We start from the raw sequence: 111,658 nt of genomic DNA on the forward strand, positions 1-111,658 counted from the left end.
ATGGTGGCCGGGCTGCTGGCGGTGCTCAAGGCCGGCGGCGCCTACGTGCCGCTGGACATGGAGTACCCGGTGGACCGCCTGGCCTACATTGCCCAGGACAGCGGCATTGCCCTGCTGCTGACCGAGCGCAAGGCACGCGAGCGCCTGCCGTTCGCGCAGGCGCTGAACGTGGTCGAGCTCGACGATCTGGACCTGGACGCAGGGCCTGACCACAATCCCGGCGTGGCGGTCCATGGCGACCATCTGGCTTATGTGATCTACACCTCGGGCTCCACCGGCCGGCCCAAGGGGGCGGCCAACCGGCATGCCGCGCTGTCCAATTGCATGGCCTGGATGCAGGACCACTACCGGCTCACGCGGGCCGACGCGGTGCTGCACAAGGCGGCCTTCGGCTTCGATGTCTCGGCCTGGGAAATCTTCTGGCCGCTGACGGCGGGCGTGCGCCTGGTGGTGGCCCGGCCCGGCGACCACCGCGATCCCGAGCGCATCGTCGCGCTGATCCGCCGCCACCAGATCACCACGCTGAACTTCGTGCCGGCCATGCTGCAGGCGTTTCTGGCCCATGAAGGCATCGAGGAGGAGACCCGCCTGCGCTATGTGATCTGCGGCGGCGAGGCCATGCCGGCCGAGACACAGCGCGAGGCCCTGCGCCGCCTGCACGGCGTCAGCCTGCAAAACCTCTACGGCCCGACCGAGGCCGCCATCCACGTGACGCACTGGACCTGCCGCGACGATGGCCGCAGCCCGGTCCCCATCGGCCGCCCCGTCAGCGCGACCAAGGCCTTGGTGCTGGGCCAGGATCTGGGACTGGTTCCCGCAGGCGTGGCCGGCGAACTCTATCTGGGCGGGCAGGCGCTGGCGCAGGGCTACCTGGGCCGGCCCGGCCTGAGCGCCGAGCGCTTCGTCGCCGATCCGTTCGACCAGGGCGGCGGCCGCCTGTACCGCACGGGCGACCTGGTGCGCTGGAACGACGAAGGCCAACTGGAGTACCTGGGGCGCCTGGACCACCAGGTGAAGATCCGGGGCTTTCGCATCGAGCTGGGCGAGATCGAGGCCCGGCTGCTGGCCCAGCCCCAGGTGCGGGAGTCCGTGGTCGTGGCCCGCAAGGGCCCGGCGGGCATGCACCTGGCGGCCTATGTCTCGGCGCATGAAGGGCAGCAGGTCACGGCGGCCGAACTGCGCGAGCGCCTGGCCCTTGAACTGCCGGACTACATGGTGCCGGCCGCCATCATGGTGCTGGACCGCCTTCCCCTGAATGCCAATGGCAAGGTGGACAGGGCCGCCTTGCCCGAGCCTGAACTGCTGGCCAGCCTGCACTACGAGGCGCCCGTGGGCGACGGCGAGCAGCGTCTGGCCGCACTCTGGAGCGAGGTGCTGGGCGTGGAGCGCGTGGGGCGCCACGACCATTTCTTTGAGCTGGGCGGGCACTCGCTGCTGGCCCTGAAGCTGCTGGAGCGCATGCGCGCCCAGGGCTGGGTGACGCAGGTGCGCACGCTGTTCCAGCACCCCCGGCTGGCGGATCTGGCACTGGCGCTGCGCCGCGAGCAGGGCCTGCCCCGGCATGAGGTGCAGGTGCCGCCCAACGGCATCCCCGAAGGCTGCACGGCCATCACGCCCGCCATGCTGACGCTGGTGGCGCTGGACGTGCAGGAGATCGCGCGGGTCGAGGCCGCCGTGCCCGGTGGCGCGGCCAACATCCAGGACATCTATCCGCTGGCGCCCCTGCAGGAAGGCATTCTGTTCCACCACACCCTGCACCAGCAGGGCGACGCCTATGCCACGCCCACGCTGCTGGGCTTCGACACGCGCGAGCGGCTGCTGGGCTTTGTGCAACGGCTCAACCGGGTCATCGCACGCCACGACATCCTGCGCACGGCCGTGCTGTGGGAAGGGCTGGCCGAGCCCGTGCAGGTGGTCTGGCGGCAGGCACAGGTGCTGCTCGACTGGCTGGAGGAGAGCGAAGGTGAAGGGGAAGGAACGGATGTGGCCAGCCGGCTGCAGGCCGTGCTGGACCCGCGCGTGCAGCGCATCGATGTGCGCCGCGCACCCATGATCCGCGCCGTGGCGGCGCAGGATGCGCCCCACGGGCGCTGGCTGCTGCAGCTGCTGACGCATCACCTGGTGCTGGACCACACGACGCTGGAGCGCATCGTCGAGGAGATCGCGCTGATGGCCCAGGGCCGCGAGGCGGAGCTGCCCAGGCCCCTGCCGTTCAGGCGCTTCGTGGCCCAGGCCCGGCTGGGCGTGAGCACCAGTGAGCATGAGGACTTCTTCCGCGCCATGCTCGGCGATGTGGATGAGCCTACGGCGCCGTTTGGCCTGCTGGATGTGCAGGGGGACGGCAGCGCGGTGGAGGAGGCAAGGATGGCCTTGGACGAGCCCCTGGCGCGCAGCGTGCGGCGGCAGGCGCAGCGCCATGGGGTGAGTGCGGCCAGCCTGTTCCACCTGGCCTGGGCGCTGGTGCTGGGCAGGACCACGGGCAAGGACGACGTGGTGTTCGGCACCGTGCTCTTTGGCCGCATGCAGGGCGGGGAGGGCGCGCACAGTGCGCTGGGCATGTTCATCAACACGCTGCCGCTGCGCATACGGTTGGGCGGTCGGCTGGGCGGGCGCAGCGTGCAGGACTGCCTGCGCCAGACGCATGAACTGCTGACGGGGCTGATGCACCACGAGCACGCCACGCTGTCGCTGGCGCAGCGCTGCAGCGCTCTGGCGGGGGGAACGCCGCTGTTCTCGGCCCTGCTCAACTACCGCTACAGCGTGGCCCCGCAGGAGGGAGCCGCAGCGGGCGCGTGGGAAGGCATGACGGCGCTGGGCGGGCAGGAGCGCACCAACTACCCCGTGACCGTGTCCATCGATGACCTGGGCGAAGGCTTTGGCATCGTGGCCCAGGCCGATGCTGCTCTGGGGGCTGAACGGCTGTGTGGATACATGGCGGCGGCCGTGGCCTCCCTGGTCCACGCGCTGGAAAGCGAGCCCGGCCTGGAGGCTGCGGCGCTGGACATGCTGGACGGCAAGGAATGGGCGCAGCTGCAGGCCTGGAGCCTGGGCGCCCGAGCCGAGCCCGGAATGCAGCCCGTGCACCAGCTGATCGAGCGCCAGGTCCAGGCACGGCCGGATGCCGTGGCGCTGGTCTTTGGCGATCAGGTGCTGAGCTACGACCAGCTCAACCGCCGCGCCAACCGGCTGGCCCACCGGCTGATGGCCCTGGGCGTGAGGCCGGAGACCCGGGTCGGCATCGCCATGGAGCGGTCCATCGAGATGGTGGTGGGCCTGCTGGCCATCATGAAGGCCGGTGGCGCCTATGTGCCCCTGGACCCCGATCACCCGCCCGAACGGCTGGCGCAGATGATCGAAGACGGCGCCGTGCGGCGCCTGCTCACCCACAGCGCGCTGCGCGAGCGCCTGCCCGCAGGCGAGGATCTGCAGTGGCTGGACATCGACCGCATCGATGTGGCCGGTGAATCGCAGCGCAACCCGGTGGTTGCCGTGCATGGGGAGCATCTGGCCTATGTGATCTTCACCTCGGGCTCCACGGGCCGCCCCAAGGGCGCGGCCAACCGGCATGCGGCCCTGCACAACCGGCTGGCCTGGATGCAGCAGGCCTATGCGCTCGATGCCTCGGACGCCGTGCTGCAAAAGACACCGTTCAGCTTCGATGTGTCGGTCTGGGAGTTCTTCTGGCCCCTGATGGCCGGCGCCCGGCTGGTGATGGCCGCGCCTGGCGATCACCGTGACCCCGCAAGGCTGGTGGCGCTGATCACGGACCATGGCGTCACCACCGTGCACTTCGTGCCTTCCATGCTGCAGGCCTTTGTGGCGCACGCGGGCGTGGCGGCATGCACGGGCCTCAGGCGCATCCTGTGCAGCGGCGAGGCCCTGCCGGCCGAGGCGCAGAACGCCGTCTTCAGGCTCCTGCCCGGGGCCGGTCTCTACAACCTCTATGGCCCGACCGAGGCGGCCATCGACGTCACCCACTGGCGCTGCCGCGACGACGGGCGGCGCCAGGTTCCCATCGGCCAGCCCATCAGCGGCATCCGCACCTATGTGCTGGACTGCGCCATGCGGCCGGCGCCACGGGGTGTGGCCGGCGAGCTGTACCTGGGCGGCATGGGCCTGGCGCGCGGCTATCTGAACCGCCCCGCACTGACGGCCGAGCGCTTTGTGGCCGACCCGCTGGACACACAGGGCGGCCTGCTGTACCGCACGGGCGACCTGGTGCGCTGGAACGGCGACGGCCAGATCGAGTACCTGGGGCGCCTGGACCACCAGGTGAAGATCCGCGGCCTGCGCATCGAGCTGGGCGAGATCGAGGCCCATCTGCTGGCCCAGCCCGGCGTGCGCGAGGCCGTGGTGGTCGCGGCACAAGCCACATCGGGCGCGGCGGGCGCACGCCTTGTCGCCTATGTGGCCGGCCCGGACGCCGATGCGGGGCTGGCCGAAACCTTGCGCCAGGCGCTGGCCGGGCGGCTGCCGGACTATATGCAGCCTTCGGCCATCGTCGTGCTGCCTGCGCTTGCGCTCAATGCCAACGGCAAGGTGGACCGCAAGGCCCTGCCGCAGCCCGAATGGGCGCAGCGTGGATACGAGCCGCCGCACAACGGGGTGGAGCAGCAGCTGTCGGCGATATGGGCCGAGCTTCTGGGGCAGGACCGCGTGGGGCGGCGCGACAACTTCTTCGAGCTGGGCGGACACTCGCTGCTGGCCATGGGCATGCTGGAACGCATGCGTGCGCATGGCCTGTCGGCCTCGGTGCGCAGCCTGTTCCAGCATCCGCAACTGGCGGATTTTGCGGCGCAGCTGATGCAGGCGGATGGCGCTGCCCAGGTGCAGGTGCCGCCCAATGGCATTCCCGAAGGCTGCACGGCCATCACGCCCGCCATGCTGACGCTGGTGGCGCTGGACGTGCAGGAGATCGCACGGGTCGAGGCCGCCGTGCCCGGTGGCGCGGCCAACATCCAGGACATCTATCCGCTGGCGCCGCTGCAGGAAGGCATTCTGTTCCACCACACGCTGCACCCGCAGGGCGACGCCTACGCCACGCCCACGCTGCTGGGCTTCGACACGCGCGAGCGGCTGCTGGGCTTTGTGGCCCACCTGAACCGGGTCATCGCACGCCACGACATCCTGCGCACGGCCGTGGTGTGGGAGGGGTTGGCCGAGCCTGTGCAGGTGGTCTGCCGGCAGGCACAGGTGCTGGTCGATTGGCTGGAGCCTGGTGAAAGCGAGGGCGAGGGCGAGGGCGAGGGCGAGGGCGAAGGCGAAGGCGATGTGGCCGCCGTGCTGCAGAAGCGCCTGGACCCGCGCGTGCAGCGCATCGATGTGCGCCGCGCGCCCATGATCCGCGCCGTGGCGGCGCAGGATGCGCCCAACGGGCGCTGGCTGCTGCAGCTGCTGACCCACCATCTGGTGCTGGACCACACGACGCTGGAACGCATCGTCGAGGAGATCGCGCTGATGGCCCAGGGCCGCGAGGCGGAGTTGCCCAGGCCCCTGCCGTTCAGGCGCTTCGTGGCCCAGGCCCGCCTGGGCGTGAGCACCAGCGAGCATGAGGACTTCTTCCGCGCCATGCTCGGCGATGTGGATGAACCCACGGCGCCGTTTGGCCTGCTGGATGTGCAGGGCGATGGGAGCGCAGTGGAGGAGGCCAGGCTTGCGCTGGATGCACAACTGTCGCGCGAGCTGCGCCGGCAGGCGCAGCGCCATGGGGTGAGTGCAGCCAGCCTGTTCCACCTGGCCTGGGCGCTGGTGCTGGGCAGGACCACGGGCAAGGACGACGTGGTGTTCGGCACCGTGCTCTTTGGCCGCATGCAGGGCGGGGAGGGCGCGCACAGCGCGCTGGGCATGTTCATCAACACGCTGCCGCTGCGCATACGGCTGGGCGGGCGCAGCGTGCAGGACTGCCTGCATGAGACGCATGCGGGGCTGACGGGGCTGATGCACCACGAGCACGCCACGCTGTCGCTGGCGCAGCGCTGCAGCGCTCTGGCGGGGGGGACGCCGCTGTTCTCGGCCCTGCTCAACTACCGCTACAGCGTGGCGCCGCAGGAGGGCGCCGCAGCGGACGCAGCCTCGGGCGCGTGGGAAGGCATGACGGCCCTGGGCGGGCAGGAGCGCACCAACTATCCGGTGGACATGTCCATCGATGACCTGGGCCAGGGCTTTCGCCTGGTCGGGCAGGCCAGCAAGGCCGTGGGCGCGCAGCGCCTGTGCGCCTACATGCTGGCCGCCGTGGAAGGCATTGTTGCGGCCCTGGCCGAAACGCCCGCGCTGCCGGCCTGCGATATCGAGCTGCTGGACCGGGACGAATGGGCGCAGCTGACGCAATGGGCGCAATCGGTGCAGTCTGGATGCAACCCGCAGAGCCGCGACGTCCAGCCCCTGGTGCACAGGCTGTTCGAGCAGCAGGCGGACGAGCGGCCCCAGGCCACGGCCCTGGTCTTTGGCGACGAATGCATCAGCTATGCGCAGCTCAACCGGCGTGCCAACCGCCTTGCGCACCGCCTGATCGCCGAGGGCGTGGGCGCGGAGGTGCGCGTGGGCATTGCGGTGGAACGCTCGGTGGAGATGGTGGTGGCCGTGCTGGCCGTGCTCAAGTCGGGCGCGGCCTATGTGCCCCTGGACCCCGGCTATCCGGCCGAGCGCCTGGCCCACATGGTCGAGGACAGCGGCATGGCCTGCCTGCTCACGCAGTCCCGCCTGGGGCTGGAGGTGGCCGGTCGCGTGAAGGCGCTGGACCTGGATGCCATCGGCGCGATGCCGGGGCCCGACCACAACCCCGGTGCCGCCGTGCATGGCGAATGCCTGGCCTATGTGATCTACACCTCGGGCTCCACCGGACGGCCCAAGGGCGTGGGCATCTCCCACCGCTGCCTGGCCGAGCAGGCGCAGCTGGCCGTCGGCTTTGCCGCGCTGTCGCCGCAGGACCGCGTGCTGCAGTTCGCCACGCTGAATTTCGATGGCTGCATCGAGCAGCTGTTCGCGCCCCTGGTGGCCGGCGCGGCCATGGTGCTGCGCGGGCCCGAACTCTGGGACAGCGCCACCTTCCACAGGGAACTCATGGCCAGGCAGATCAGCGTGGCCGATCTGACCACCGCCTACTGGCTGCTGCTGGTCCAGGATTTTGCGCGCCAGGGCCTGCGCGGGTACGGGCGGCTCAGGCAGGTGCATGTGGGCGGCGAGGCCATGCCGGGCGCCGGCCTGCAGGCCTGGCGCGATGCCGGGCTGGGCCATGTGAGGCTGCTCAATGCCTATGGCCCGACCGAGGCCACCGTCACGGCCTCCCTCTTCGACTGCACCGGCCTGGTGGAAGGCGCCGGCGCGGCGCCGCAGGCGCTGCCGTCACAGGACCTTCCCATAGGCCGGCCCCTGGCGGGCCGGCACATGTGGGTGGTGGACGACCGGATGCGCCCCGTGCCCCTGGGCGTGGCCGGTGAGCTGTGCATAGGCGGCCCCCTGCTGTCGCGCGGCTATCTGAACCGGGCAGGGCTCAGCGCGGAGCGCTTTGTCGCCGACCCCTTCGGCCACGATGGCGCAAGACTCTATCGCACGGGCGACCTGGTGCGCTGGAATGCACAGGGCCAGCTGGAGTACCTGGGGCGGGTGGACCACCAGGTCAAGATCCGCGGCCTGCGCATCGAGCTGGGCGAGGTGCAGTCGCAACTGCTGGCGCTGGACGATGTGCGCGAGGCCGTGGTCGTGGCCGGCGAGGGACCGGCGGGCACGCGGCTGCTGGCCTATGTGTCTGCCCGCAGCGGGCGGACCCTGGACGGGCAGGAGATGCGCGAGCGCCTGGCCACGGTACTGCCCGACTACATGGTGCCGGGCGCCATCATGGTGCTGGACCAGTTGCCGCAGAACGCCAACGGCAAGCTGGACCGGCAGGCCCTGCCCGCGTTCGGCATGCCAGCCGCCAGCCAGGCGCCAGAGGGCGAACTGGAGGCGCTGCTGGCCCGTATCTGGGCCGAGGTGCTGGGCCTGGAGCGGGTGGGGCGCAGCGACAACTTCTTCGCGCTGGGCGGTGATTCCATCCTCAGCCTGCAGATCGTCTCGCGCCTGCGCCGCTTCGGCTGGAAGCTGTCGCCACGGCAGCTGTTCGAGCGGCAAAGCATTGCCGAGCTGGCGCGTGTGGCCGAGCCCGTGCAGGACGAGGCCGTGGAGCAGGAGACCCCGGTCCAGGGGAGCGTTCCCCTGCTGCCCATTCAGGCGGAGTTCTTCGAAACGGACGTGCCGCAGCGATCCCACTGGAACCAGGCCCTGCTGCTGCGCAGCATGCAGCCGCTGCAGCCTGCGCCGCTGCGCCAGGCCCTGGCCGATCTGCTGGCCCGGCACGACAGCCTGCGCCTGCGCTTTCGCCCCACGGCGCAGGGCACCTGGGAGCAGGCCTACGCAAGCCCGTCCGAGGCCGATCTGCAGGCACTGCTGTGGGTGCGCCAGGCACGGGATGCCGGCGCGATCGAGGCCTTGTGCGAACAGGCGCAGCGCAGCCTGGACATCGTCCACGGGCCGCTGCTGCGCGGGCTGTGCATCGAGGTGGGCGACGGCAGCTGGCGCCTGCTGCTGGTGGCCCACCACCTGGTCGTCGATGGGGTCTCCTGGCGCATCCTGCTCGAAGACCTGCGTTCGGCCTATGCCAGCCGGCTGCAGGGCCTGGAGCCCGCCAGGGTCCACAAGACCGCCAGCTACCAGCGCTGGTCGCAGGCGCTGCAGGCCCATGCCGCGCAATGCGGCGGCGAGCTGGCCTTCTGGCAGGCGCTGGCCCAGGTGCCGGCCAGCCTGCCCTGTGCCCGCCCCGGGGGGGCCAACACCCTGGCATGGCAGTCCAGCGTCGAGCTGCGGCTGGACCGCGAGCGCACCGAGGCCCTGATCAGCCGCGTGCCGGCGGCCTACAGGACGCAGATCAACGACATCCTGCTGGCCGCCCTGGGGCGCGCCCTGTGCGCGTGGAGCGGGCAGCAGCGCATCCTCGTGGACCTGGAGGGCCATGGCCGCGAGGAGCTGTCGGCCGGCGTGGACGTCTCGCGCACCGTGGGCTGGTTCACCAGCGTCTTCCCGGTGGCGCTCGATGCGGGCACAGGCCCGGGCGACGCGCTCAAGCGCGTCAAGCAAAGCCTGCGCGAAGTGCCGCTGCACGGCCTGGGCCATGGCGTGCTCAAGTACCTGGGCACGGCGCAGCAAAGGCAGGCCATGCGGGCCTTGCCCCAGGCCAGCCTGGTCTTCAACTACCTGGGGCAGTTCGACGCAAGCTTTGACAGCGCGGCCCAATGGCTGCCGGCTGCCGAGGGCAGCGGCATGCCGGCCGACGCCTCGGCGCCGCTGTCGCACGAGTTCACCATCAATGGCCGCGTGTACGACGGCGAGCTGGTGATGACGGCCGCCTTCAGCACGGCGCGCCACGACACCGCCGATGTGCAGGCCTGGATGGGGCGCTACCGGCAGGAGCTGGAAGGCCTGATCGACCACTGCCTGAGTGGCGCGCAGGGGGTGACGCCCTCGGACTTCCCGCTGGCCCGGGTCACGCAGGCGCAGCTGGACGGCCTGGACCTGCCTGCGGGCAATCTGGCGGACCTCTATCCGCTGTCTCCCATGCAGTCGGGCATGCTGTTCCACAGCCTGTCCGATCCCTCGGGGCTGTCCTATGTCACCCAGCTGCGCATCGACGCGCATGGCCTGGATGCCGCGCGCTTCCGAAAGGCCTGGCAGGCGGTGCTGGACCGCCATGCCGTGCTGCGCAGCGGCTTCCTGGCCGATGCGTCCCTGCCGCTGCAATGGGTGGCCCGGCAGGTCCTGCTGGACATCACCGAGCATGACTGCCGGCACAGCGAGGATGTGGCGGGGGCCCTGGATGCCCTGGCCGCCGGGCAGTTCGCGGCCTTCGACCTCAGCAAGCCGCCGCTGATGCGGCTGGCCCTGGTCCGGGTGTCCGATGGCAGCCACCACTGCATCTGGACCGCCCACCACCTGCTCACGGACGGATGGAGTTCATCGAGCCTGCTGGGCGAGGTGCTGCGCGACTACAAGGGCATTGCCGTGGAGCCCGTGGACACCAGCTACCGCGACTACATCGCATGGCTGCAAGGCCTGGACCACGGGGCCAGCGAGGCCTACTGGAGGCGCCTGGTGCAGCCGCTGCACGAGCCCACCTTGCTGGTGGATGCGCTTGCCCGGCCTGCTGTCCGGCCTGGTGCCTTGCCTGCAGCCCGTCAGGGGCACCACGAGGCCGGCGCCGCGCTGGATGCCGGTGTCACGCAGCAGCTGGTGGAGTTTGCCCAGCGCGAGCGCGTGACGGCCAACACCCTGGTGCAGGCCGCATGGTCGCTGGTGCTGGCGCGGTACACGGGCCAGGCCACGGTGGCCTTCGGGGCCACGGTGGCTGGCCGCCCGCCCGAGCTGGCCGGCGTGGAAAGAATGCAGGGGCTGTTCATCAACACCTTGCCGGTGGTCGTGGCCTGCGACGGCGCGCTGGAGCTGGGCCCCTGGCTGCGCACGCTGCAGGCACAGAACCTGGCCTCGCGCGAGCATGAGCAGACGTCGCTTTCGGACATCCAGCGCTGGGCGGGCAAGGGCCAGCGCGGCCTGTTCGACAGCATCCTGGTGTTCGAGAACTACCCCATGGATGCGGTGCTGTCCGCGCATGACGACCCGCATCTGCGGTTTGCGGTGACGCATGCCATCGACGTGACCTCCTATCCCATGGACCTGGAGGTGCGGCTGGGCGATGTGCTGTCGCTCAAGATGATCTACCAGCGGAGCAGCTTCGGCGATGACGCCGTGCAGGCACTGCTGCGGCAACTGGTGCAGGTGCTGGCGTCCATGGCGGGCGAGGGCATGCACTGCCTGCGGGACATCGCCTTGCTGCCCGAGCCCGGCCGCGATGGGCCGGGGGGCACGGGCACGGGCACGGGCACAGGAACGGATGCCTGCCGCCCGCCGTTCCTGCCCGTGCATGCCTGCATGGCGCTGCAGGCGCGCCGGGACTCGGGTGCGGTGGCGCTGCTCATGGGCGAGCAGACCATCAGCCATGGCGAGCTGCAGGCGCGCAGCAACCATTTCGCCAACCGCCTGGTGCAGTCCGGCGTGGGGCGCGGCGCCATCGTCGGCATCGCCATGGAGCGTTCGCTGGAAATGGTGATCTGCCTGCTGTCCGTGCTCAAGGCGGGCGCGGCCTACCTGCCCCTGGACCCGGCGTCGCCGGCCGAACGCCAGAGGTTCATGCTGGCAGACAGCGGTGCCTCCCACCTGATCGCCCACAGGTCGGCGCTGCACAAGCTGGGCACGCCGGCCGTGGCCCATCTGGTGGTGGCCGAGGAGGTGGACTTCACCCAGGCCTGCAACGCGGCGCCGGCCCATGCCGTGCACGAGCGCGACCTGGCCTATGTGATCTACACCTCGGGCTCGACCGGGCAGCCCAAGGGCGTGGTGGTCGAGCACGGGCCGCTGGCCATGCACTGCGCGGCCACGGCCGGGATCTACGGCATGCGGGCGAACTCGCGCGAGCTGCATTTCATGTCCTTCTCCTTCGACGGCGCGCATGAGCGCTGGCTGACGGCCCTGAGCATCGGCGCCGGCCTGGTGCTGCGCGAGCCGCAGATGTGGACGGCGGAGCAGGCCTGCGAGGCCCTGCGCCACCACGGCATCTCCAATGCCGCGTTCCCGCCGGCCTATCTGGCGCAGATCGCGGACTGGGCCGCAGAACAGTCGCAGGAGCCGCCGCCGGTGGAGCTGTACGTCTTCGGTGGCGAGGCCATGCCCAAGGCCGCCTACGACAAGGTGCGCCAGAGCCTGCGCCCGCGCCTGCTCATCAACGGCTACGGCCCCACCGAGACGGTGGTGACGCCGCTGATCTGGAAGGCCGAGGCCAGCGAGACCTTCGACTGCGCCTACGCCCCCATCGGCCGGCCCGTGGGCGAGCGCACGGTGCACATCCTGGATGCCGACCTGCACCGGGTGCCGCACGGCGTCGTGGGCGAGCTGTACATCGGCGGCTACGGCCTGGCGCGCGGCTATCTGTCGCGCCACGGCCTGACGGCCGAGCGCTTCGTCGCCGACCCCTTCGACGGCGGTGGCGGCCGCCTGTACCGCACGGGGGACCTGGTGCGCGAGATGCCGGACGGCAACATCGAGTACATCGGCCGGGCCGACCACCAGGTCAAGATCCGGGGCTTCCGCATCGAGCTGGGCGAGGTCGAGAAGGCCGTCCGGGCCGTGCCCGGCGTGGTCGATGCCGCCGTGCTGGTCCAGGATGCCGGTACAGGCAAGCAGCTGGTGGCCTATGTGGTGGGGGAGGAGGGCACCGCCGCGCAGTCCCTGGTCCAGCGCATCCGCCAGCAGACAGGCGAGCACCTGCCCGACTACATGCTGCCGGCCCATACGCTGGTCCTGCCCGCCCTGCCAAGACTGGTCAGCGGCAAGCTCGACCGTGGTGCGCTGCCGCTGCCGCAGGCAGATGCCGCGCGGGTGCACGTGCCACCGTCCACAGCGTCGGCCATGGCGCTGGCCCGCATCTGGCAGGAGGTGCTTGGCGTGGAACGCGTGGGCGAGACCGACAACTTCTTCGAGCTGGGCGGGGACTCCCTGCTCAGTCTCAGGATGCACGCCAAGGTGCGCAAGCTGGGCGATCCGCAGTTGGACTTCAAGCTGCGCGACCTTCTGCAGCGGCCCACCATTGCCGGCCTGCTGGAGCTTCGCTCAGCCGGCGCCGGTGGAGCTGGGGGCGTCGTGGCGCTCAACGCCGTGTGTGAGGCTGCGCCACCGCTGTTTTGCGTGCATGCCGGGTTCGGCACGGTGTTTGACTACCAGCCGCTGGCGCGGGCACTGCAGGACCGGCGCACCGTCCACGCCATACCCTGCCGCAGCCTGGGCGATCCCGGCTACCGCGACCGCTCGCTGGAGCAGATGGCCGACGACTACTGCGCGATGGTGAGGCAGGTACAGCCCGCCGGCCCCTACCACCTGCTCGGCTGGTCCCTGGGCGGCAGCCTGGCGGCCTTGATCGCGGCCCGGCTCGAAGGCCAGGGGCAGACGGTGGGTTTCCTGGGGCTGGTGGACCCGTTCGTGCCTGCTGGCGATGCGGCCGGGTCCCCGTCGTGGTGGGATGACTTCCGGCTCTTCGTCTCGCAGATGCTGCCCTTGGCGCGCATCGAGGACCTTGCGGACATCGATGCATCGGTGCCGCCCCGCGCCGATCTGCTGGCTGCCGCGCTGGGCCGCGAAGCTGCAAGGCAGGGACCGGGGGGGCCCAGCGGCCATGCCTGCATGGACGGCGCCGACCTGGCCCAGGCCTTTCTGACCACCCTGCACCTGAAGCACCTGGCGCTGCAGGCGCAGGCCCTGGCGCCCGTGCAAGCGGCGGCAAGCCTTTGGTGGAGCGATGAAACCGCGGCCGGGCACCGGCTGCGGCTCGCGCACCAGCTGCGCCAGGAGGACGCCGGAAGGGCCGAAAGGGCAGAGGGCGCGGTGATCCGCGCCGACCACTACGCCATCATGAGGAACGAGGGGCTGACGGCCGAAATCCTCGACGCCTTGGCGCTGGAGTACGCGCTGGACTGAGGGGCAACGGCGGCCGGGGTGCCTCCCCCGGCCCGCCCCGTCCCGGGTCTTTTTCGTGAAAACCGGGTTACACCTTGTCTCCATTTTTGCGCGCAGAACGTCTTTGGAATGCACAGCAACCCGGGCGGAGGTCCGTGCCCGGTTGGTAACCAGTCTCATTCAATGCCTTTGGAAATTCTTCGACCATGCCTTCCTTGCCCCGTCAACATCTGCTGAGCCTGGCCCTTGCCACGGCCTTTGGTTCCGTCTCGTTCTGGAGCACCGAGGCGGTGGCCCAGGCCACAGGGCAGGAGGCTGCCCAAGTGTTCGATATCCATGTGCCGGCCCAGGCCCTGGCTTCGGCCATCAACGAGCTGTCCCGCCAGACGGGAACCCAGATGTTTGCCGCAGGCGACCTGGTGGCCGGGCTCAGTTCCCGCGCCGTCAACGGCCGCCTGACATCGGAGCAGGCCTTGCGGGAGCTGCTGGCCGGCACGTCCCTGGAAGCCATCAGGATGAACAACGGAGGCTTCGCCATCCGCCGTCCCGCGGTCTCCGGCGCGACCTTGCCGACCATCAACGTCACGGACAGCGAAACCGCAGCCGGCCCCGTGCAGGGCTATGTCGCCCGGCGCAGTTCAACGGGCACCAAGACCGATACGCCCATCCTGGAGACACCGCAGTCCATCACGGTCATCGGTGCCCAGGAGATCGAGACGCTGAAGTCGCAAAGCCTGCAGGATGCGCTGGGCTACGCGGCCGGCGTCACCCGCGCCGAGGGCCTGGACCGGACCTCGGACAGCCTGTACCTGCGCGGATTCCGCACCACGGGCATGTACCGGGACGGCAGCCTGTTCACGGCCAACATCTACGACGGACGGCAGGAGCCCTACGGCCTGGAGCGCATCGAGCTGCTCAAGGGCGCCTCTTCGGTGATCTTTGGCTCGGTCTCCCCGGGCGGCGTGGTCAACACCGTGAGCAAGCGGCCCACCACGGAAAAAATCCGGGAGCTGAACATCGACGCCGGAAGCTTCGGGCGCAGGCAGGTCTCGGGTGATTTTGCGGGTGCCCTGGACGACGAGGGCAAATGGTCCTACCGGCTGGTGGCGCTCAAGCGCGACAGCGACAGCTTCATCGACCGTGTCCCCGATGACAGAACCTATGTCGCCCCATCGCTCAAGTGGCAGCCCGATGCGAATACCTCGCTGACACTGTTGGCCGAGGTCCAGAAGGACCGCACCACCTACGTCTACGGGCTGCCCGCCTACGGCACCCTGCTGCCCAACATCAATGGACAGATTCCCCGCAACCGCTTCATCGGAGAGGCGGGGCGGGACAAATTCGATCTGGACCGCTACTCCATCGGCTATCTCTTCGAACATGCCTTTTCCGAGAAGCTCAAGCTCAGGAACAGCATGCGCTACTACAACGCAAAGAGCAGCTACTTCAGCACGGACGGCTGGGGCCTGTCCGCCGACCAGCGCTCGGTGGTGGAGCGCTACTACCAGCCGCGCTGGGACCGCTCGTCGGCCTTCGTGACCGATACCTCGCTGCAGTACCAGCTGGACCAGGGCCGCATCAAGCACACCATGCTGGTGGGCTTCGACTACGCCCTGCCAAAGCACGAGACCGAGCGCTATGAACAGCAGGCCGCCGACCTCGATGTCTTCAACCCGGTCTACGGCAAGCCGGTGGGCCCTGTCTCCCCCTACTACCGATCGTCCTGGAAGAACGACTACAAGCGCCTCGGCATCTATGCGCAGGACCAGATCAAGATCGATGACAAGTGGGTGGTTCTGCTGGGCGGCCGCTATGACAAGGTCCGCTTCAACGAGACGAACTTCTTCACCGGGGACGTGAGCGCGGCCAATGAGAAAAGCTCGGCCTTCACGGGCCGGCTGGGCGTGGTCTATCTCGCCGCCAATGGCCTTGCCCCCTTCTTCAGCTACAGCGAGTCCTTCGAGCCCACCCAGGGCCAGGACCGCCTTGGATCGCGGTTCAAGCCCACGACGGGGCAGCAGTACGAGGCCGGTGTCCGCTACCAGCCCAGCGGCTCCAGGGCCATGGTTTCGGCGGCGGTCTTCCAGCTCACCCGCCAGAACCTGCTCGTGCCCGATCCCCAGGACGCCAGCAGGGCGTTCAACATACAGGCCGGTGAAGTCCGCTCCCGCGGCTTCGAGCTGGAGGCGCGAAGCTCCATCGGCCGCAATGTGAACATCATTGCCGCCTATGCCTACACGGATGCGCGCACCACGCAGGCAAGCCCCCTGCAGCCGGACGAGCTGGGCAAGCGCTCCATCGGCGTGCCCTACAACCAGATATCGCTGTGGGGCGACTACAGCTTTGGCGACTTCGGGCTTGCCGGCCTCAAGGTGGGCATGGGCGCCAGGTACCTGGGCCAGACACGCGGCCTGGCCTATGGCGTTCCCGTCTCGCTGCCGGCGTTCACCCTGGTGGATGCCATGGTCAGCTACACCACCGGACCCTGGCGCTTCGCCCTGAACCTCACCAACCTGACCGACAAGACCTATATCGCCAGCTGCTCCTACGGCTGCTTCTACGGCGAGCCCCGCAAGGTGATCGGCACGGCCACCTATCGCTGGTAAGCGGGCATGGGCCATGGGCCACGGCTGGAGCGATCCGGCCGTGGCCTTTTCTTTGTCGGGGAACCGAAGGCGCCGTTCAGAGCGCCTGCAGCTGCACGCTGCCATCGGCCTGCGCGCGCACCCTCAGCGGCAGGATGGAGGGCAGCACGGCCAGCAGGCCGGCCGAGTCATTGGCGCGAAAGCGCCCCGTCAGGCGCAGCGCGGCCACGCGCGCATCGGCGGCTTCGATGGGCTGGGTGCGGTAGGCGTTGACGGTGGCCAGGGCCTCGGCCAGCGGGGTGTTCTCGAAGACCAGCCAGCCTTCGCGCCAGGCGGACAGCGTGGCGGCATCGGCCTGGCGCACGGCCTCGGGCTGGCCATTGCGGATGTCCACCACCTGGCCTGGCAGCAGGTCCAGCGTGGCCGCCGCCTCGGTCGTCGGATCCTGCGCATCCCTGCCCAGCACGCGGACCCTGACATGGCCATGCTCCACGCCCACCGTGACCGTGCCGCCACGGTCGCGCACGGTGAACACCGTACCCACGACCTCGATGCGCGCCTCGCGCGTGATGACCTCGAAGGGGCGGTCGGGGTCCGAGGCCACTTCGAATCGCGCTTCCCCGCGCGACATGGATACGCTGCGGCGCTGGCGGTAGAGCGTCACGGCAATGGCGCTCTGGGGCGCCAGCTCGATGCGGCTGGCCTGCAGCGGCGCCTTGCCGTCGGCCAGCGTGACCTTGAGCATCTGCGAGTTGCGCGTGGCATAGGCCGAGGTGTGCAGGGGCTGCTGCCAGTACCAGTAGGCGCCCCGGCCCGCCAGCGCGCCGGTGCCCAGCAGCCCTGCAAACGACAGCAGCAGCTTGCGGCGCTGGACGCTCCTGGTGGAGCGCGAGGCGCTGTCCGCCAGCAGGGCGGTTTCCTGGAATTGCTCGCGCAGTCCGCCGGACAGGCCGCCGAGCATGTTCCAGCGCAGGTGCGCCTCGCGTGCGGCGGCATCGTGCCGGGCTGATTTCTCGCGCCATTCGCCCAGGGTCAGGCGTGCCTGGTGGGCCACCGGGTCGGGAGCGATTTCGCTTTGAACGATCAGCGTCAGCGCATGCTCGACCATGCGCTCGCTAGGTGCACTTGCCATGGAAAGGGGGGGTCAGGATGCGTCGTCGGTCAGTGTACTGTTGTCGAAATCCATGGCGCTGCCCAGCGCATGGTCCTCGATCAGCTCGGAGCGCAGCTGGGCCAGCACGCGCGAGCAGTCCAGCGTGGCGCGCACCATGTGCTTGGCGACGGCCATTTCGGTGATGTTGAGCTGATCGGCGATTTCCGCGCGCGTGTAGCCATGGGCGCGAAAGAGGATGAAGACTTCGCGCCGGCGCGGCGGCAGGCTTTCCAGCGCCTGGACGACGCGGTCCAGGATCTGGCGCTGGGCGGCCAGGGTTTCGCTGGAGGGCGCGCTGTGCTGCACCGCCATTTGCTGGCGCGTCCAGTCCTGGGAGGTCTTGCGCTTGCGCGCATCGTCTATGCACAGGTTGCGTGCCACGCGAAACAGCAGGGCGCGCGGGGATTCGATGTCGGCATCGGGGAGCGCCTCGGCCTTCTTGCCGCTGCGCAGGCCCAGGGCGTGCACATAGACCCGCTCGAAGCTCGATTGCGCGATGTCGGCCGCATAGTGCGGATCCCGGAGATCGCGCGTGAGCTGGCGGCGCAGATCGCCATAGTGAGCCACGAGTTCCTGGATCAGGTCACGCATCCGGATACCTGCCTTTCCGCAAGGGCGATGGGTTGGAACCCCTGGGTCCGTACAGAGAAGGGCCTACCGGATGCCGCAACCCCGGCCAGGGCCGGGGCGGTGCAGCAGCGGGTATGGGATTCAGCGGCGCAGGTGATTCGAATTCAAATGCAAATGGTTTGCATTCAAATTATGGCATGGGAGATTCGTGCGCCATCATGCCCGGTGCGATCTTTCAGTCCTGCAGCGCCAGCTGTTCTGTGCGCGCAACATCGGGTTTTTGGGCTTGCGCTGCCAGCAGGGCGTCGCCGATTTCGCCGGTGCGCACCGAGGTGACCGACAGCAGGGTGTCGCTGAGGCCGTGGGAGCCCTCGCAGGCGCCCTGCAGGAAGATGGCGGGGCGAAAGTCCGGCGTGGTGTGCACCTGGTAGTCGCGGCTCACGGAGAAGTCGCCCAGGTAGGGGGCCAGCGGGTCCAGCAGGGTCTTGTGGTGCTCGCGCGCATAGCCGGTGGCCAGCACCACCACGTCGTAGCGCGATGCATGGTCGATGCCGCTGTTGAGGTCGCGCAGGCCCAGGTGGATGCCGTCGCTGGCGGCGCGCGCATCCTGCACCTCGTGGCGGCGCAGGAAGCGGTGGCGCGTGTCGCCGACGACCTTCTGTTCATAGAACACCTTGAAGATGCTCTCGATCAGCTCCAGGTCGGGGCAGGCGTAGTTGGTGTGCCAGAACTCGCGCAGCAGGGCGCCGCGCTCGTCGTGCGGGCGGCTGTAGACATGGTCCACGAAGTCGGCGTTGAAGATTTCGTTGACGAAGGGGCTGTCGTCGGACGGGCGGATGGAGCGGGCGCGCATGACCAGGTCGATCTCGGCGGCGGCGTAGCGGCCGTGCAGGTTCATGAAGATTTCGGCGGCGCTCTGGCCCGCGCCCACGACGGCGATGCGCAGCGGCCTGGCATGCTCGGCAATGCTGCGCAGGTAGGCGCTGGAGTGGAAGACGCGCGCATCGCCGCGCAGGGGCTTGAACTGCTCGGGAATGCTGGGCGTGCCGCCGATGCTCATGACCAGGTTCTGGCCCAGGCGCTCATGCACGTTGCCGGCCGCATCGCGCGAGCGCACGCGCAGCAGCTCCACCTTGCCGTCGCGTTTTTCCGGCAACACCTCGATGACTTCCTGGCCGTAGACGCAGCGGTCCTCGAACTTGGAGGCGGCCCAGGCCAGGTAGTCGTTGAACTCGTGGCGGCTGGGAAAGAAGGTCTTGAGGTTGATGAAGTCCTGCAGCCGGCCCTTCTCGTGCAGGTAGTTGATGAAGGTGAAGCGGCTGGTGGGATTGCGCAGCGTGGCCAGGTCCTTGAGGAAGGACACCTGCATGTGGGCCTGCTCCAGCAGCATGTCCTTGTGCCAGGCGAAGCGCGGCTGCTTTTCGATGAAGACGGGGTGCATGGCCCGCGCGGTGGTTTCGCGCTCCTTGAGGGCGATGGCCAGGGCAATGTTGGAGGGGCCGAAGCCGATGCCGATCAGCGGGTGGGTTTGCATGGAAGGTCCTTTCATTGGGTCGATGCGTCCAGTGCGTCCGGCGCGGCTGCGTCGGTCTGCGGTATCCACAAGGCGTCTGCGAAAAAGCGTTCCCTGAGCAGCACTCCCAGCACGGCGCGCTTGTGCGGGAAGTCGAATTCCTTGACCAGCGCATAGCCGCAGCGCGGCAGGCTTTTGCGCATCTTGCGGTTGTCGGCGCGCGGCTCTACGACGATGCGCTGCGTGCGGCAGTCGTCCAGAAAGAGGTAGTGCGACAGCGAGGGCAGCCAGGCCGTCAGGTAGGGCTGGCCGCGGAACCGCGCCTCCCCCACCAGCGCATGCCAGCCCCGGTCATGGTCGCCCGCGTCATAGAAGGGGGCGATGCGGTCTTCCTTGGCCCAGTAGGCCTCGAAGTAGCCGAAGGGCTCGCCGTCGAAGCAGCCGATGAGGCCGAGCGCATGCGGGTCGCCGGCCATGCGCTGCAGATAGGCGCGGTGGTGGGCAAGGTCGCCGCTTTCCTCCCAGAAATGCGCGACGACCGGGTCGTTCATCCAGCGGTGGATGAGGGGCAGGTCGGCCTCGGGCTCCACGGTGCGAAAGCTCAGCGTGCGGCCCAGCCAGGGGATGAAGCGGCGGTAGACCTCGCCGCGCGGCTTGTGCAGGCGCACGGGGTGGCGCCGGCCTTCGCTGATCGTGTAGTGCAGCGCATAGGGTGGGCGCGGGCGGGGCAGCCACAGGGGCTGCTGCCAGAGCACGCTTCTTGCCACGCGCGGAGCCTGGCCTGGCTGCACTGTGGCGATGCTGTCGCGCAGGCCCGGTGGCAGGCGGGGCAGGGACAGCTCGATTTCCCGGGCATCCGGGTGCAGGCCGAAACCGGCCTGCAGCGCGGCCAGCAGTTCATCGGCTTCGGGCATGCCCGAGCAGGGGCCCAGCCATTGCAGCCGCAGCAGGCCTGGCGCGGCCGCGGGTGACAGGTTCCAGAGACTGTGCTTGCCGGGCCTGCCGGCATTCACGGACCCCGAACGTTCCAGGCGCAGCCGCTGTCCATCGACGAAGACGCTGATCGTCTCGGCGCCTGCATGGGCGAGGTAGCTGGCGCCGGAGGCGTCCGGTGACGGTGTAGCGGTGGCTTCTACTGGACGCACGTGGACTCTTTCAGATGGAGTGCCCCGCGTGCGGGACACGGGTCGGGGCTCGGGCAAGGGCACAGGGGACACAAGGGACACAAGGGACACAAGGGACACAAGGGACACAAGGCAGCCTCATGACCGGGATGACGCGCAGGCGCGGCAAATGTTCATGCCAGGGCCGGGATCCGGGCCGCCTGGAAGGCATGGGCCAGTGCCTTGCAGATCCGGCCGCGCAGCACCTCGGTCTCTTCGGTGAGGGCGCCCAGCCGCGCAAAGTCATGGACCATGCCGGCGTAGATCTGCAGGTCCACGGCCACGCCGGCGGCCTGCAGCCGCTCGGCATAGCGCTTTCCTTCGTCGATCAGCGGGTCGTACTCGGCCAGCACCATCAGCGTGGGGGCCAGCCGGCCCAGGTCGGATGCCTGCAGCGGGGCAAAGCGCCAGTCCTGCCGGTCCGCATCGCTGCGCAGGTATTGGCCGAACATCCAGGCCAGGGTGTCACCTTCCAGCAGATGGCCGGTGGCCAGGCGCGCATGCGAGTCACTGTCCTGCTGCGCTGCCGTGCAGGGGTAGAGCAGCAACTGCAGCAAGGGCTGGGGCATGCCCGCGTCGCGTGCGGCGATGCACAGGGCCGTGGCCAGCGTGCCCCCGACGCTGTCGCCGCCAATGGCCAGGCGCTGCGCGTCCAGGCCATGGCGGCCGCCGTGCTCCAGCAGCCAGGCCAGGGCGTCCTCTGCGTCGAGGAAGGCGGTGGGAAAGCGGTGCTCTGGCGCCAGCCGGTAGTCGATGGCCAGCACATTGCAGGGCGTGCCCAGCGCCAGGCTGCGGCACAGGCTGTCATGCGATTCGAGCCCGCCCAGCACATAGCCGCCGCCGTGAAAGAACAGCAGGCAGGGCGCGGACGCAGCCTGCGCTTCGCCCCGGTAGAGGCGGGCGCGGATGCGTGCGCCGTCACGCGTGGGCAGCTCCAGGTCTTCGGTAGGCAGCCCATCGCCCGGCAGGTCCAGCGCCAGCGTGGCGTTGTCGTAGGCGGCGCGCGCCTGCGCTGCCGTCATCTGGCTCATGCGCGGGCGGCTGGATGCCTGGGCGTTGGCGAGTTCGAGAAATGCTTGCAGGTCGGGGTGGAGAGCCATGGCGTCCTTCGGGTGTGCGGCAGACAAGGCAGGGCGGGCCGGTGCAGGGCATGGTGCCCGCGCTGCCCCTTCCCCGTGATGACGCTGGGCGGCGGAATTTGTTCATCGCCGGGACGATGAACATTTCCCGCGCTCGCACGTCTTGCAGGGAGTGGGCAGCGTGCGCCGTGCGCCGCATCCCCAGGAAAACGCCGGGCCGCGCCGGTATTGCAAGGCCATGCGCCCACGGGCGCCAGAGGAATCCCTTATGGAAAACGCCAGCCGACCGCCATCCGAGGTACTGCGCCTGCTCAGGCCCTTCCTGCCGTGGATGGCCCTGTCCGTGGTCACGGGCATTTGCGCGGGTGGGGCCACGGTGGCGCTGCTGGCGACCATCAACCAGGTGCTCAACCGCCCAGGCGGATTGGCCGGCGGGCTGCTGCTGACCTTCATCGCCCTGTGCGCCACCGTGCTGGTGTGCCGGGCCACGTCCGACATGTCGGGCAATTTCGTGGGGCAGCGCCTGGTGGCCCGGCTGCGCAAGGAGCTGGCCAGCAAGATCCTGGCCGCGCCCATCGACGCGCTGGAGCGCTACCGCACGCACCGCCTCATGCCCGTGCTCACGCAGGACGTGGACATGATCAGCGACGTGGCCTTCGTGCTGGCCTCCAACGTGATCGCCCTGGCCATTGCGCTGGGCTGCCTGGCCTACCTGGCCCTGCTGTCGCCGCCGCTGTTTGCCATGCTGGTGGTGGCGCTGGTGCTGGGCGTGAGCCTGCAGGCGCTGGCGCAGTCGCGCGGCGTGGCGGGGTTCTGGAAGGCGCGCGATCACGAGGAAGTGCTGCACAAGGCCTACCGCGCCATCAGCGAAGGCGCCAAGGAGCTGCGCATGCACCGCGCGCGCCGGGGCCGCATCTTCGACGGGCAGATCGGCGGCACGGTGGATGCCATCCGCCGCATCAACAGCCGCGCCATCAACACCTATGTACTGGCCTCGGCCTTCGGCTCGGCGCTGTTCTTTCTGTTGATCGCCCTCATCCTGGGCTGGGCCGCGCTGCGCACCACCGAGCCCGTGGTGCTCAGCGGCTTCGTGCTGGTGCTGCTGTTCCTCAAGGGCCCCATGGACCAGATCGCGGGCGCGCTGCCCAACCTGGGCCGTGCCAAGGTGGCGCTGCAGCGCATTGCCGACCTGTCGGCGCGCTTTGCCAGTCCCGAGCCGCACCTGCACCTGGACCTGGACAGCCCGCCCGGCGAGGTCCGCCTGGACCACGGCCTGGAGCTGCGGGGCGTGCGCTATGCCTTCGATGCGCCCGAAGGCGGCAAGGCCTTCGAGATCGGCCCCATCGACCTGAAGCTGGGCAAGGGCGAACTGGTCTTTGTGGTGGGTGACAACGGCTCGGGCAAGACCACGCTGATCAAGCTGCTGCTGGGCCTGTACGCGCCCCAGCAGGGCGAGATCCTGCATGACGGCCAGCCCGTCACGGCACAGACGCGCGATGACTACCGCCAGCTGTTCACCACGGTGTTCTCGGACTTCTACCTGTTCGAGGACCTGGTGGCCGGTGGCGAGGAAGGCCAGGCCGCCGCGCTGCCCGAGGCCGCGCTGCCCTACCTGCAGCGGCTGGAGATCGCCCACAAGGTCAGCGTGCGCAACGGCAGCTTCAGCACCATCGACCTGTCCACCGGCCAGCGCAAGCGCCTGGCCCTGGTCCACGCCTATCTGGAGGGCCGGCCCGTGCTGGTCTTCGACGAATGGGCGGCCGACCAGGACCCGAGCTTCCGCCACCTGTTCTACACCGAGCTGCTGCCCGAGCTGCGCGCCAGGGGCCACCTGCTGGTGGTCATCTCCCATGACGATCGCTACTTCCACCTGGCCGACCGCATCGTGCGCATGGAGGCCGGCCGCATGGTCCTGCCGCAAGACGGGGCGCAGCCGGTGGCGGCTGCATCGGCCAGTCCCGCCAGTCAAGGCGTGCTGGCCGACATCTGAATTCCTGCTGAATCCACGAACATGGCAAAGACAAAACTCGTCTACATCTGGTCCCTGAGAAACGCCGCCGCCGACCAGGCCGGCCAGCACATCGCCTACAAGGGCGCAACGCGCTACATGAAGTCGCCGCTCGAATACCTGGGCGAGCTGCTGGACACCAGCCCGCTGGGCGATATCTACAGCCTGGAGGCCGTGATCCACGACGACGACGAGGCCTCGCCGCGCGACCGCGAAAAGATCGGCGACTACGGCTTCAGCTACCGGCCGGGCGGCCGCTGGTTCTATCCGCCGGACCTGCGCATCCAGGGGCGCAGGGTCAATGACCTGCTCATGGCCGTGCCGTCTTCCTACCGGCGCCTGCCGCTGAACGATCCGCAGCGCGCCGTGGGCAAGCAGATGTTCGAGGCGCAGTTGCAGGACAGGCTGGTACAGCTGGGTGCCGAGCGGGTGGTGCTGGATGGCCTGCTCGTCATCCTGGACCGGCTCGTGCGGCCCGGTGCCCTGTTCCACCGCAGGATCGCCAACATCCACCCCGGCATCACGCGCCTGGAGTCACCCTATGAACGCCGGGGCGCCTGCGCCACGCTGGACGCGCTGCATGGCGCACAAGGCTACAAGATCGTGGACTGGAAGACCATGGAACAGCGCCCGGTCCCGCCCCTTTTCAAGACCGGCGCATCCTTTCACTACGTGGACAACGGCATCGACTCCGGCGAAGTCATCGCCGACGTGCTGGGCACCGACATCGATCCCCAAGACACGATTCTTGAGCTGCGCTGGAACAACTTCCAGCACAGCCTGTTCCCTGCATTGCGCAAGGGGCTGGAGATGATGGCCAGAGCGCCTGCAGACACCACGGTGTGACAACGCGCGTATCTCAAAAACCGGCACGGCCCAAAGCGAGGGACACCGAGCAAGGGCCTATGCCGGCCGCGCCGCCCCGTCGCGAGGGTGTCGTCCCCCTCCCTCGCGAAGCGAGAAAGAGAGGGGGAAGCGGCGCAGCCGCTCAGGGGGTGCTTACTTCGGCGCCAGACGAATGGCCCCGTCCAGCCGGATCACCTCGCCATTGAGCATGTCGTTGTCCAGGATGTGGCGCACCAGCTTGGCATAGTCCTGGGGCGTGCCCAGGCGGCTGGGGAAGGGCACGCCGGCGGCCAGCGCATCCTGCACTTCCTGCGGCATGCCGAACAGCATAGGCGTGCCGAAGATGCCGGGGGCAATCGTCATGTTGCGGATGCCGTTGCGCGCCAGGTCGCGCGCAATGGGCAGCGTCATGCCGACCACGCCGCCCTTGGACGCCGCATAGGCCGCCTGGCCGATCTGGCCGTCGTAGGCCGCCACGCTGGCCGTGGAGATCAGCACGCCGCGCTCGCCCGTGCTCTCGGGCTCGTTGGCCGACATGGCGGCGGCGGCCAGGCGGATCATGTTGAAGCTGCCGATCAGGTTGACCGTGATGGTCTTGGAAAACAGCGCCAGGTTGTGCGCGCCGTTCTTGCCCACGGTCTTCTCGGCGGGCGCAATGCCTGCGCAGTTGACCAGGCCTGCCAGCTTGCCCAGGCTCACGGCCTTGTCCACCACGGCCTGGCCATCGGCCTCCTGGCTCACGTCGCATTTGACGAAGACGCCGCCGATCTCGCGCGCCACGGCCTCGCCCTTGTCCGCCTGCATATCGGCGATCACCACCTTGCCGCCCTCGGCCGCCAGCATGCGCGCCGTGCCTTCGCCCAGCCCGGAGGCGCCGCCCGTGACGATGAATACCCGGTCCTTGATCTGCATGGAATGTCTCCTTGGTTATCTGACGTTGACGTAAACGTAACTCTCAAATTATGCATGCAGCCCCGGCCGCAGCCATGTCGCGCCCAAGAAAAAGCCCGGCAGTGCCGGGCTGGTGATGGGCGCGATGGGGATTACTGGAACCCGGCACGGTCCAGCATTTGCTGGACCTTGGTCATGTTCTTGCCCACGGCCGTGATCGGGATGGTCTCGCTCTTGAAGGGCTTGCCGCCGGTCATTTCCTTGAGGGCAGGGTTGTCCAGTTCCACGCCCTTGGCTGCTGGCCACTCGTTGTTGCCGTTGGCAAAGTAGTTCTGGGCGGCGGGGCTGGCCAGGTACTCCAGGAACTTGACGGCGTTGTCCTTGTTCTTGGCATGGCGTGCCACGGCGCCGCCCGCGATGTTCAGGTGCGTGCCCCAGCTGGACTGGTTGGGGAAGACCACGCCGATCTTGCCGACCACGGCCTGGTCCTCGGGCTTGCCCGAGCGCATCATGCGCGCCAGGTAGTAGCTGTTGGTCACGCCGATGGTGCATTCGCCCGAGGCCACGGCCTTGATCTGGTCGGTGTCGCCACCCTTGGGCGGGCGGGCCAGGTTGGCCTTCATGCCCTGGATCCAGCCCTCTGCCTTTTGCTCGCCCATGTGTTCGACCACGGTGCCGAACAGGCTCAGGTTGTAGGGATGCGAGCCCGAGCGGATGCACAGCTGGCCCTTGAACTTGGGGTCGGCCAGCGATTCGTAGTTCTGCACGTCGGCAGGCTGGACCTTGGCCTTGTTGTAGACGATGACGCGGGCACGTGTGGACAGGCCGAACCAGCTGATGCCATCGGCCGTGGGCTGGGCGCGCAGGTTGGAGGGAATGGCGTCTTCCAGCAGCTTGGAGTGGATGGGCTGGAACAGGCCATCCACCTCGCCGCGGTACAGGCGCGCGGCATCGACCAGCAGGATCACGTCGGCCGGCGAGGCCTGGCCCTCGGCCTTCAGGCGCGCAATGATGCCGGCGTCGTCGCCGTCCACGCGGTTGATCTTGATGCCGGTGGCCTTGGTGAAGCCGTTGTACAGCTCCTCGTCCGTGGAGTAGTGGCGCGCGGAGTAGAGGTTGACTACCTGGGAGTCGGCAATGGCTGTGCCGGCAGCCACCAGGGCGCAAGCGGCAAACAGGGCTTTCAGGGATTTCGACATGAAGACAGGCCTCTCTTTGTTGGCAAAGCGCGATGATAGGCCAGACGCGAATCGTTCTTAATAAAGAGGGTGGTTCTGGAGGGCTATGGCAGCCCGGGGTATCGAGGACGGGAATAAAAAAAACCCAGTCCAAGGACTGGGTTTTGAAAGGATCCAGAAACGGGGGTTTCGAGAGGATCCAAGGAGACAACTGGTCAGGTCTTGCGACCCGGGATGCATGCAATTATGAGGGTAATCACTGATTCTTGCACGCAGTCCTGTTGTAAGACGGCGTGATCAACGCTTGCGGGTCTGGGCCGACTGGACGGCTTCGCTGGCGGTGTTGGTCACGGCCGTGAAGTTGGCTTCCGCCAGGTCCGAAGCCTGCTTGACGGCCTTTTGCACCGACTCGAAGGCATTGTTGGCAGCCGACACGGCGCTCTTCATCACGGCCACGGCGGTTTCGGAACCTGCGGGTGCGTTCTTGGCGGTGGTGTCCACCAGGGCGCTGAAGTTCTTCTGCAGATCGGACGCCTGGCTTTCGAAGGCCTTGGCCAGCTCGGCACCGGTGCCGCTGGCGATGTCGTACAGGTGGCGGCTGTAGGCAGCGGTCTTTTCAGCCAGGGGCTGGAACAGGTTGGCCTGCAGCGACAGCAGCTCCTGCGCATCCTTCACGCTCAGGACGGCCTGGGTGTGCTGGGCGGCTTCGTTCAGTGCGGCGCGCGAGGCGGTCACATTCAGTTCCACCAGCTTTTCAACGCCTTCGAAGGCCTTGCTCGTCAGGCCGAACAGGGTTTCCAGGTTGGCCTTTTGTGCGCTCAGGATTTGGTCAGGGGTCAAGCTCATGTCAGTCTCCAGAAAAACGGACCACAGGGGTCTCGGGTTACGGGGAATTGCCTGCGCTGACCTGACTGAGTGTCATGTTGCAGTGCAGCATGGGTCTTATTGTAGGGATTGCAAAAAAGGAATCAAGTACCTGATGCTGCGGTGCAGCAAAAAAATCGGCAAAGCTGTGGGTTTTTTGTAAGTCTTTGATTTTGAATTGGTTTTATGTCGGTTTGACGACATTTTTCGGTTTGCATGCTTACTCGCTTGGCGAGTGATTGGCAACAGTGCGCGTCGTGATGGCGACAGTGGCTGGGGACAGGGCGCATTCGGCCGGCGGCACAATGGCCGCCATGAATGAATCGCCCCCGAGCCGCCCCGCGCCGCAGCCCCGTTCGGCCTATGCGGCATTCCGACGCATCAGCACGCGCTGGTCGGACAACGATGTCTACGGGCACGTCAACAACGTCGTCTATTACAGCTGGTTCGATACGGCGGTGAATGCCCATCTGATCGAGCAGGGCGCGCTGGATATCCACGCGGGCGAGACGATAGGCCTGGTCATAGAGACGCAATGCAATTACTTTGCGCCGCTGGCCTTCCCGCAGGAGGTGGAGGCCGGTATCCGGGTGGCCCGCATCGGTGGCTCCAGCGTGCGCTACGAGGTGGGGCTGTTCGCGCAGGGCGAGCCATTGACGGCGGCGGCCGGGCATTTCGTGCATGTCTATGTGGACCGGCATACGCGCCGGCCTGCCCAGATTCCGCAGGCGCTGCGACAGGTGCTGGAGCCGCTGCTGCGCGGCTGATGGCGTCCGGGGCGCATGCAAGGCGTGCGCTCGCAGCGCGGCAGCGTGTGTATGGCCTACACTCGAAAGCTGTCTGCCATCTGACCGCTGGGGCGCTTACCGCCCGGCTCTGTCCATGATCATCACCAGCCTGCTCGATACCGACCTGTACAAATTCACGATGATGCAGGTGGTGCTGCACCAGTTTCCCGGAGCACAGGTCGAGTACCGCTTCAAGTGCCGCAACCCCGGCGTGCAGCTCGCACCCTATGTGAACGAGATCCGCTCCGAGATCCGCTCGCTGTGCAGCCTGCGTTTCCAGGACGCGGAGCTGGCCTATCTGAGCTCGCTGCGCTTCATCAAGAGCGACTTCGTCGATTTCCTGGGCCTGTTCCACCTCAACGAGAAATGCATCACGGTGCAGGCGCTGCCCAATGGCGAGATCGACATCACCATCCGCGGGCCCTGGCTGCACACCATCCTGTTCGAGATTCCCGTGCTGGCCATCGTCAACGAGGTGTACTTCCGCAACACCCAGCCGGTGCCCGATTTTCCGGAAGGCCGGCGCCGGCTGGATGCCAAGATCGCGCTGCTGCAGCAGCCCGGCCTGGAGCAGCTCAAGATTGCCGACTACGGCACGCGCCGCCGCTTTTCGCGGGCCTGGCATGAAGAGGTGCTGCGCGTGCTGTGCGCACGCCTGGGCCGGCCCGGCACATCCGCGGAGACCGAAGGCCAGTTCGCCGGCACCAGCAATGTGCTGTACGCCATGAAGCTGGGCGTCCGGCCCCTGGGCACGCTGGCGCATGAATACCTGCAGGCCTGCCAGTCCCTGGGCCCGCGCCTGCGCGACAGCCAGATCTTCGGCTTCGAATCCTGGGCGCGCGAATACCGGGGCGACCTGGGCATTGCGCTGTCGGACGTCTACGGCATGTCGGCCTTCCTGCGCGATTTCGACCTGTACTTCTGCAAGCTCTTCGACGGTGCGCGCCACGACAGCGGTGACCCGTTCGAATGGGGCGAGCGGCTGCTGGCCCACTACCGTGCCAACCGCATCGATCCGCTGACCAAGACGCTGATCTTCAGCGACGGCCTGACGGTGCCGCGCACCATCGAGCTGTTCCAGCGCTTCCATGGCCGCTGCCAGCTGGCCTTCGGCATAGGCACCAACCTGACCAACGACCTGGGCGACGCGCCCGACCATGTGCCGCTGCAGATCGTCATCAAGATGACCCGCTGCAACGGCCAGCCCGTGGCCAAGCTCTCGGACACGCCGGGCAAGAGCATGTGCGATGACGAGAAGTACCTGGCCTACCTGCGTCAGGTGTTCGAGATTGCGCCGCCTGCGGCGCAGGCTTGATTACGGCACCACCTGCCGCCAGGAGGGGACAGTGAATAGAGAACAAAGAGGAGACGGGACCATGAAGGCATTGCGCGGATTGCTGGCGCTGCTGGCCACCTGCGCGCCATCCTGGGCCCTGGCCGCCGATATCGACGGCGGCCAGCTTTCGGTACTTTGGGGCGTGCCGTTTGCGGGCATGCTGTTGTCCATCGCCCTGATGCCGCTGGCGGCGCCCCATTTCTGGCACCGGCATTTCGGCAAGGTGACGGCCGCCTGGGCGCTGGTCTTTCTGCTGCCCTTCGCGGCGGTGTTCGGCGTGGGCGCGGCCATGGCCAACCTGGTGCATGCCCTGCTGGCCGAATACCTGCCGTTCGTGATCCTGCTGACGGCGCTGTACACGGTGTCGGGCGGCATCTATGTGCGCGGCAATCTCAAGGGATCGCCGGGGCTGAACACGGCCATTCTGGCGATCGGCGCCGTGCTGGCCAGCTTCATGGGGACCACGGGCGCCTCGATGCTGCTGATCCGGCCGCTGCTGCGCGCCAACGACAACCGCAGGCACCAGGTGCATGTGGTGGTGTTCTTCATCTTCATCGTCTCCAATGCCGGCGGCTCGCTGACGCCGCTGGGCGATCCACCGCTGTTCCTGGGCTTTCTCAAGGGGGTGGATTTCTTCTGGACGGTACGCCACATCTTCACCGAGACGCTGTTCCTGGTGGGCGCGCTGCTGGCGCTGTTCTACGCGATCGATGCCTGGCTGCTGCGCAAGGCCGGCGAGGCGGATCTGCCCGATCCCACGCCCAGCGTCGATGCCTTGGGCCGCGCCAGCCGCCTGGGCTTTGATGGCGGCGTGAACTTCGTGCTGCTGCTGGCCGTGGTGGCACTGGTGCTGATGAGCGGCCTGTGGCGTACCGATGCCGGCCTGGTGCTGGCCGGCACGCATGTGGGCCTGCCGGGTCTGGTGCGCGATGCGGGCCTCGTCGCCGTGACTGTGCTGTCCCTCAGGCTCACGCCGCGCAGCGTGCACCAGGCCAATGAATTCGGCTGGGGGCCGATGCAGGAAGTGGCCAAGCTGTTCGCGGGCATCTTCCTGACCATCATTCCCGTGATCGCCATGCTCAAGGCGGGCACGGGCGGGCCGTTCGGCGCCATCGTGGGCGCCGTCACGCGCGCCGACGGCACGCCCGATCCGCTGATGTACTTCTGGGCCACGGGCCTGCTGTCCTCCTTCCTCGACAACGCGCCGACCTACCTGGTGTTCTTCAACACCGCAGGGGGCGACGCCGCGCAGCTGATGACCACGATGGCCTCCACGCTGGCGGCCATCTCCGCGGGCGCGGTGTTCATGGGTGCCAACACCTATATCGGCAACGCGCCCAACCTGATGGTCAAGGCCATTGCCGAGGAGCGCGGCGTGAAGATGCCCAGCTTCTTCGGCTACATGGCCTGGTCGCTAGGCATTCTGGTGCCGCTGTTCGTATTGATGAGCTTCATCTGGTTCCGCTGAAGAACCGCCTCCCGCCAAGACAAGGAAAGAGACAGACATGGCAAGCAAACCCCGCATCCTGATCGCCCGCGCCATCCCGCCCGAAGTGGTGCGCAAGCTGGAGCAGCACTTCGAGGTCGAGTCCAACCAGGATGACGTGGTCTGGAGCCCGCAGGAACTGGCCCGGCATCTGCAGGACAAGGATGGCGTGCTGACCACGGGCTCGCAGACCATCGATGCGGCGCTGCTGGCCGCCTGCCCGCGCCTGAAGGTGGTGGCCAACATGGCCGTGGGCTACAACAACTTCGACGTGCCTGCGATGACGGCTGCAGGTGTGCAGGGCACGAATGCCCCCGACGTGCTGACCGAGACCACAGCCGACTTCGGCTTCGCCCTGCTCATGGCCACGGCCCGCCGCGTGACAGAGAGCGAGCACTACCTGCGCGCCGGAAAGTGGAACTCCTGGCGCTACGACCTGTTTGCGGGCTCGGAAGTGCACGGCAGCACGCTGGGCATCATCGGCATGGGCCGCATCGGCCAGGGCATCGCCAAACGCGGGGCGCATGGCTTCGGCATGAAGGTGGTCTATCACAACCGCTCGCGCCTGTCGCCCGAGCTGGAAGCCGAATGCAAGGCCGGCTACGTGGGCAAGGATGAACTGCTGGCCATGGCCGACCATGTGGTGCTGGTGCTGCCCTACACCAAGGAAAACCACCACACCATAGGCGCGGCCGAGATCGCCCGGATGAAGCCCACGGCCACGCTGATCAACATCGCGCGCGGCGGCATCGTCGATGACGCGGCGCTGGCCAGGGCACTGCGCGACAGGACCATTGCTGCAGCAGGCCTGGACGTGTTCGAGGGCGAGCCCTCGGTCCATCCGGATCTGCTGACCGTGCCCAACGTGGTGCTGACCCCGCACATCGCCAGCGCCACCATGGGCACGCGCAGCGCCATGGCCGAGCTGGCGGCCGACAACCTGATCGACTTCCTGTCCGGCAAGGGCCCGCGCACGCCCGTGAACCAGCCCGAAGCGGCGGCCGCCGGCGCGCGCGCCAAGGCCTGAACACCGTGTTGTGACAATCGCGGGAAGGCTGGCCCTGGCCGCTTCCCGCTGCATGGAGCGCAAGCAAAATCTTGACCCAGATATCCGGAGTGTGGTGGGCGGCCTGGGCCGTGCTGCTGTTGGGGCAGGCGGCCGTGATCTGGCTGCTGTGGAGGCGCTCGGCGCAGCGCGAGGACGGGGTGGCGCCCCAGCAGGTGCTGCAGGCGCTGCAGATGCTGGACGTGCGGCTGCAGCAGCTCGAGCGCGGTGCCCAGGCCACGCAGATGGCCGTGGCCAAGAGCGATGGCGGGCTGGACCGCGTCTCGCAGCAGCTGCAGGCCCATCTGGCCCAGGCCCAGCTCGATGCCCAGGCGGCGCGGCGCGAGCAGGGCGAGGCGCTGGCAGCCTTTCGAATGGAACTGGGCCGGCTCACCGTGCGGCTGGCCGCCGACAGCGCCCAGGCCCGCGAGGCCCAGGGCGAAAGCACGCAGCGCTTCAACGCCCATGTGCAGGAGCGCTTCGAGGCGCTGGCGCAGACCACGCGCAGCACGCTGGACTCCCTCAAGAACGACATCCAGCAGCAGCTGGGCGGGCTGGCGCAATCCAGCCAGGTCCATGCCGAGCAGCTGCGCGGCACGCTCAACGAGCGGCTGGCCACCATCCAGTCGGACAACGCGGCGCGCCTGGAAGAGATGCGGCGCACGGTGGACGAGAAGCTGCATGCCACGCTGGAGCAGCGCCTGGGCGAATCGTTCAAGCTGGTCAGCGACCGGCTGGAGCAGGTGCACAAGGGCCTGGGCGAGATGCAGACGCTGGCCGGCAGCGTGGGCGATCTCAAGCGCGTGATGACCAATGTGAAGACGCGCGGCACCTGGGGCGAACTGCAGCTGGGCGCCATCATCGAGAACGTGCTCACGCCCGAGCAGTACGCGCGCAACGTCAAGACCGTGCCCGGCAGCGACGACATGGTGGAGTTCGCCATCCGCCTGCCCGGACGCAGCGACGAGACGCCGGTCTGGCTGCCCATCGACGCCAAGTACCCGGTGGAGCAGTACCAGCGCCTGCTCGACGCCCAGGATGCGGCGGACAAGGCAGCCATTGCCGCGGCAGGCAATGCCTTCGAGGCATCGATCAAGTTCGAGGCGCGCAAGATCCACGGCAAGTACGTGAGCCCGCCGCACACCACGGACTTTGCCGTGCTCTACCTGCCTACCGAAGGCCTGTTTGCCGAGGTCATGCGCCGCCCCGGCCTGGTCGAGGCCGTGCAGAACGGCTGCCGCGTGATGGTCACCGGCCCGGCCAACCTGGCCGCCATGCTCAGCAGCCTGCAGATGGGCTTCAAGACGCTGGCCATCGAAAAGCGCTCGTCCGAGGTCTGGGCGGTGCTCGGCCAGGTCAAGACCGAGTTCGCCAAGTTCGGCGAAGTGGTGGATGCCACGCGCAAGTCCATAGACGCGGCGGCCAAGCGCTTCGAGCAGGTGGGCGTGCGCACGCGCGCCATCCAGCGCCAGCTACGCGACGTGCAGGAGCTGCCCGCGCCGACCTCTAGTGCAGCGCGGCCCGGCCTGCCGGATGACAAGGACGCTGCGGCCGGAATGGAGCCGGGATCGGAGCAGGATTGAGATGAACCTGGCCCTGTTCAAGGTCATCATGGCGCAGGTCAGCGTGCATGCCACCATGGCCGGCATGCGGCTGGCAGCGCCCTTGCTGGCCCTGCAGCAGGGCTATAGCGCAGCGGCCGTGGGCATCTTGCTGGCGCTGTTCGCGCTGACCCAGGTGTTCCTGGCGCTGCCGGCCGGGCGCTTCGCGGACAAGCATGGTTTTCGCAAGCCGTTTTTCCTGTCCATGCTGGCGGCCAGCGGGGGCTGCACGCTGGCGCTGGCATTGCCGCTGTATCCGGTGCTATGCCTTGCGGCGTTGTTGACGGGCGGAGCCAGCGGCGCCGTGGTGATTGCCGTGCAGCGCCATGCGGGCCGTGTCACCCACGATGCGGTGGCGCTCAAGAAGGTGTTCAGCTGGTTGGCCATAGGCCCGGCCATCTCCAACTTCATCGGGCCCTTCAGCACCGGGCTGCTGATCGATCACGCGAATTTTGGCGGCGAGGGCAGCACCATGGGCTACCGCGTCGCCTTCGGCCTGCTGGCCCTGGTGCCCGTGCTGGCCTGGAGCTGGGTGCGCCACACGCAGGAGCTGCCGCCCGTGCGCGCGCCCATCGGCGGTCCCAAGCAGCATGCCTGGGACCTGTTGCGAGACCGCAATTTCCGCAACCTGCTGCTGGTCAACTGGCTGCAGTCCGCATGCTGGGACGTGCACACCTTCGTGCTGCCGCTGCTGGGCCATGAGAAGGGCCTGAGCGCCTCGGTCATCGGCACGCTGCTGGGCATTTTTGCCGTGGCGGCCGCCGCCATCCGCCTGGCCATGCCGCTGGTGGCCGAGCGCTTGCGCGAAGGCGCCGTGATCTCCGGTGCCATGGCCATCACCGCCTTCGTCTTTGCGCTGTACCCCTTCATGGACTCGGCGCTGACCATGGGCATGTGTTCAGTGATGCTGGGTTTTTCACTGGGATCTGTGCAGCCCATGGTCATGAGCATGCTGCACCAGATCACGCCCGAGCACCGCCATGGCGAGGCACTGGGCCTGCGGCTCATGGCCATCAATGCCTCCAGCGTGGCCATGCCCGTGCTGTTCGGCTCGGCGGGGGCATTGATCGGCGTGTCTGCGCTGTTCTGGGTGGTGGGTGCGGCCGTGGCCTCGGGCATCCGCACGGCCTGGTTCATGGGGCTGACGCCGCGCAAGCCGGAATGAAAAAAAGCGACCTGCGCCTTGGTGCGCAGATCGCCTTGCGACGCGGTGGCGGCCTGCCGGCCGCTGCGGCTTACCAGCCGCCAGCGTGGAACTGCTTGATCAGCGCCCAGGCCTCGACCGGATCATCGGTATAGCGGAACAGTTGCAGGTCCTTGGGCGAGATCGTGCCTTCCTCGATCATCAGGTCGATGTTGAGCAGGCGCTTCCAGAACTCGGTGCCAAAAAGGATCACGGGCACCGAATGCGTCTTGCCGGTCTGCATGAGGGTCAGCACCTCGAACAGCTCGTCCAGCGTGCCGAAGCCGCCGGGGAAGGCCACCAGGGCCTTGGCGCGCATCATGAAATGCATCTTGCGCAGGGCGAAGTAGTGGAACTTGAAGCTCAGGTCCGGCGAGATGAAGCGGTTGCCGTTTTGCTCGTGCGGCAGCTCGATGTTCAGGCCGATGCTGGGCGCGCCCACGTCATGGGCGCCCCGGTTGGCCGCCTCCATGATGCCGGGGCCGCCGCCGGTGCAGATGTAGAGGCGCTCCTCGGGCGGCTGGTTCAGGCTGTCGGCTGCCACGATGCGCGTGAAGGCGCGGGCCTGTTCATAGCGGTGCGCATTGCGCACGGCGCGCTCGGCCAAGGCAACGCGCTGGGGATCGCCGCTGGCCTGTGCGTCGGCCAATTGCTGCTCGGCCTGCTCCAGGTCCACGAAGCGGGCGCTGCCATAGACCACGACGGTGTGCTCGATGCCGCGCTCGATCTGGGCCAGGTCCGGCTTGAGCAGCTCCAGCTGCATGCGGATGCCGCGGGTTTCGCGGCGGAACATGAATTCCGGGTCCGCGAAGGCGAGGCGATTGGAGTTCTGCTGCAATGCCATGCCGTTGTGTGCCTGGTTGTGAAGGGCCGACCAGCCGTTGGCGAGGTCGGTATCGGTCAGGGGGGAAGAGATTTGCATGAACCCTCGTACACAGGAAAAACCAGGGCGGCCACGCCTGTGGCCGTTCCATCAAATACGTTGCCAGCGCAGATGATGACTGCACTATACGCTCACAAACTCATAGCCGCGGGGCTCGCGCACCGGGTGCTTTGGCGCATTGACGCAGCCGTGGGCGAATTCGTATGCTGGACAGTTGGCAGTAGGGCTTTTGCCTGCCGCTGCCTGCCGCTGCCTGCCGCATCGGCGGGTATTTTCAGGCCCGATTGCGCTTCAGACGTCCGGGTGTTCGGCCGGCTCGTTGCGCACGACGCTGCTCAGCGGCGGCGGCACGTCCTGGCCCGCACGGCGTGCGCGGAACAGGGCTGCACGCATCAGGAAGATGGTCGTGATGGGAACGGTCACCGAGATGAACACCGCAATCAGAAGCGCATGCACGGCCAGGCTCTGTCCGCTGACGGAAAAGTAGATCCAGGTGGCATGCATGATCAGCCAGCAGCCCATGGTGGCGATGATGGAAGGCGCATGCACGCGCTCGAAATAGCTGTCCAGGCGCCACAGGCCCATGGAGCCCAGAAAGGCGATGATGGCGCCGCCCAGCGCCAGCACAGCCACCAGGATCTGGCACCACAGCGGCAGCGTGGTGGTTTCCGGCATCATTCGATCACCTCGCCGCGCAGCAGGAACTTGGCCATGGCCGTGGAGCCCACGCAGCCGAACAGCGCAACCAGCAGGGCGGCCTCGAAATAGCTGGTGCTGTCATAGATGATGCCCATCAGCAGCATGGCCAGCATGCCGTTGAGGTACATGCAGTCCAGCGCCAGCACGCGATCCTGGGCGTGCGGGCCCTTGAGCAGGCGCAGCACGGCGCAGCCCATGGCGGCGACCAGCAGGCCCAGCGCGAACATCAAAGTCCAGTGGAACCAGGGCATCATTCGAAAATCTCCATCAGGGGGCGCTCGTAGGAGCGCTTGACGTGCTGGACGATCTCTTCGGGATCATCGACCTCCAGCACATGCAGCATGAGCTGGGAGCGGTCGCGCGAGATCTCGGCCCAGGCCGTGCCGGGCGTGATGCACACGATCATGGCGAGCACGGCCAGGCCGTTGGGGTCGCGCAGTTCCAGCGGGATGCGCACGAAGTTGGCCGGGTGCTTGCGCATGCCCGGAAACAGCATGAACCGCACGACGTTGAAGTTGGACACCGAGGTGTCCCAGACCACGCGCAGCCCCAGGCGCACGATGGTCAGCGGATGGCGCACGCGCACGGGCAAGGGGCGCAGGCCGCGCAGCAGCAGCGGCAGCAACAGGCCCAGCAAGGCGCCCAGCAGGATCTGGCCGCTGCTGAACGAGCGGTTGAGCAGCAGCCACAGCAGGAACAGCGCCACCGACAGCAGCGGCGCGGGCAGCAGGGTTTTCATCATCGGGAATCCTCCTTGCCGGCCGTTGGGCCTGCATCGCCTATGCCTGCGGGCATGGGCGCGCCGCTGGCCTGGGCAGCGGCGCGCGCGGCGCCTTCGGGGCCGGCTTCCAGCCGCGCCTTCTTTTCTGCCGGGCTCGGCTCCGGCTGCGTGCCCATGACGGAGCGCACATAGACATCGGGCGCCAGCAGCGCATCGGCCGCACGCTGCGTGTAGCCCATCAGCTGGCCACCCTGCACGGTGAGCGCCACGCAGCAGGCCAGCAGCACGGCGATGGGCAGGCCTTCGGCCACACGCAACGAGGGCGAGTTCTGCTCCTCGGTCGCCCAGAAATGGCGTATGCCGGCGCGCACCAGCGACAGCAGGGCGAGCAGTCCCGTGGCGATCATCAGCGCCACCAGCACCCAGCCGGCCCAGCCGGCCTGGAAGCCGCTGGAGTTGCCCAGGCCCAGCGGGTTGAGCAGGGCAGACAGCATGGCGAACTTGCCCACAAAGCCCGACAGCGGGGGCAGGCCGGTGACCACCAGGGTGGCCAGCATGAAGCTCAGGCCGATGAAGGCGGCCGCTGCGGGAATGGCGCGGCCGATCAGCACCTCTTCGGATTCGTCGAGGTTGAAGCCCTCCGTGGGCAGCAGTTCGGCGTTGAGGAAGGGAGCCTCGTCATCCTCATAGGGCTCGCCCGCATCGTCATCCACGCGCCAGCGGTCCACCACGTCGGCGATCAGAAACAGGGCGCTCACGGCCAGGGTGGAGCTGGGCAGGTAGTACAGCAGCCCGGCCGTCAAGGCGTTCTGGCCAAAGCCCGTGGCGGCCAGCAAGGTGCCCGAAGAGAGAACGGCCGCAAAGCCTGCGATATGCGTCAGGCGCTGCGAGCCCAGCATGCCCAGGCCGCCGAAGGCCATGGTCAGCATGCCGCCGACGATCAGCCAGGTGCTGCCGAACAGGGCGGAGGCGCCGGCCTCGGAGCTGAACAGCAGCGTCCACAGCCGCAGCACCACGTAGACGCCCACCTTGGTCATGAGCGCGAACACGGCGCCCACGGGAGCGGTGGCTGCGCTGTAGGCCGGCACCAGCCAGAAGTTCAGCGGCCACATGGCTGCCTTGGTCAGGAACGCAATGCCCAGGATGGCAGCGGCCGAATGCAGCAGCCCGCGGTCGTCGCTGCTGACCTGGGGGATGGCACGTGCCAGGTCGGCCATGTTCAGCGTGCCGGTCAGGCCGTAGAGCATGGACACGCCGATCAGGAACAGCGACGAGGCTGCAAGATTGATGGCGATGTAGTGCAGGCCCGCCTGGATGCGTGTCCGCCCGGAACCATGCAGGACCAGTCCATAGGAGGCCGCGAGCATGATCTCGAAGAACACGAACAGGTTGAACAGGTCCGCCGTGAGGAAGGCGCCGCTCAGGCCCATCAGCTGAAACTGGAACAGCGAGTGAAAGTGCATCCCCGCGCGGTGCCAGCGGGCGCTGGAGAAGACCAGCGAGGCCAGGGCCACCGTATAGGTCAGCACCAGCATCATGCCGGTCAGGCGGTCCAGTGCCAGCGAGATGCCGAAGGGCATGGGCCAGTTGCCCGGCATGTAGACGCCCAGGTTGACGGGCGCGCCGGCCTGGTCGGTCCACAGCATCAGCATCACGGCCACGCCCAGCCCCATCAGGGTGGATACCAGTCCAAGAGCGAATTTGAGGCGCTGGCGCTCTTCGCGCAGCAACAGCATCAGCGCTGCCGAAAGCATGGGCAGCACGATGGGCGCCAGCATCAGGTGCGGCATGAGACGGGCGGTCAGCTCGTTCATGGCATCTCCTGCTCGGTGCGGGAATGGGCTCCGTCCACATGGTCGGTGCCCGTGGTGCCGCGCGAGGCCAGCAGTACCACCAGGAACAGTGCCGTCATGGCAAAGCCGATCACGATGGCCGTGAGCACCAGCGCCTGCGGCATGGGGTCCGCATAGTGCGCAAGATCCTGCGGCACGCCGGCGCGCAGCACGGGCTCCTTGTCGATGGCCAGGCCCTGGCGGCCCATGCTGAAGATGAACAGGTTGACTGCGTAAGACAGCAGGGCCAGGCCCATGATGACCTGGTAGGTGCGTGGGCGCAGCAGCAGCCACACGCCCGAGCCCGTCAGTACGCCGATGGCAATGGCAAGCACGACTTCCATCAGAAACCTCCTCGTGCAAGCGCTGCAGCGGTGGCCTGCTGCACGGCGGCTTCGGCCTCTTCGGCCTGTTGCTGCTGCTCCTCCAGCAGGCGGGCGTGGTAGCGGTGGCTGCGCACCGATTGGTGGGCGATGGCCGTCAGAATGAGCATGGTCGCGCCGACCACCAGCGAGAACACACCGATGTCGAAGAACAGGGCGCTGGCGAGATGCACGTCGCCGACGACTGGCAGGGTCATATGGAAGGTGTGGCTGGTGAGAAAGGGATAGCCGGCCACGATGGAGCCCATGCCGGTACCCAGTGCGAACAGCAGGCCGACACCGATCCATCGGCGCGGGAAGATCGGCAGGTGGGCCTCGACCCACTGCGTGCCGGAGATGATGTACTGCATCAGCAAGGCGACCGAGAACACCAGGCCGGCCACGAAGCCGCCGCCGGGCTCGTTGTGGCCGCGCATGAAGATGTAGACGGAAACCAGGGCGGCAAACGGCAGCAGCAGCCGCACCAGCACGGCGGGCACCATCAGGTAGCCCACGGCCGTATCGCCTGCGTTGCGCGGATTGAACAGATCGGTCTGCAGGTCGCCAGGCATGTAGCGCTGCTGCTCGGGCAGGTCCAGCGTCTCGCGGGCCGGGCGAAAGCGCCTGAGCAGCGCATAGACGACCAGGGCCACGATGCCCAGCACCACGATCTCGCCGAAGGTGTCGAAGCCCCGGAAGTCCACCAGCATGACGTTGACCACATTGGTGCCGCCGCCATCGCTGAGCGCATGTTCCAGGAAGAAGGTGGAGGCCCCGTCATAGAAGGGGCGGCTCATCATGGCGAAGGCCAGCCAGGCCATGCCGCCACCTGCAACCAGCGACAGCAGCAGGTCACGCATGCGGCGCGAGCGGGCGCGCAGCTCGGCGGACAGCACGGGAATGTGCAGGCTTTTGTCGCGCTTGGGCATCCAGCGCAGGCCCAGCAGCATCAGCACCGTGGTGGCGACCTCGACGACCAGCTGGGTCAGCGCCAGGTCAGGCGCCGAGAACCACAGGAAGGTCAGGCAGGTGCACAGGCCGGCGCCGCCCAGCATGATCAGCGCCGTCAGCCGGTGGTACTTGGCCTTCCAGGCCGTACCCAGGGCGCAGAGAATGCCCACGGCCCACAGCATCACGAAGGCGGGCGACAGCGGCAGCATGCTCCGGTCGCCCAGCTTGATGCCTTGCAGCCACAGGGGCAGAACGCCAGCCAGCACGGCAGTGCAGACCAGCCACAGCATCTGCCACTGCAGGCGCATGGTGGACAGGCGCCGGCGCGACCAGCGGCCCAGCAGGGACAGGCGGGCCAGCAGATTCTCGAAAACACGCTGGCCGCTGAGCGTGCCCACCAGCGGCGCGGTATCCATATGGCCGGCCTGGCGCTGCCAGCGCAGCAGCATGTACAGCAGGATGCCGCCAATCAACGCCACAAGGCTCATGATCAAGGGCATGTTCCAGCCGTGCCAGATGGCCAGGCTGTACTCGGGCAGGTCGCCGCCGACCACAGGAGTGGCGGCCGCTGCGAGAAAGCTGCCCACGGCCCACGCCGGCAGCATGCCCACCACCAGGCAGGCCAGTACCAGCAGCTCGACGGGCACGCGCATCCAGTGCGGAGGCTCGTGCGGGTCGTGCGGCAGGTCGGTGGCCTTGGGGCCGAAGAAGACGTCGATGGTGAAGCGCAGCGAATAGGCCACGCTGAACATGCCCGCCACCGTGGCTGCCACCGGCAAGGCCGTGCGCACCCAGGGAGCAGCATCCAGGTAGACGGTCTCGGCGAAGAACATTTCCTTGGACAGGAAGCCGTTGAGCAGCGGCACGCCCGCCATGGCCGCACTGGCCACGCAGGCCAGCGTGGCCGTGATGGGCATCATGTGCCGCAGGCCCGAAAGCCGGCGGATGTCACGCGTGCCGCTTTCATGGTCGACGATGCCCGCGGCCATGAACAGCGAGGCCTTGAAGGTCGCGTGGTTCATGATGTGGAACACCGCAGCCACGGCGGCCAGCTTGCTGTTCAGGCCCAGCAGCAGCGTGATCAGGCCCAGGTGGGAAATCGTCGAATAGGCCAGCAATCCCTTGAGATCGTGCTGGAACATGGCCAGATAGCCGCCGATGAGCAGGGTTGCCGCGCCGGCTCCGCCCACCAGCCAGAACCAGGCATCGGTGTCACCCAGCACGGGCCACATGCGCGCCAGCAGGAACACGCCGGCCTTGACCATGGTGGCGGAGTGCAGATAGGCCGACACCGGCGTGGGCGCGGCCATGGCGTGCGGCAGCCAGAAGTGGAACGGGAACTGCGCACTCTTGGTCAGCGCGCCCAGCAGGATCAGCACCAGGGCGATCAGGTACAGCTGGTGGTCACGCACCTGCTGGCCGGCGATGAGCACGTTGTCCAGGTCATAGCTGCCCACGATGTGGCCCAGCACCAGCATGCCGGCCAGCATGGCCAGGCCGCCCGTGCCCGTCACCGTCAGCGCCATGCGCGCGCCGCGGCGTGCATCCTTGCGATGGTGCCAGTATCCGATCAGAAGAAAGGAGAAGAGGCTGGTCAGCTCCCAGAAGAAGGCAATCTGGATGATGTTGCCCGACAGCACCACGCCAGCCATCGCGCCCATGAAGGCCAGAAAGAACGAGAAAAAGCGCGGCACTGGATCGGCCGGCGACATGTAGTAGCGCGCATACAGCACGACCAGCGAGCCTATGCCCAGCACCAGCATGCAGAACATCCAGGCAAAGCCGTCCATGCGGATCACCAGGTTCAGTCCCAGTGCCGGCAGCCACTCGATCTCCTGGCGCAGCACTTCCCCATCGGCGATCTGTGGAAACAGCAATGCGGTCTGTATGGCACAGCCCAATGCGATCACGCCGGCCAGAGTCGACTCCGTATTGCGCGCATTGGCGGGCAGCATTGCGGCAATCAGGCTGCCGATGAAGGGTAGGAGTATGAGGGTGATCAGGGGCATGGGCGGTCCATTTTACGGGCAAGGTTTTTTGCTTCGCTATGAAAACCTGTGCATGTTTCAGGCTATGGCCGCGCATACCCCGAGGGTCGTACGCATGAAAAACCCGCCGAAGCGGGTTGGATAGAGACAGTTCGCGTCTTCAGGAGGCCGAGCCGGCCTTGGCTGGAGTGGCCGGCTTTGCCGCCTGCTCCTTGGTCGGCTTGGTGCCCTGGGCCGCCGTGTCCTTGCCCCCCTTGGCCGCAGTGTCCTTGGCATCAGGCTTGGCGCTTTGGCCTTTGTAGCTGCTGCCGTTGACAGTCAGGCCTTCGCCCGAAAACTTGGTGGCTGTCGGTTCGGCCACACCCTTGACCCGTGCGATGAAGTCGGGCCAGTCCTTGAAGGGGGCGGATTTGCGTTCCTCGAGAATGCGTGCCGACATGGCCGGGCCTATGCCCTTGATGGATGTCAGTTCGGCTTCATTCGCCTTGTTGGCTTCCACAGCGGCCAAAGCCATCACGGACCACAGCAGCGCAATGAAGCCAGCCATCAATTTTCTGAACATACAAACCTCCTGATCCCTCAATGTTGAGGGCCGCAACATTGCGACCCAGAAGCATCTTATGCAGGCCTCTGGCGTGCCGCCAGGCAGTCGCGGGCTCCAGGAGGCCGGCGCAGGCACGGCCGCACGCGCCCAAAGCCAATGGCCACGCGCCCTCCAGGGCGGTTTCTAGGAATACTCTGAAAATACACTGGCCATGCCGTGTTTGCCAATGGGGGTGACGCGGTGCCGGGGATAAGGCCGCCTTTCGCCATCCCGGCCCATCACAGCTCCTCGACGCGCCGGGCCGGGTAGCTGTCCCAGCTCTGGCAGCCGGGGCAGTGCCAGAAATGCTGGCGAGCCTCGAAGCCGCAGGCCGCGCAGCGGTAGCGGGTCAGCGGTTTGGCGGCGTGGTCCAGCGCGCGTTGCACGGCTGGGTGGTATTGCTCCTCGGACAGTTTCTCGCCAGCCAGCCACTGCGCAGCAGCCACCAGGGAAGGTTCCCGGTCCAGATGCTGGACCAGGCGGGCGCGTCCCGGTGCCTTGGTTTCACCATCGGTGCTCTGTTCTTCAATTTGAGCGTCCAGCGCAACCAACGCCTGCAGCAGGTCCAGCGAAGGTGCCTGGGTGTATTGCTGGCCGAGCAGCTGGTGGACATGCTGGCGTTGGCCTGTGGCGGCGGCGATGTCCACCAGCAACTGGGCTGCCAGCGGCAGCGCGGCGGGGGACTGCTCGGCCAGGCTCTCCAGCGTTTGCAAGGCCTGGGCCGATTGCCCCATGCGATGCTGCAGCTGGGCATGCTCCAGGCGCGGTCGCGCAGCCTGGGGTGCTGTGGTGATGGCTTGCTGCAGCCGCTGCAGCGCCTCGGCCTGCTGGCCCTGCGTGAGCAAGGACTGGGCGTCTTCGCACAGGTAGTGCGCCAGCCGGCCACTGAAGTCCCCCTGGTTGGCATCCTGCATGCGGCGAGCAATGGCGGCGGCCTGTGTCCAGTCGCGCGAGCGCTCGTAGATGGCCAGCAGGGCCAGGCGGGCCTCGGCCTCGAAGGCCGTGCCTTCCAGGCGGCGCAGCGCGTCCTCGGCGCGATCGAGCAGGCCTGCCTTCAGAAAGTCCTGGGCCAGCGCGTGCTGGGCGCGGTCGCGGTCCACGCGGCTGAGGTCGCCGCGCGACAGCAGGTGCTCATGCACGCGCACGGCGCGGTTGTATTCGCCGCGGCGGCGAAAGAGATTGCCCAGGGCGAAGTGCAACTCCGAGGTGTCGGGGTCGTTCTGCACGGCTTCGATGAAGGCGTCGATGGCCTTGTCCTGCTGCTCGTTGAGCAGGAAGTTCAATCCCTTGAAGTAGGCCTTGGGTGCCTGGCGGTTTTCGGCGCGGATCTGCCGCAGGTCCCAGCGCGAGGCCAGCCAGCCCAGCACGAAGGCCACGGGCAGGCCCAGCAGTATCCAGCTCAGATCAAATTCCATGCACGTCGCCCGGCAGGATGGGGGAGGGGGGCGCCTTGGGCGCCGTGGCTGGCGCCGCTCCTTCGGCTGCAGGCGCGGTGCCCTGGGTCGAGCGCGCGGCATTGCGGTGCTTGAGCCAGCGCGGCACCATGCCCAGCACGCCCACGATCAGGCCCAGGGCGAAGGCGGCCAGCACCACCAGTACCAGCGGCGCAGTCCAGGAGGTGCCGAAGAAGAAGTGCACCGTCGCGTCCTGCTGATTGTTCAGTGCGAAGGCGAACAGCGTAAAAAAAATGGCCGCCTTGAGCAGCCACAGGAAGTACTTCATGTGTTCCCTTGTGTGACGGGAACGATTCTAGAGCCTGGCGGTGACGACGGCTGCAGTGCGCGCAGCCGGCAAGCCGGCTTTCAGGCGGCAGGGCCGGTGCCTGCGGAGCTGGCGGCAACCGTGTCGGGCGCCGCGCCGGGGCGCAGGTCCACGGCTTCGCGCAGGGCCTTGCCGGGCTTGAAGTGCGGCACGCGCTTGGACGGAATGTGGACGGCCTCGCCGCTGCGGGGATTGCGGCCCATGCGGGGCGGGCGGTGGTTGACCGAGAAACTTCCAAAGCCGCGGATTTCGATGCGATGGCCGCGCACCAGGGCATCGCTGACGGCGTCAAGAATCGTCTTGACGGCCTGCTCGGCGTCGCGCTGGCTCAGTTGGCCAAAGCGTGCTGCGAGTTCTTCGACGAGATCGGATCGGGTCATCAAGGATAGGAATCAGGGGTTGAAATGGCGACGGGCGCCCGGAGGCACCCGTCGCATCCGACCTTCAGCGGTCAGCAGACTGGCTGCAGATTACTTGTCGGAGTTGTCCAGCTTGGCGCGCAGCAGGGCGCCCAGGCTGGTCGTGCCGGCGTTTTCCTTGGCCGACTGGGCGGACAGGGAAGCCATGGCTTCTTGCTGGTCAACCTGGTCCTTGGCCTTGATCGACAGCTGGATGTTGCGGGTCTTGCGATCCACATTGACCACCACGGCGGTGATCTCGTCGCCTTCCTTCAGCACCGAGCGGGCATCTTCCACGCGGTCAACGGCGATTTCCGAAGCGCGCAGGTAGCCGACGATGTCTTCGCCCAGATCGATTTCAGCACCGCGTGCGTCCACCGTCTTGACCTTGCCCGACACGATCTGGCCCTTGTCGTTCACGGTCACGAAGGTCGTGAAGGGATCGCTGTCCAGCTGCTTGATGCCCAGGGAGATGCGCTCGCGCTCGACGTCCACGGCCAGCACGATGGCTTCGACTTCCTGGCCCTTCTTGTAGTTGCGCACGGCAGCTTCGCCGGGCTCGTTCCAGGACAGGTCGGACAGGTGCACCAGGCCGTCGATACCGGCAGCCAGACCCACGAACACGCCGAAGTCGGTGATCGACTTGATCGGGCCCTTGACGCGGTCGCCGCGCTTGGTGTTCTGCGCGAACTCTTGCCAGGGGTTGGCCTTGCACTGCTTCATGCCCAGCGAGATGCGACGCTTGTCTTCGTCGATCTCCAGCACCATGACTTCGACTTCGTCACCCAGGGTCACGAGCTTGGTCGGAGCAATGTTCTTGTTGGTCCAGTCCATTTCGGAGACGTGCACCAGGCCTTCGATGCCGGGTTCCAGCTCGACGAACGCGCCGTAGTCGGCAATGTTCGTGACCTTGCCGAACAGGCGGGTGCTCGAGGGATAGCGGCGCGAAACGCCCATCCACGGGTCGTCGCCCATTTGCTTCAGACCCAGCGAGACACGGTTCTTCTCGGTGTCGAACTTGAGGATCTTGGCGGTGATTTCCTGGCCAGCCTGCACGACTTCCGAAGGATGACGCACGCGGCGCCATGCCATGTCGGTGATGTGCAGCAGGCCGTCGATGCCGCCCAGGTCCACGAACGCACCGTATTCGGTGATGTTCTTGACCACGCCTTGAACGATGGCGCCTTCCTTCAGCGTTTCCATCAGCTTGGCGCGCTCTTCGCCCATCGAGGCTTCGACCACGGCGCGGCGGCTCAGCACCACGTTGTTGCGCTTGCGGTCCAGCTTGATGACCTTGAACTCCATCGTCTTGTTTTCGTACGGAGTCAGGTCCTTGATCGGACGGGTGTCGATCAGCGAACCGGGCAGGAAGGCGCGGATGCCGTTGACCAGCACCGTCAGGCCGCCCTTGACCTTGCCGGAGGTCGTGCCGGTCACGAATTCGCCCGATTCCAGGGCCTTTTCCAGAGCCAGCCACGAGGCCAGGCGCTTGGCGGTGTCGCGCGACAGGATGGTGTCGCCGTAGCCGTTTTCGATCGAGCCGATGGCGACCGACACAAAGTCGCCCACCTGGACTTCGATTTCTCCCTGGTCGTTCTTGAATTCGTCGATCGGCACATAGGCTTCCGACTTCAGGCCAGCGTTCACGACGACGAAGTTGTGCTCGACGCGCACGACTTCAGCGGTGATGACCTCGCCAGGACGCATTTCCGTGCGTTGCAGCGATTCTTCAAACAGGGAGGCAAAAGATTCAGACATGTATTTCCTTGCCCGCAAACAGGTTTCCGTTGGCACCATTGCCAAGCGTTTCTAGGACTGTTTGCGGAGGTGTTGTGGGTTCAACCACGGGGTTGGAGTCTATGAACCTCGGGCCGTACACGGGGCGGTGCCGCCATGTCTGGGCCCTAAGGGCGGGTTGCCGACCGTGCGGCGCAACTGGCAATCAGTCGCGGCCGAACGGCTGGCGTTCCTGCCACCATGAAAGCACCTGCTCTGCCACCTCTTCGATGGAAAGCTCGGAGCTGTCAAGCAGCATGGAATCCTGGGCGGGCTTGAGGGGTGCAACGCTGCGGTTCATGTCCCGCGCATCACGTGCTTCAAGGTCTGCCCGAAGGGCGCTTATGTTAGCGGCAATTCCTTTGGAAATCAACTGCTTATGCCGGCGCTCGGCGCGACAGGCGGCGGAGGCCGACAAATAGACCTTGAGGGGAGCATGGGGAAAGATCACCGTGCCCATGTCGCGGCCGTCGGCGACCAGCCCCGGCAGCTGCTGGAAGGACAGCTGCAGGTCCACCAGTGCATCGCGCACGGCCGGCAGGGCCGAGACGCGCGAGGCGTTCATGCCCGACTCCTCGCTGCGCAGGATCAGGGTGACATCCTCGTCGCCCAGCCAGATGCGCTGCTCGGCATCAAAGCGCACGGGCAGCGCGCGCGCCAGCGCGGCAATCTGCGGGGCGTGGGATTCGTCCAGCACCATGCCGGCCCGCGACGCGGCCAGTCCTGTGAGGCGGTACAGCGCGCCCGAGTCCAGCAGGTGGTAGCCCAGGGCCTCGGCCACCTCGGCGGCGATGGTTCCTTTGCCCGAGGCGGTGGGGCCATCGATGCAGATCACGGGGATGCGGGCACGGGCGGTCTCGCAGACCGAGAACAGGGCCTCGAAGTAGTCGGGGAAGGTCTTGGCGACGCACTTGGGGTCTTCGATGCGCACCGGCAGGGCGGCCGGGTTGAAGGCCGCCAGCGAGAAGCACATGGCCACGCGGTGATCGTCGTAGGTGTGGATGCTGGCCGCGCGCCATGCGGCGGTGGATGCGGGTGGTGTGACGCGGATGAAGTCCACGCCTTCCTCGACTTCGGCGCCCAGCTTGCGCAGCTCCTTGGTCATGGCCGCGATGCGGTCGGTCTCCTTGACGCGCCAGCTTGCGATGTTGCGCAGCGTGGTCGTGCCATCGGCATACAGGGCCATGACGGCCAGCGTCATGGCGGCATCGGGGATGTGGTTGCAGTCCAGGTCGATGGCCTTGAGCGGCCAGGCGCCGCGGCGGATGCGCAGCCAGTTCGGGCCTCCCTCCACCTCGGCGCCCATGGCGCGCGCGGCTTCGACAAAGCGGATATCGCCCTGGATGGAATCCAGTCCCACGCCGAGGATGCGGATGCCTTCGGCGCTGTCCGAGGCGATGGCGCCCAGTGCGATGAAGTAGCTCGCCGACGAGGCGTCTGCCTCGACATGGATCTCGCCCGGCGAGCGGTAGCGACTGCCGGCCGGGATGGTGAAGCGCTGCCAGTTCTCGTTGTGCACGGCGATGCCGAAGCGGGCCAGCAACTCCAGCGTGATATGGATGTAGGGCTTGGAGATCAGCTCGCCCACGACTTCGATGGTGATGTCGCGCGTGGTGGCCAGCAGCGGCAGTGCCATCAGCAGCGAGGTCAGGAACTGGCTGGAGACATCGCCACGCACCTGGATGGGGCTGTGCGGCAGCTGCGAGAAATCGGGCTGGCGGATGTGCAGCGGAGGAAAGCCCTCGTTGCCCAGATAGTCGATGCGGCAGCCGAGCTGGCGCAGCGCATCGACCAGATCGCCGATGGGGCGCTCATGCATGCGCGGCACGCCGCTGAGTTGGAAGTCGCCGCCCAGCACGGACAGGGCTGCTGTCAGCGGCCGCATGGCCGTGCCGGCGTTGCCCATGAACAGCTCGGCACTGGCGCCGGAGGGCAGGACGCCGCCCAGGCCGGTGATGCGCACAGGCTGGCCGAGGGTGATGGTCGCGGGCTCCACCGTGCAGCCCAGTTGCTGCAGGGCACGGAGCATGACGCGCGTGTCGTCCGAGTCAAGCAGGTCGTGGACCACGGTCGTGCCCTGGCTCAGCGCTGCCAGCAGCAGCACGCGGTTCGAGATGCTCTTGGAGCCTGGCAGGCTCACCGTGCCCTGCGCGCGGGAAAGAGGGGGGATATCGAGGAAGGCGGTACTGAACATGGCAATTCGGAGGCAAACAGGCTGTCGGAAGGCATTGCGGCCGCGCTGGCCGCAATCCACAGATGCGCTTGGGGGCGCTTGGAGCGCGGCCGGCGTTGCGCGTCAGCGGCGCGGTACGCCCATGCGCCAGTGGGCACGCGCCGCGCTGGCCAGGGTCAGGTGGTCTTCCAGGCCTTGGCCGTCGCCGGCCTGGATCAGGCATTCGAGTTGCTGCAGCGCCTGCTGGAACTGGCGCGACTGCGCCAGCACCTGTTCGCTGTTGGCCAGCAGCACATCGCGCCACATCTTGGGGTCGCCTGCTGCAATGCGCGTGAAGTCACGGAAGCCGGGGCCGGCCAGGGACAGCACCTCATCGGAATCGGGCTGGGTGATCACGCTTTGCATCATGGCGAAGGCCAGCAGATGCGGCAGGTGGCTGACCGTGGCAAAGGCGCTGTCGTGGGCTTCTGGCGACATGGCGCGCACGCGGCAGCCCAGCAGCTCCCACAGGGACTGGGCCTTTTGCAGGTGCTCGGTCAGTGTGCGTTCCGTGGGCGTCAAGATGACCTGTGCGCCCTTGTACAGCTGGGGGTCGGAATGCTCGACGCCCGAGACTTCCTTGCCCGCAATGGGGTGGGCCGGCACGAAGGAGCCGAGCTGGTCGCGCAATGCCGAGCGGGCGGCATGCACCACGTCAACCTTGGTGGAGCCCACGTCCATGATCATCATCCCGGGCGTGACCAGGTGCTTGATGGACTTGAGCGTGGCCTCGGTGGCCGCCACGGGCACCGCCAGCAGCACCAGGTCTGCGCCGGCGGCGGCCAGCAGGGCCGAGGGTGCCTCCACATCGATGACGCCCATCTGGCGTGCGCGCTCGGTGGTGGACGGGGATTTGCTGTAGCCCACGACACGCTTGACCAGCCCGGCCTGCTTGAGCGCCAGCGCGAACGAGCCGCCCATGAGGCCGCAGCCGATCAACCCCAGTTGTTCGAACGGCTGCATCACTTGGAGACCGGATAGGTGCCCAGCACCTTGTAGAAGGCGCACAGCTCGCGCAGCTCCTGCAGCGCGCTGGCCACGTTGGGCTGGGCCGGGTGACCTTCGAGGTCGATGTAGAAGTAGTACTCCCACTGGCCGGTGCGTGCGGGGCGCGATTCGAAGCGCGTCATGGAGACGCCGTGCCGCTTGAGCGGTACCAGCAGGTCATGCACGGCGCCGGGACGGTTGGGCACGGAGATGATGATGCTGGTGCAATCCTGCCCGCTGGGTGCGGGCGTCGCCAGCGTATGCGGCAGGCAGATGACGGCGAAGCGCGTACGGTTGTAGGCATCGTCCTGAATGGCATGCGCCACCACGTGCAGGCCGAATTGCTGGGCCGCGCGTTCGCTGGCCAGGCCGGCGATGTCGGGGTGCAGCGCCGCCAGGCGGGCGCCTTCGGCGTTGCTGGACACCGGGCGGCGTTCGGCATGTGGCAGATGCTTGGACAGCCAGCCCTGACATTGGGCCAGGGCCTGGGGGTGAGCTGCAACCACCTTGATGCCTTCGGTCGTGCTGGTGCTGCGCAGCAGGTTGTGGCGCACCAGCAGGCTGACCTCTCCCACCACGTGGCAGGGCGTATGCAGGAACATGTCCAGCGAGCGCGTGACCACGCCTTCGTTGGAGTTCTCCACGCCCACCACTCCGTACTGCGCGCTGCCCGCGGCCGTGGCGTGGAACACCTCGTCGAAGCTGTTGCAGTACATCAGGTCGGCCGCGCCGCCGAAATACTGGATGGCCGCTTCCTCGCAGAACGTGCCCGCCGGGCCCAGCACGGCCACGCGCTGGGGTGACTCCAGAGCCAGGCAGGCCGACATGATCTCGCGCCAGATCGCCGAGACATGGGCGTTCTTGAGCGGGCCGGGGTTGGCGGACTCGATCTTCTGGATGACCTGGGCCACGCGGTCAGGGCGGAAGAAGGGCGTGCCTTCCCGCTTCTTGACCTCGCCGACCTGCTCGGCCACGCGGGCGCGTCGGTTCAGCAGATCCAGCAGTTGCTGGTCGATATCGTCGATCTGCACGCGCAGATGCGCCAGATCGGGAGAGGCTTGGGGTGGGGTGCTCATGGAAGGGGTGTGGTCGGTCAGGCGTTGCGCTGTTCGAAATCGCGCATGTACTCCACCAGCGCCTGCACGCCAGCGATGGGCATGGCGTTGTAGATGCTGGCACGCATGCCGCCGACGGACTTGTGGCCCTTGAGCTGCAGCAGGCCGCGTTCCCGGGCTCCGGCCAGGAAGGCGTCATTGCGCGACTCGTCGCGCAGGAAGAAAGGGATGTTCATGCGCGAGCGGCAATTGGCAGCGACCTTGTTCACGTAGAACGAGGACTGGTCCACGTACTGGTAGAACAGGTCGGCCTTGGCGATATTGCGCGCCTGCAGGGCCGCCACGCCGGTCAGGCCGCCTTCGGTCTGGCGCTTGATCCACTGGAAGGTCAGGCCCGCGATGTAGATGCCCCAGGTGGGCGGCGTGTTGTACATCGACTGGTTGTCGGCCACGGTCTTGTAGTCGAAAGCCGAAGGGCAGGCGGGCAGGGCGTGGCCCAGCAGGTCCTCACGCACGATGACCAGGGTCAGGCCGGCCGGGCCCAGGTTCTTTTGCGCACCGCCGAACGCCAGGCCCACGCGGCTCCAATCGACGGGGCGCGAGGCCACGTGCGAGGAGAAGTCAACCACCAGCGGAGCATCGCAGCCCAGCGCCTTCAGGTCGGGCAGTTCCTGGAACTCCACGCCATGGATGGTTTCGTTGCTGCAGATGTGCACGTAGCTGGCGCCACGGCTCAGTTGCCAGCTTTCAGGGGCGGGCAGGGTGGTGAATTGGCTGTCCTCGCCGCTGGCTGCGATGTGTGCATCGGCTACGTACTTGCGTGCTTCCTTGGCCGACTTCTGGCTCCAGCTGCCGCTGAGCACGAAGTCCACCGTGCCGGCGCGCGACAGGTTCAGCGGAACAATGGCGTTCTCGGCCAGGCCGCCACCCTGCATGAACAGAATCTTGAATTCGGGCGGCACGGCCAGCAGCTCGCGCAGATCGGCCTCGGCCTGTTCGTAGATGGAGATGAACTCCTTGCCGCGGTGGCTCATCTCCATCACGCTCATGCCGGACCCGTGCCAGTCGAGCATTTCGGCGGCTGCCTGCTGCAGCACTTCGGCGGGAATGGCGGCAGGGCCGGCGGAGAAGTTGTAAGGGCGGTTCATGGAGTTCACTGTCAAGTCACGCGCAGGCGCCAGTTCGGGCCGGGCCTGCAACTGTCAAAAATCTGGGCCGCCGCTACGGCTGCACTCCCGGTGTGGGAGGCAGCCCCAGCGGCGGCCGGGTCATCAGGCGGGCTCGCCCGTGCCTTCGGCAGCGGCTTCGTCGCCGCCCGGGGCTTCCTCGCCCGTGGCCTCGCCCTCGACCTCGTTGGCATCGTTTTCGACGATGCGCTGCAGGCCGCCCAGCTTGGCGCCTTCGTCCAGCGAGATCAGCGTCACGCCCTGGGTGGCTCGGCCCAGTTCGCGGATTTCCGACACCCGGGTACGCACCAGCACGCCAGTGTCGGTGATCAGCATGATTTCGTCATCGGCGTGGACCAGGGTGGCGGCGACCACCTTGCCGTTGCGCTCGGACTGCTGGATGGCAATCATGCCCTTGGTGCCTCGGCCATGGCGCGTGTACTCGACGATGGACGTGCGCTTGCCGTAGCCGTTTTCCGTGGCCGTGAGCACGCTTTGCGATTCGTCCTCGGCCACCAGCATTGCGATCACGCTCTGGCCCTCTTCCAGGGTCATGCCCTTGACGCCACGCGCATTGCGGCCCATGGGGCGCACGTCGTTTTCGTCGAATCGAACGGCCTTGCCGCCGTCGCTGAACAGCATCACGTCATGCTTGCCGTCGGTGAGGGCTGCGCCGATCAGGAAATCGCCCTCGTCCAGGCCCACGGCGATGATGCCGGCCTTGCGCGGGTTGGAGAACTCGTCCAGCGCCGTCTTCTTCACGGTGCCCATGCTGGTGGACATGAACACATAGTGGTCGGCCGGGAAGCTGCGGTACTCGCCCGTCAGCGGCAGCACCACGTTGATCTTCTCGCCATCCTGCAGAGGGAACATGTTGACGATGGGGCGGCCACGCGAACCGCGCGAGCCCGCCGGCACTTCCCAGACCTTGAGCCAGTACAGGCGGCCGCGGTTGGAGAAGCACAGCAGGTAGTCGTGCGTGTTGGCGATGAACAGCTGGTCGATCCAGTCGTCTTCCTTGGTGGCCGTGGCCTGCTTGCCGCGCCCGCCGCGCTTTTGCGAGCGGTACTCGGACAGCGGCTGGCTCTTGATGTAGCCCGTGTGGCTGAGCGTGACCACCATGTCGGTGGGCGTGATCAGGTCCTCGGTGGACAGGTCCTGCGCGCTGTACTCGACCGTGCTGCGGCGGGCTCCGACCTTGCTCTGGCCGAACTCGGCCTTGATCTGCTTGAGTTCGTCGCCAATGATGGCCGACACGCGCTCGGGCTTGGACAGGATGTCCAGCAGGTCCTCGATGACGGACATCACGTCCTTGTACTCGGCGACGATCTTGTCCTGCTCCAGGCCGGTCAGGCGCTGCAGGCGCATCTGCAGGATTTCCTGGGCCTGGGTCTCGGACAGGCGGTACAGGCCATCGGCCTGCATGCCGAATTCGCGTTCCAGGCCGTCGGGGCGGTAGTCGTCGGCATTGACCACGCCGCCATCGGTACGGGTGCGCGTCAGCATCTCGCGCACCAGCTTGCTGTCCCAGTTGCGCGTCATCAGCTCGGCCTTGGCCACAGGTGGCGTGGGTGCGTTGCGGATGATGGCGATGAAGTCGTCGATGTTGGCCAGCGCGACCGCCAGGCCTTCCAGCACATGGCCGCGCTCGCGCGCCTTGCGCAGTTCATAGACCGTGCGGCGCGTGACCACTTCGCGGCGGTGCTGCAGGAAGACCTCGACCAGATCCTTCAGATTGCACAGCTTGGGCTGGCCATCGACCAGCGCCACCATGTTCATGCCGAAGGTGTCTTGCAGCTGGGTCAGCTTGTACAGGTTGTTGAGCACGACCTCGGGCACTTCGCCGCGCTTGAGCTCGATCACCAGGCGCATGCCCGACTTGTCGGACTCGTCCTGGATGTGGCTGATGCCCTCGATCTTCTTCTCGTGCACCAGCTCGGCCATGCGCTCCTGCAGCGTCTTCTTGTTGACCTGGTAGGGCAGCTCATCGACGATGATGGCCTGGCGCTGGCCGCGGTCGATGTCCTCGAAGTGGCACTTGGCACGCATCACCACGCGTCCGCGACCCGTGCGATAGCCCTCCTTGACACCGTTGATGCCATAGATGATGCCGGCCGTCGGGAAGTCGGGCGCGGGGATGATCTCCATCAGCTCGTCGATGGTGGCCTGGGGCGTCTGCAGCAGGTGCAGGCAGGCGTCCACCACCTCGTTGAGGTTGTGCGGTGGAATATTGGTGGCCATGCCCACGGCAATGCCCGAGGAACCGTTGACCAGCAGATTGGGCAGCCGCGCAGGCAGCACCAGCGGCTCGCGCTCGCTGCCGTCGTAGTTCGGGCCGTAATCGACCGTTTCCTTGTCGATATCGCCCAGCATTTCATGGGCAATCTTGGACAGGCGGATTTCGGTGTAACGCATCGCCGCCGCGCTGTCCCCGTCCACCGAACCGAAGTTGCCCTGACCGTCCACCAGCATGTGGCGCAGCGAGAAATCCTGCGCCATGCGCACGATGGTGTCGTACACCGCACTGTCGCCGTGCGGGTGGTATTTACCGATCACATCACCGACGATACGCGCCGACTTCTTGTACGGCCGGTTCCAGTCGTTGTTGAGCTCGTGCATGGCAAAAAGCACGCGCCGATGCACAGGCTTGAGACCATCTCGCGCATCGGGCAGCGCCCGGCCCACGATCACGCTCATTGCGTAATCGAGATAGCTGCGACGCATCTCCTCTTCGAGGCTGATGGGCAGGGTTTCTTTAGCAAACTGGGTCATGTGTGGCGATACTCTGACGGCGGGAAAAGGCCCATTTTAGGTCGAATGACGTGTAGCAGCCGAGCAACATAACCCTGGAATTCCGCCGCTGTCCTACTTGTTGGCCCCCGCTTGGCGGTCCGTCTGCATGTGACGTATGGCACAATCAATTCAACGTTTTTGGTGATGGTCACTGATGACGTCCACAGATTCGCAGCCCTGCTGCGGCTTTTTCCCCAAGAGGAGAACCATGAAGAAACTGAACAAAGTGGCGATGTTGTTTGCCTCTGCCGCCCTCGCAACGGCCGCTGGCGCACAAGTGAAGGCTGCTGACGGTGGCAAGACCATCGACAACTGGCAAAACGGCACCAGCGAACTGGTGTGGAAGAACGGCACGAACGAACTGTGCTGGCGCGATGCCAACTGGACGCCCGCCACTGCAGCTGCTGACTGCGACGGCGCTCTGAAGCCTGTGGCCGCCGCTGTGGCTCCCGCCGCAACGCCCGCTCCGGCAACTCCCGCACCCGCACCGGCACCCGCTCCGGCCGTGGCCTCCAAGGTGACCTTCTCTGCCGACGCTTTCTTCGACTTCGACAAGTCGGTTCTGAAGCCCGAAGGCAAGGCCAAGCTGGACGACCTGGCCTCCAAGGTCAAGGGCATCAACCTGGAAGTGGTCATCGCCGTGGGTCACACCGACTCCGTTGGCTCTGACGCCTACAACCAGAAGCTGTCGGTTCGCCGCGCTGAAGCTGTGAAGGCTTACCTGGTGTCCAAGGGCATCGAAAAGAACCGCGTCTACACCGAAGGCAAGGGCGAAAAGCAGCCTATCGCCGACAACAAGACCAAGGAAGGCCGCGCGAAGAACCGTCGCGTGGAAATCGAAGTGGTCGGCACCCGCGCCGCCCAGTAATCTTTCGATTGCTTCTCGCAAAAGCCCCGGCAACGGGGCTTTTTTTATGGCTGAACGGTCGCCGCAATCGCCGACAATCGACGCCATGAGCAACGCAATCAACCTCAACGCCGACCCGGCGGAGCTGGAGAAATTCTCCAGCCTGGCCCATCGCTGGTGGGACCCGGAAAGTGAGTTCAAACCCCTGCATCAGATCAATCCGCTGCGGCTGGACTGGATCGATGCGCAAGTTCCCTTGAAGGGGCGCAGAATTCTGGATGTCGGGTGTGGCGGCGGCATCCTTGCCGACTCCATGGCGCGCAAGGGTGCGCGCGAAGTGGTTGGCATCGATCTGGCCACCAAGGCATTGCGCGTGGCCCAGCTGCATGCACTGGAGACGGGTACGCCCAACATTCACTACCACGAAGTGAGTGTGGAGCGTCTGGCCCAGGAGCAGCCTGGTTCCTTTGATGTGGTGACCTGCATGGAGATGCTGGAGCATGTGCCCGATCCCGCCTCCGTGGTATCGGCCTGTGCTGAGCTGGTCAAGCCTGGCGGCTGGGTGTTCTTCTCCACGATCAACCGCAGTGCAAAGGCCTTCGGTCTGGCCATCGTCGCGGCAGAATACCTGCTCAAGATGATTCCCAAGGGTACGCATGAGTACGCGAAACTGATCCAGCCCAGCGAACTCGCCATGTTCGCCCGTCAGGCTGGCCTTGATCTGCAGGCCAGCAAAGGCCTGCAGCACAACCCCATCACAGGGCGCTACTGGCTCAGTGCAGACACATCTGTGAACTACATGCTGGCCACGCGCCGGGCCGAAGGGTAAGCCGCATGTGGAAAGAAGTCCGAGCCGTGCTGTTCGATCTGGACGGCACCTTGATCGACAGTGCACCAGACCTGGGTGCAGCCGCAGACAGGATGCGTACGGATCGGGGTATGCCTTCAATTCCCTATGAGCGATATCGACCCATGGCGGGCGCGGGGGCGCGGGGCATGCTGGGGGTGGGGTTCGGGCTCACGCCCGACTCGCCCGAGTTTGCGCAGATGCGCGAGGAGTTCTTCCGCAACTACGAGCAATGCATGACAGAGCGCACCTATGCGTTCGAGGGTGTCGAGGAACTGATTGCGCGACTCCAGGCTGTGTCCATGCCCTGGGGCGTGGTCACGAACAAGTCCATGCGCTTTACCGATCCGCTGACGCAACAGATGCCGCTGTTCGCAACTGCGTCAGCCGTCGTCAGCGGCGACACCACGCCCCATGCAAAGCCCCATCCTGCACCCTTGCTGGAGGCTGCCGCGCGTATCGGCCTTCCTCCCGAGAGTTTTGTCTATGTCGGTGACGACGAGCGCGACATCGTTGCAGGCAAGGCCGCAGGCATGAAGACCGTGGCGGCTTGCTACGGCTACCTTGGCGCAGCCGGCGATACGCTGCACTGGCAGGCGGATGCGCAAATCAATTCTCCGCTGGAGCTCTTGAAACTGCTGGAAAGAGGCTAAGATAGGAGCCTTGGGGCTGTCCTGGTTTCGACGTGGGTTCGGGACCGGTGTGGTGCATGTCGAGCTTGATTGACGCTCGTAAATCTCCATTCAAAAAACTAACTGCAAACGACGAACGTTTCGCACTCGCCGCTTAAATCCGGTGAGCCTTGCAACAGCACGCTGATGGGCTGGGCAAGGGGGTAGCAATACCTCCCGGCTGCAAGGGAATTCACATCAGCTGGCTGCGTGCTGGGCTTCTTAGTACGTGGCAAGATCCAAGGAAGCTGGCATCCCGGGTAGCGTGCGCCTGCGCGACTCGGGAGGCGAGACTCAAAACAGAACGCTAAACATGTAGATCTGCCCGGCGAAGGCTTGCGGACGCGGGTTCAATTCCCGCCAGCTCCACCATCCAAGACACCGCCACACACTGAAGACCTCAGTGTGTGGCGGTTTTTTCTTGCCTTGAAGTGTCCTGCGGTGTCGCCAGAATCGCACCGATTTCGCACGCGATTCGCACGGGCTACGACCCGCTGACGAGCCGCAGTTCCGCCCTGGGCTTCTGGTAGTCCTCGCCGATGAACTTGCCGTAGGTCCGGAAAACCATCTCCACGTCCTCGTGCCCAAGTTGCTGGGCCACATACCAGGGGTTGGCGCCGGCGGTCAGCAGCGTGGACGCATAGGTGTGCCGGATCTGGTACGGGTTCCGGTACTCGATCCCGGCCCGCTCCATCACCGGCAGCCAGAGCGTCTTCCGGATTTGGGCGTCAGTGGTCCACGGCTTCAAGGTGCGCGGGTTCAGCCAGACCCTGGCGCCGCGGGCCTGGCTGACCGAGCGCTGTTGCTTCAGCGCCTCGACTGCCTCGGCATTGAGTTCCACGTCCCGCTTGCCGGCCTCGGTCTTCGGTGCCTTGACGACGCCGGCCACCTGGTTGAGCACGATGCGCGCGATCTTCTTGTCGAAGTCGATGTGTTCCCACTGCAGCGCCTGCAATTCGCCCGGACGCAATCCAGAGTTGAACCAGAACTGGAGCATTGGGCGCTCGTCCTCGCGGCACGCCACCAAAATGGCTTCGCGCTCCGCGCGGGTGAATGGTTGGACCACATAGTCGCTGGCCCGGCTGGTCTGGCGGATCAGCTTAGTCAATGCGATGCGCTCGAATGGGTCGAATTCGATCAACCCATCATTGAGCGCGTCTTCAAAGACTGATCGCAGGGGGATCAGCATATTTCGGATCGCCTTCGATGTGCAGTCCATTTCCGTGATCCATTCGCGCAGCATGCTGGGTGTCACGTCCGAGGCCTGCACCTCGTGCCAGTGCTTCATCCGCTCCCCGTTGATCACCTTCGCATACCCGTTGTATGTCGATGGCGAGAGCTGGCCGTTCTGTACCTGGCGCTCGTAGGTCTCCAGTTGCTTCTGGAGCAGGGCACGCATGAGGCCAGCCTTTTTCCGGCTCACCCCGGCCCGCGGGCTGTCGGGGAAGTGCTCGGCATAGTCGAAGTCTCCGGACTTGATCTTGGCGCGGATGTCTTCGCGGAGAACTGCGGCGCGCTGGATGCTGGATTTGTTCACGGGACCGACTGGGAGCATCTCGCGGCACTCCCGGCCCTCGTATGTGAACGCTATTTGAATCCGGCTGCCGGTTGCGAATTCCCGGACGGTTACGCCAGGTGGTGTTTCGAGCTTTGGTCGCTTATCCATTTGTCAGCTGCTTTGATGTTTACATAGAGACGACGGGAAACGACGGTGACCTGCTGGCCGATTTTCCAAGTGCCGTTTTTCTTGCGCTGCTTGACGGTTTCGCGGGTGACGCCTGTCATTTCCTCGTACTTGCTTGCCAATACCCATTCGGGGCTGATGGCGGCGGCATTTTCTTCGGCGGCTCCCGTGGCCGCAGTGTTGGAGACGGCTTTCATCTTTCGGGCCTTTCAAAAACAAAGGCCAGCGGGTGCTGGCCAGGTGATTGGTTCTTCGTCGGGGTGTGGCGCGCGCTTGTCGCGCCAGTGCTCGGGCTTCTTGCTTGCCATCATCGAGGTGCCCCTCTCCAGATGAAGTCGCCCTTGTCCTCGCGCATGGTCGGCTCGCTGTCCTGGCACGGGCATTCGAGGCCGCTGAGTCGGTCGGCCACCGGCCGCCAGAAGTTGCGCACGCGCCCGCTGGGGACGTGGTTGTCTTCCTTGGCGTCGGCCAGGTCGAACTGGCCCAGAGCCCACATGGCGTCGGCGCTGCTGCAGCGGTTGCCCATGGCGCTGATGCTCAGGTGGTACTCGGGGCCCGCGTCGAACTCTCCCGGCTCGGGGTCGGGCTTCTCCACGGCAGAGATGACAAGGAGGCCGTTCTCCTGGTGGGCCCAGGCCTGCCAGGGGTAGCCCATGGCGTCCAGTTCGTGGGCCATGGCCAGGATGTGATCGGCCCGGGCCCAGCCGGAGCCGGCCGCGGGGGACTTCGGCTGGATCGCGCTGACGCCAGCCAGGGGTGTTGGTGCTGTGGTCACGGGGTCTGTCCTTTCTCGTGTGGGCACATGCCGATGCGCTTCCTGAATTGCTCGATCGGTTCGTGGTCCAGCTTGTACCAATCCGCCGCAGTGAGCTTCTCGTAGCGCTCTGTAATGGCCCTTCCCGCCGGATCGACCGACAGCCACCGCAGGTCAGACAGCACCATCGTGCGGATGAACTCCAGATGCCGCTTCTGCCAGTACCTGCGCTGGCGCCAGGCCTTGAATCGCGCGATGAGGTTTTTCACAATGCAGGTCCTTTCTGCTGCGCCTGGGCGCGCTCATTGGCAAGGTTCCGCAGGCAGTGCTTGCATGTCACCTTGTCCTCGTCAGCTGTCGACGCGTGGTACTCCTCGATGTGGCAGCCAGCGACGTAGTCATCGGGCCAGCCGCTCTCAACGTAGTAGTGGACTTTGTGCTGGGTCATCAGCTCTCCTTGTGCCCAGTGGGGCTCATGCTGTGTATTCCTGCTCGGCCATCTCGCAGACCAAGCCGCAAGATGGGAAGATTTCGCCGCGCTTGGCGGGACCGGGCGGCAACTCGCGTAGAGGGAAGCGCTGCCCCTTGAGCGGTCCAGAGCGGTGCCGCAGAATCCACGCGTTCGGGTTGTCGATCAGCGCTTCAACCTGGGCCACTGCCTCAAACTGCTCGGGGAAGTCCTCGCGAATCGCCCGCCAGTAGCCCAGCCCACCTTTGACACAGCCGATGCAGTTGGCATTGGCGTAGCCCATGCGGTACATCAGCGGCAGCACCATGCCAGCGCGCTCGACCATGGCCAGGCAGTCGGCCTTCGTCAGCCCCTTGTCGATTAGCGGCGCCAGTGCTGGGCGGTCTGGATTGCGCACCTGAAAGTCATCGAAGCGGTCAGCTTCCTCGGCGGTGAACCCCAAGACCATCACATCTCCGGGCTGCTTCCAGGCATCCAGCAGCCCACGCTTTATGCGCTTGGTGCAGGCCGCGCCGGAGGGGCTATTGATGAATCGCTCGCGTCGGAACACCTCGACGGCGCTCGCGCCATACTTCTGGTCGCGCAGCACCGTGATGGGGTGCGCAAACCACGCCTCACAGTCCTGCAGGAAGCGCCGGTTGTCGGGATGTTCCTCCGCCACGAAAGCATTGACGATCACGCATGCATCGCGTCCGTGCTCGGCCAGTGCGAGCTTTGTGGCGACGGCCGAGGCCGCGCCGCAGCTGAATTGGCAGACGATCCTTGTCATGCCGACCCCTTGGCTGCTGCCTGGGCTGTGGCTCGCTTGGCGGCCAACCCGGCGCGGTCCTCGTAGTCCTGCCAGGCATCCCGGTCGTCGCTGTCGTCACCGCTGTCGTCGCCGACATCGCACTTGGCCATGGCCTCGCAGCACAGCGCGCACCAGCGGTAGGACATCAGCTGGCCGTCGAAACGCGCTGACATGCTGCGCACGCGCTCGCCTTGGGCAATCTGGCAGCCGCAATGCGCGCACGGTCCTGGCTTTCGGGCCGTGACCAGCTTGTTCGACAGCACGCGGTCTCCCTGGTCGCCGAAATCGCCGTCGAACGGATCGAAGGCCAGGACGTGGTTTTCCCAGGCTGTGGTGCTCAGCATGCTTCGCCGCCTTCCTTGGCCTGGGCTGCGCGATAGAGCCGGTAGCAGCCGGGCGGCAGCGTGCACGGGGGCACGGTCTCGTAGTCGAGGCCTCCCTCGCTGTCCACTTCGAGCGTGGCCACCCATTCTCCGAGTTCTTCCGTATCCACTGCAGGCGCAGCAGGTGCTGCCCGACGTGCTTGCGCCGCAATGTCTTCGCGGAATGCATCCCAGGCTGCGTCGCGCGGCTCTTCGATGTCCTGCCCAAGCCAATCCTGTGCTTCGCAGAGGTCGCGCGCGGTGGAAAGCGCCACGTCCTCATCCCATCCACCCTGGCAGAGGAAGCTGCGCACCTCCGCGATCCATTCGGAGCGGCTGATGGGCATAGGAAGGCGCAGGGCGGCCATCAGTTCCTCGGCTGCGGCCTTGTCGCCATTTACCCATGCCAGCGTGGTGCCGTCCTCGCGCTCGATGCTGTACCGGGCCTCAATCCCATCCAGGTACTGGTGCGCGCCGTCGTCGGCCAACTCGTACCTACCCGAGGGCGCAGCAGGTGCCTGGGGCGCTGCCGCGTGACGCGCGGATTCTTCGGCGACGATCTTTTCAAGCTCGGCCCGGAACTCTGGCCCGGTGAGCGTGTGCTGATTGGAGAGCAGCCTGCGGAGCAGATGCAGCGCAACTTCGCCCAGCCGAGGTGCCTGGGGCGCTGCTGCCAGCGCGGCGGCATACAGAGTCGATGAACGGCGCAGCGGATCTGCTAGCCATGCTTTTTGAGCGGCGCCGAGCATTGCGTCTGTTGGATTCGCGGGCACGAGCCGCCAGTCATCCGGCACGGCCGGGGCAGGGGCTGCAGGCGCTTCCAGGGCGGGCGCTGCCGGGGCGCGGCTCAGGATGTCGGCGATCAAACTGGCGCAGTCGCAGTCTTCGTAGCCGCCGTCCGCCACGGACGCGATCCATTCGCGCGTTGGCGTGGCCGGCACGAGTTGCCAGCCTGCAGGGGCTGCCCCAGCCACAGCGGAAGGCTGCAGGTACACGGTGCGCCAGTGGCCCTCGTTGCCCTGGCGGCACGGCTCCACGTCCTTGAAAAACTGGCCCGTGTGCGTGTTGACGTAGCCGAAGGGCGCCACAGCGGCAGGAGCTGCCCCGGCGTAGAGCGGTTCGGACGTGTAGCCGTTGTCGTCGGGCGTATCGGACAGCCAGGGCTTGATCGTGGGGTCGCTCGGGTCGCTGATGCGGTATCCGGCAATGGGCTGGGCCGGCTCCTCGATCTGGGCCAGGCACTTCGAGTCGCGCGCCGCGGCAAACACGTCCCTGCCGTAGGCCAGCAGTGCCGCACGATCTGCGCCAGTGACGAAGTTCAGGGAGTGGGGCGCCATCAGCGATGTCAGGTGCGTGTCGTCGCCGGGCTGGATCTTTGTTGCAGTCATGAGGCTTCCTTGGTGATGCGCCAGTGGCTGGCAGTGGTGTTGATGACGTGGCCTGCGCGCTGCAGCAGCTGCGGGCACGCGGCATGGGGTGGGGTCGGGGTCATGGGGTGCGTCGTGCTGATCGAGCGATCGACAGCAGCAGGTCTCGGAACTCGGGGGGCGTAGCAGCGGCCTCACGGCTTGGCAATGTCGGCTTGTTCCGGGCCTTGCCGCGTTGGTCGCGGAAACCAACCTGGTGCGTCCCTTTTGGCCGCTCCCAGCAAAGCTCCCTTGGGCGATCGCTCCCCACGTAGTAGAGCCATGTCGCTTTGTTGGCGCGGTGTCCGTACGCGGACTGCCAAACTTCGCAGACCCAGCCGCCAGACCTGCACGCCTGCCATCCGATGCGGGTTGGTTTTGTTAGGCCGTGAAGCTCCCATGCGCGGCTCTTGGCAGGATGCTCAAGCACCCCGCCCCATTGCTGGACGGCTCGCACCGCGGCCATGAAGCAGCCAAGATCGTTGCCAGGGCGGTTGTGTTCTCCGCCCCATCGGGTGTAGTTGACGGCTGCCATGGCTCCCCATCGCTGGCACGGCGGGTGCGCCACTACCGGGTGCGGTCCGTCATAGCGGCGTGCGTCCCGGGGCTCATCCCACGGGTCCACGCCAGGCAGATCGAAATATGCGCCGCCTGTCTCGACGTACAGGGCGGCAACAGGTTGGTGGTCCATGAGGTCTCCAGAAACAGGAAAGCCCTCGCGGCATACCGGGAGGGCTTCGGGGGGAGGGGGGTGTCAGGCGCCGGCGGATGGCCTGCGGTCTTTTCTCGGGATGCTCTGATCGGGCGCGTAGATCTCGATCGTGTTGAACAGGGCCCCGCAGCATTTGCACTTGCGGGTTCTGCGCTGCATGATTGCGGCCCCGTCGCCCGGCCGCGTTTCTGTGACCTGGGTGTCAGCTCCGCATTCGACGCACTTGGGCTTGTTGCTTACGCGGCCTTCTTGAGCTTCTGTTGCTTCGGCAAAAGCCATACGCGGCCTCTTTGATCTGTGTGATAGCGGGCCATGGAGCGGACTTCGAATTGGCCGTCCTGCTTATTGACCTCCAGCCACTTGCGCAGCGCCTGGGACAACGGGGCAGCTTCCTTCGGCTCGCACTTGATGCACTGCCCAGGCTTCATGCGCGCGAAGATCTCGCTGTACTTGCCCTCCGGGGCGGCGCGCGCCCCCGTGTAAGCGTCGTCGCTGATCTGGAGCATCTCCGGGTCAACGTGGCGCATGGACGCGTTCTTGCGTCGGGCGGCGGTGGGGAATGGGGACGGGTTCGGCATTACTGCTCCTGAAACGAAAAACCCGGCGTGTTGCCGGGCTTGGTGTTGATGTGGGTCTGACTTCTCAGCTCCCTCTCCATCGCATGAACTTCCTTGTGGTGCTTGTCGCAAAGCCAGACTACGTCCAGCGGACGGCTGTAGTCCGGGTGGTGGGCCTGGGCTACATCGCCGCATACCCAGCATGGCTGCCTAAGCAGCTCGCCAGTCTTGATGGCATAGGCCACCTTCCCGTGAGCTATCAATTTCAGCCGATGCTTTGCTCTGTATCGTTCTTGTGCTCTCTGCCGGGCCGCCTTGCCTTTGTCTGTGGCAAGGTACTTTCTGTTCAAGGCCCTGCAGTTTTCTGGGTTGGTCCTGTTTTTCATCGACTAGAACGGAATATCAGAGTCTAGGTCGTCAAATCCAGATGCGGCGCGCGGCGCGGGTGCTGGGGCAGGCCGAGGCGCTGGTGCCGGAGCGGGCGCGCTTGCCTGGCCTTCCTGGCGGCTGCCGAGCTCGACATCCAGCACGCGCGCCACGAGCTTGTGGCCCTGCGTCCCGTCCTGGCGGCTGAACATCTGGATATGCATCTCGTCCAGCGTGAAGCAGTGCAGGGAACCTTTGAGCAGGAAGGGTGCCAGCGTTTCGGCGCGCTTGCCCCACATCGTGGCGTCTATCCACTGTGTTTGCCGCTTGCCGTCCTGGCCGGCCTTTCCGTAGTTGTAGGCCAGCGAAATGCTAGCGACGGGCGTGCCGTCTTGAAGGGTGCGCAGCTCTGCGTCGCGGCCGACGCGGTAGTTTCCGATTTGCTTGGGCATGTGGTTCCTTATTCGGCCAGAGCGGCGCGCAGAGTCTTTTCGTAGTTCTGGACGAGACGAGCGAAAGCCATCAGGTCGGCTTCCAGTTGCTCTATCGCGTCCTCGTCGCGCGTTATGCGCTTGATGGTCATGTGGCCCAGGTCGGGCACCCAGAGCACGAGGTCCACCCACTGGCGGCCAAGCAGCCAGAGATAGCCCAGGCACTGGTCCATGTACGCGGACAGGTCGCCGTCGGCAACTGCCGTGAACAAGGTGTCACTGCTTACCATGGTCTTGATCTCAAGCACTCCGTCGTCATCGATCAAGCCGTCCGGGCTGAGCCCGTAGAAACCGTCTTCCGTGGTGAAGAAGCCGACTTCCTCAACAAGATTCCCGGTGTGGCGCTCATATGCCAAGCGCGCCAGAGGCTCTTGCTCGGTGCCCGTGCGCATCGCGGCGTTCTGAAACTTCGCCGGAGCGCGACCGCCGACCCGCTCGCGGGCGGTGTCCATCGCATACGCCACGCACGCCTTGGAGGGCTGACCCCCTTTCAGCTTGTCGCGACAGTCCTTGAAGCGCGAGCCGGTGATACAGCCCTTGCGAGCCGCCAGCCAGGCCTCGCTGCCTTGCTCATGGTCATGATGGATCATGCTGTCTTGCCTTTCGCGTCAGCGTCCTTGGCTGCTTTCTTCAGGGCGTAGCTTTCCGGCTCCAGCGCGGCGCGCGCTTCCGGCGAGAGAGACTTGATGTGCGCGCTCAGTTCTGCCCAGCCGTTCATTGCGGCCTCGCGCGCTGGCGCCAAGATTTCGAGGGGGACAGCGGCCGGCTTCGAGTTGCCATCCGTGTCGTCGCCGCCTTCTGCCACGCCGCAAATGGCCTTCAGGGTGTAGCGCTCCAGGTAGGACTTCGTGCTGGCCCTGGCCTGGAGCTGATTTTTGGCGCCGCCAGTGTCTGGAGGGCCGCCCATGCTGACTGTCTCGCAATGGCCGCCCACGTGCTTCAGGGTGCAAGTGACCTCCAGCCAGTCCTTCTCGTCGCGCGTCAGCTTCCACGAGGTACTGAGCCCGTGCTTGGACAGGGCCGGCGTGACCGCATCAACAACGTCGTGCAGCTCGGCGTACTCCTTGCCACGCAGAGGGCCATCGGTGACCTTGCGACCCTTGACGATGCGAACGGCTTCCGCCTTGAATGCGGCGAACGCCACGTTGTAGGCCTTCTCAGCCTCGCGCTGCTCCCAGCGGTCATGCAGATCCATCATCTTGCCGATCTCGTCGGTGCTGATGCCCTGAGCGCGAGCGGCCAGCCACACACCGGCGGGCGAGTTGGCGGCCAGCATTCCGCCTTGCTGAACCGCCGGCACGGCCTGTTGCTGCACCGGCACGTCGATGAGCGTCATTTCTTCGGTTGCTGTTTGCATATCGATTTCTCAGTAGGTGATGGAGACGGCCGGAATGGCCTTCTTTGCGATCAGCGTGATGGCCTGTTTCGCGCATTCCTCGGTCATGCCCCCGGCAACGAAAGCGGCCAGCGCGGCGCGGTTGACGGCAGCCTTGTGGGCCTTGTCGGCTTCGCGGCGCTTTGCCTCGGCGGCTTCTGCGGCCTGCTGCTGGGCGACGCGGCGCTGTTCGGCTGCTACGGCTTCGGCGGCGCGGCGTTCGGCGTCCGCCTTGGCCTGCTGCTCGCGTTGCACGGCCTCTGCCTTCTCGCGCTCGGCGCGCTCTGCCGACAGCTTCAGTTCCAGTTCGCGCTTGTCGGCTGCGGCCTTGGCCTCCGCCTCGCGCTGGATCACCGCTTCGCGCTCGGCCTGGGCGCGGGCTTCGGCCTCACGCTGGGCGCGCTCTGCGGCCTCGCGGGCGATGCGCTCCTCGCGCTCCTTCTGCTCGCGGGCAGCGGCCTCGGCGCGCAGCCGGGCCAGCTCAGCCTGCTCTGCCTCATACTTCTCGCGCGTCTCCAGCGCCGCAGACAGACCCTCCAGTGCCTTGGCCTTCGCTCGATGGGCCTCGGCCTCGTATTCCTCGAAAGCCGCATCAATGACCTGTGCGTTCAGCGACGCGATTTGCTCCCGCAGAGTCCCGGAGGTCAGGTTCTCGGCACCCTGGACCGACTGCTGCATAAGCTCGATAGCGAGACGGTGCTTTTGCTGCCGAGCCTCTTCCGCTTCCTCCCACTCGGTCAGCGGCCGGCGGACCTCATCCGCCAAGCTGTCCAGCGCGTCCCGCATACGCTTGCGCTCGGCGTCGATCTTCTTCGGGACTTCCTTCATGTCATCGACCAGCTGTTTGCCCAGCCCGTCCAGCGCCGTTTTGGACTTGCGCACCTTGAAGGCAATGCTTGCGATGTGATCGCGGCCTTTCTTCGTTGACGTGTCAGGAGCGTGGCTCAAAGCCTCCTTGCGGATCAGATCGATGTACGGATCAAGCCCTGACGGTGCGCTGTAGACCTGCAGCGCGGTTTCTTGGGGCGGCAGTAGCGCCAAATCGGTGTTTGTGTTCATGGTGATCTCGGTTGCGCTCAGAAGGCGCCGGAGTTGATGAGGTGTGGTGCTGCGGCGAGCAGTAGGGCTACTGCTGCGAAGAGCGACCAGAGGAATGCGTAGAGCAGGTAGTTCATGCTCGACCTTCTTTCTTCTTGATGAAGGCGATCACATCGCCACGCATCACGCGCCCCTCGTACTGGTACTTCTTCCTGCTGGGCCAGTAGTCGAGGCGCCTGCCTGCAACCATTCGGGACCAGTGGTAGTCCGTGTGGATGCTCCAGCCGCCGTCGTTCTCCTCGTTGGCCTGCTTCATGAAGCGCGCGCGGTCTTCATCGAACTTCGATTTCTTGTGCTCCTTGAGGGCATCCCAGATTTCGTCTCGCTCGCTCATGGCTTCGCTCCTTTCACCAAGGCCAGGGCCGCGCGGGCGGCGATCAGCCGCTTTCGGTCCTCGGTGCGCTCGTCGCGCGAAAGCGACGTGCCAGCTCGGCAGTAGGCTTCATCCAGGCCGGCCAGAGCCGCTACCAGCGCATTCCGCTGCTCCACCAGTTGGCGCGGCGTCAGGCCGGTTTCGTGGTGGACCGTGCCAGCCTCGGCGATCAGAGCAGCGTTGGCTTGCATGTCTTGGTGCTTGCAAGCCACGAATGGCAGGCTCTTGACGCCATCCGCCTCGATCATCCAAACCTCGCACCAGCCTGCTTCATCAATCCCTCCCTCTACGGCCTTTAACCAATTGCCGTGTATCCAAGGCCCCGGCGTGGGCTTGCTTGCATCGCTCATGGAATCTCCTTGTGGCAGGTGTGACTGCCGTTTTCAAAAACAGGGGTGAGGCCCTCGCAGGCCCGTGCTGCTGCGCGCGCAATGCGCTGCTCCTGCGCCGTGGGCTGTGGATCCTGTGCGCCAGCCTGGCTGCAGCCGGCCATGGCGGCGAGCAGCAGCACGACCGGCACCAGGGCGACCATGAAAAAAGCCCGCTGGCGGGCGGGCTTCTTGCGGCGGGGCAGGCGTTGGAGTTGGATGGGCGGGGTCATTCTTCGAGACTCCTCAGAAGTCGCGCCGCGCGGGCTTTCTTGCGGGGTGAGTGCGACTGGCGCAAACGCAGGATGCGCCGGGCCATATCGTGCATTGCTTTCTGCCCGTTGCCGGGGCCGTTGTCGCCCCAGCCGCAGAGCAGGTAATAGCCCCAGTCGCAGCAATTCACCGCCACAGGCACGTATCCAACCCCCACATCGACGTACTCGTAGGGGTCTAGCTTGCAGAATGGGCAGGTGCTCATGGGGACTCCTTGGCGGCTACGATCGCAGCAGGTGCTGCTGCACACGGGCCGTCATGGCCGGGCGTGCGGCTGCAGTTCCAGCCGGCAGGCGGCTTGTCACAGGAGGCGGGCGCGGCCTTGTCTGCCATCAGGCGGATTTCCTCGGCCAGCTCATCAAGGGTGTTGAAGTACTCCTGATTCGACTCGCTCATCTCGACCGCACCAGTGTCTGGGTCGTAGCTGCCGCGCTCGTCAAGATGCGCCTGGGCCTTTGCTTGGATGTGCGCAGCGGCAGCCAGCAGGCCGACATGCGCCGAGGGAGCAGCAGCCGCTGGCGTGCAGTCCGGACAAGGCTCGGCCGTCAGGATGTTGCCCACTGCACCATGGCCGCTGCAGGTCCGGCATTTCTCCCCCGGCGCCGCAGGCAGCGGCATCCAGTGCGTGATGAGCCCGGCGCCAATGCCGCCATACATGCTCCAATCGGCCCAAGGCTTTCCAGCCCCGTTCCCCCTGGCAAAGTCGCATGTCGCCACGTGATGGCCGTCGGTGACAAGGTATGTGTTGCTCTCGAAAGTCACGCTTGCATCGGGCTCCATCGGAGCCTTTGCGACAGGTTGCCAGTTCATGGTGTGTCCTCAGATAGCGTCAGCGCTGAACTCCAGCGCCTGGGGTTGGGTTGCGAGTGCTGCGCGGACCAGCTCGGGCGGCATCGGCTCTGCGAACTGGCGCTGCAGCGCGGCTTCGAGCGTTGCGCAGCGGGCCTCAAGCTCCATCAGCCGGAACTCGGCCAGGGCAGGGTGGCGGGCAACGGTTGCGGCGTCAGGCAGCATTGCGGGCCTCCTGCATGTCGCGGCGGGCGCACTGTTCGGCGAAGTCGCGCAGCCAGTCATCAATGGCACTGCAGATAGCCATGTAGTGGCCAGCGCTGGCGATCTTCTTGGCCGTAGAGAACGGAGCCTTGTGCAGCGCCTCTTCCACGAACTCAGGTGCGAACGGCGGGCCGTAGTGCTCTCGGGTGTAGGCATCAAGAGCAGCGTCCTCGGCGTCGTACTCGCCATGCTGGTGAGCGTAGGCATCAGCGTCCTGGCTGGCGAGGCATGGGGGGCGGGCGTTCATGGCGTGCTCCCGGTGGCCTTGGCAATGGCGGCGCGAGCCTGCTTTTCAGGATCTGACAGCGGGTATCCCGGGGGCTTCAGCCGCTCGTATGCGTCGGCCAGCCTTTCGAGCGCCTTCAGCAGTTCCGGAGCGGTTGCGACCATGCAGGCAATGGCCCGGGTGTCAGGCTCGAGCTCGTCGTGCTCGGCATGGGCCACGACCAAGGCAACCACCTTGCCGGTGCGCTCGTCCTGGATGGCCTGATAGCACGACTGCCCAAAGCCGGCGTGCGTGGCGCTCCAGCGCTGGTTGTCGGATGTGCGGCGCCACGGGCCTGTGATGTGCTTGTCTTGCATGAAGCCTCCTTGCGGCCCGCAGGCCAGAAACGAAAAAGGCCCTGCATTGCAGAGCCTGGGTGGAAAGAGCCGGCGCCTTTCGGCACGCCTGGGGAGTCATGGAGGGTTGGAGATAGTCCCCCAGGGCCCGGCTGGAAAGAGAGAGCCGCGTGGTGCGCGCAAATCGCTTGCATCCATCTCCTGTGCGCGCGCGGCTGGAAACCATCACAACTGCAACCGGCAGAGCTGCAGCACTATCCCGAGGGACCCAGTTGCAGATGTGATGGCCCTGGGCTTGCCAGGGCGGGGGATCAGTCGAGCCAGGAGAACGGAATCCACCATCTCTCATGGGTGTCCAGCCAGACGCACAGCAGCGACTGGCCGTCCGACTCGCCTCCCAGGCTGTATGGCCGGTCCTTCGCAATCTCGCGCAGGAAGTAGCAGCCCGGTCTTGCGTATCTCATCTCTCATCTCCTTGTGTGCCCCGGCGCGGAGCCGGGGGAGGGTGGTCAGGCAGAGGCCTTGTCCAGAGCAGCGCGGCGCTTCTCGATGTTGGCCTGCTTCTTGTCCAGGGCGGCTTGCTGCTTGTCGAGCATCTCGCGGCCTCGTGCAATCGCAGCAGCCTGGTCGCGGCCGATGCTGTTGACGTTGTAGGCCTTGCCGCCTTCATCACGGTGCCAGTCGTCGTAGAAGGGTGCCTGCTTGACGAACGTCTTCTCGACGGGCTTGAAGGCCGGCGTCAGCACCCAGCCTTTGTACGGAAACTTCACTTTTGCCATGTCTGCTCCTGTTGAAAAAACGAAGCGCACTCGGCTGAATGCGCTTGGGTCTTTCCCCTGATGTCGTTCAGGGTGGACGGCTGGCATCTCCCCGAACTCCAACCCTGTCGAATTCGACGGAATTGGCGGGCTCCAGCACGCGTTTTTGATCTAGCCCCAGCTGGGCCCGGCTCGCGAGTGTTGGTTCTCGCGCCACCTGTCTTTTGCTTCTGCCGACAGATCACAGGGGCAGGGCCTTGCGGCCTGTTCATCCTTCTGGTCTGGTGTGATTTGGGGAGACAGCCTGGGCTACCTTCACCGCTATGTGTTTGCGCTCCTGTCTGGGCAAGCGCTATGCCCTCGTGTCAGCGCATCTTTGACAGAACCGGGTACTAGCCGGCCAGATCCAGTCATGCAGGCCGCCTCTCCAAATCACACCAGGAGAGCTACAGAGAGATGCGGGCCGGTGCTGATCCCCGGCTTCACATGTACCGTCGCATGTCGGAAGAGCCGACCTACCCTCTGCGGATGCGTACCCACGCCCTAGCACCATTCGGATCGCGCCAGGATTGAGCGTCCATGCGTACACCCATGCCCGTCAGCCCGGGCCTTCCGCATCTCTCTGTAGCCCTCTGTTGTTAAAGACCAGTCAGCGCCCGGCCGATCCCGTGACACCCTCCGCAGCCGCCCTGGGGCGTTTGTTGCTGCGATGGGATGTACTTTGCCACAAGAAAAACTAGCACGCAAGTAAAACTAGCGGAGGCGCACAAAAAAATCCAACGTGCTGCTTTTTCTTCGCTGGGGCGCAGACGCAAAAAAGCCCCGTCGCGCGGGGCTTGTGTTGGGGTGGGGCGACTCGGTTGGCCGATGGCGCCGGGGTGGTGCCTACCAATCGCTGGGCTTGTGGATGGATGTTCCTGGGATAGTGTCTGGAAACTGCGAAGAGGATAGGGCTGAGGTGCTCACGGCCCTGATGAAGTTTGAAGCCTTGATCAGCTCTTTGGACATCGACCGCTTTCCCGGAGCGATGACGCCAACAACTTTTTTTGGATGGTGGTTTCTGACAAGCCGTATGGACTCTGCCAGATCGCTGTCGCCAGAGATCACTATCGCGCAGTCAAACTTGTCCAGCCAAGCGTCGTTCAGAAGATGCACCGCTAGGTTCACGTCGGAGCCTTTTTCTGTGGTCTCCAGCACTCTTGCATGCTTCGCTCCGTTGATCGGCGTGACTAGGCGCTTGGTCACCTCGTAAGTCCGGAACAGTCCTTTGATGACCTGCGTCTCTGGGCACACATGCCTGAGGGCGCGCAAGTAGGCCTGCTGATGGTGGGGCTTGTCTGGATCTGCTGGGGTTCCCGACACAAAGGCGGTGAAGTACTTGATTGTGTCGATCTGGTTGTGAGGATCCAGCAAGTGCTCGCACATGGCGCGGATGTTGAGCCACTTGTAGGGCGTCCCCTTGAGGGCGCCAAAGTAGAGATTAAAGCCATCTACGTACACGCTTGTACGGTAAGTCATCAACTCTCCCCACAAAAAGCAAGGGCCCCAGAAGGGGCCCCGCAGCCCATGTCTAAGACATGGGGGTTGTAGCCTCGTATTTTACACAAAATCCTTGCCGACTCAAGACCCGTCTGCAAGCATCCCCCGGACGCGCGCCGCGCCCCGACGTGTTGACGCCAGCTACTCGCGGCCCAGCTCGGCCAGCGCGTCCTGCAGCGTCTTGATGAGCCGCTCAACGTCCTCTGGCGGCATCTCGATCCAGGCGGTGGAGACGGGCAGGCCGGCCGATGTCTTGGCCGTGTGCTTGAGCCCGATGAGCGTCTTCCCGCCATCGACGCGGGTGCGGACGCTGGTGAACTGGAGAAGGGGTGCAGGAGTCATGGCGCCATCGTGGCATGAAAAAGCCCGCTCGTGGCGGGCGCTTTTATTGCAATCGATTGCAAATATTTGAGGCCTCTATTCTTTTTCGAGATTAGCCAACACCTCTTCGGCCTCGGCTTCTGCCTGAGCTTCCGCGCGGGCCTGTTGCTCGGCGGTCTGTCTTACCACTTTAGATATTTCTTGAAGTGGGCGCGGGTCGATTTCAATTACACGATCGCTATGCTCGTACATGGAATCTTTTACACGATGCCCCAGGTGTACCAAATACAGCTGAGTTCCCTCGCGACGCGCAAATTTCATGCATGGAACAAAGTCGCTATCACCAGTGACCAGCACGATGATCTGTACTTGCTTCTTCAAGGATAACGCTGCGATGTCCATGCCAATCCGCATGTCCACGCCTTTTTGCGTGATTGCCGGCTTCAGATCTTCTGCAGAAATCGTCAGCTGTTTTCCTTGGGCCCTGTCCAGCCTCCTGTTGTTGACAGTCCAGCCGTTGAAGCTGAGCTCCCCGAGGCGCACAGCGAACATGGGCAGCCTGCTGAGCAGCGAAAACAATTTTTTGGAGCGCCCTACAATTTCTTGCTTGCCGAACTCAAGGCTTCCCCCCTCCAGCGGCTTTTCCGCTGAAGCTTCAAGAGGCATGGAGTCGTAGTAGTAGACGCGATGCAGCCTGATAGCCTCGAGCTCTGGAGACCCTGCGATGCGCTTGACGAGCTCATCGAAGGTTTCTGCGGTGGCTGGATTGGGGGCTGTGCCTAACTTCCGCTTGGCGAAGCCGCCATCAATGAGGACAGCGTAGCAAGTGTTCATGTCTCGCAAAAAAAATTGGCCGCCGAACAGGTCGAAGGTCGAAGCCTTCTGTTACATGTCACCTGTGGGCAGCCGTTTTTATGTGTGGCGAATCTTAGCTACAAAATTCTGTGGACAGTGTGGATAACTGAAATTTAAGCCATTTTTTTGTGTGGTGAACAGGGAGGCCCAAGTCTGCACGTGCCAACTTGGTCAACGTCCTTCAGTCTAGGAGTTTGACTAGTTCAGTCTAGATGAGTTCCCAGTGAGGCGGTCATCTCAGCGCGGCATCCTACAGCTGCACTCCTAGTCCACACACATCTGCATGAACCCCCCACCACCCTACAACCTCGCGGCGTCGGCCTTGCGCTCAGCGCACAGAGACGTAGGTGACCAGGCCGTGCTGCACATGCACCAAGAGCCCCGAACGCCAGCGCATCTTTTCCACTTCAAAGTCTGCCGTTTCGACGTTGGCAGGCTGGCCGCAGCGGTGCAGGACTACGCCCTTGCTCATGCCCACTTGGATGTCCTTGCCACAGGCCTTGACCAAGGCGTCCTCTGTGGCGGTTATTGCGCGCTCCATCGACGCCACGAACATCGGGTACTGAGAGCGAGCCACGATCAACGGCATGTTGCCCACAGAGTCGAGGTTCACGAAGGTCTCGGACAGGCTCATGGACATCTTCTTCTGGAAGGTCACACCGCTCACAGTCGAGCCAGTCACGATGTGATAGTTCGCGGCCACCAGTACCAGGGCAGCCACAGCAATAGCACCAGTCGCAATCAAAGCCTTCTTCATCCTTCTCTCCTAATTTTCAGAGCTTTGTGCACATCCAAAGTGCACGCCCCTGTATCAGCGCCTCGCACTTTCCATCAATGACAATGTTGGGGTGGAGCTTTCTGTCAGCATTGTCAGAAACAGCATTCCATACTCCATCTATTTTCTGGAATCGCTTAACCAACATTTCGCCATCCCAAGAAAATGCGTAAATGCATCCTTGCCTAGGATCTTTATCGGCCCTGTTGAGTAGCAATATGGACCCATCGCTAATTGACGGCTCCATCGAAGTCCCTTTAACCGAGACGATTGCCGCATTCTCTGGGCTAACTCCAGCAGATTTCAAGAAATCTCGGCGGAAGTGAAGTACACCCATCTTCTCAACGATGTCGTTGACGCGGCCCGGACCAGCGCCAACCTCTACGCTAAGCCTGGCTACCTCAACGAACTCTGACGAATCGGCGTCTGACGTCTCCCCCAGTAGAGACGCAACCGTCATGCCGAAGAGCCGCGCGACTATCTCCAGCCGCTTGCGCTTCGGAGCGGTTCCGCCTTCCTTCTCCCATTGCTGAACCGTTTGCCACGCCAGCGGCTTGGCGGCGCGCTCTTCCTCGGCAACCTTCTTGGCGAGCAGCTCCATGGACCAGCCCCTGGCCTCGCGCTCCCGCTTGATCGTTGTGTGAATCGACATCTTGACAAGTATTCCTTGTGAGGGCTTGCGGGTCTATACAAGATCAGCTAGCATTGCTAGTAAATCTTGTAGAGGCCAACGCATGACCACAGCAACCACCGAAGACGACAAGGCATCCATGAAGGATGTCGCCATCAAGGCGATCAAGCTCCTTGGCGGGCCTGTTGAGGCTCAGCGCAAGGTCCAGGCACCCACCTACCAATCGGTCCAGAGCTGGGCTTCCAACGGCGTCCCGCCCCGGTACTGCATCCGCGTCAGTGAGCTGACCGGAATCCGCCTGGATGAGCTTCGCCCCAATGACTGGGATCGCTACTGGATCGCTCCATCTGCCGCCCAGCCCAAGGAGGCCAGCAATGTTTGAGCCACACAAGTCTTTCGTGATCGATCTGTGCAAGGCGATGGGCCTGAGTACGGACCACCTGGTGTCGTTCCGCATCTCCCAAGGTGAGGACGGAACACTCATCCCGCGCGTCCGGGCCGAGTACGTGATGCCGCATGAGTTCGGCGAGCCTGCCCAGAGGGTTCTGCGCGAGTTCTCCCTGGTGGCTACTCCGGTTTCGTCCCAGGTAGTCGGGACCGTGGATAGATCTGTGTCCCTGTCAACGCTATTTGAAACGACCCATCGGGTAGTTGATTCACGGGACCCTGCCCACATCGAAGGGAGCGCTGATCGTCCATCCACTGAGACCAGCCCTCTGAAAACAACTGGCGAATTTCGGTCTGAGTGACCGCAACCCTGTACTCGTTGCCCTCCATGTCGAACATCAAAACCGTCCCGCGCTGCGTTACGCGCCTCTCTGTATTGCTCATGGCCGAGGCCCTTTCTGTGAATGGTGTGTGGAATCTTCATTCTAGAGAGGCGTCCTCGGCCGCCCTGCCCAAGGAGCAGGCCCATGGCTGAGCCGCAATACCGATTCGGTGGACCCATCCCCGAGGGCGCGCGCCGGCTGAAGGAGCGCCGCGAGGCCAGGGAGCAAGACGCTCTCTGGCGCGAGGTTGATGCGCGGCGCAGCCTCGGCCATTCGCCACCTATCCATGGCTGCGATGGTTGCGCTCGATACCAGTTCCTGGAATCGGATACGGCTACGGCTGTGTGTTCTCGGGGTGCTTCGTGCACATCTGGGCCAGATGGTCGCGTGCCTTCTGAAGGATCAGTAGCTCCAGTTGCGCCAGTGTGCGGCCGCGCTCTTTCGGGATCTCCACGGTGAGCCGCAAGTTCTGCGGGCCGCTGGTGTCCGGTATTTCCAACGTGCACAGCAATGTGCCCGTGTTCGCATTTTCGACCGTAAGTCGTGTGTGCATGTCCGCCCTCCTTGGCGCTGGTTGTGTCGGAACTTCCAGCATAGCCCAGCGAGTGGCGGGCACCTTTTCCTGAATTCAACCCAACAAGAACTGCCTGGAGGGCAACAAAACCATGTCGTACAGCAACCGCCGCCTCATCCGTAAGCCCCACGCACTCCTGCGCCTCAATGAAGAAGAGATGCGCGAATTCGAATGGCTGGTCCAAGAAGAGGGCGGCGGCGCGCCGGCCGAGATTTATCGCAATGCGCTGCTGGAGCTGATTCGTGAGCGTCGTCATGCGGCAAATCCTATGTCCGCAAAGCGTGTTGACAGCAATGCATTCACCCGCCTGGCCGCCGTCTAGGCCAGCCCCAAACCCCACGGAGACCACATGCAGCCACCGCCGCACACAGAGGACCGCATAGACCTCGAAGGCTTTGCAGAAGAAGACATTGCAGCTATCGAAACTGTAGCTGCAGAGCGCGGCATCTCGTTTGACGAGGCAGTCAAACAGCTGCTGCTGGAAGACATCAAGAAGCGCCGCGAGAAGGCCAAGAAGGGCGTCATCGCGCGCCTGTTCGGTTTCCCCCGCGTGAATAAACGGTAACCCCAGAGTAACTGCAAAGCAGCAATCCCATGAAGCCCACCGCATTCCACATCCCCAGCAAGTCCGTGATGGCCGGAGCCAAGCCGTACAAGCCGGCCGCGCTGACTCCCTGCAATTACTTCCGCGTTGTCGGCCGGCCCATCAGCCAGGCAGAGAACGACCGTCGCAGCGCAATGCGCAAGGCATCGATATGAGGAGGGCAAACAAAAAAGCCTGCGGCTGTTAGGCGGCAGGCGATCTTTGTGTCTGGTCTCGGCGGCAACCGGGATTCAGACGGACTTCAAAAGTACATGCGCATTTTATGGCCTCACCCGGCCAGCGCACAAGAGGATTACATGGCTCGCGCACGGAACATCAAACCCGGCCTATTCAAGAACGAGATTCTTGGCGTCGCCGACCCCATCTACACGCTCCTGTTCGAGGGGCTGTGGGTTCTCGCTGACCGAGAAGGTCGGTTGGAGGACCGTCCACTTCGGATCAAGGCCGAAGTTTTTCCGTATCGAGACGGAGTCAATGTCGATGAGATGCTGTCCTGGCTCCAGGCCAACGGCTTCATCATGCGGGAGCCTTCTGGCTCGATTCTGATCGTCAAACGCCATCAGTGGTACGACGAGAAGACCCCTGCACAAGTCAATGCAGAGGCCGCCGCCCGCCGTGCGCGCCGTCGCAAGGCCATGCCGGCATGGGCTCACGCAGGAGAGATCAAGGCCGTCTACGAGGCCGCGCGCCTGGCAACACAAGAGACCGGGCAAGAGCATCACGTTGATCACATCGTGCCCCTCGCTGGCGCGCTGGTGTGTGGCCTGCACGTCGCTGCGAACCTGCAGGTGATTCCTGCGGCTGGCAACCTGAAGAAGTCCAACAAGTTCGAGGTGAGCCATGGCTAGGTCTCGAAACATCAAGCCCGGCTTCTTCACGAACGAAGACCTCGTGGAACTCAACTTCGGCACGCGTCTGCTGTTCGCTGGCCTGTGGACTCTGGCCGACCGCGAAGGCCGCCTTGAGGACCGCCCGAAGAAGATCAAGATCGGAGTCTTTCCGGCTGACAACGTCGATGTTGAAGCCATGCTCCAGGAGCTGCACGAGGCAAAGTTCGTTGTGCGCTACGAGGTTGACGGTTCGCGCTACGTGCAAATAGCCAACTGGAGCAAGCACCAAAACCCACACCACACCGAGAAGGCCTCGGAGATTCCTGGCATAGACGGTGTCGTAACGGTTAAAGACGGAGGCAAGGCCGGTGGAAATCCTGCTGATTCTCTGATTCCTGATTCCCTCTCTTCTGATTCCTTGAAACCGGCGGACAAGCCCGCCACGACGGCCAAGCCGTCTCGTTCCTCTGCCGGACAGAAGACCTTGAAGGCCTACCTGGCCGAGTGCGAGGAGCAGGGCGTGAAGCCGGTTCCTGATGACCATGCGATCCGCACGTTCATGGCCAAAGCTGGGATCTGCGACGAGATGCAGCAACTGGCCTGGATGCGGTTCCGCGAGGAGCACACGACCGGCACGCGCAAGGACAAGCGCCAGAAGGACTGGCCTGCGACGTTCGCGAACTCGGTGAAGGATCGCTGGTACAGGCTCTGGTTCATCCAGGCCAACGGGCCTGCGCAGTGGACGACCGAAGGCCTGCAGGCCAAGCGCGTGGCCGACGCTGCCAACGAAGACCAGCAGGAGGCGGCATGAACGCTATCGACCTGCCTGAGTACGAGTTGCTATTCTCGAACGAGGCCGAGTGCGCGGTGCTGGGCGCGATCCTGTGCAACGGCGCCGAGGCCTACGACGCAGCCGCCGGCATCATCACCGCCGAGTCGTTCTGCGTGCCGTTGCATCGCCTGGTTTGGGAAGCCGCCCAGAAGCTGATCCTGGCCGGCAAGTTCGTGGACCCGGTGGCTGTGATGGAGCACCTGCGCGGCCATGAAGTGGATCTGGTCGAGGTCAACGACATCGCGCAGAGTTACTCCGCAGTGCGCGCGGTCCCCGGCCATGCCGAGATCATCGCCAACTACGCCAAGCAGCGCGCGCTGCGCACCGCGGCGTTCCAGGTGTCGGGCTTCGTGTCCGACGAGACGCTGGCTATCGAGCAGCGCGTGGGCCAGTCCGTCGCTGCGCTGGAGAGCGTGCTGGCTGACCGCATTGGCGGTGACCCGCTGCCGGTGTCTGCGTTCGCCGCCGAGTTCATCGACCGCCTGGTGGGCCGTGCCGATGGCGAGACCAAGGCCGGACGGCCCACCGGTATCCCGTACCTGGACCGGATGATGCCGAACGGCCTGGGCGATGGAAAGCTGGTGGTGATCGCCGCGCGCCCGTCCGTTGGCAAGTCCAGCCTGGCACAGCAGATCGCCTGCTTCCACGCCTCCGAGGGCTATCCAGCCGCATTCCTCGGCATGGAGATGGAGAACTACGAGGTGGTGGACCGCACGGTAGCCAACAAGGGCCGCGTGCCCCTGGACGGGATCGTCACCGGCAAGCTGTCCGACGACGAGTGGACGCGCATCACCGAGGCGCTGGAGTCCATCCGCAACCTGCCGCTCTATCTCTACGACGTGCCCGGCCTGACGCTGCACGAAGTGGTCTCCAAGGCCCGCTTCCTGGTGCGCAAGTACGGCATCAAGACGCTGGTGGTGGACTACCTGCAGCTGATGCTGGGCACCGACCAGAAGAAGGACCGCCGCTTCCAGCTGGAAGAGATCACCCGTGGCCTGAAGCGCGCCGCCAAGCAGCTGGGCATCACCGTGATCCTGCTGTCCCAGCTCAACCGCGATGTGGAGAAGCGGACGAACCCGCGCCCGCAGATGTCGGACCTCAAGGAATGCGGCGCCATCGAGGAAGACGCGGACGTGGTGCTGACGCTGTGGGACCACGTCAAGGGCGTCGATGGCCAGCCGTCCATCAAGGGCGCCGCTCTGCTGAAGAACCGAGGCGGCTCCAAGGGCGAAGTCGCGCTGCACTTCGAGGGCCAGTACCAGCGCTGGACCGAATCCACTGCCTCCCTCTCCGCTCCGGCCAAGGCCGAGACCGAATCGAAATCCCGCTACTCGAAGGACTGGTGAAATGAACGCACTGCAAAACATCGCGCCCGCGCTGACCATGAGCAGCCGGGAGATCGCTGAACTGACCAGCAAGGATCTGGGCCACGTCAACCGCGACATCCGCGCCATGCTGGACTCTCTTGGAGATGATCCAGAACTGGAGCATGTCCGCGAGGACAAGGATGCGCGAGGGTACACCGTCGCATTTCATCTTGGCCGCGAGCTGACCTACACCCTGTTGGCCGGCTACAGCACGCAGCTGCGCCGCCGCGTGATCGCGCGCTGGCAGGAGCTGGAGGCCGCCCAGGCAAAGACGCCGGCCGAGCTGTCCCGCATGGACATCCTCCGCCTGGCCATGGAGTCGGAGCAGGCCCGTATCCAAGCCGAGTCTGAGCGCGACAAGGCCATCGCTACCAAGGCAGAGATCGGCAGCCGGCGCGAAGCCACGGCCATGGCCACTGCATCGGCAAAGTCCCGCGAGGTGGCCCGCCTGCAGCACGAGCTGGGCCGCAACCAGCAGCACGCCACCGTGATCGCTGTTGAGAAGGCGACGGGCATGGCCTTCCCGAAGAACGCCTATGTGGACCTGCGCCGAGTAACGCAGAAGTACGGCCTGCAAGCAGTGTCCGTGGTCGACGCGCGCTACGGCTCTGTCAAGGCCTGGCCTGCTGTGGCATGGCGCGAGTGCCATGGCATCGAGCTGTCGGACATCTTCCCTAGTCAGGAGGCCGCATGACGCCCGAGAAGCAAAAGCAAAAGCTCGCCGGCCAGACGGCCATTGCGCAGAAGGTGTTCCAGGCCGTGCCCATCGCCGAGGCCTGGACCGTCGCCCAGATCTCGCAGGCCCTGCACCGCACGACCGGCGCTCGCCTGGACCGGCACACGCTGCAAGGCTGCCTTCGCGCCCTGGCTGACTCCGACCTCATCCGATCCACCGAGCACGGTTCGCTGCACCAGCGCGTCGCTGTTTCCGCCGCCCAATCCACCCCGCCCAAGACCAAGGAATCGACCGTGACCCAGCCCGCCAAGCCCGCCACTCCCCAACAAGCCGCGCCCGCGTCGGCCATCGATGTGCTCGGCAGCCTGGCCCAGAAGATGCGCGCCCTGGCGGATGAAGTGGACGCCGCAGCGCTGGCCCTGGAGGAAGAGCAGAGCCGGACCACGGGCGAGGCCGCGAAGCTGAAGCAGCTCAAGGCATTGCTGAAGGAAATCGCATGACCACGTGCATCTCCTGCCAGCACTGGCAGCCCAAGCAAACAGATCCAGGCATGCGCCGCCTCGGCTATGCGCAGTGCATGAAGCGCACCAAGGGCCACACGTACAGCGCAACTGCGCCGGCCTGTGACCAGCACAAGGAAGTAACTCAAGAGCAGGCCCAGAAGCGGGCCGAGTGGATCAACAAAGGAGTGGGGAAATGAACTCAAGGCTGCACCTCAAGAAATGCCTTGGCGCTTGGTCGTGTCTCGGTCCACTCGGAAGCGACGGACTCCGCGACGTGGGCAGGGGAGAGACACCCAGGGCCGCATGGTTCGACTACCAGCGAATCTTGATTGAACGTTCGGTGGCCATGGCGCCGAAGTACCGAGGGCTGATTGGTTTTGTGAAAAACAAAGGAGTGGGGCAATGAGCAAGACACACGAGAAAGCCGGCGTGCAGCTGCCGGAGCCGGATGCATTCATGGATGTTGAGGACCAGCACTACCTGGGTACATCGGGCGAATGGTGCGTGAGCGGCCGTCGTTGCGACGAAGAGGATCTTGCGCTTTTCAGCCAGAAGACCGTTGAGGAGCTGATTCAAAAGCAGCGTCAGGACATCGCCAATGCACTGGCCGAGTACGACAAATTGCGCGACTCGATGAGCTCGCAGTCGGGTTGCAGGGATGGCGGTTGCTTGGTGAAGCGCCCGCAGGGCATGCACACGAACGGCGGCTGCAAATGCCACCGTGACCAGATCGTTTCCCAGCGAATGATGTACGCCGGCCAGCGCCTGGCTGATGTCGTCCGCGCTTTTGTCCAGGAGGCCGCATGAGCAAGACAGAGACACAGAGCGATGCGCAGAAGTTGTCTGCGCTACTGAATGTGGCCATGGCGTTCGACCATGGCCGGATTGGCACCGACCGCCGATTCGTGGAGATGGACGCGACTGTGGTTGCGAGCGTTGACGCCGAGCTGCGCCGCCTGGACGCAGAGAACAAGGCCCTGCGGGAGGCATGGCGAGTTCTGGAAGAGGACCTTGAGTACGTTGGCGGGGGCGAATACGCACTCCTGGTTTCGGAGCGGCAAAAGTTCCGTGAAGTGCTGGAGCGAATTGATTCCCAGGCCGCAGCCAAGACAGGAGACGCAGCATGAGCGCCGGCATGACCATCGACCAGATGATCGAGGCAGCTGCAAAGGCCGCTGGCGTGCCCATCCGCCGCATCGATGACGGCTGGGAGGTCAGTTTCGTAGACAGCTACGGAGAAGCCTACGAGCCAAACATCGACATGGCTCAGAGCTTCTGGCTGGCCGCCGCCCTGCGCATCAGCGTGGAGCACAACCACCCGGCAGACAACCATCCATGGGTCTGCGCCAGCGTTGATGGGTACGTTGGGCCGGGGCAGCAGTTTGTCGAAGACGTGCCCGGCGAATCCCAGCGCGCTGACCGCATGCGCCTGGCCATCCTGCGCTGTGCTGCGGATCAAGCGCCGAAGGAGCAAGCATGAGCGCCCTCAACACCCAAGCAGGCGGCACCCACTACAAGGACTGCCCCATCCAGCCCATCCAGTACATCCACGCCAACGGCCTTGATTTCTTCCAGGGCAACATCGTGAAGTACGCCACCAGGCACAAGGCCAAGAACGGCGCCGAGGATCTGCGCAAGGTCATCCACTACGCCCAGCTGGCACTGGAGCTGCAGTACGGCATCAAGCCTGCTGACGAGCTGGCCGACATGGTGCGGGCGGGGAAGGGGGCGCAGGCATGAAGAAGCCACCAAAGGTCAAGTTCAGAGAAAACGAGCCCCTGCAGGACTACTACCACGACGGCAAGGGCGGTTGGTACTCCGTGGCCAGGCTTCTGGACGACACGAAGGACTTGCCCGTGTTCGACATGCCGCTGGCCGGGATCGATCTGGACCAGGTGATCTGGCGGGACTGCGACATGCTGGGCCTGGCTCGGCACGTGAAGCAGTGCATGGATGCCGACCTGGACTGCCCGATCCTGCTGGACTGGATGGGGTCCATCGCCGACGGCCGACACCGTGTGCTCCGGGCCATCGCCCTGGGCAAGAGAACCATCAAGGCCAGGCGCATGACCTGGAAGCCTGATCCCTGCCGCCAGGAGGAGCCCCGCCCATGAAACGCCACCACCAACACTGCGCGCCCGCGCAACTGCCCAAGTTCTGGCGCCCCAAGCTGGCCCCGTCCACGAAGCTGAGCGCGAAGGTCGCCCACCACGACCTGGTGCAGCGGCTGGAGACCGGCACGGCCACCGTGGCGGATCTCTGGGACTGGATTGAGACCGGCTTTACCTACAGCCAGATGTTTAGGCTGCTGTGGGAGGACGGCGAGCCCCTGACCACCGAAGCAGAGGCAGCCATCGCCGCCCAGCTCAACACCTACCCAGCCGTGTGCCAGCGCCTGCGCGAGAAGAAGAGGGTGGGCCTGTCCGGGCCAGAGCTGCAGATCGCGCGCCAGGCCGCCCAGGTCTTCGACGGCTTGATCGATCTGGACCGCAACGGCATCGCGGTCGCCGCCGTGCAGTGGTCCGATCAACAGATGCGCCAGATCAGGGGAGCCCTGCACATGCCCTGAAAAAAGGAAAGCCCGCGCGAGGCGGGCGATCCCGGACTGTCGTCCTGAGCAAGCAATAGTCTACCGGGAGAAGCCATTGACCACCACCACCACGCCGCAAATCGGCGACCGCACCACACGCGAAATCATCTGGGACCACATCCAGGAGATGGCGCACCTGGGCCAGAACATCACACGCCAGCGGCTCATGGAGCTGACCGGCAAGAGCTATCACATCATCGACGACCACGTCTCCCGGATGATCAGCGAGGACGGAATCCTGCGCCGCACCACCGATGGCGTCTACGAGCTGGTCAAGGGCCCAGGGGCGCCGCGGCCGACCTCCGTCACTGACTTGGAAGACGGCATGACCCTGATCGAGGTCGGGGACCAGCAGATGCGGGTCTGGCCGCGCGAGCTTCGGAACATCGCTATCCGCCTTCAGGGCAACGCCATGCAGCACAGCAACCTCCAGCTGCAGCATGACGTTGGCCTGCTGGCCCAGGAAATCCAGCTCCAGCAGGCCGCCACCCGCCGCGAGATGGCCGCGCGCATCAAGGAGCTGGAAGGCAAGCTCAAGGCGCTGGAAGGCCGCAGGGTTGCGCCGAGCCCGCAGATGGACCTGCTGGCGGGTGCGATGGTCCAGTAACATCCTCGCCATTCATGGAGGAGTACATGACACCTGATCAGATAGAAGCTATTGCGAAGGCCATAGTTGCGGAACTTGGGCTGCCAATTTGGCTATGGGTGGCCGTATCTATCATTGGCGCAATAGGTGGAGCCTATTTCGGCGCATATTTCAGAAAGACTGCAGAAATAGACGCGACAACGGATCGTTTCGAACAACTGCAGAGCCAACTGGAAAAAACCACGCATCTCACGGAGGAGGTCCGGCGCGCAGTAAATGATCGCGGCTGGCTTATGCAGCAGAGATGGTCAAAAAGAGAAGAAAAATACGTTAAGTTGCTCCGCGCTTTCCTAGGAACAAGAAGAGTGGTCTATGCCATGCTCAAGACTGAGCATGAAGCGCCTTCCGTAGACAAAGAGCTGTGGGCAAAATTTGAGGATGTTCTATTTGAGCTGGAAACAGAATTATCCATAGCGCCAATATTTATTACAGACAAGGAATTTCTCGAAGAGGTCATTCCTTTGACAAAAGTGTTTGGCCAAGAACTAAATGAGCGAGAAATGCTGGAGCACATTATTGATTCATGCCACATGGCTGAAGAAAAATTGGCAGCCATCGCACAGCAGGATCTTCAACAACTCGAGGCTGCGCTTCAAAAATCAGGTGCCCCCGGCTAGGGTTCGCCTAGAAGACACGCGCCCGGGAAACTCCGGGCATGCCTTCCCAACCCGCAGTTCCCGATCAAGCCCCCAGCGCAGGGGGCGCAGCCCCCGGCCCCCGCTCCCCTGACTGGGAGCGCATCGAGCTGGACTACCGGGCCGGCATCAAGAGCCTGCGCGAAATCGCAGAAGGCTCCGGCACCAGCCACGTCAACATCTCCAAGCGCGCCAAGAAGCTGGGATGGACGCGAGACCTGACCGCCAAGATCCAATCCAAGGCCGACGCACTGGTTAACGCGGCCCTGGTTAACACCCCGGTTAACAATGCGTCTCCTGCAGCAGAGCGGGAGACGGTGGACGCGGCTGCCACGACTCAGGCGGCCGTGCGTCTGGCAGAGCGTGGCGACATCGTGCGGTGCCGGCGCATCTGCATGGGCCTCATGGACGAGCTGGAGCAGCAGAGCGCGAGCCCGAAGCTGCTGAGCGACGTGGCTGCCATCCTGCGCAGCGCCCCGGCCGAGGAACTGACCAAGGAGCAGCGCGGTAAGCTGGCCGAGGCGGCGGGCAAGGCCTCCAGCCTGGCGAACCGCAGCAGCACCATGCGGTCGCTGTCCGAATCCCTGCGCGTGCTCATCGGGCTGGAGCGCCAGGCCTATGGCATCCGTGACGAGATGCCCGAGCCACCGGCCAAGGGCATGGAGAGCGTGACCACGGCTGAGCTGCTGGCCATGCGTGATGCGGTGAGGGCGCGTGCATGAACCTCTCTCCCGAGAAGCAGGCCGCCATGCTGGCCATGATCGAGCGGGAACTGGCGGCGCGGCAGCTGGACCAGTACGGCCCCTACGGCAAGCAGCGAGAGTTCCACCGCGCTGGCGCATCGTTCAGCGAGCGCCTGTTCATGGCCGGCAACCAGCTCGGCAAGACCAAGGCCGGCGGCGCCGAGTGGGCCATGCACCTGACGGGGCGGTATCCGGACTGGTGGGACGGTGCCACCTTTGCCAAGCCCGTGACCTTCTGGGCCGGCTCCGTGACCAGTGAAGCCACGCGCGACAACCCGCAGCGCATGCTGCTGGGCCCGCCGGCCACGGTGGATGCCTGGGGCACGGGCATGGTGCCGCGCGATGCCATCAAGGCCACCACGCGCGCCATGGGCGTTGCCAACCTGCTGGACAGCGCCGTGATCCGCTGGGGCGGTGGCGGCGATGTGCAGTCCGGCGAATCCATCATCGCCTTCAAGTCCTACGAGAAGGGCCGCGAGAAGTGGCAGGGCCCGACCGTGGACGGCGTCTGGTTCGACGAGGAGCCTCCGCAGGACATCTATGCCGAGGGCCTGACCCGGACCAACAACGGCCAGCGCGGTCAGTTCGCGCAGACCACCTTCACCCCGCTGCTGGGCATGTCGGACGTGGTGATGCGCTTCCTGATGCCTGAGGCAGACGATCCTGGCGCCAAGGCCCGGCACGTCACCAGCATGACCATCTGGGACGTGGATCACTACACGCTGGAGCAGAAGCAGTCCATCGTCGCCAGCTACCCGGCGCACGAGCGGGAGGCACGCTCCAAGGGCATCCCGACGCTGGGCAGCGGCCGGATCTTCCCCGTGGAAGAGGACAGCATCAAGGTGCAGCCCTTCCCGATCCCCGCTCACTGGGTGCGCATCAACGGCCTGGACTTCGGCTGGGATCACCCCACGGCCGCCGTGCAGCTGGCCTGGGACCGGGACAGCGACTGCCTCTATGTGACGCAGGGCCACCGCCAGAAGGAAGCCACGCCCATTCTGCATGCCGCAACCATCAAGGCCTGGGGCGACTGGGTGCCCACGGCCTGGCCCCACGACGGCCTTCAGCACGACAAGGGCAGCGGCGAGCAGCTGGCCGTCCAGTACGCGAAGGCCGGGCTGAAGATGCTCAAGGACCGCGCCACCTTCGAGGACGGGAGCAACGGCGTCGAGGCTGGGCTGATGGAGATGCTGCAGCGCATGCAGACCGGCCGGCTCAAGGTGTTCGCCCACCTGGAGGACTGGTTCAGCGAGTTCCGCCTGTACCACCGCGAGGACGGCAAGGTCGTGAAGAAGCAGGACGACCTGATGAGCGCCACGCGCTACGCCCTCATGATGAAGCGCAAGGCCATCGTGCGGCCGGCCCCGGCCCGCGCTGCAGCCTCGGCCTGGCAGCCACTGGACAACGAGATAGGGTACTGACATGCAAGCCACCACCAACCATGGGGGCCTGCTGGCCCAGCAGCGCGACGACAGCGGCGAGCCCCAGCGCGACCTGCGCGCCGAGTTCGTCCTGACGCTCCTGTCCAAGCGCCGCGAGGCCATTGCCGGCCGTGCCGGCTCGGGCATCGAGGAGGAGTGGACCGAGGACGAGGAGCACTACCAGGGCATCGACGACGCCAACCGCAACTTCCAGAACGCCAACCAGCTGTACCGCAGCCGCAAGGCGGCGATGATCGGTGGCCAGCCCAAGCAGCAGGGCCCGGCCCGGTCGGTGGTGTTCCTGAACATCACGCGCCCCTACACCGATGCGGCCAGCGCGCGCGTGGCGGACATGCTGCTGCCCACGGATGACAGGGCCTGGGAGATCAAGCCGACGCCTCTGCCGCGCCTGAGCGGGCCGCAGCTGACCATGCTGGCCCAGGCCATGGGCGCCACGGACCCCGCTGCCGTGCACGCGCAGATGGCTGCCCAGGCGGCCGAGGCCAAGGAAGCCGCTGAGCGCATGCAGCAGGCCATCGAGGACCCGCTGGTGGAAAGCAACTGGCACGGCGAGGTGCGCCAGGTCATCGAGGACTCCGCGCGCATCGGCTCTGGCGTGCTCAAGGGCCCGTTCCCCATCACGCGCACGGCACGCATGACGCGCAAAGACCCGGCCACGGGCCTGACCGAGTTCATCAAGGTGGACGAGATCAAGCCAGGCTCCAAGCGCATCGACGTCTGGAACTTCTTCCCGGACCCGTCCTGCGGAGAGAACATCCACAACGGCAGCTACACCTGGGAGCGCGAGCACATCGGCCGGCGCCAGATCAAGGAGATGGCGGCCGATCCCAGCTATGAGACTGCCGAGCTGCTGGCCGCGCTGCGCGAAGGCCCTGCCCGCACCCGCGAGGGCACCGAGGCCGTCTATCGGCCGGGTGAGGACGAGTTCGAGATGTGGATCTTCTACGGCCACTGCGCCCGCGAGCACCTGGCGCGCCTGGGCGTGGAGATGGAGGAGGGCGACGAGGACCGCGTGCCCACCATGGCGGTGATGATCAACGACCGCCTGGTCAAGGTCGTGCTCAGCCCCCAGGAGGATGGCGAGTTCCCCTATGACGTCCTGGCCTGGCAGCGCCGCCCGGGCATGCCCTGGGGTGTCGGCATCAGCCGCCAGATCCGCACGGCACAGCGCATGCTCAACGGCTCGGCCCGCGCCATGATGGACAACGCCGGTCTCTCGGCCTCGCCGCAGATCGTCATCGGCAACGGCATCACCCCGCAGGACAACAGCTTCTCCCTGCGCCCCGGCAAGGTCTGGCGCGCCGAAGCCGATGCGGATGCCTCAGACGTGCGCGCCGCCTTCAATGCCTTCGTGGTGCCCAGCGTTCAGGCCCCCCTGATGAACATCATCAACTTCGCCCTGAAGATGGCCGAGGACACGACAGGCATGCCGGCCATGCTGCAGGGCATCCGCGGCGATGCGCCCAACACCCTGGGCGGCATGCAGATGCAGAACAACAACGCCACCAGCGTGCTGCGGCGCCTGGCCAAGCGCTTCGACGACTACATGACCCGTCCGCACATCCAGCGGTATTTCGACTGGATGATGACCTACTCGGACGACGAGTCCATCAAGGGCGACTTCCAGATCGACGTGCGCGCCAGCTCGGCACTGGTGGAGCGGGACGCCCAGCAGCAGTTCCTGATGACGCTGCTGCAGGTGTCGGCCAATCCCATCTATGAGCTGGACCCCGCCAAGCTGGCGGCCGAGCTGTGCAAGGGCCAGCGCTTGGATCCCACCAACTTCCAGTACACGGACGAGCAGAAGGCCCAGCGCGCCCAGCAGGGCCAGGACCCGACGGTGCAGGCCAAGGCCCAGCTGCTGGCGGCCCAGGCGCGCAAGGCCGATGCCGACGCCACCAACATCGGCATGGAGACGCTGTACAGCAGCGTGCAGACGGGCATGGGCATCGCCGGCAATCCTGCTGTCGCGCCTCTGGCCGACGGCCTGGCCCGATCTGTGGGCTTCAAGGACCAGGACGCCGCACCCATCGTGCCGCAGGGCGGCTGGGTCACGCCCGAGCAGCAGCCCGACCCTGGCGCCATGCCCAACAACACCGACCCGTTGACGCCGCTGCGCCCAGACAGCCCCCTGCTGGGCGTGCGCCAGGGCATCGAGACACCGGCCGCTGACGGCGCGCGGGGCTGACCCCCGGCCAGGGTTCGTCAGAGGTGCCGCTTCCCGGAACACTGGCCTCCATGACACAGGGCATCGACTTCACCTCACCGACATGGCGCGCCATCGAGCGCCATGCCAACGCGCAGATCGACACCCTGCGCAAGAAGAACGACAGCCCAACCATGGACGCGCTGCGCACCGCTGAAGTGCGTGGGCGCATCGCGGCCTGGAAAGAACTGCTTGCGCTGGCCCCGTCAGCCCAGGCACAACCCGCCGACGCTGGTGGCGAGAGCTACTGACCTTGGCATGACACACAGGAGTGCATGACGCATGGATCCGCAACAACAGCAGGAACAGGCGCAAGAGCGGGCAGCTTTCGAGCAGGCCTTTGCCAGCGTGACCGGAACGGAGCCGCCGCCGGCCCCCGCCGCAGCATCTTCGGATGCATCGGCCGAGGCTGGTGCAGCGCCCGCGCCGGCACCTGCAGAAGCCCCCGCACCAGCGCCCGCAGCCGCAGCGCCTCAGGCCAGCGATGCACCACAGGACGGCGCTGACGCTCCGCCCGCACCCGAGGGGCAGCAAGCCCAGCCGGAGCAGGCTGCAGTCGATGACGACCCCGTGGTGTTCGAGGGCTACAAGCAAAGCGAGCTCAAGCGCCTGCTGGGCAGTGCGGCCAAGGTGGAAACGCTCGAGCAGCAGCTGCGCAAGGCCAACGGGAAGATCGGCGAGCTCAACAGCCGCATCCAAGCCCCGGCGCCCGCGCCAACTCCGACGCCAGTCCCGGCGCCCGAGTTGCCCCCGGAGCTCAAGCAGCTGGAGCAGGACTACCCCGACGTCGTGCAGCTGGTACGCCACATGGTCGCAGGCCAGCAGCCCCGCCAGGAAGCCCCGCCGGCTGAAGTGCAGCAACCCGTGGCCACGGGCGGCGCACATGCAGCTCAGGCCGAGCTCGACCCCATGGTGGTGGAGATGGCCGTGCTGGACCGCACAAACGCAGGCTGGCGCGAAAAGATCAGCTCGCAGGAGTTCAACCTGTGGCTGACCTCGCAGGGGGAGCAGGTGCAGCAGGAGTTCGCCGACATGGTCACAGCCGACGGCATGGGCTCCCTGCTGGGCAAGTACGACAGTTGGGTCACCGCCCGCGCCACCGCCGCCGACAAGGCAGCGAAGGGCCGCGCACGGCTCCAGGCTGCCGTTACGCCCACAGGCAACGCACAGCGCCCCCAGACCGCGCCGACCGAACAGGAAGCATTCATTGCCGGCTTCAAGTCGGTGGTTGGCCGATGAGGCCGAAAGGAGAACATCGTGACTTTCACGACCGGAAATCCCGCCGAGCGAATCGGCAAACTGAAGGGTGAGATCCTGGGCCACGCCGTCGGCGTCGAAGTCCTGGGTATCACGGGCAAGCAGAGCGCCATGCCGCGCAATGTGGGCCAGACCATCGTCTATCGGCGCTACCTGCCCTATGGCGCCACGGCGGCGGACTTCAACACCATCAACCGCCCTCTGGTGAGCGTCAATGCTCACGAGCTGCAGGAAGGCGTGACGCCCTCGGCCGACTCCCTGGTGCCGCAGGACATCGAGGTGAAGCTGCGCGAGTTCGGCTGCCTGTACCAGCTGACCAACCGCGTGGCCGACACCTACGAGGACGATGTGCCCGCCGAAATGAAGAAGCAGTGCGGCGAGCGTGTGGGCCTGCTGCGCGAGATGATCCGCTACGGCGTGATCAAGAGCTGCGCCAACGCCTTCTATTCTGGCGGCTCCTCGCGCAATGCTGTCAGCGGGAAGATCACCTCGAACCTGCTTCGCAAGGTCAGCCGCAACCTGCAGGCGAACCACTCCAAGCGCGTGACCGGCATCCTGGCGCCATCGCCCATGATCAGCACGTCGCCTGTCGAGGCCTCGTACCTGGTCTTCGTGCATACCGACGCCGAGTCGGATATCCGCGATCTGCCGAAGTTCACGCCTGTGGCCGAGTACGGAAACCGCAAGGTCGTGAGCCAGTACGAGCTGGGCAGCGTGGAGAACTTCCGGTTCATCACCTCTCCCGAACTGGCTCCCTATGCCAACGCTGGCGCGGCCATCGGCAGCACTGGCCTGATGGGCGGCACCAATGTGGACGTGTACCCGTTCATCGTGGTGGGTGAAGACGCCTGGGGGCAAGTGGCTCTGCGCGGTGACAACGCGCTGGACCCCACCTACATCCCCGCCAGCCAGAAAGACAAGAGCGATCCCATGGGCCAGCGCGGCTACGTGGGCACGCGGTTCTACATGAACTGCACGTTGCTCAACGAAGGCTGGATGGCTGTGGTCGAGACCGGTGTCTCTGCGCTGGCCTGACGCATGGGGGCGCGCAGGCGCTCCCACCTCCAACCCATTGAACCGACAAGGAGCACATCATGGCTGACAACGTTGCGGGCCAGACCCGCACCCGCTCGGACGACCAAGGCACGCCTGGCTTTGCCCAGGGCAAGGTCGTCCTGGACGCCACCACCATCGTGGCCGGTGACGATCTCTTCTTCCCCGTGGGCTTCAAACCGCGCTATGTGCGTCTGCAAAGCTCCAGCGGCGTCTGCATCGAATGGTATGCGGGCATGGCCGAGAACTCTGCCTTCAAGGCTGCTGCTGACGGCGCACGCACGCTGTCCGCATCGGCTGGCGTGAAGACCGATCCGCGCGGCTTCCGCGTTTCCCAGAACGCCACCTTGGCAGCCGTGGTGGCGTCCCAGACGCTGTACTACGTCGCCCAGGTCTGAACCAAAGCCCGGCCCAGCGCCGGGCGAAACCCCTCATTTCAGGAGAAACGCATGGCACGCAACACCACCGCTGTGGATGCAACCAACCAGTACCTCGGCAAGGAATCCACCGTCCAGATCGGTGAGATCGGCCAGGGCGACGTCGAGGTCGTCGACAAGCCGCTCCCCGAAGGTGCGCTGGAACTCGAGGCCTTCATGAACGAACCTGTCACGGTCATGGTCTACGAGTCCACCGACGAGAACGACATGGACATGGTGCTGGTGGGCGTGAACGGCGTTTCCCAATACTTCCGTCGTGGCACGCCGCAGACCGTGAAGCGCAAGTTCGTGGAGCGTCTGGCACGGGCCAAGCGCACCGACTTCGATCAAAAGATCGACGCCCGCATGGGCGAGGCCATGAATAACCTGCGTCAGCGCCACGGCCTGCGCTACCCCTTCACTGTCGTCGAAGACCGCAACCCCCGTGGCGGCGCGTGGCTCAAGGGCGTGCTGGCTGAAACCCAGTAATCGAACCGAGGCCCGCCATGAACCTCCAGGAGATGATCCAGCTGTATCGGGCACAGGCCGACGATGGCCAGCCCGATCCGCTGTGCCGGGACCCGATCCTGACGATCTACGCCAACGAGGCCCAGGAGGAGGCGTGCCGCCGCGCCCAGCTGCTGCGCGATTCCACTTCGCCCATGTGCAAGGTGGCGTTCGCGGCAGGCGCCGAGTCCGTGGCGCTGGCCCCGCAGGTGGTGCGCGTGCTGCGCGCTTTCGTGGCTGGCCAGGCTGTCGAAGTGCTCAACGTGGACGAGATGGACTGCATCATGCCGGGCTGGCAGTTCCAGGAACGCCAGGACGTTCCGCAGCGCCTGATCACCGGCATGACCACGGGCCGGCTGCACCTGTGGCCCACGCCTGCAGCGGCCGGCGAGATCCGGCTGACCGTGCAGCGGCTGCCCCTCAAGCCAATGCGCTGTGACATCGACAAGCCAGAGATCCGCCCGGAGCTGCACAAGGCCCTGGTCGAGTGGATGCTCTACCGAGCCTACAGCACCCAGGACACAGAGCTCTACAACGATGCCAAGGCCGCCGTCTGCCTGCGCCGCTTCGAGGAAGAGTTCGGGCGCAAGGCCAGCGGGCGCAATGAGGAATGGGTGCGGTCGCGCGAGGTGGCTGTGCCGGGGCCGCTGGCTTGATCTTTGAGCGGAGCTAAGTCTCAAGTCTGAGGTATTCAGCAAAGACAGAATCAACTTTACTTCTGTGATTCATAAGCTCAATAATGATTTTCGATTTTTGTACTGCGGCCTTTTGTTTGCCCTGTTCACTCTCTTGATCCTCAAGAACTGACGCAGCGTACCTTATTCGACCAAACAGTGGGCGAAGTTCGTCTTCTATGTAGGCGACCACGTCATTGCCAAAAAGCCAGCGCGCCCCCTGTACACCAGATTCGAAGGTGTATTCGTTTTCTGTGCTGAAGTCGCCTTGCCGCCCTGCTATCGAAATCGCATCTGCCGCTGCTTTGTAAATTGCCATTCGCCGGTCGAATAAGTCAAGCTTGAGTTTGTTCCTGGCGGTGCTTGATGAGGCTTTTGCGGTCTCGGCTTGTTGTCGAGCAATGCTTTCCTGAATTCGTCCGAACTTGTGCGCGACCCAAGCACCAACTCCAGCCGCGAGCAAGGCTGCAAGCAGTGGTGCCACGGCCTTGATAAATTCGAGCCACAGCGGCAGAACTGTTGTTGTCATCCGAATACGCTCCCTGAATGATTGTTGATGCCCCCACTGGGGTTCGACGCGCCGAGAGCATATCCGCACACTGCCATGAAGCAACCAAGGAACGCTCATGGCCACCAATCCTTTCCTCGAAGAAGCCCGCCGACGTGATGCTCTGGTGGGCCAGATCCCAACTGGCGGCCAGCGGCAGGCCCCGGCAGCGGATGGCTCGCAAGGCAACATCCTGAACAACGACATCGGCCGCAACCTGGCCGCGCTGCCCAGCGTGGGCGCGATCCCCGGAGCGGCCCTGCGTGGTACCGGCCTGGTCGCCCGGGCCTTCGGTGCGGCCCAGCCTGCAATGTCCGGAGTGGGTCAGGCCGCACAGGCCGCTGCTCCCTATGCGCCCGTGGTGGCCGGTGGTGCTGCACTGGCCGGCGCCGCGAATGCCGACAGCCCGAGCGCCACGCCGCCGCCCATGGCCCGGCCTGTGTCGCCCCTGGTGCAGGCTGCGTTGGACAACCCGGTGACACCATCCCCCGCACCTGCTGCAGCACCAGCACCCGCTGCAGCACCGACCACCACCTCCAACGTCTCCCGCATCGGCAACAGCTACTCCGGCACCGATGTGGCCGGGGACATCTCGATCAACGGCTCCGCGCCGCGTGGCTCCGTCACATCGCTACCCGCTGGCGCCGCGCCCTCTGGCTTCGGCGGCCCGCTGGTCCAGGCTGCAGGCATCAAGCCCTGGGGCAGCGACCGGCCTGGCTTCAGCATCATGGACAACCCAATGGTGGCCCGTGCCCTGGGCAATGGCCCCAGCGCGCAGAACATGGGCGCCGCCGACAACCTGGCCGCGCAGGGCAACATCGAATCCATGGCCCGTCTGCGTGCCTCGGGGCAGATCGCATCGCCCGAGCCTGGCCCATCCATGAGCCTGTCCGGTGGCACGCTCGGTATCCGCCGCGCCCCGAGCATCGTGGCGTCCGAGCTGGGCGCCCAGCGTGGCTTTGACCGTGCCGTGGGCCGCGACCCCGCATCGCTGCAACGCGCCACCTCCATCTATCAGGCTCTACTCCAGCAGCAGGGGCAGAACCAGCGCGCCGGCATGCAGGCCGGCCTGGACCAGCAGCGGATCAACATGGACCGGGAAACGCAGGGCTTCACGAACCGGCGCCAGAGCATCGTGGAAGCGTTGCGCAATCAGGTGGCACAGGAGCCCAATGCAGTGAACCGCGTGCCGCTGGTCCAGCGCCTGCGCGAACTGGAGGGCACCGCGCAGCCCGACCGCTGGAACCTCAAGGTCACGCCCACCACCAAGAACGTGGACGGCTCGACCACCATGGGCAGCGTCGTCCGCTATAACGAGACCACGGGGCAGGTGGAGCAGGTGCCTATGTCGCAGAACTCCGGAGTGCCGGAGGGCGCAATCGCTGCTTTGCGAGCAGACCCTCAACGCGCCGCAGAGTTCGATGCGAAGTACGGCAGCGGCGCGTCGCGCTCGATCCTTGGGCGCTAGCGGTGGAACTTGTCGAAAAAGTTCGGTTCGTCATAGAGGCGGATACAGGCGCTGCCAATGATCTGGGCTGCGGCAGTGCTCCGCGTGTCCCCCGCCTTCTTCGCTGTGCACTCTGGCCCAGACTTGAACCCCAGCATGCCCCGGCCATCTCCCTGGGGCACGGCCTGAATCCCGCCCGGGTGCTCAGCGCTGCAGACTTGGAACACCGCCTGGGCTGCGACATCGTTCTGCGTGCCCGGGAGCTTGTCGAGGAGGCACGTGGCCATGTTGGCGGCCAGGGCGGGGGCGGCGAGCGTTGACAGGAGCAGGGCGGCGATGGAGCCAGTGATGTGCATGGGGGTCCTCCTGGGCGCAAATGTAACCGCCCGGGCATGCAACCGTGCATCGCACATCCACGTAAGAGGTGTTACGGGGCAAGGCTCGGACGGGGGAATTAGGTAAACAAGTTTAGCTATTACTGATACAATTTTTCTGTACAGATATACACATGAACCCGACTATCAAGAAAGGAGGCCGCCATGGAAAAAGTGTCTGCGTCGTCCCTTCTGGATCGGTTCTGGAACGGTGTACTTCCTGTTGACCCCAAGCTGATCGCTGAGGGCTTGGGCATGAAGGTTGTGCCCTTGACAGACGCCGATGTGAAGAAAGGGCTGAGCGGCGCGCTCCACTGGCACACCCCAGCCGGTGCGACACAGCCGCAGCTCTATTGCCGTTACAACGCTCTGACGGAAGGTCGTGAGCGTCAGCGGTTCACGATCGCCCACGAGATCGGTCACTACGCTTCTGGTCACATGGCGGATGGACGGACCCTGTTCCGCGACACGACAGAGACTTTCACTGGCCGTGTGCATCAACCGGAGGAAGTTGAGGCCAACCGGTTTGCGGCGGAATTGCTGATGCCTGAGAGCATGGTGAACAGCGCAATCACACAGCATGGTGTTAAGACCGTTCAAGACTTGGCTTCTCGGTTCGGTGTTTCGGCTTCGGCCATGCGCTGGCGCCTTGTCAACCTCGGGCTATTGTCGTCTACATGACGGATATCCCGCCAGTCCCGCCGGCACTGGAAAACGGTGCCGGAGGTCTTAAGCCGCCAGCAAAGGCTGATCCAGGTTCGATTTCGGATCCTATTGAGCGTGGTCTTGATCCTGGATCGATCGCAGTGGACAACGCGAAGCTTCGGGATCTGAATTTTGCCTACTCGTCCAGAGTCCATTCGTTCTATTTCGTACTCGCTGCAGCTGCATCACTGTTTATCGGTGGTGCAATAACTTTTGTTTGCATGAGTGCCCGAATGTTTGGATGGCAAACAATACTGATCTTGTTCGCGTTTTTCACGCCAGCCACTATTCTGATGACTGTACTTATCAGGGCAATTTTTCCTGCTGAAAAAAAGAGTGAGGAAAAAAAAGGCGAGGACAAGAAGGACGACTTGAGCGACATGCTTCCTAGTAGCGCTGTCGTGAAACTATTGTCCGAGGTTCTTAAGAGCGCGAAATAGTCAACAAGCCCGCCCCGCGCGGGCTTCGTCGTTTCTGGGCCGCCCTAAGCTGGGCACGTCGCTTGCCCCTCCGCAGGGTGAGCCCCGGTTCAGGGAGAGGAGGGAATTTCCCTCTGCAACCCAGACCCGGAACGGTGCACATTTCTGGCCGGAGCACTGAACACATGTCCTCGAAGTACAAAGCTCTTATGCGGGAGCGAGCAGCATTGGACGCCAAGATCGCTGAGTACTATGGAGCCATGAGGCTCGATGCGATTGATGCAGCACGGGCTCTAGTGAAGCACCACGATCTCAAAGTCGGCGATCTCTTCGCACTGAACACGCCCCCAAACGCGCGGTATCGGAATCCCAAGACCGGCGAGACTTGGACGGGCCGTGGTCGGGCTCCTCGGTGGATCGAGGGCCGAGACCGGAAGCCTTTCGAGATTTGAACGACAGGCTGCCATGAGTGGGCTTTCCATGCCACCATCGCGCCATGATTCCAGTGCCTCTCCTTCAGTACACCGACGTTCGCACCCGCGTCTTCAACGGGCAGACCCTCATCGGCCTCAAACACACAGCAAAGACCAAGTCTGGCCTTGCTGTCACAACCACCTGGGTCGATATGCCTCCTGAGGATGTGGAGCGGCTGATCAAGACGCTGCAGGACACGCTGGCCGCGCTGGGTCAAGAGTAGCCGGGCGCCCCGGCCTCACGCAGGAGCCCCGCGCGGGCTTTTTCACGCCCCCGCCCAGGGTTCGCGCCCCAGCCCCTGCGTGGGAACACTGGGGGCATGGCTGGCAACTTCTTCGACCAATTCGACCCCTCCACTGCGCGCCCCGAGGGCAAGGGTGGCGGGAATTTCTTTGACCAGTTCGACCCCTCGACGGCAAAGCCTGCGCCGGCCGGAGGCACCTTCTCCGACCTCGGCAAGTCCGTAAAGGCTGGCGTCCAGCGGCTGCCGGGCATGGTCACAGGGCTGGCAGACCTGCCTATCGCCCTGGCCACTGGTAAGCGTCCCGTCTCGGCGGCGGCCGATGCGCTGGGTGAGGCCACTGGGTTCCAGCCGGGCAAGTGGGCAGACGAGACGAAGTTCTCTCCAGCTTACGAGGCCGGGCGCCAGAACGTGGACGAGGCCTGGAAGGATGGCTCGGCCGGCGACATCGCGCTGGCCTACCTTAAGAACCCTGCGTACACCGCGAACCAGGTGGCCGAGTCGCTGCCTTCGATGGTCGCGGGCGGCGCCCTGGGACGTGCGGCCATGGGCGCTGGCTCAGTGGCAGCCAAGGCTGCCAACGCCGCCACGGGTACAGCGGCACGCGCGGCCACTCCCGGCGTGCTGGCGCGCACCGTGGGCGAGAAGTGGGCCGCGCCTGTGGCAGCAGGTATCGGCGAGGGCGTAGTCACCGCCGGCCAGCAGATGGAGCAGGCCACGGGCGAGGACCAGCAGCGCAATGCTGTGGCGGCCCTGGGCGCTGGCGCGCTGACGGGCGCCATCGGCGTGGGCGCCGGCCGGGTGGCCAACCGCCTGGGCCTGGAGACGGCCGAGACGGCCATGGCCAAGATCGGCACGGGCGCGACGACGGAGGTGCCGCTTTCGGCCAAGCGCCGCATCCTGGGCGGCATGGTGTCCGAAGCGGTGCTGCAGGAACTGCCCCAGTCGGCCCAGGAGCAGATGTGGCAGAACTATGCCGATGGCAAGCCGCTGATGGAGGGCGTCGCCCGGGCCAGCACGGAAGGCGCGATTGCCGGGGGCGTGATGGGCGCTGGCGCCAACGTGAGCGGCGGGGCGAACCGTCGCGCCCGTCAGGCCGACCAGCAGGGCCGCCAGCGCGCGGAGGACGCCGCTGCCAGTGCCAACCAGCTGGCCGAAGAGGCGAGCATCCAGAACCTGGCCGGCCAGCCGGTCAACCCCGTGGACCTGGGCGCACCCGCGAATTTCGAGGACCTGGTGACTTCCAGGCCACAGGCAGAGCCCGACCCCTACACAGCATGGGACCAGCAGGTGCAAGCCGGCGCGCGTGCCGCGCAGCCTGGTGCTGCTGCTCCTGCAGAGGCTGCTGGCCCGGCTGTGGACCCCTTCACGGACTGGGACGAGCAGAACGCTGCGGTGCGTGAGTTCCTGGGCCGCCCGCAGGATGGCGCCCAGCAGCGCCCCGACTACCTTGCCGAAGTCCAGGCCGCCGTGCGCAGCGGCACGCAGTTCTCCACCCAGCAGACGGTGGACACGGTGCGCGATGCCATGGAAGACGCCTGGCTGGCCCAGAACGTGGGTGCTGATCCTGCTGGTGCGCCAGCCCCTGGTGCTGGTCTGCAGGCGGCTGATGCCATGGGCGTGCAGCTGCAGGGCGAGTTCCAGCAGGCCAGCGACGATGCCGGCATTGCTGCCGTGGACGCCCGCGTGCGCACGGGCCGCATCCTGTCCGGGCTGCAGAACCTGCTGGATGGCGGGGCCGAGAACAGTGCCCAGGTGCTGGGCGGCCTGAACGAGGGCCTGGCCCGCATCAACGAGCAGCCGCTGGACACCGCCGAGACGCAGCGCGTGCGCCGCATGGTGGATGCCTACATGGGGTTCCGGGGTGTGGGCGAGCCTGCGCCTCTGCCGGCCGACCGCGCGCCAGCGGTGGACCCGTTCGCAGACAACGCAGCCATGGAGGCGCTGATTCCCCAGCGCCCGCTGCAGCGCCCGTCCGAGCGCATGGGAATCAACCCGGCAGACGGCCCGCTGTCGCGCGGCGCGGCCATGGCTGTGGATGCCGGCTTCGACGCCACCCAGCAGGCCGCCCTGCAGGCCCAGGAGATCGCAAATGCCCAAGGTGCCCAGGCACAGGCTGCCGCCGTGGCCGCCCCAGCAGCCATTCCCCCAACCGGACCCGGCGCCCTGGAAGCCCCTGGGCCTGGCCCCCTGACCCAAACCACAGGAGCGACCTTTGCCCCGCAAGCCGATCAAGCCCAGCAAGCTGGCGCGCAACCTCCGCAAGCAACTGGAGCGCCAGGCGCGCCGGCTGCTGGTGCTGCTGCAGCGCAGGAAGGTCTGACCAATGCCAGCACCACGACTTTCAACGATGGCGCGCAAGGCGGCCCGGCGCCAGGCGCGCAAGGACAAGCGCAGGCGGCAGCAGCCCGCCCGGCCAACTGGCGATCCAGCTCGCTTCCTGCCGGCCGCGTGGCCCGGAGTCTGGGAATAGATCCCAAGGGCAAGAGGCTGGCGCAGATCCTGGCTGAGGTGGATGCAGCGGATGCCGCGCGCGCTGGGCAGCAGCAGGCCGGCGGCGCGGACCTGTCGGCTGGGCAGATTGATCGGGAGTGGAGCGCCTTTGCTCCGGAGACGGGAACCTTGGGCGTGCCGCGCGCACAGATGCCGCAGATCCGCGCGGAGCATCGCGGTGCTCTGGCCAACTTCCTCAAGGCGCGGGGCATCGACAGCAAGGCGGCAGAGATGCCTGCTGGCGACCTGAAGCCCACGCAGGCAGAGTTCTCGCCTGCTCGTGTCGAGCAAGCGCGCCAGCGCCAGGGCGGCGACCGCTCTATCCTGGTTTCGTCTGACGGCTATGTCGTGGATGGTCACCATCAGTGGCTCGCGCGCCGCGCCGACGGCAAGCCGGTGAGCGTTATCCGGCTGGATGCCCCCATCCAGGAAGTGCTGGCACAGGTGGCTGAGTTCCCCAGCACGTCCAATGCTGGCGGGGCAACTGCTCCTGCGGAGGCTCAGCAGTTCAGCCGCAACATGCCCGAGGAGCTGGCCCGGGAGATCCGCAAACTGCGCCCGCCGGTCTCCGCCGCCACGAACGCCTCCGTGCGCCAGGCCGTGAACCAGCTGGTGGGCGGCATGGGCGTGCTGCCCAACAGCCTGGGCCGCATCGTGGTCACGACCTCCGACGACATCCGCGACAACTGGGAGCCGCTGATCGGCCCCGTGGCCATGGGCGCGGAGGGTGGTGGCAAGGCCCAGGGCTTCTACGACCCCAACACCAAGACCGTGTTCATCATCTCGGACCACATCGTGGCCGGCGACGAGCTGGGCGTGGTGGCGCACGAGCTCATGCACAAGCACGGGCCTGCGGTGCTGGGCGAGGAGGGCTGGAACCAGTTGCATGGCGCTATCGGCGGCTGGGCCAATGCGCCAGAAGGCAGCCTGGAGCGGCAGGTCTACAACGAGGCCGCCGCCCGAGTGCAGGCCTCCGGCCCCGAGCTGTCCACCCAGGAACTGTTCCCCTACGCCGTGCAGGTCGCCCTGGAGATGGGCGTGCGCCCGAGCCCCCTGGCCAAGCCCGGCACCGTGGCGCGCTGGCTGGACCAGGTGCGCAAGGCACTGCGCCAGGCCTGGGCCAAGATCACCGGCAACCGCAGCGACTTCGCCAGCCAGGACCTGGTGAACCTGGCCTTCGGCATCGCGCAGCGGGAGAATCCCGCCTTCTCCGGCGAGCTGGACGGCGCTGCCACTGCCCAGGAGGCACCCAGCCCAGCCGCAGCCCCGGCGGCACCGGCACCGGCGCCCGCGCCAGCGCCTGCCCGCCAGGACGTGCAGTTCAGCCGGGCCGCGCCGGCCGCACCCACGGCCAGCGACTACACCGCCGAGCAGGCCCGCGCGGCAGAGCATGCCTTCGGCGTCCAGGTGAAGCAGACCTGGGCAGAGCGGGCGCAGGCCATGCGCCAGAACTTCGGCACGCGGCTGCGCCAGGGCCTGGTCGATCAGTTCGCCCCCATCAAGGAAGTCAGCGAGAAGGCCTACATCCTGGCGCGCCTGTCCAAGGGCAGCGACGGTGCGGTGGAGGCGGCGCTGCTCTACGGCAAGCCCTACCTGCGCGACGGCGTGGCCGACGTGGACATCAAGGACGGCGGCTTCGCCAACGTGCTGGCCAGCCTCAAGGGCGAGCACGACCGCTTCTTCCAGTGGGTGGCCGCCCAGCGTGCCCAGCGCCTGAAGGCCGAGGGCAAGGAGAACCTGCTGACCGACCGCGACATCACGGCCCTGCGCTCGCTGGACGCTGGCCGCATGGCCGATGGCACGGCGCGCATGCCGCTGTACGCCGCGGCGCTGCGGGAGCTGAACGCCTTCAACGAGGCCAGCCTGAAGGTGGCGCGAGACTCGGGCCTGATCGACCAGGCCGCCTACGACCTCATGAAGGACCAGCCCTATGTACCGTTCTACCGCCTCATGGAGGAGGACGGCGGCATGCGCGGCCCGCGCTTCAGCTCCGGGCTGGTGAACCAGCAGGCCTGGAAGAAGCTCAAGGGCGGGACGCAGCAGCTCAACGCCGACCTGTTGCAGAACACGCTCATGAACTGGAGCCACCTGTACGCTGCTGCTGCGCGCAACCGCGCCTCCCTGGAGACCATGGACGCGGCCGAGAAGATGGGCGCTGCCGAGCGCGTGCCCGCCGACACCAAGGGGTCGGTGAAGGTCATGCGCAACGGCGTGGCCGAGCACTGGGCCATTGAGGACCCGCTGCTGGTCGATGCTATCTCGGCCATGAGCTACACGCCCGGCGGAATCGTCAAGGCCATGGCGCCGTTCAAGCGCCTGCTCACCTTCGGTGTGACGGTGAACCCCACCTTCAAGATCCGCAACCTGATCCGCGACAGCCTCTCGGCCATCGCGCAGAGCGACCTGAGCTACAACCCACTGGAAAACGTCGCCAAGGGCTGGAAGGCCACGGCCAAGGACAGCCAGACCTATGCGTCCATGCTGGCCGGCGGCGGCATCATCAAGTTCGGCACGCAGGAGAACACCAACCAGCTGCGCGGGCAGATCGAGCGCCTGGGCGGCACCATGCTGGACAAGCAGGGCTTCGACAAGCTCAAGGACCAGATGCGCTCGCTGTGGGAGGTGTACGAGGAATTCGGCGACCGCACCGAGAACGTGAACCGCACGGCGCTGTACGAGCGCCTGCGCGCCAAGGGCCTGAGCCATGCCGAGGCCAGCTTCCAGGCCCGGGACCTGATGGACTTCAGCATGTCCGGCAAATGGGAGACGGTGCGTTTCCTGGCCCAGACCGTGCCATTCCTGAACGCCCGCCTGCAGGGCCTGTACAAGCTGGGCCGCGCAGCCGGCGAAGACCCGCGCCGCTTCGCCGCCATGGCCGGCGCCGTGTCGCTGGCCAGCCTGGGCCTGCTGGCCGCCTACGCCGATGACGACGACTGGAAGAAGCGCGAGGACTTCGACCGGGACAACTTCTGGTGGTTCAAGATCGGCGACAAGGCCTTCCGCATTCCCAAGCCCTTCGAGGTGGGCGCCATCGGCACGGTGGCCGAGCGCACGGCCGAGCTGATGATGAGCGAGGAGATGACGGGCAAGCGCTTCGGCCAGCGCATCAGCGACATGGTGTTCAACACCTTCGCCATGGACCCCACGCCCCAGGCCATCAAGCCCTTCCTGGACGTCTACGCCAACAAGGACAGCTTCAGCGGCCGGGCCATCGAGGGCATGGCCGACGAGCGCCTGCGCCCGCAGGACCGCTACAACGAGCGCACTTCGGAGGTGGCGCGTCTGCTGGGCTCCTGGGGGCTGCCGGACCCGGTGCGCCTGGCCAAGGGCGAATACTCGGGCCTGAGCCCGAAACAGGTGGACTTCCTCCTGCGCGGGTACTTCGGCTGGCTGGCCACGGTCAGCACCACGGCCACGGACACCATTGCGCGCCCGATGCTGGACCGAGGCGAGCGCCCGTCCATGCGCCTGCGCGATACCTTCCTGGCCGGCAACTTCGTGGAGGAACTGCCCACGGGCTCCAGCCGCTACGTGACCACCATGTACGAGCAGGCCAAGGGCGTGGAGCAGGCCTGGGCCAGCCACCAGGCCGCGATCAAGTCGGGCGACATCGAGCTGGCGCGCAGCATCCAGGAAGAGGAGGGGCCGAAGCTGCGCAACCGTATGGCCATCAACGCCGCCAAGCAGCAGATGGCTGAGCTGGGCCAGCGCGCAAAGAAGATCGAGGGAGACCGGCTCATGACCGGCGAGATCAAGCGCGAGCGACTGACGCAGATCGAGCAGCAGCGCAACGCCATCGCGCAGCGCGTGGCTGGCCTCACAGACTGATGGCGCCGCGCCGGATGAACTGCCAGATGAAGCCCACGACGCCGAGCCCGATGATGATCAGCCAGTAGGTCTCGATCATCGAGCGGCGCTCGTCGGGCGTGGTGAGCTTGAAGAAGAGCACGGCTGCGATCACGAGCAGCCAGAAGATGATGCCGGGCATGCTGAGCATCGTAGGCGGGGCGGCGATGACTGCCAATCCCGTCCGCCCGGCATGTGCACTCTCAAGGCCCTTTTGGGGTAGGTGCTTTCTCCTTTGCTTCGATCTTTTCCTGATTTGATCGAATCACTGCATCAATCTTTTCTGCCGATTTTGCCTCGATGAATTTCTTTTTCATGCTCTCCTCCTTCTGTCTGGATTGGGCACGTCCTATCACTTTTGCAGATATTGGGCCGGTACGCTTTTTTGCTGTATCGATGATTTCAGGGAGTTCCATTGGTTGTGCGTTTTCCACAATATCCAATGCATCCTTTTCGCTTCCATTAAGAATCGCTTTATCCAAATCACTGACAGTGCTCATTGTGTCGATCTCCTTGGTGCAAATGTAGCAGCCCCCGCCCAGGGTTCGCCCAAATAGCGCACTCTCGAGAGACTGCAGTCCATGGCTGCAATCCGCTCCTTCCGAGGCTTGAACAACGTCACCGACCCGCTGCGGCTCGGCCTGTCGTGGTTCGTGCGCGCCGACAACGTCGATGTGACGGAATCGGGCGGGGTGGAGCGGCGTGCCGGGTATGCGCTGGCCCAGGCTGGCGCACCGACTGGCATCTACGCCACCAAGGATGAGACCCGCCTGTATGTGATTGACGGCGGCGAGCTGCGCCAAGTCCTGGACGACATGACCGTGCGCCTCTTGGCGCAGGGCCTGGGCCCCGATGCGTATTGGACCGAGATCAACGACCAGGTGCTGTACGTGGCTGGGGACGCGGCCGGGATCATCACTGCCGAGGGCGAGGTGCTGCCCTGGCGCCTGGCCGTGCCGGCCGAGCCGCGCGTGGTGGTGGGCGAGGGTGGCCAGTTGCCGGCGGGCCAGTACCGTGTCTGCGCCACCTTCATACTTCCGGATGGCCGGGAGACGCCTGCCAGCACGGCAGCCGAGGTCTTGGTGGAGCAGGGCGCTGCGCTGCAGATCAGCGGCATCGAGCAGTTGCCCGGCTGCGTGACGCGCGTCTACGTGGCGCCGGCGGACAGCACTGCATTTCAGCTTGCCTTTGGCGATGCCGGCCCGGCTGCGGTCTGGGCACAGCCGCCCGAGGCGCTGGGTCAGGAGCTGCTTACCGATGGGCTGGATCCGCTGCCCGAGGGCGTGGACGTGATCGCCGAGTGGCGCGGCCGCATCTATGCCGCCCAGTACCTGCCCGATGACGACAAGACCGTGGTCTGGCGCAGTGAGCCGCTGGCGCCGCACCTGTGGAATCTCTCCGAAGGCTTCTTCATGGTGCCGGGCAAGGTTTTGGCCCTGGCGCCGAACGACGCCGGCCTGGTGGTGGCCACCGATCGCGCCATGCATGCCTACGCGCCCGAGGGCCTGGTCCTGCTGGCCAGCTACGGCACGGTGCCGGGCCTGCCCTGGGCGCTGGACGGCAAGCGCACTTTGATCTGGTCGCAGCGCGGCCTGTGCCAGTTCCCCGAATTCACCAACCTGACCGCCTCGCGCGTGAGCGTGGCACCCGGCCTGCAGGCTGGCGCGGCCGTGCTCGAGGTCGACGGCCAGACCCGTTTCCTTGCCTGCCTGCACGCGGGCGGCACTCCCTTCAATTCCAACCGACGTGAGGTATCGCCATGACTCTCAAACTCTCCACGGCCCTGCGCAATGCGCAGGCTGGCACTACGGGCTTTGCCGGCGCGCTCAATGGCGGCTGCATCCTGGTCTACAGCGGACCGCAGCCCGTCACCGCTGATGCTGCGCCCACGGGTACGCTGCTCGGCCGCGCCACGTTGAACGGCGACCCCTGGGTTGCGGGTTCGCCCACGAATGGCCTGGTCCTGGACACGCCGGCCAATGGCGGCGTGCTCAAGCCGGCATCGGCGGTCTGGAAGTTCACCGGCCTGGCCGCCGGCACCATCGGCTGGTTCCGGTTCGTCGGCAACGGAGCAGACGATGGCTCCGCATCGGTGCTGCTTCCCCGCGTTGACGGTGCTGCGGCAGTGGGTTCGGGCGAAGGCAAGTTCTCAACGCTCACTGTGGTGGTTGGCCAGCCCATCACCATCGATTCGTTCTCGTACATGATCCCGGCGCAGTAAGGCGTGAGGGGCCAGGCCATGGGCACGGAGCGCGAACACCTGCTGCTGGGCGGCGCCGAGGAGGCCAAGCTGCTGCCCTTCGCGCGCGGCCGCGTTCGCACGCTGCGGGCTGCAGGGTTTCGGCACATCACCCAGCGCTACGAGCTCCTGGATATGCTGGTGCGCGTGACCATCGCTGGCGATGACGCATGGATCGAGATCCAGGGCGGGCGCTGGGACTATCTGGTCTGGCCGACGAGCCTGGACCATGGCCTGGGCGTGCACCAGAAGGATGGCCAGGAGATCTCGCCCTTGTGCGCCATGACCCTGAATGCCTCGGACAAAGGGCTGCGCCGCAAGGAGAACGTGGATCTGCTGGCGGGGCCGCACGACTGGATCAGCGACGACTACAAGGACGTGCTGACCTATGACCATGGCAACGGCTTCCGGTATGCGATCACTGGAGCCCAGCATGCAGGCAGCGGTACCAAAGCAGAGATCTTCCGCAACGGCGCGCGGATCAAGGTGTCTCGTGGCGTCAGCGGCTGCGCCATCTTCAAGGCCTCGCTGCCCCAGGGCAGCACGGCGAAGTATTTGGTTCACGCTGCCTACGAGGCCGGGGCCAGCGGCACCATCGGGGATCAGCAGGTGGTGCTCTATCGTGTGGACCCCAAGATCAAGGACGACGACGGCCTGGCGCACACCGAAGAGTTCGCACGCTGGGAAGTGCCCGCCGACATGGAGCTGGCGATCACGCAGCCGATCTTCTTTGACGGGACCGGCACTCACTGCATCACGATGCTGGAGACGCTGACACGGGAAGTCGTGGGCGGCGTGGAGGTGTTCAGTTTCGGGAAGCCTCGATATGCGTTGCGTGGCACGCTGGCGCGTGACGGCAATGGTGATTTGGGTGCCCAGTTTGAATTGGGGCTGCTGGTCTCCACGCCCGACGAGCCCTTCACCAGCGTCAACGAGCAACGGCACAACCCTGCCGATTCATCCTATTTTCCAGGGAGCTTGGCCAACGACTTCCACGATGCCGAGAACTACCCGATAGACGAATTCAACACCTTCGCGCGGTCCAACAGCAGCTCGTCGGGGTACTCGCGCACGCGAACCACCGAGCGAGTCGTTCACATCCTGGGGCTGGATATGGCCCCTGATGGGACGGAACTGCTGGTTGAACGCGTCCGCTTTTCCGAATCGCTGAGCTATGCCGAGGAAGTGGAAAAGAGCCAATTCCAGTACACGCACTATTACAACGGCGGCGTGTTTCCGGCGGTGGAGCATTACACCGGCAGTGGATCTTTCAGCAACGTTTACAGCGCTGGCTCCACAAGCAAGACCACCGAGACCATCACGGTCAACGGGCAGGCACTGATGTCGCTTGAACTTGCCAGCGACTTCAACGATGTGACTCGGACTCGCCAATGGGCGTACACATATTCCCAGGCGTATCCCGCGCCAAACCCCCCACCTGCTACGGTGAGCACGACTGAGTCATCAAGTTCCAGCCGGCAAACGGTGAGCCTGAGAGACATCGATGGGCGCTGGAATGCACTGGCGGCAGTGACGGCGCAATACACGCAGCCTTTCAACGGAACCGACCTCGTGCCGTATTCCGTGAGGGTGCAGGCGCGGTGCCAGGATGATCTGTTTGGGCGCGACATTTTCACAGGGCATGTGAGGCTGCCGCCACCGAGCATGAGCACGGACACGATGCACTACCGCAGCATCGCGGTGCGCCGGCCCGGCGAGTTCGTGATTTGCTGTTCGCCAGCAGGCGCGGTGCACCGCGAACCGCCTCTTTCGACGTTCTATGACGAACTGGCCCTGACCGGGACGCCTGACCGCGAACCGCTGATTGCCATGCGGCGCAAGGGCAAGGTCATCACTCCCGGTCCCGACAAATTCACGCTGGGCGACGAGGCCGGTTTCCGGCTCGATCCCGTACACCTTCTCTGAGCACAACCATGGCCGAACTTGCCGGATACGCGTACCTCAGTCGCGCAGAGAGCTATTACTCGCCCCCGGGTGACCCGGAAACCTGGCAGGCCCAGGTGCATGTCTATGAGGTGTATGCCGACGGCTCCACTGTCTACTTGGGTGTGGCGCTCTACAAGGCATCCCAGCAGGATTACCTGGGCCTGCGATTTGGATATCGTCCAGAGCCGGACATCAACAATCCGGCTTACGAGGGGTACTACGACCTTGATCCCGTAGCGCTCCGGCACATCATGCTGCCGCCCGAGCGCGTGCGGTCCTTCTACTACAAGACCAACGAAACGGGCGCTGCGTTGCAGGCGGACCCAGACCAGTACGATCTTGGCGGACTGATCCCGGACCCTGCTACCGAATACATGGTTTGGTGTCATTGGGACGCACCTGATGAAGTGGGCGACTTTCCGCGGCCAGCACGGGTGGCCGTCCTGTTGCCGCTGGTCCCTGGACTCTGGCAGGGCATGGGCGTCACTGAGGACTGGCACCGTGCTGCTTTTGCGTCGGATTACGCAGAAGAGATCCTGAACGAGATCGAGCTCGTTTGCCCCACCCCGGTGCTGGATATGGTGGTCACGGTCGAAGGTCTCGCGCGGTTCGACCTGATCGCACCAATGGCGCGGGCCGAGTTTCATGCTGGGGTGCGTGTCGAGCTGGTGGCGCCTGCCGCGCGCGTGGCGCTGACAGGATCGGATGCCTCGAACCGCATTGAGCTGGTGGCGCCTGCCGCTGTGGCAGCGCTTGAGGGCGGCGCCCAGGTGCAGCTTGTCGCGCCGACTCCCGTCATGAGCCTGCAGGCCACGGTCAGCGAACTCGCGCGTATTGAGCTGGTTTGCCCCGTGCCGCAGGCCCTGCTCGAAGCGACGGTGGAGGGCTTGGCGCAGATCGCGCTCATGGCGCCGGCGGCGCGCGTCGATTTCGTGGGAGGCGCCCGCATCGAGTTGCTGGCCCCGGCCGCCGTTGTGAGCCTGGAGGCCACCACCGAAGGGCTGGCGCAGATCCAGCTGGTGTGCCCCATGCCCGTGGTGCAACTGGAAGCCGATGGCGAGGCCACGGCCAGCTTTGACCTGGTGGCGCCCGCGGCGATTGCCGGCGGCTGGGCCGACATCGTGCTCGTTGCGCCGGTCGCGCGTGCCTTGCTGATGGCCACGGCCGAGTTGCCAGTGGTGCACGAGGCATACGCGATCAACCTGCGCACCAGCCTGGAGACCGGCGGCAACGAGGTCACGCGCTACACGGCTTTCCCGTTTACGCGGATCGTGCGCTGGCGCGGCCGCTATGTGGCCATGGCCGCAGACGGGCTGTACTTCCTCGGCGGCGACACGGACGCCGGCCAGCCCATCGCCTGGCATCTGCACACCGGCACAACGGACTTCGGCACCGCGCAGCGCAAGGCCTGGATCAGCTGCTACGTCGGCGGCCGCATGCCGCCCTGCAGCCGCTTTGTGGTGGTTGCTGGCGAGCGGTGCCAGGAGCGCTATCCCTACGACACCCCGCGCGGCGCCAGCGCCCAGAACTACCGCCAGAAGTTCGGCAGGGGGCTGGATGCCAGGTACTACGCACTGGAGTTGTCCGGCCGCGGCGCGCTGACCATTGATGACCTCGAAGCCGAGGTCGTGAACAAGACACGGAGGATCTGACCATGGCATCGGTAGAGGAAATCATCGACGACCAGCGGGGCTTTGCGGCCGAAGTGCTGGCGGACTCGCGCCAGGCGCTGCAGGACGTGAGCAACATGATCACGGGCATCGGCTACCTGCAGCCTGACCCGCAGTTGGACCCCATCGACCAGCCGCTGGAGCCACCGGTGCTCCAGCCCGTCCCCGAGTTTGCCGGCGTTGATTTCCAGCTGCCCCAGGCCCCGGGCGCCGCGCCGCAGTTCCAGGACATCGGTCCCATCGACATCAGCGGGCTGCCGGTCGCCACGGCGGTGGTGCCGACCATCGTGATGCCCTCTGCGCCGTCTGCCCTGGCGGACTTCTCCATCTCTGCGCCCTCGATCAACACGAGCTATGAGTTCCCGGACCCGCCTGACCAGCTCATCAACCCACTGATACCCGAGCCGCAGATCCAGGACCGGGCAGCGCCTGACAAGCCCACCATCGTGCTGCCGGTGTTCGATGCTGCAGCGCCCGTGTTCGACGCCGAGGCGCCCACGGATCTGGCGGTGCAGTTGGAGACCACACAGCGTGGTGCCAGTGCCGCGATGATGTCGGTGCTGGACGGCCAGCTCGACGCCATGCTGGCTAGGTACTGCCCGCGCTACCACTCCAGCATGGAGACGATGGAGCTGCGTCTCTCCCAACTGATGGCTGGCGGCTCTGGCTTCAGCGGCGATGCTGAGCGCGCGGTGATCGAGCGGGCCAAGGATCGCCACCTGGGCGAGTATCGGCGCGTGCGTGATGCGGCCTGGGCCGACGCCGCAGACCGCGGCTATACCCTGCCGCCGGGCGCGCTGATGTCGGCGGCTGCAAAGGCGCGCCAGGCGGCCGCCGACAACCTTGCACGCGCCAATGTCGAATTGGTGGTGAAGCAGGCGGAGATGGAGCAGGCCAACCTGCAGTTCGCCATCAGCACCTCGCTGAACCTGCGCCAGTCCGTGCTCGCTGCCATGCTCAGCTACCACGGCAACCTGGTGCAGATCAACGGGCAGGCGCTGGAGCATGCCAAGGCTGTGGTCGGCATGGTGGTCGAGACCTACAACATTGCTGTCAAGGCCTTCGGCGCCAAGCTGGAAGCCTGGCGTGCGCAGGTCGCGCTGTACGAGGTGCGGCTCAAGGGCGCGATGGCGGCCATCGACCTGTACAAGGCCGAGGTCGATGCGCTGCAGGCGCTGACCCAGGTGGACATGGCCAAGGTCAACGTTTACCGCGCCCGCATGGAGTCGCTGCAGTCGCTGGCGAACGTCTATCGGGCCCGCATCGATGCCATCGTCAGCCGCGCCGGGCTGGAGAAGCTCAAGCTGGAACTGTTCCAGGCCCAGGTGCAGACACGCGCCACCGAGGTCCAGTCCAAGGCCACCGAGTGGACAGGCTACCGCGCCGCCCTGGAAGGCCAGGAACTGCAGGTGCGCGTGTACGACGCCCAGGTTCGGGCAGACGGCCAGGCCATCCAGACCTATCGAGCCGGCATCGACGCCAAGGTTGAGGTCGTGCGTGCCGCCGCGATCACCAACGACTCCCGGGCCCGGGTGCATGAGATGGCACTGCGCGAGTACGGGCAGATCGTGGCTGCACGTGGCGAGTTGGCGCGCACGCAACTCGAAGGTGATCGCCAGAAGCTCATGGCCTACCAGGCCAGCACGGCCGCCGCCGTCAGCTATGCACAGATGGCCGCCATCTTCTACCGCTCCAAGGCGGATGTGAACGTGAGTTACGCCGATGCACGCATGCGCGCCCAGACCGTGCAGCAGTCGAGCATGCAGAGCATGCAGGCCGCCATCACGCAACTGGCCGCTGCCAACGCCAACACACACAGCCAAGTGGCGGGTCAGGCCATGGCCGGGCTGAACTCCGTGGCCATCAAGAGCAGCGACGGCTGACCGCGCCCCCGGCTAGGGTTCGCCCCCGAGCGCGCCCGCCGGGACACTGCGGGGCATGACAACCCCGGCCTGCCTCGACTTCACCATCTACCAGGGCGCGACCTTCCGCGCACCCTTGGAGCGCGTGAC

At 65.6% G+C, this 111,658-nt stretch carries 112 protein-coding genes, 1 other RNA gene and 1 pseudogene (2 of these 114 running past the window's edge); 54 read left to right on the top strand and 60 right to left on the bottom strand.

All coding sequences use genetic code 11. The features are described 5' to 3' along the window. Together U6958_RS11800 and U6958_RS11805 are read left to right on the top strand one after the other, a co-directional pair. Window positions 1–13,548: the 3' portion of a non-ribosomal peptide synthase/polyketide synthase gene (locus tag U6958_RS11800; protein WP_350337308.1), read on the top strand. It extends 5,049 nt beyond the left edge of the window; the window shows 13,548 of its 18,597 coding nt (coding positions 5,050–18,597); the start codon falls outside the window, past its left edge; its stop codon occupies window positions 13,546–13,548. A 185-nt stretch (window positions 13,549–13,733) separates the two neighbouring features. Continuing rightward, window positions 13,734–16,133, top strand: coding sequence for a TonB-dependent siderophore receptor (locus U6958_RS11805; RefSeq protein ID WP_043790281.1), 2,400 nt, complete (start codon window positions 13,734–13,736; stop codon window positions 16,131–16,133). A 76-nt stretch (window positions 16,134–16,209) separates the two neighbouring features. Here U6958_RS11805 and U6958_RS11810 read toward each other — a convergent pair whose 3' ends face one another. The 5 genes from U6958_RS11810 to U6958_RS11830 all read right to left on the bottom strand — a co-directional run bounded on the left by U6958_RS11810 (window position 16,210) and on the right by U6958_RS11830 (window position 21,611). Next, the gene (locus U6958_RS11810; protein ID WP_074921440.1) at window positions 16,210–17,244 is read right to left on the bottom strand and encodes a FecR family protein; all 1,035 of its coding nucleotides are present in this window, start codon (window positions 17,242–17,244) and stop codon (window positions 16,210–16,212) included. A 12-nt stretch (window positions 17,245–17,256) separates the two neighbouring features. Beyond that, window positions 17,257–17,856: an RNA polymerase sigma factor gene (locus U6958_RS11815; protein WP_017404741.1), complete on the bottom strand. Its 600-nt coding sequence runs from the start codon at window positions 17,854–17,856 to the stop codon at window positions 17,257–17,259. A 214-nt stretch (window positions 17,857–18,070) separates the two neighbouring features. After that, window positions 18,071–19,369: a lysine N(6)-hydroxylase/L-ornithine N(5)-oxygenase family protein gene (locus tag U6958_RS11820; protein WP_074921441.1), complete on the bottom strand. Its 1,299-nt coding sequence runs from the start codon at window positions 19,367–19,369 to the stop codon at window positions 18,071–18,073. Between the two features lie 11 nt (window positions 19,370–19,380). After that, window positions 19,381–20,493 carry a GNAT family N-acetyltransferase gene (locus U6958_RS11825; RefSeq protein ID WP_074921442.1) on the bottom strand — a complete coding sequence of 371 codons (1,113 nt, stop codon included), beginning with the start codon at window positions 20,491–20,493 and terminating at the stop codon, window positions 19,381–19,383. 152 nt (window positions 20,494–20,645) lie between these two features. Then, a complete protein-coding gene (locus U6958_RS11830; protein WP_074921443.1) occupies window positions 20,646–21,611 on the bottom strand; it encodes an alpha/beta hydrolase in 966 nt (321 codons plus the stop codon). A gap of 247 nt (window positions 21,612–21,858) precedes the next feature. Between U6958_RS11830 and U6958_RS11835 the strand changes: the two genes are divergently transcribed. Further along, complete coding sequence (locus U6958_RS11835; protein WP_074921444.1) at window positions 21,859–23,580, top strand: cyclic peptide export ABC transporter; 1,722 nt, start codon at window positions 21,859–21,861, stop codon at window positions 23,578–23,580. Window positions 23,581–23,601: 21 nt separating this feature from the next. After that, window positions 23,602–24,444: a N(5)-hydroxyornithine transformylase PvdF gene (locus U6958_RS11840; protein ID WP_074921445.1), complete on the top strand. Its 843-nt coding sequence runs from the start codon at window positions 23,602–23,604 to the stop codon at window positions 24,442–24,444. A gap of 153 nt (window positions 24,445–24,597) precedes the next feature. On the opposite strand, the gene U6958_RS11845 is transcribed toward U6958_RS11840, so the two are convergent. From U6958_RS11845 to U6958_RS11855, 3 genes are all read right to left on the bottom strand, one after another. Then, the gene (locus tag U6958_RS11845) at window positions 24,598–25,356 is read right to left on the bottom strand and encodes a 3-hydroxyacyl-CoA dehydrogenase (protein WP_034363673.1); all 759 of its coding nucleotides are present in this window, start codon (window positions 25,354–25,356) and stop codon (window positions 24,598–24,600) included. 131 nt (window positions 25,357–25,487) lie between these two features. Further along, window positions 25,488–26,534, bottom strand: a complete 1,047-nt coding sequence (locus tag U6958_RS11850) for an extracellular solute-binding protein (RefSeq protein ID WP_016450487.1) — start codon at window positions 26,532–26,534, stop codon at window positions 25,488–25,490. A 276-nt stretch (window positions 26,535–26,810) separates the two neighbouring features. Then, the gene (locus U6958_RS11855; protein ID WP_016450488.1) at window positions 26,811–27,359 is read right to left on the bottom strand and encodes a phasin family protein; all 549 of its coding nucleotides are present in this window, start codon (window positions 27,357–27,359) and stop codon (window positions 26,811–26,813) included. 323 nt (window positions 27,360–27,682) lie between these two features. Between U6958_RS11855 and U6958_RS11860 the strand changes: the two genes are divergently transcribed. The 6 genes from U6958_RS11860 to U6958_RS11885 all read left to right on the top strand — a co-directional run bounded on the left by U6958_RS11860 (window position 27,683) and on the right by U6958_RS11885 (window position 34,798). Further along, complete coding sequence (locus U6958_RS11860) at window positions 27,683–28,144, top strand: thioesterase family protein (RefSeq protein ID WP_017404735.1); 462 nt, start codon at window positions 27,683–27,685, stop codon at window positions 28,142–28,144. 115 nt (window positions 28,145–28,259) lie between these two features. Next, entirely contained in the window at window positions 28,260–29,480 is a 1,221-nt protein-coding gene (gene pncB / locus U6958_RS11865; protein ID WP_074921446.1) for a nicotinate phosphoribosyltransferase, read from the top strand. 61 nt (window positions 29,481–29,541) lie between these two features. After that, complete coding sequence (locus tag U6958_RS11870; RefSeq protein WP_074921447.1) at window positions 29,542–30,969, top strand: sodium:proton antiporter; 1,428 nt, start codon at window positions 29,542–29,544, stop codon at window positions 30,967–30,969. Between the two features lie 37 nt (window positions 30,970–31,006). Beyond that, entirely contained in the window at window positions 31,007–32,014 is a 1,008-nt protein-coding gene (locus tag U6958_RS11875; protein ID WP_016450492.1) for a D-glycerate dehydrogenase, read from the top strand. Window positions 32,015–32,124: 110 nt separating this feature from the next. Then, on the top strand, window positions 32,125–33,615 hold the full coding sequence (rmuC, locus tag U6958_RS11880) for a DNA recombination protein RmuC (RefSeq protein WP_074921459.1): 1,491 nt from the start codon (window positions 32,125–32,127) through the stop codon (window positions 33,613–33,615). Window position 33,616: 1 nt separating this feature from the next. Next, a complete protein-coding gene (locus U6958_RS11885) occupies window positions 33,617–34,798 on the top strand; it encodes an MFS transporter (protein ID WP_074921448.1) in 1,182 nt (393 codons plus the stop codon). A gap of 70 nt (window positions 34,799–34,868) precedes the next feature. Here U6958_RS11885 and U6958_RS11890 read toward each other — a convergent pair whose 3' ends face one another. The 17 genes from U6958_RS11890 to gyrA form a co-directional block, all read right to left on the bottom strand. Then, complete coding sequence (locus U6958_RS11890) at window positions 34,869–35,738, bottom strand: LOG family protein (RefSeq protein WP_016450495.1); 870 nt, start codon at window positions 35,736–35,738, stop codon at window positions 34,869–34,871. A gap of 252 nt (window positions 35,739–35,990) precedes the next feature. After that, the gene (locus U6958_RS11895) at window positions 35,991–36,377 is read right to left on the bottom strand and encodes a monovalent cation/H(+) antiporter subunit G (protein WP_016450496.1); all 387 of its coding nucleotides are present in this window, start codon (window positions 36,375–36,377) and stop codon (window positions 35,991–35,993) included. Next, window positions 36,374–36,652, bottom strand: a complete 279-nt coding sequence (locus U6958_RS11900) for a K+/H+ antiporter subunit F (protein WP_012206532.1) — start codon at window positions 36,650–36,652, stop codon at window positions 36,374–36,376. The genes U6958_RS11895 and U6958_RS11900 overlap by 4 nt, the downstream gene beginning before the upstream one ends. Then, entirely contained in the window at window positions 36,649–37,140 is a 492-nt protein-coding gene (locus tag U6958_RS11905) for a Na+/H+ antiporter subunit E (protein ID WP_016450497.1), read from the bottom strand. The genes U6958_RS11900 and U6958_RS11905 overlap by 4 nt, the downstream gene beginning before the upstream one ends. Next, window positions 37,137–38,933, bottom strand: a complete 1,797-nt coding sequence (locus U6958_RS11910; protein WP_017404727.1) for a monovalent cation/H+ antiporter subunit D — start codon at window positions 38,931–38,933, stop codon at window positions 37,137–37,139. The genes U6958_RS11905 and U6958_RS11910 overlap by 4 nt, the downstream gene beginning before the upstream one ends. After that, window positions 38,930–39,295, bottom strand: coding sequence for a Na+/H+ antiporter subunit C (locus tag U6958_RS11915; RefSeq protein ID WP_016450499.1), 366 nt, complete (start codon window positions 39,293–39,295; stop codon window positions 38,930–38,932). The genes U6958_RS11910 and U6958_RS11915 overlap by 4 nt, the downstream gene beginning before the upstream one ends. Then, window positions 39,295–42,273 (bottom strand): monovalent cation/H+ antiporter subunit A, encoded by a 2,979-nt coding sequence (locus U6958_RS11920; RefSeq protein ID WP_016450500.1) that lies wholly within the window; start codon window positions 42,271–42,273, stop codon window positions 39,295–39,297. The genes U6958_RS11915 and U6958_RS11920 overlap by 1 nt, the downstream gene beginning before the upstream one ends. 139 nt (window positions 42,274–42,412) lie before the next feature. Then, entirely contained in the window at window positions 42,413–42,814 is a 402-nt protein-coding gene (locus tag U6958_RS11925) for a helix-hairpin-helix domain-containing protein (RefSeq protein WP_074921449.1), read from the bottom strand. A 260-nt stretch (window positions 42,815–43,074) separates the two neighbouring features. Beyond that, on the bottom strand, window positions 43,075–44,250 hold the full coding sequence (lapB, locus tag U6958_RS11930; protein ID WP_074921450.1) for a lipopolysaccharide assembly protein LapB: 1,176 nt from the start codon (window positions 44,248–44,250) through the stop codon (window positions 43,075–43,077). Further along, window positions 44,240–44,557, bottom strand: a complete 318-nt coding sequence (locus U6958_RS11935; protein WP_047218011.1) for a lipopolysaccharide assembly LapA domain-containing protein — start codon at window positions 44,555–44,557, stop codon at window positions 44,240–44,242. Before U6958_RS11935 ends, lapB begins: the two co-directional genes overlap by 11 nt. Window positions 44,558–44,637: 80 nt before the next feature. Then, entirely contained in the window at window positions 44,638–44,976 is a 339-nt protein-coding gene (locus U6958_RS11940; RefSeq protein ID WP_017404723.1) for an integration host factor subunit beta, read from the bottom strand. Between the two features lie 90 nt (window positions 44,977–45,066). Beyond that, the gene (rpsA, locus tag U6958_RS11945; protein ID WP_255247313.1) at window positions 45,067–46,791 is read right to left on the bottom strand and encodes a 30S ribosomal protein S1; all 1,725 of its coding nucleotides are present in this window, start codon (window positions 46,789–46,791) and stop codon (window positions 45,067–45,069) included. A gap of 145 nt (window positions 46,792–46,936) precedes the next feature. After that, window positions 46,937–48,964 (bottom strand): bifunctional 3-phosphoshikimate 1-carboxyvinyltransferase/cytidylate kinase, encoded by a 2,028-nt coding sequence (locus U6958_RS11950; RefSeq protein WP_016449515.1) that lies wholly within the window; start codon window positions 48,962–48,964, stop codon window positions 46,937–46,939. Between the two features lie 102 nt (window positions 48,965–49,066). Next, on the bottom strand, window positions 49,067–49,945 hold the full coding sequence (locus tag U6958_RS11955) for a prephenate dehydrogenase/arogenate dehydrogenase family protein (protein ID WP_016449514.1): 879 nt from the start codon (window positions 49,943–49,945) through the stop codon (window positions 49,067–49,069). Continuing rightward, window positions 49,945–51,045 carry a prephenate dehydratase gene (gene pheA / locus U6958_RS11960; protein WP_016449513.1) on the bottom strand — a complete coding sequence of 367 codons (1,101 nt, stop codon included), beginning with the start codon at window positions 51,043–51,045 and terminating at the stop codon, window positions 49,945–49,947. Before pheA ends, U6958_RS11955 begins: the two co-directional genes overlap by 1 nt. A 17-nt stretch (window positions 51,046–51,062) precedes the next feature. Then, window positions 51,063–52,172, bottom strand: coding sequence for a 3-phosphoserine/phosphohydroxythreonine transaminase (gene serC / locus U6958_RS11965; RefSeq protein WP_016449512.1), 1,110 nt, complete (start codon window positions 52,170–52,172; stop codon window positions 51,063–51,065). A 123-nt stretch (window positions 52,173–52,295) separates the two neighbouring features. Continuing rightward, window positions 52,296–54,962, bottom strand: coding sequence for a DNA gyrase subunit A (gene gyrA, locus U6958_RS11970; protein WP_046238042.1), 2,667 nt, complete (start codon window positions 54,960–54,962; stop codon window positions 52,296–52,298). 229 nt (window positions 54,963–55,191) lie between these two features. Between gyrA and ompA the strand changes: the two genes are divergently transcribed. The 4 genes from ompA to ssrA all read left to right on the top strand — a co-directional run bounded on the left by ompA (window position 55,192) and on the right by ssrA (window position 57,720). Next, the gene (gene ompA / locus U6958_RS11975) at window positions 55,192–55,851 is read left to right on the top strand and encodes an outer membrane protein OmpA (RefSeq protein WP_016449510.1); all 660 of its coding nucleotides are present in this window, start codon (window positions 55,192–55,194) and stop codon (window positions 55,849–55,851) included. A gap of 85 nt (window positions 55,852–55,936) precedes the next feature. Continuing rightward, window positions 55,937–56,659, top strand: a complete 723-nt coding sequence (gene ubiG / locus U6958_RS11980) for a bifunctional 2-polyprenyl-6-hydroxyphenol methylase/3-demethylubiquinol 3-O-methyltransferase UbiG (protein ID WP_017406940.1) — start codon at window positions 55,937–55,939, stop codon at window positions 56,657–56,659. A 5-nt stretch (window positions 56,660–56,664) separates the two neighbouring features. After that, window positions 56,665–57,330: an HAD-IA family hydrolase gene (locus U6958_RS11985; protein WP_016449508.1), complete on the top strand. Its 666-nt coding sequence runs from the start codon at window positions 56,665–56,667 to the stop codon at window positions 57,328–57,330. A gap of 12 nt (window positions 57,331–57,342) precedes the next feature. After that, window positions 57,343–57,720, top strand: a transfer-messenger RNA (tmRNA) gene (ssrA, locus tag U6958_RS11990). A gap of 112 nt (window positions 57,721–57,832) precedes the next feature. Here the strand turns inward: ssrA and U6958_RS11995 are convergent. The 15 genes from U6958_RS11995 to U6958_RS12065 form a co-directional block, all read right to left on the bottom strand. Then, window positions 57,833–59,014, bottom strand: a complete 1,182-nt coding sequence (locus U6958_RS11995) for a site-specific integrase (protein WP_074921451.1) — start codon at window positions 59,012–59,014, stop codon at window positions 57,833–57,835. Continuing rightward, complete coding sequence (locus tag U6958_RS12000) at window positions 58,975–59,229, bottom strand: excisionase (RefSeq protein ID WP_074921452.1); 255 nt, start codon at window positions 59,227–59,229, stop codon at window positions 58,975–58,977. Before U6958_RS12000 ends, U6958_RS11995 begins: the two co-directional genes overlap by 40 nt. A 110-nt stretch (window positions 59,230–59,339) precedes the next feature. Next, complete coding sequence (locus tag U6958_RS12005) at window positions 59,340–59,807, bottom strand: hypothetical protein (RefSeq protein WP_208607046.1); 468 nt, start codon at window positions 59,805–59,807, stop codon at window positions 59,340–59,342. Continuing rightward, a complete protein-coding gene (locus U6958_RS12010) occupies window positions 59,804–60,055 on the bottom strand; it encodes a hypothetical protein (protein WP_074921453.1) in 252 nt (83 codons plus the stop codon). Before U6958_RS12010 ends, U6958_RS12005 begins: the two co-directional genes overlap by 4 nt. Next, window positions 60,052–60,234, bottom strand: a complete 183-nt coding sequence (locus U6958_RS12015) for a hypothetical protein (RefSeq protein WP_074921454.1) — start codon at window positions 60,232–60,234, stop codon at window positions 60,052–60,054. Before U6958_RS12015 ends, U6958_RS12010 begins: the two co-directional genes overlap by 4 nt. A 25-nt stretch (window positions 60,235–60,259) precedes the next feature. Further along, window positions 60,260–61,024, bottom strand: coding sequence for a hypothetical protein (locus U6958_RS12020; RefSeq protein ID WP_074921455.1), 765 nt, complete (start codon window positions 61,022–61,024; stop codon window positions 60,260–60,262). Beyond that, window positions 61,021–61,389 carry a hypothetical protein gene (locus tag U6958_RS12025; protein WP_074921456.1) on the bottom strand — a complete coding sequence of 123 codons (369 nt, stop codon included), beginning with the start codon at window positions 61,387–61,389 and terminating at the stop codon, window positions 61,021–61,023. Before U6958_RS12025 ends, U6958_RS12020 begins: the two co-directional genes overlap by 4 nt. Next, entirely contained in the window at window positions 61,383–62,795 is a 1,413-nt protein-coding gene (locus U6958_RS12030) for a hypothetical protein (RefSeq protein WP_350337309.1), read from the bottom strand. Before U6958_RS12030 ends, U6958_RS12025 begins: the two co-directional genes overlap by 7 nt. A 100-nt stretch (window positions 62,796–62,895) precedes the next feature. Then, the gene (locus U6958_RS12035; protein WP_074923734.1) at window positions 62,896–63,504 is read right to left on the bottom strand and encodes a hypothetical protein; all 609 of its coding nucleotides are present in this window, start codon (window positions 63,502–63,504) and stop codon (window positions 62,896–62,898) included. Window positions 63,505–63,761: 257 nt separating this feature from the next. After that, window positions 63,762–64,052, bottom strand: a complete 291-nt coding sequence (locus tag U6958_RS12040) for a hypothetical protein (RefSeq protein WP_143044694.1) — start codon at window positions 64,050–64,052, stop codon at window positions 63,762–63,764. Window positions 64,053–64,102: 50 nt separating this feature from the next. Then, window positions 64,103–64,432, bottom strand: coding sequence for a hypothetical protein (locus tag U6958_RS12045; protein WP_143044693.1), 330 nt, complete (start codon window positions 64,430–64,432; stop codon window positions 64,103–64,105). Between the two features lie 39 nt (window positions 64,433–64,471). Continuing rightward, window positions 64,472–64,900 carry a single-stranded DNA-binding protein gene (locus tag U6958_RS12050; protein WP_074923730.1) on the bottom strand — a complete coding sequence of 143 codons (429 nt, stop codon included), beginning with the start codon at window positions 64,898–64,900 and terminating at the stop codon, window positions 64,472–64,474. Window positions 64,901–64,908: 8 nt separating this feature from the next. After that, window positions 64,909–65,529 carry a lambda exonuclease family protein gene (locus tag U6958_RS12055; RefSeq protein ID WP_074923729.1) on the bottom strand — a complete coding sequence of 207 codons (621 nt, stop codon included), beginning with the start codon at window positions 65,527–65,529 and terminating at the stop codon, window positions 64,909–64,911. Continuing rightward, entirely contained in the window at window positions 65,526–66,296 is a 771-nt protein-coding gene (locus tag U6958_RS12060) for an ERF family protein (RefSeq protein ID WP_143044692.1), read from the bottom strand. The genes U6958_RS12055 and U6958_RS12060 overlap by 4 nt, the downstream gene beginning before the upstream one ends. Window positions 66,297–66,305: 9 nt before the next feature. Beyond that, window positions 66,306–67,373 carry a hypothetical protein gene (locus U6958_RS12065; protein WP_074923728.1) on the bottom strand — a complete coding sequence of 356 codons (1,068 nt, stop codon included), beginning with the start codon at window positions 67,371–67,373 and terminating at the stop codon, window positions 66,306–66,308. Between U6958_RS12065 and U6958_RS12070 the strand changes: the two are divergent. After that, window positions 67,357–67,410: pseudogene (locus U6958_RS12070) on the top strand (hypothetical protein); the annotation flags it as partial. The gene U6958_RS12065 and the pseudogene U6958_RS12070 sit on opposite strands and share 17 nt — an antisense overlap. 75 nt (window positions 67,411–67,485) lie before the next feature. Here U6958_RS12070 and U6958_RS12075 read toward each other — a convergent pair. From U6958_RS12075 to U6958_RS12145, 15 genes are all read right to left on the bottom strand, one after another. Then, a complete protein-coding gene (locus tag U6958_RS12075) occupies window positions 67,486–67,746 on the bottom strand; it encodes a hypothetical protein (RefSeq protein WP_074923727.1) in 261 nt (86 codons plus the stop codon). Further along, a complete protein-coding gene (locus U6958_RS12080; protein WP_143044691.1) occupies window positions 67,743–68,135 on the bottom strand; it encodes a hypothetical protein in 393 nt (130 codons plus the stop codon). Before U6958_RS12080 ends, U6958_RS12075 begins: the two co-directional genes overlap by 4 nt. Then, a complete protein-coding gene (locus U6958_RS12085) occupies window positions 68,132–68,386 on the bottom strand; it encodes a hypothetical protein (RefSeq protein WP_074923725.1) in 255 nt (84 codons plus the stop codon). The genes U6958_RS12080 and U6958_RS12085 overlap by 4 nt, the downstream gene beginning before the upstream one ends. Next, window positions 68,383–68,631 carry a hypothetical protein gene (locus U6958_RS12090; protein WP_074923724.1) on the bottom strand — a complete coding sequence of 83 codons (249 nt, stop codon included), beginning with the start codon at window positions 68,629–68,631 and terminating at the stop codon, window positions 68,383–68,385. The genes U6958_RS12085 and U6958_RS12090 overlap by 4 nt, the downstream gene beginning before the upstream one ends. After that, window positions 68,628–69,236, bottom strand: coding sequence for a DUF551 domain-containing protein (locus U6958_RS12095; protein ID WP_143044690.1), 609 nt, complete (start codon window positions 69,234–69,236; stop codon window positions 68,628–68,630). The genes U6958_RS12090 and U6958_RS12095 overlap by 4 nt, the downstream gene beginning before the upstream one ends. A gap of 9 nt (window positions 69,237–69,245) precedes the next feature. Beyond that, window positions 69,246–69,440 (bottom strand): hypothetical protein, encoded by a 195-nt coding sequence (locus U6958_RS12100; RefSeq protein ID WP_016454446.1) that lies wholly within the window; start codon window positions 69,438–69,440, stop codon window positions 69,246–69,248. Next, the gene (locus U6958_RS12105; RefSeq protein ID WP_074923722.1) at window positions 69,430–69,726 is read right to left on the bottom strand and encodes a hypothetical protein; all 297 of its coding nucleotides are present in this window, start codon (window positions 69,724–69,726) and stop codon (window positions 69,430–69,432) included. The genes U6958_RS12100 and U6958_RS12105 overlap by 11 nt, the downstream gene beginning before the upstream one ends. Then, complete coding sequence (locus tag U6958_RS12110; RefSeq protein ID WP_016454448.1) at window positions 69,723–70,061, bottom strand: hypothetical protein; 339 nt, start codon at window positions 70,059–70,061, stop codon at window positions 69,723–69,725. The genes U6958_RS12105 and U6958_RS12110 overlap by 4 nt, the downstream gene beginning before the upstream one ends. Before the next feature lie 290 nt (window positions 70,062–70,351). Next, window positions 70,352–70,504, bottom strand: a complete 153-nt coding sequence (locus tag U6958_RS12115) for a hypothetical protein (RefSeq protein ID WP_167368432.1) — start codon at window positions 70,502–70,504, stop codon at window positions 70,352–70,354. 45 nt (window positions 70,505–70,549) lie between these two features. Next, the gene (locus U6958_RS12120; protein WP_074923721.1) at window positions 70,550–70,819 is read right to left on the bottom strand and encodes a hypothetical protein; all 270 of its coding nucleotides are present in this window, start codon (window positions 70,817–70,819) and stop codon (window positions 70,550–70,552) included. Window positions 70,820–71,683: 864 nt separating this feature from the next. After that, window positions 71,684–72,316: an NYN domain-containing protein gene (locus tag U6958_RS12125; protein ID WP_016449467.1), complete on the bottom strand. Its 633-nt coding sequence runs from the start codon at window positions 72,314–72,316 to the stop codon at window positions 71,684–71,686. A gap of 162 nt (window positions 72,317–72,478) precedes the next feature. Continuing rightward, the gene (locus U6958_RS12130) at window positions 72,479–72,679 is read right to left on the bottom strand and encodes a hypothetical protein (protein WP_074923720.1); all 201 of its coding nucleotides are present in this window, start codon (window positions 72,677–72,679) and stop codon (window positions 72,479–72,481) included. Between the two features lie 75 nt (window positions 72,680–72,754). Then, a complete protein-coding gene (locus tag U6958_RS12135) occupies window positions 72,755–73,492 on the bottom strand; it encodes an NYN domain-containing protein (RefSeq protein WP_074923719.1) in 738 nt (245 codons plus the stop codon). A 349-nt stretch (window positions 73,493–73,841) separates the two neighbouring features. Further along, window positions 73,842–74,270 carry a hypothetical protein gene (locus U6958_RS12140; RefSeq protein ID WP_074923718.1) on the bottom strand — a complete coding sequence of 143 codons (429 nt, stop codon included), beginning with the start codon at window positions 74,268–74,270 and terminating at the stop codon, window positions 73,842–73,844. Window positions 74,271–74,286: 16 nt separating this feature from the next. Continuing rightward, window positions 74,287–74,889: a S24 family peptidase gene (locus U6958_RS12145; protein ID WP_244160569.1), complete on the bottom strand. Its 603-nt coding sequence runs from the start codon at window positions 74,887–74,889 to the stop codon at window positions 74,287–74,289. A 133-nt stretch (window positions 74,890–75,022) separates the two neighbouring features. Between U6958_RS12145 and U6958_RS12150 the strand changes: the two genes are divergently transcribed. Further along, on the top strand, window positions 75,023–75,301 hold the full coding sequence (locus U6958_RS12150; RefSeq protein WP_016449462.1) for a hypothetical protein: 279 nt from the start codon (window positions 75,023–75,025) through the stop codon (window positions 75,299–75,301). A 722-nt stretch (window positions 75,302–76,023) separates the two neighbouring features. Here the strand turns inward: U6958_RS12150 and U6958_RS12155 are convergent. After that, a complete protein-coding gene (locus U6958_RS12155; RefSeq protein ID WP_074923717.1) occupies window positions 76,024–76,242 on the bottom strand; it encodes a hypothetical protein in 219 nt (72 codons plus the stop codon). A 112-nt stretch (window positions 76,243–76,354) separates the two neighbouring features. Here U6958_RS12155 and U6958_RS12160 point away from each other — a divergent pair, with 112 nt between their 5' ends. The 26 genes from U6958_RS12160 to U6958_RS12285 all read left to right on the top strand — a co-directional run bounded on the left by U6958_RS12160 (window position 76,355) and on the right by U6958_RS12285 (window position 93,226). Then, on the top strand, window positions 76,355–76,585 hold the full coding sequence (locus U6958_RS12160; protein WP_074923716.1) for a hypothetical protein: 231 nt from the start codon (window positions 76,355–76,357) through the stop codon (window positions 76,583–76,585). Between the two features lie 27 nt (window positions 76,586–76,612). Beyond that, entirely contained in the window at window positions 76,613–76,828 is a 216-nt protein-coding gene (locus U6958_RS12165) for a hypothetical protein (RefSeq protein ID WP_074923715.1), read from the top strand. A 29-nt stretch (window positions 76,829–76,857) separates the two neighbouring features. After that, complete coding sequence (locus tag U6958_RS12170; RefSeq protein ID WP_167368431.1) at window positions 76,858–77,022, top strand: hypothetical protein; 165 nt, start codon at window positions 76,858–76,860, stop codon at window positions 77,020–77,022. Window positions 77,023–77,163: 141 nt separating this feature from the next. Beyond that, window positions 77,164–77,715: a hypothetical protein gene (locus U6958_RS12175; protein ID WP_208607088.1), complete on the top strand. Its 552-nt coding sequence runs from the start codon at window positions 77,164–77,166 to the stop codon at window positions 77,713–77,715. Between the two features lie 43 nt (window positions 77,716–77,758). Continuing rightward, a complete protein-coding gene (locus U6958_RS12180) occupies window positions 77,759–78,508 on the top strand; it encodes a hypothetical protein (RefSeq protein WP_143044689.1) in 750 nt (249 codons plus the stop codon). Next, on the top strand, window positions 78,505–79,875 hold the full coding sequence (locus U6958_RS12185) for a DnaB-like helicase C-terminal domain-containing protein (protein ID WP_074923713.1): 1,371 nt from the start codon (window positions 78,505–78,507) through the stop codon (window positions 79,873–79,875). Before U6958_RS12180 ends, U6958_RS12185 begins: the two co-directional genes overlap by 4 nt. Window position 79,876: 1 nt before the next feature. Then, the gene (locus tag U6958_RS12190; RefSeq protein ID WP_074923712.1) at window positions 79,877–80,590 is read left to right on the top strand and encodes a Rha family transcriptional regulator; all 714 of its coding nucleotides are present in this window, start codon (window positions 79,877–79,879) and stop codon (window positions 80,588–80,590) included. Then, a complete protein-coding gene (locus U6958_RS12195) occupies window positions 80,587–81,072 on the top strand; it encodes a hypothetical protein (RefSeq protein ID WP_074923711.1) in 486 nt (161 codons plus the stop codon). Before U6958_RS12190 ends, U6958_RS12195 begins: the two co-directional genes overlap by 4 nt. Then, entirely contained in the window at window positions 81,069–81,272 is a 204-nt protein-coding gene (locus U6958_RS12200) for a hypothetical protein (protein WP_074923710.1), read from the top strand. The genes U6958_RS12195 and U6958_RS12200 overlap by 4 nt, the downstream gene beginning before the upstream one ends. Before the next feature lie 205 nt (window positions 81,273–81,477). Continuing rightward, window positions 81,478–81,882, top strand: a complete 405-nt coding sequence (locus U6958_RS12205) for a hypothetical protein (RefSeq protein ID WP_244160568.1) — start codon at window positions 81,478–81,480, stop codon at window positions 81,880–81,882. Further along, a complete protein-coding gene (locus U6958_RS12210; RefSeq protein WP_244160567.1) occupies window positions 81,879–82,202 on the top strand; it encodes a hypothetical protein in 324 nt (107 codons plus the stop codon). Before U6958_RS12205 ends, U6958_RS12210 begins: the two co-directional genes overlap by 4 nt. Next, window positions 82,199–82,555, top strand: coding sequence for a hypothetical protein (locus U6958_RS12215; protein WP_074923709.1), 357 nt, complete (start codon window positions 82,199–82,201; stop codon window positions 82,553–82,555). Before U6958_RS12210 ends, U6958_RS12215 begins: the two co-directional genes overlap by 4 nt. Next, on the top strand, window positions 82,552–82,815 hold the full coding sequence (locus U6958_RS12220) for a DUF3310 domain-containing protein (RefSeq protein ID WP_016449448.1): 264 nt from the start codon (window positions 82,552–82,554) through the stop codon (window positions 82,813–82,815). The genes U6958_RS12215 and U6958_RS12220 overlap by 4 nt, the downstream gene beginning before the upstream one ends. Next, on the top strand, window positions 82,812–83,189 hold the full coding sequence (locus U6958_RS12225; protein ID WP_074923708.1) for a hypothetical protein: 378 nt from the start codon (window positions 82,812–82,814) through the stop codon (window positions 83,187–83,189). Before U6958_RS12220 ends, U6958_RS12225 begins: the two co-directional genes overlap by 4 nt. Next, on the top strand, window positions 83,186–83,644 hold the full coding sequence (locus U6958_RS12230; protein ID WP_074923707.1) for a hypothetical protein: 459 nt from the start codon (window positions 83,186–83,188) through the stop codon (window positions 83,642–83,644). The genes U6958_RS12225 and U6958_RS12230 overlap by 4 nt, the downstream gene beginning before the upstream one ends. A gap of 76 nt (window positions 83,645–83,720) precedes the next feature. Next, window positions 83,721–84,272, top strand: a complete 552-nt coding sequence (locus U6958_RS12235) for a hypothetical protein (protein ID WP_074923706.1) — start codon at window positions 83,721–83,723, stop codon at window positions 84,270–84,272. Between the two features lie 26 nt (window positions 84,273–84,298). Further along, a complete protein-coding gene (locus U6958_RS12240; protein WP_143044688.1) occupies window positions 84,299–84,928 on the top strand; it encodes a hypothetical protein in 630 nt (209 codons plus the stop codon). A 38-nt stretch (window positions 84,929–84,966) separates the two neighbouring features. Beyond that, window positions 84,967–85,668: a hypothetical protein gene (locus U6958_RS12245; RefSeq protein WP_083393680.1), complete on the top strand. Its 702-nt coding sequence runs from the start codon at window positions 84,967–84,969 to the stop codon at window positions 85,666–85,668. Further along, window positions 85,665–87,110 (top strand): terminase large subunit domain-containing protein, encoded by a 1,446-nt coding sequence (locus tag U6958_RS12250; protein ID WP_074923704.1) that lies wholly within the window; start codon window positions 85,665–85,667, stop codon window positions 87,108–87,110. Before U6958_RS12245 ends, U6958_RS12250 begins: the two co-directional genes overlap by 4 nt. Before the next feature lies 1 nt (window position 87,111). After that, window positions 87,112–89,319: a hypothetical protein gene (locus U6958_RS12255; protein WP_074923703.1), complete on the top strand. Its 2,208-nt coding sequence runs from the start codon at window positions 87,112–87,114 to the stop codon at window positions 89,317–89,319. Window positions 89,320–89,369: 50 nt separating this feature from the next. After that, the gene (locus U6958_RS12260; protein ID WP_074923702.1) at window positions 89,370–89,588 is read left to right on the top strand and encodes a hypothetical protein; all 219 of its coding nucleotides are present in this window, start codon (window positions 89,370–89,372) and stop codon (window positions 89,586–89,588) included. A gap of 31 nt (window positions 89,589–89,619) precedes the next feature. Then, window positions 89,620–90,576: a hypothetical protein gene (locus U6958_RS12265; protein WP_074923701.1), complete on the top strand. Its 957-nt coding sequence runs from the start codon at window positions 89,620–89,622 to the stop codon at window positions 90,574–90,576. Window positions 90,577–90,594: 18 nt separating this feature from the next. Beyond that, window positions 90,595–91,629 (top strand): N4-gp56 family major capsid protein, encoded by a 1,035-nt coding sequence (locus U6958_RS12270; RefSeq protein ID WP_074923700.1) that lies wholly within the window; start codon window positions 90,595–90,597, stop codon window positions 91,627–91,629. Between the two features lie 59 nt (window positions 91,630–91,688). Next, window positions 91,689–92,045 (top strand): hypothetical protein, encoded by a 357-nt coding sequence (locus tag U6958_RS12275; RefSeq protein WP_016449980.1) that lies wholly within the window; start codon window positions 91,689–91,691, stop codon window positions 92,043–92,045. 51 nt (window positions 92,046–92,096) lie between these two features. Further along, window positions 92,097–92,552: a hypothetical protein gene (locus U6958_RS12280; RefSeq protein ID WP_046988505.1), complete on the top strand. Its 456-nt coding sequence runs from the start codon at window positions 92,097–92,099 to the stop codon at window positions 92,550–92,552. Between the two features lie 17 nt (window positions 92,553–92,569). Continuing rightward, window positions 92,570–93,226, top strand: a complete 657-nt coding sequence (locus U6958_RS12285; protein ID WP_074923699.1) for a DUF6682 family protein — start codon at window positions 92,570–92,572, stop codon at window positions 93,224–93,226. A gap of 13 nt (window positions 93,227–93,239) precedes the next feature. Here the strand turns inward: U6958_RS12285 and U6958_RS12290 are convergent, their stop codons facing one another. Continuing rightward, on the bottom strand, window positions 93,240–93,872 hold the full coding sequence (locus U6958_RS12290) for a hypothetical protein (RefSeq protein WP_143044687.1): 633 nt from the start codon (window positions 93,870–93,872) through the stop codon (window positions 93,240–93,242). Between U6958_RS12290 and U6958_RS12295 the strand changes: the two genes are divergently transcribed. Further along, complete coding sequence (locus U6958_RS12295) at window positions 93,871–95,259, top strand: hypothetical protein (protein ID WP_074923698.1); 1,389 nt, start codon at window positions 93,871–93,873, stop codon at window positions 95,257–95,259. The genes U6958_RS12290 and U6958_RS12295 overlap by 2 nt on opposite strands. On the opposite strand, the gene U6958_RS12300 is transcribed toward U6958_RS12295, so the two are convergent. Next, window positions 95,256–95,594 (bottom strand): hypothetical protein, encoded by a 339-nt coding sequence (locus tag U6958_RS12300; RefSeq protein WP_074923697.1) that lies wholly within the window; start codon window positions 95,592–95,594, stop codon window positions 95,256–95,258. The genes U6958_RS12295 and U6958_RS12300 overlap by 4 nt on opposite strands. 183 nt (window positions 95,595–95,777) lie before the next feature. Here U6958_RS12300 and U6958_RS12305 point away from each other — a divergent pair, with 183 nt between their 5' ends. The 5 genes from U6958_RS12305 to U6958_RS12325 all read left to right on the top strand — a co-directional run bounded on the left by U6958_RS12305 (window position 95,778) and on the right by U6958_RS12325 (window position 103,772). Further along, window positions 95,778–96,293 carry an ImmA/IrrE family metallo-endopeptidase gene (locus U6958_RS12305; protein WP_074923696.1) on the top strand — a complete coding sequence of 172 codons (516 nt, stop codon included), beginning with the start codon at window positions 95,778–95,780 and terminating at the stop codon, window positions 96,291–96,293. Beyond that, a complete protein-coding gene (locus U6958_RS12310; RefSeq protein ID WP_143044686.1) occupies window positions 96,290–96,757 on the top strand; it encodes a hypothetical protein in 468 nt (155 codons plus the stop codon). The genes U6958_RS12305 and U6958_RS12310 overlap by 4 nt, the downstream gene beginning before the upstream one ends. Before the next feature lie 239 nt (window positions 96,758–96,996). Continuing rightward, window positions 96,997–97,188 (top strand): H-NS family nucleoid-associated regulatory protein, encoded by a 192-nt coding sequence (locus U6958_RS12315; RefSeq protein ID WP_244160570.1) that lies wholly within the window; start codon window positions 96,997–96,999, stop codon window positions 97,186–97,188. Between the two features lie 44 nt (window positions 97,189–97,232). After that, window positions 97,233–97,433, top strand: a complete 201-nt coding sequence (locus U6958_RS12320; RefSeq protein WP_074923693.1) for a hypothetical protein — start codon at window positions 97,233–97,235, stop codon at window positions 97,431–97,433. 96 nt (window positions 97,434–97,529) lie between these two features. Continuing rightward, window positions 97,530–103,772, top strand: a complete 6,243-nt coding sequence (locus U6958_RS12325; RefSeq protein ID WP_244160565.1) for an LPD38 domain-containing protein — start codon at window positions 97,530–97,532, stop codon at window positions 103,770–103,772. Here U6958_RS12325 and U6958_RS12330 read toward each other — a convergent pair. Further along, window positions 103,762–103,932: a hypothetical protein gene (locus U6958_RS12330; protein ID WP_167368430.1), complete on the bottom strand. Its 171-nt coding sequence runs from the start codon at window positions 103,930–103,932 to the stop codon at window positions 103,762–103,764. The genes U6958_RS12325 and U6958_RS12330 overlap by 11 nt on opposite strands. 61 nt (window positions 103,933–103,993) lie before the next feature. Then, window positions 103,994–104,290: a hypothetical protein gene (locus U6958_RS12335; RefSeq protein WP_143044685.1), complete on the bottom strand. Its 297-nt coding sequence runs from the start codon at window positions 104,288–104,290 to the stop codon at window positions 103,994–103,996. 81 nt (window positions 104,291–104,371) lie between these two features. Between U6958_RS12335 and U6958_RS12340 the strand changes: the two genes are divergently transcribed. The 6 genes in view from U6958_RS12340 to U6958_RS12365 are tightly spaced (at most 55 nt apart) and all read left to right on the top strand, a layout consistent with a single transcriptional unit that may run on beyond the window. Further along, window positions 104,372–105,553 carry a hypothetical protein gene (locus U6958_RS12340; protein ID WP_143044684.1) on the top strand — a complete coding sequence of 394 codons (1,182 nt, stop codon included), beginning with the start codon at window positions 104,372–104,374 and terminating at the stop codon, window positions 105,551–105,553. Continuing rightward, window positions 105,550–106,011, top strand: coding sequence for a hypothetical protein (locus U6958_RS12345; RefSeq protein WP_052155296.1), 462 nt, complete (start codon window positions 105,550–105,552; stop codon window positions 106,009–106,011). The genes U6958_RS12340 and U6958_RS12345 overlap by 4 nt, the downstream gene beginning before the upstream one ends. 18 nt (window positions 106,012–106,029) lie before the next feature. Continuing rightward, window positions 106,030–107,955, top strand: a complete 1,926-nt coding sequence (locus U6958_RS12350) for a hypothetical protein (protein ID WP_074923690.1) — start codon at window positions 106,030–106,032, stop codon at window positions 107,953–107,955. A gap of 8 nt (window positions 107,956–107,963) precedes the next feature. Then, window positions 107,964–109,628 (top strand): hypothetical protein, encoded by a 1,665-nt coding sequence (locus U6958_RS12355; protein ID WP_143044683.1) that lies wholly within the window; start codon window positions 107,964–107,966, stop codon window positions 109,626–109,628. A 2-nt stretch (window positions 109,629–109,630) separates the two neighbouring features. Then, complete coding sequence (locus U6958_RS12360; RefSeq protein ID WP_074923688.1) at window positions 109,631–111,529, top strand: hypothetical protein; 1,899 nt, start codon at window positions 109,631–109,633, stop codon at window positions 111,527–111,529. A 55-nt stretch (window positions 111,530–111,584) separates the two neighbouring features. Next, window positions 111,585–111,658: the beginning of a hypothetical protein gene (locus U6958_RS12365; RefSeq protein WP_074923687.1), read on the top strand. The gene runs 364 nt beyond the window's last position; only the first 74 of its 438 coding nucleotides appear in the window; its start codon is at window positions 111,585–111,587; its stop codon lies off the right edge, out of view.

Source organism: Delftia lacustris (genome assembly GCF_040267515.1).
In the GTDB taxonomy this organism is placed as follows: domain Bacteria; phylum Pseudomonadota; class Gammaproteobacteria; order Burkholderiales; family Burkholderiaceae_C; genus Comamonas; species Comamonas tsuruhatensis.

Excerpts from the sequence above, each read along its gene's own strand:
- ubiG (WP_017406940.1), top strand. The coding sequence starts at position 55,937 with ATGAGCAACGCAATCAACCTCAACGCCGACCCGGCGGAGCTGGAGAAA.
- U6958_RS12315 (WP_244160570.1), top strand. The coding sequence starts at position 96,997 with ATGAGGCTCGATGCGATTGATGCAGCACGGGCTCTAGTGAAGCACCAC.
- U6958_RS11905 (WP_016450497.1), bottom strand. The coding sequence starts at position 37,140 with ATGATGAAAACCCTGCTGCCCGCGCCGCTGCTGTCGGTGGCGCTGTTC.
- U6958_RS12175 (WP_208607088.1), top strand. The coding sequence starts at position 77,164 with ATGGCTCGCGCACGGAACATCAAACCCGGCCTATTCAAGAACGAGATT.
- U6958_RS12125 (WP_016449467.1), bottom strand. The coding sequence starts at position 72,316 with ATGACTTACCGTACAAGCGTGTACGTAGATGGCTTTAATCTCTACTTT.
- U6958_RS12215 (WP_074923709.1), top strand. The coding sequence starts at position 82,199 with ATGAGCGCCGGCATGACCATCGACCAGATGATCGAGGCAGCTGCAAAG.
- U6958_RS12110 (WP_016454448.1), bottom strand. The coding sequence starts at position 70,061 with ATGCAAGACAAGCACATCACAGGCCCGTGGCGCCGCACATCCGACAAC.
- U6958_RS12290 (WP_143044687.1), bottom strand. The coding sequence starts at position 93,872 with ATGAGCGTTCCTTGGTTGCTTCATGGCAGTGTGCGGATATGCTCTCGG.
- U6958_RS11900 (WP_012206532.1), bottom strand. The coding sequence starts at position 36,652 with ATGATGCCCTGGTTCCACTGGACTTTGATGTTCGCGCTGGGCCTGCTG.
- U6958_RS12165 (WP_074923715.1), top strand. The coding sequence starts at position 76,613 with ATGCAGCCACCGCCGCACACAGAGGACCGCATAGACCTCGAAGGCTTT.
- U6958_RS11985 (WP_016449508.1), top strand. The coding sequence starts at position 56,665 with ATGTGGAAAGAAGTCCGAGCCGTGCTGTTCGATCTGGACGGCACCTTG.
- U6958_RS12245 (WP_083393680.1), top strand. The coding sequence starts at position 84,967 with ATGCCTTCCCAACCCGCAGTTCCCGATCAAGCCCCCAGCGCAGGGGGC.
- U6958_RS11805 (WP_043790281.1), top strand. The coding sequence starts at position 13,734 with ATGCCTTCCTTGCCCCGTCAACATCTGCTGAGCCTGGCCCTTGCCACG.
- U6958_RS12020 (WP_074921455.1), bottom strand. The coding sequence starts at position 61,024 with ATGACAAGGATCGTCTGCCAATTCAGCTGCGGCGCGGCCTCGGCCGTC.
- U6958_RS12040 (WP_143044694.1), bottom strand. The coding sequence starts at position 64,052 with ATGCGCCACGTTGACCCGGAGATGCTCCAGATCAGCGACGACGCTTAC.
- U6958_RS12260 (WP_074923702.1), top strand. The coding sequence starts at position 89,370 with ATGACACAGGGCATCGACTTCACCTCACCGACATGGCGCGCCATCGAG.
- U6958_RS12065 (WP_074923728.1), bottom strand. The coding sequence starts at position 67,373 with ATGAACACAAACACCGATTTGGCGCTACTGCCGCCCCAAGAAACCGCG.
- U6958_RS12085 (WP_074923725.1), bottom strand. The coding sequence starts at position 68,386 with ATGACCCCGCCCATCCAACTCCAACGCCTGCCCCGCCGCAAGAAGCCC.
- U6958_RS12185 (WP_074923713.1), top strand. The coding sequence starts at position 78,505 with ATGAACGCTATCGACCTGCCTGAGTACGAGTTGCTATTCTCGAACGAG.
- ompA (WP_016449510.1), top strand. The coding sequence starts at position 55,192 with ATGAAGAAACTGAACAAAGTGGCGATGTTGTTTGCCTCTGCCGCCCTC.
- U6958_RS12310 (WP_143044686.1), top strand. The coding sequence starts at position 96,290 with ATGACGGATATCCCGCCAGTCCCGCCGGCACTGGAAAACGGTGCCGGA.
- U6958_RS11885 (WP_074921448.1), top strand. The coding sequence starts at position 33,617 with ATGAACCTGGCCCTGTTCAAGGTCATCATGGCGCAGGTCAGCGTGCAT.
- U6958_RS11920 (WP_016450500.1), bottom strand. The coding sequence starts at position 42,273 with ATGCCCCTGATCACCCTCATACTCCTACCCTTCATCGGCAGCCTGATT.
- U6958_RS12050 (WP_074923730.1), bottom strand. The coding sequence starts at position 64,900 with ATGCCCAAGCAAATCGGAAACTACCGCGTCGGCCGCGACGCAGAGCTG.
- U6958_RS12280 (WP_046988505.1), top strand. The coding sequence starts at position 92,097 with ATGGCACGCAACACCACCGCTGTGGATGCAACCAACCAGTACCTCGGC.
- U6958_RS11835 (WP_074921444.1), top strand. The coding sequence starts at position 21,859 with ATGGAAAACGCCAGCCGACCGCCATCCGAGGTACTGCGCCTGCTCAGG.
- U6958_RS11890 (WP_016450495.1), bottom strand. The coding sequence starts at position 35,738 with ATGCAAATCTCTTCCCCCCTGACCGATACCGACCTCGCCAACGGCTGG.
- gyrA (WP_046238042.1), bottom strand. The coding sequence starts at position 54,962 with ATGACCCAGTTTGCTAAAGAAACCCTGCCCATCAGCCTCGAAGAGGAG.
- U6958_RS12305 (WP_074923696.1), top strand. The coding sequence starts at position 95,778 with ATGGAAAAAGTGTCTGCGTCGTCCCTTCTGGATCGGTTCTGGAACGGT.
- U6958_RS11855 (WP_016450488.1), bottom strand. The coding sequence starts at position 27,359 with ATGAGCTTGACCCCTGACCAAATCCTGAGCGCACAAAAGGCCAACCTG.
- serC (WP_016449512.1), bottom strand. The coding sequence starts at position 52,172 with ATGAACCGCCCTTACAACTTCTCCGCCGGCCCTGCCGCCATTCCCGCC.
- U6958_RS12230 (WP_074923707.1), top strand. The coding sequence starts at position 83,186 with ATGAAACGCCACCACCAACACTGCGCGCCCGCGCAACTGCCCAAGTTC.
- U6958_RS11830 (WP_074921443.1), bottom strand. The coding sequence starts at position 21,611 with ATGGCTCTCCACCCCGACCTGCAAGCATTTCTCGAACTCGCCAACGCC.
- U6958_RS12170 (WP_167368431.1), top strand. The coding sequence starts at position 76,858 with ATGAAGCCCACCGCATTCCACATCCCCAGCAAGTCCGTGATGGCCGGA.
- pheA (WP_016449513.1), bottom strand. The coding sequence starts at position 51,045 with ATGAGCACCCCACCCCAAGCCTCTCCCGATCTGGCGCATCTGCGCGTG.
- U6958_RS11850 (WP_016450487.1), bottom strand. The coding sequence starts at position 26,534 with ATGTCGAAATCCCTGAAAGCCCTGTTTGCCGCTTGCGCCCTGGTGGCT.
- U6958_RS12160 (WP_074923716.1), top strand. The coding sequence starts at position 76,355 with ATGTCGTACAGCAACCGCCGCCTCATCCGTAAGCCCCACGCACTCCTG.
- U6958_RS12155 (WP_074923717.1), bottom strand. The coding sequence starts at position 76,242 with ATGCACACACGACTTACGGTCGAAAATGCGAACACGGGCACATTGCTG.
- U6958_RS12140 (WP_074923718.1), bottom strand. The coding sequence starts at position 74,270 with ATGAAGAAGGCTTTGATTGCGACTGGTGCTATTGCTGTGGCTGCCCTG.
- U6958_RS11810 (WP_074921440.1), bottom strand. The coding sequence starts at position 17,244 with ATGGCAAGTGCACCTAGCGAGCGCATGGTCGAGCATGCGCTGACGCTG.
- U6958_RS12250 (WP_074923704.1), top strand. The coding sequence starts at position 85,665 with ATGAACCTCTCTCCCGAGAAGCAGGCCGCCATGCTGGCCATGATCGAG.
- U6958_RS11860 (WP_017404735.1), top strand. The coding sequence starts at position 27,683 with ATGGCCGCCATGAATGAATCGCCCCCGAGCCGCCCCGCGCCGCAGCCC.
- U6958_RS12275 (WP_016449980.1), top strand. The coding sequence starts at position 91,689 with ATGGCTGACAACGTTGCGGGCCAGACCCGCACCCGCTCGGACGACCAA.
- U6958_RS12345 (WP_052155296.1), top strand. The coding sequence starts at position 105,550 with ATGACTCTCAAACTCTCCACGGCCCTGCGCAATGCGCAGGCTGGCACT.
- U6958_RS12210 (WP_244160567.1), top strand. The coding sequence starts at position 81,879 with ATGAGCAAGACAGAGACACAGAGCGATGCGCAGAAGTTGTCTGCGCTA.
- U6958_RS11995 (WP_074921451.1), bottom strand. The coding sequence starts at position 59,014 with ATGGATAAGCGACCAAAGCTCGAAACACCACCTGGCGTAACCGTCCGG.
- lapB (WP_074921450.1), bottom strand. The coding sequence starts at position 44,250 with ATGGAATTTGATCTGAGCTGGATACTGCTGGGCCTGCCCGTGGCCTTC.
- U6958_RS12255 (WP_074923703.1), top strand. The coding sequence starts at position 87,112 with ATGCAAGCCACCACCAACCATGGGGGCCTGCTGGCCCAGCAGCGCGAC.
- U6958_RS12150 (WP_016449462.1), top strand. The coding sequence starts at position 75,023 with ATGACCACAGCAACCACCGAAGACGACAAGGCATCCATGAAGGATGTC.
- U6958_RS12220 (WP_016449448.1), top strand. The coding sequence starts at position 82,552 with ATGAGCGCCCTCAACACCCAAGCAGGCGGCACCCACTACAAGGACTGC.
- U6958_RS12055 (WP_074923729.1), bottom strand. The coding sequence starts at position 65,529 with ATGATCCATCATGACCATGAGCAAGGCAGCGAGGCCTGGCTGGCGGCT.
- U6958_RS12190 (WP_074923712.1), top strand. The coding sequence starts at position 79,877 with ATGAACGCACTGCAAAACATCGCGCCCGCGCTGACCATGAGCAGCCGG.
- U6958_RS12115 (WP_167368432.1), bottom strand. The coding sequence starts at position 70,504 with ATGAGATACGCAAGACCGGGCTGCTACTTCCTGCGCGAGATTGCGAAG.
- U6958_RS12355 (WP_143044683.1), top strand. The coding sequence starts at position 107,964 with ATGGCCGAACTTGCCGGATACGCGTACCTCAGTCGCGCAGAGAGCTAT.
- U6958_RS12195 (WP_074923711.1), top strand. The coding sequence starts at position 80,587 with ATGACGCCCGAGAAGCAAAAGCAAAAGCTCGCCGGCCAGACGGCCATT.
- rpsA (WP_255247313.1), bottom strand. The coding sequence starts at position 46,791 with ATGGTGCCAACGGAAACCTGTTTGCGGGCAAGGAAATACATGTCTGAA.
- U6958_RS12080 (WP_143044691.1), bottom strand. The coding sequence starts at position 68,135 with ATGAGCGATGCAAGCAAGCCCACGCCGGGGCCTTGGATACACGGCAAT.
- U6958_RS12205 (WP_244160568.1), top strand. The coding sequence starts at position 81,478 with ATGAGCAAGACACACGAGAAAGCCGGCGTGCAGCTGCCGGAGCCGGAT.
- U6958_RS11875 (WP_016450492.1), top strand. The coding sequence starts at position 31,007 with ATGGCAAGCAAACCCCGCATCCTGATCGCCCGCGCCATCCCGCCCGAA.
- pncB (WP_074921446.1), top strand. The coding sequence starts at position 28,260 with ATGATCATCACCAGCCTGCTCGATACCGACCTGTACAAATTCACGATG.
- U6958_RS12015 (WP_074921454.1), bottom strand. The coding sequence starts at position 60,234 with ATGACCCAGCACAAAGTCCACTACTACGTTGAGAGCGGCTGGCCCGAT.
- U6958_RS12360 (WP_074923688.1), top strand. The coding sequence starts at position 109,631 with ATGGCATCGGTAGAGGAAATCATCGACGACCAGCGGGGCTTTGCGGCC.
- U6958_RS12225 (WP_074923708.1), top strand. The coding sequence starts at position 82,812 with ATGAAGAAGCCACCAAAGGTCAAGTTCAGAGAAAACGAGCCCCTGCAG.
- U6958_RS12145 (WP_244160569.1), bottom strand. The coding sequence starts at position 74,889 with ATGGAGCTGCTCGCCAAGAAGGTTGCCGAGGAAGAGCGCGCCGCCAAG.
- U6958_RS12105 (WP_074923722.1), bottom strand. The coding sequence starts at position 69,726 with ATGAACGCCCGCCCCCCATGCCTCGCCAGCCAGGACGCTGATGCCTAC.
- U6958_RS12285 (WP_074923699.1), top strand. The coding sequence starts at position 92,570 with ATGAACCTCCAGGAGATGATCCAGCTGTATCGGGCACAGGCCGACGAT.
- U6958_RS12320 (WP_074923693.1), top strand. The coding sequence starts at position 97,233 with ATGATTCCAGTGCCTCTCCTTCAGTACACCGACGTTCGCACCCGCGTC.
- U6958_RS11815 (WP_017404741.1), bottom strand. The coding sequence starts at position 17,856 with ATGCGTGACCTGATCCAGGAACTCGTGGCTCACTATGGCGATCTGCGC.
- U6958_RS12340 (WP_143044684.1), top strand. The coding sequence starts at position 104,372 with ATGGCTGCAATCCGCTCCTTCCGAGGCTTGAACAACGTCACCGACCCG.
- U6958_RS12335 (WP_143044685.1), bottom strand. The coding sequence starts at position 104,290 with ATGAGCACTGTCAGTGATTTGGATAAAGCGATTCTTAATGGAAGCGAA.
- U6958_RS11840 (WP_074921445.1), top strand. The coding sequence starts at position 23,602 with ATGGCAAAGACAAAACTCGTCTACATCTGGTCCCTGAGAAACGCCGCC.
- U6958_RS12030 (WP_350337309.1), bottom strand. The coding sequence starts at position 62,795 with ATGACTGCAACAAAGATCCAGCCCGGCGACGACACGCACCTGACATCG.
- U6958_RS12350 (WP_074923690.1), top strand. The coding sequence starts at position 106,030 with ATGGGCACGGAGCGCGAACACCTGCTGCTGGGCGGCGCCGAGGAGGCC.
- U6958_RS11940 (WP_017404723.1), bottom strand. The coding sequence starts at position 44,976 with ATGACCCGATCCGATCTCGTCGAAGAACTCGCAGCACGCTTTGGCCAA.
- U6958_RS12200 (WP_074923710.1), top strand. The coding sequence starts at position 81,069 with ATGACCACGTGCATCTCCTGCCAGCACTGGCAGCCCAAGCAAACAGAT.
- U6958_RS11915 (WP_016450499.1), bottom strand. The coding sequence starts at position 39,295 with ATGGAAGTCGTGCTTGCCATTGCCATCGGCGTACTGACGGGCTCGGGC.
- U6958_RS12035 (WP_074923734.1), bottom strand. The coding sequence starts at position 63,504 with ATGGACCACCAACCTGTTGCCGCCCTGTACGTCGAGACAGGCGGCGCA.
- U6958_RS12025 (WP_074921456.1), bottom strand. The coding sequence starts at position 61,389 with ATGCTGAGCACCACAGCCTGGGAAAACCACGTCCTGGCCTTCGATCCG.
- U6958_RS11820 (WP_074921441.1), bottom strand. The coding sequence starts at position 19,369 with ATGCAAACCCACCCGCTGATCGGCATCGGCTTCGGCCCCTCCAACATT.
- U6958_RS12325 (WP_244160565.1), top strand. The coding sequence starts at position 97,530 with ATGGCTGGCAACTTCTTCGACCAATTCGACCCCTCCACTGCGCGCCCC.
- U6958_RS11955 (WP_016449514.1), bottom strand. The coding sequence starts at position 49,945 with ATGCAGCCGTTCGAACAACTGGGGTTGATCGGCTGCGGCCTCATGGGC.
- U6958_RS12060 (WP_143044692.1), bottom strand. The coding sequence starts at position 66,296 with ATGCAAACAGCAACCGAAGAAATGACGCTCATCGACGTGCCGGTGCAG.
- U6958_RS12295 (WP_074923698.1), top strand. The coding sequence starts at position 93,871 with ATGGCCACCAATCCTTTCCTCGAAGAAGCCCGCCGACGTGATGCTCTG.
- U6958_RS11870 (WP_074921447.1), top strand. The coding sequence starts at position 29,542 with ATGAAGGCATTGCGCGGATTGCTGGCGCTGCTGGCCACCTGCGCGCCA.
- U6958_RS12300 (WP_074923697.1), bottom strand. The coding sequence starts at position 95,594 with ATGCACATCACTGGCTCCATCGCCGCCCTGCTCCTGTCAACGCTCGCC.
- U6958_RS12095 (WP_143044690.1), bottom strand. The coding sequence starts at position 69,236 with ATGAACTGGCAACCTGTCGCAAAGGCTCCGATGGAGCCCGATGCAAGC.
- U6958_RS11895 (WP_016450496.1), bottom strand. The coding sequence starts at position 36,377 with ATGATGCCGGAAACCACCACGCTGCCGCTGTGGTGCCAGATCCTGGTG.
- U6958_RS11950 (WP_016449515.1), bottom strand. The coding sequence starts at position 48,964 with ATGTTCAGTACCGCCTTCCTCGATATCCCCCCTCTTTCCCGCGCGCAG.
- U6958_RS11845 (WP_034363673.1), bottom strand. The coding sequence starts at position 25,356 with ATGCAGATCAAGGACCGGGTATTCATCGTCACGGGCGGCGCCTCCGGG.
- U6958_RS12135 (WP_074923719.1), bottom strand. The coding sequence starts at position 73,492 with ATGAACACTTGCTACGCTGTCCTCATTGATGGCGGCTTCGCCAAGCGG.
- U6958_RS12265 (WP_074923701.1), top strand. The coding sequence starts at position 89,620 with ATGGATCCGCAACAACAGCAGGAACAGGCGCAAGAGCGGGCAGCTTTC.
- U6958_RS12240 (WP_143044688.1), top strand. The coding sequence starts at position 84,299 with ATGACACCTGATCAGATAGAAGCTATTGCGAAGGCCATAGTTGCGGAA.
- U6958_RS11925 (WP_074921449.1), bottom strand. The coding sequence starts at position 42,814 with ATGTTCAGAAAATTGATGGCTGGCTTCATTGCGCTGCTGTGGTCCGTG.
- U6958_RS12120 (WP_074923721.1), bottom strand. The coding sequence starts at position 70,819 with ATGGCAAAAGTGAAGTTTCCGTACAAAGGCTGGGTGCTGACGCCGGCC.
- U6958_RS12075 (WP_074923727.1), bottom strand. The coding sequence starts at position 67,746 with ATGAGCGAGCGAGACGAAATCTGGGATGCCCTCAAGGAGCACAAGAAA.
- U6958_RS12000 (WP_074921452.1), bottom strand. The coding sequence starts at position 59,229 with ATGAAAGCCGTCTCCAACACTGCGGCCACGGGAGCCGCCGAAGAAAAT.
- U6958_RS12100 (WP_016454446.1), bottom strand. The coding sequence starts at position 69,440 with ATGCTGCCTGACGCCGCAACCGTTGCCCGCCACCCTGCCCTGGCCGAG.
- U6958_RS11935 (WP_047218011.1), bottom strand. The coding sequence starts at position 44,557 with ATGAAGTACTTCCTGTGGCTGCTCAAGGCGGCCATTTTTTTTACGCTG.
- U6958_RS12130 (WP_074923720.1), bottom strand. The coding sequence starts at position 72,679 with ATGACTCCTGCACCCCTTCTCCAGTTCACCAGCGTCCGCACCCGCGTC.
- U6958_RS12330 (WP_167368430.1), bottom strand. The coding sequence starts at position 103,932 with ATGCCCGGCATCATCTTCTGGCTGCTCGTGATCGCAGCCGTGCTCTTC.
- U6958_RS12090 (WP_074923724.1), bottom strand. The coding sequence starts at position 68,631 with ATGAGCACCTGCCCATTCTGCAAGCTAGACCCCTACGAGTACGTCGAT.
- U6958_RS11910 (WP_017404727.1), bottom strand. The coding sequence starts at position 38,933 with ATGAACGAGCTGACCGCCCGTCTCATGCCGCACCTGATGCTGGCGCCC.